Annotated in this window: 95 protein-coding genes (2 of these 95 running past the window's edge); 37 read left to right on the forward strand and 58 right to left on the reverse strand. The window is 37.6% G+C overall.

The genetic code is table 11. The features are described 5' to 3' along the window. The 12 genes from ABH942_RS10365 to ABH942_RS10420 all read right to left on the reverse strand — a co-directional run. Positions 1 to 1,191: the 5' portion of an efflux transporter outer membrane subunit gene (locus ABH942_RS10365; RefSeq protein WP_370031692.1), read on the reverse strand. It extends 225 nt beyond the left edge of the window; only the first 1,191 of its 1,416 coding nucleotides appear in the window; the start codon lies at positions 1,189 to 1,191; the stop codon falls past the left edge of the window. A gap of 79 nt (positions 1,192 to 1,270) precedes the next feature. Next, positions 1,271 to 4,435: an efflux RND transporter permease subunit gene (locus ABH942_RS10370; RefSeq protein ID WP_370031694.1), complete on the reverse strand. Its 3,165-nt coding sequence runs from the start codon at positions 4,433 to 4,435 to the stop codon at positions 1,271 to 1,273. Positions 4,436 to 4,447: 12 nt separating this feature from the next. Beyond that, positions 4,448 to 5,590: an efflux RND transporter periplasmic adaptor subunit gene (locus ABH942_RS10375; protein ID WP_370031696.1), complete on the reverse strand. Its 1,143-nt coding sequence runs from the start codon at positions 5,588 to 5,590 to the stop codon at positions 4,448 to 4,450. A 428-nt stretch (positions 5,591 to 6,018) separates the two neighbouring features. Beyond that, positions 6,019 to 6,621, reverse strand: a complete 603-nt coding sequence (locus ABH942_RS10380) for a TetR/AcrR family transcriptional regulator (protein WP_370031698.1) — start codon at positions 6,619 to 6,621, stop codon at positions 6,019 to 6,021. A 114-nt stretch (positions 6,622 to 6,735) separates the two neighbouring features. Then, on the reverse strand, positions 6,736 to 7,275 hold the full coding sequence (locus ABH942_RS10385; RefSeq protein ID WP_370031700.1) for a helix-turn-helix domain-containing protein: 540 nt from the start codon (positions 7,273 to 7,275) through the stop codon (positions 6,736 to 6,738). A 249-nt stretch (positions 7,276 to 7,524) separates the two neighbouring features. Next, complete coding sequence (locus ABH942_RS10390; protein WP_370031702.1) at positions 7,525 to 8,292, reverse strand: family 16 glycosylhydrolase; 768 nt, start codon at positions 8,290 to 8,292, stop codon at positions 7,525 to 7,527. 10 nt (positions 8,293 to 8,302) lie between these two features. Beyond that, positions 8,303 to 10,597: a beta-glucosidase BglX gene (bglX, locus tag ABH942_RS10395; protein ID WP_370031704.1), complete on the reverse strand. Its 2,295-nt coding sequence runs from the start codon at positions 10,595 to 10,597 to the stop codon at positions 8,303 to 8,305. Between the two features lie 84 nt (positions 10,598 to 10,681). Further along, positions 10,682 to 12,331 (reverse strand): glycoside hydrolase family 16 protein, encoded by a 1,650-nt coding sequence (locus ABH942_RS10400; protein ID WP_370031706.1) that lies wholly within the window; start codon positions 12,329 to 12,331, stop codon positions 10,682 to 10,684. A gap of 5 nt (positions 12,332 to 12,336) precedes the next feature. Continuing rightward, on the reverse strand, positions 12,337 to 13,893 hold the full coding sequence (locus ABH942_RS10405) for a hypothetical protein (protein ID WP_370031708.1): 1,557 nt from the start codon (positions 13,891 to 13,893) through the stop codon (positions 12,337 to 12,339). A 12-nt stretch (positions 13,894 to 13,905) separates the two neighbouring features. Further along, the gene (locus tag ABH942_RS10410; protein ID WP_370031710.1) at positions 13,906 to 15,381 is read right to left on the reverse strand and encodes a RagB/SusD family nutrient uptake outer membrane protein; all 1,476 of its coding nucleotides are present in this window, start codon (positions 15,379 to 15,381) and stop codon (positions 13,906 to 13,908) included. A 12-nt stretch (positions 15,382 to 15,393) separates the two neighbouring features. Continuing rightward, on the reverse strand, positions 15,394 to 18,459 hold the full coding sequence (locus tag ABH942_RS10415) for a SusC/RagA family TonB-linked outer membrane protein (RefSeq protein WP_370031712.1): 3,066 nt from the start codon (positions 18,457 to 18,459) through the stop codon (positions 15,394 to 15,396). A gap of 253 nt (positions 18,460 to 18,712) precedes the next feature. Beyond that, positions 18,713 to 21,514 carry a triple tyrosine motif-containing protein gene (locus ABH942_RS10420; protein WP_370031714.1) on the reverse strand — a complete coding sequence of 934 codons (2,802 nt, stop codon included), beginning with the start codon at positions 21,512 to 21,514 and terminating at the stop codon, positions 18,713 to 18,715. Positions 21,515 to 21,651: 137 nt separating this feature from the next. Between ABH942_RS10420 and ABH942_RS10425 the strand changes: the two genes are divergently transcribed. Further along, complete coding sequence (locus ABH942_RS10425) at positions 21,652 to 22,083, forward strand: lipocalin family protein (protein ID WP_370031716.1); 432 nt, start codon at positions 21,652 to 21,654, stop codon at positions 22,081 to 22,083. Between the two features lie 42 nt (positions 22,084 to 22,125). Here the strand turns inward: ABH942_RS10425 and ABH942_RS10430 are convergent, their stop codons facing one another. Next, positions 22,126 to 22,401, reverse strand: coding sequence for an ATP-dependent Clp protease adaptor ClpS (locus tag ABH942_RS10430; protein ID WP_056065742.1), 276 nt, complete (start codon positions 22,399 to 22,401; stop codon positions 22,126 to 22,128). Positions 22,402 to 22,415: 14 nt separating this feature from the next. Beyond that, positions 22,416 to 23,249 (reverse strand): 50S ribosomal protein L11 methyltransferase, encoded by an 834-nt coding sequence (gene prmA / locus ABH942_RS10435; protein ID WP_370031718.1) that lies wholly within the window; start codon positions 23,247 to 23,249, stop codon positions 22,416 to 22,418. Positions 23,250 to 23,427: 178 nt separating this feature from the next. On the opposite strand from prmA, the gene ABH942_RS10440 reads away from it, so the two are divergent. The 3 genes from ABH942_RS10440 (at position 23,428) to ABH942_RS10450 (ending at position 28,225) form a co-directional block, all read left to right on the forward strand. After that, positions 23,428 to 24,645, forward strand: a complete 1,218-nt coding sequence (locus ABH942_RS10440) for a porin (RefSeq protein WP_370031720.1) — start codon at positions 23,428 to 23,430, stop codon at positions 24,643 to 24,645. Between the two features lie 141 nt (positions 24,646 to 24,786). Next, positions 24,787 to 25,923, forward strand: coding sequence for a hypothetical protein (locus tag ABH942_RS10445; RefSeq protein WP_370031722.1), 1,137 nt, complete (start codon positions 24,787 to 24,789; stop codon positions 25,921 to 25,923). Then, complete coding sequence (locus ABH942_RS10450; RefSeq protein ID WP_370031724.1) at positions 25,877 to 28,225, forward strand: hypothetical protein; 2,349 nt, start codon at positions 25,877 to 25,879, stop codon at positions 28,223 to 28,225. Before ABH942_RS10445 ends, ABH942_RS10450 begins: the two co-directional genes overlap by 47 nt. 144 nt (positions 28,226 to 28,369) lie before the next feature. Here the strand turns inward: ABH942_RS10450 and ABH942_RS10455 are convergent, their stop codons facing one another. The 6 genes from ABH942_RS10455 to ABH942_RS10480 form a co-directional block, all read right to left on the reverse strand. Next, positions 28,370 to 32,317, reverse strand: coding sequence for a choice-of-anchor I family protein (locus ABH942_RS10455; protein ID WP_370031726.1), 3,948 nt, complete (start codon positions 32,315 to 32,317; stop codon positions 28,370 to 28,372). A gap of 194 nt (positions 32,318 to 32,511) precedes the next feature. After that, entirely contained in the window at positions 32,512 to 33,264 is a 753-nt protein-coding gene (gene tpiA, locus ABH942_RS10460; RefSeq protein ID WP_370031727.1) for a triose-phosphate isomerase, read from the reverse strand. After that, positions 33,264 to 33,761: a TlpA family protein disulfide reductase gene (locus ABH942_RS10465; protein ID WP_370031729.1), complete on the reverse strand. Its 498-nt coding sequence runs from the start codon at positions 33,759 to 33,761 to the stop codon at positions 33,264 to 33,266. Before ABH942_RS10465 ends, tpiA begins: the two co-directional genes overlap by 1 nt. A 123-nt stretch (positions 33,762 to 33,884) precedes the next feature. Beyond that, on the reverse strand, positions 33,885 to 34,961 hold the full coding sequence (locus ABH942_RS10470; protein WP_370031731.1) for an ABC transporter permease: 1,077 nt from the start codon (positions 34,959 to 34,961) through the stop codon (positions 33,885 to 33,887). Between the two features lie 6 nt (positions 34,962 to 34,967). Beyond that, on the reverse strand, positions 34,968 to 36,065 hold the full coding sequence (locus ABH942_RS10475) for a MauE/DoxX family redox-associated membrane protein (RefSeq protein WP_370031733.1): 1,098 nt from the start codon (positions 36,063 to 36,065) through the stop codon (positions 34,968 to 34,970). Between the two features lie 57 nt (positions 36,066 to 36,122). Next, positions 36,123 to 36,665: a DUF1599 domain-containing protein gene (locus tag ABH942_RS10480; RefSeq protein ID WP_370031735.1), complete on the reverse strand. Its 543-nt coding sequence runs from the start codon at positions 36,663 to 36,665 to the stop codon at positions 36,123 to 36,125. Between the two features lie 127 nt (positions 36,666 to 36,792). On the opposite strand from ABH942_RS10480, the gene folP reads away from it, so the two are divergent. Next, positions 36,793 to 37,614, forward strand: coding sequence for a dihydropteroate synthase (gene folP, locus ABH942_RS10485; protein WP_370031737.1), 822 nt, complete (start codon positions 36,793 to 36,795; stop codon positions 37,612 to 37,614). A gap of 192 nt (positions 37,615 to 37,806) precedes the next feature. On the opposite strand, the gene rlmH is transcribed toward folP, so the two are convergent. After that, positions 37,807 to 38,280 carry a 23S rRNA (pseudouridine(1915)-N(3))-methyltransferase RlmH gene (rlmH, locus tag ABH942_RS10490; RefSeq protein ID WP_370031739.1) on the reverse strand — a complete coding sequence of 158 codons (474 nt, stop codon included), beginning with the start codon at positions 38,278 to 38,280 and terminating at the stop codon, positions 37,807 to 37,809. A 171-nt stretch (positions 38,281 to 38,451) separates the two neighbouring features. Between rlmH and nadC the strand changes: the two genes are divergently transcribed. The 3 genes from nadC to priA all read left to right on the forward strand — a co-directional run bounded on the left by nadC (position 38,452) and on the right by priA (position 42,930). Beyond that, positions 38,452 to 39,309 carry a carboxylating nicotinate-nucleotide diphosphorylase gene (gene nadC / locus ABH942_RS10495; RefSeq protein ID WP_370031741.1) on the forward strand — a complete coding sequence of 286 codons (858 nt, stop codon included), beginning with the start codon at positions 38,452 to 38,454 and terminating at the stop codon, positions 39,307 to 39,309. 10 nt (positions 39,310 to 39,319) lie between these two features. Next, a complete protein-coding gene (locus ABH942_RS10500) occupies positions 39,320 to 40,243 on the forward strand; it encodes a YihY/virulence factor BrkB family protein (RefSeq protein WP_370031744.1) in 924 nt (307 codons plus the stop codon). Between the two features lie 236 nt (positions 40,244 to 40,479). Continuing rightward, the gene (gene priA / locus ABH942_RS10505; RefSeq protein ID WP_370031746.1) at positions 40,480 to 42,930 is read left to right on the forward strand and encodes a primosomal protein N'; all 2,451 of its coding nucleotides are present in this window, start codon (positions 40,480 to 40,482) and stop codon (positions 42,928 to 42,930) included. Here the strand turns inward: priA and ABH942_RS10510 are convergent. After that, positions 42,927 to 43,622, reverse strand: coding sequence for a LytTR family DNA-binding domain-containing protein (locus tag ABH942_RS10510; protein ID WP_056065783.1), 696 nt, complete (start codon positions 43,620 to 43,622; stop codon positions 42,927 to 42,929). The two genes, priA and ABH942_RS10510, sit on opposite strands and share 4 nt — an antisense overlap. Positions 43,623 to 43,796: 174 nt before the next feature. Here ABH942_RS10510 and rpsF point away from each other — a divergent pair, with 174 nt between their 5' ends. From rpsF to ligA, 5 genes are all read left to right on the forward strand, one after another. Then, a complete protein-coding gene (gene rpsF / locus ABH942_RS10515) occupies positions 43,797 to 44,138 on the forward strand; it encodes a 30S ribosomal protein S6 (RefSeq protein WP_370031748.1) in 342 nt (113 codons plus the stop codon). A gap of 5 nt (positions 44,139 to 44,143) precedes the next feature. Further along, on the forward strand, positions 44,144 to 44,440 hold the full coding sequence (rpsR, locus tag ABH942_RS10520; RefSeq protein WP_128390470.1) for a 30S ribosomal protein S18: 297 nt from the start codon (positions 44,144 to 44,146) through the stop codon (positions 44,438 to 44,440). Positions 44,441 to 44,503: 63 nt separating this feature from the next. Next, the gene (rplI, locus tag ABH942_RS10525; RefSeq protein ID WP_370031750.1) at positions 44,504 to 44,944 is read left to right on the forward strand and encodes a 50S ribosomal protein L9; all 441 of its coding nucleotides are present in this window, start codon (positions 44,504 to 44,506) and stop codon (positions 44,942 to 44,944) included. Between the two features lie 96 nt (positions 44,945 to 45,040). Then, positions 45,041 to 45,517 carry a DUF6495 family protein gene (locus tag ABH942_RS10530; RefSeq protein ID WP_370031751.1) on the forward strand — a complete coding sequence of 159 codons (477 nt, stop codon included), beginning with the start codon at positions 45,041 to 45,043 and terminating at the stop codon, positions 45,515 to 45,517. Positions 45,518 to 45,588: 71 nt separating this feature from the next. Further along, entirely contained in the window at positions 45,589 to 47,589 is a 2,001-nt protein-coding gene (gene ligA, locus ABH942_RS10535) for an NAD-dependent DNA ligase LigA (protein ID WP_370031753.1), read from the forward strand. A 122-nt stretch (positions 47,590 to 47,711) separates the two neighbouring features. Here ligA and ABH942_RS10540 read toward each other — a convergent pair whose 3' ends face one another. After that, positions 47,712 to 48,626, reverse strand: a complete 915-nt coding sequence (locus tag ABH942_RS10540; RefSeq protein ID WP_370031755.1) for a bifunctional UDP-sugar hydrolase/5'-nucleotidase — start codon at positions 48,624 to 48,626, stop codon at positions 47,712 to 47,714. A 23-nt stretch (positions 48,627 to 48,649) separates the two neighbouring features. Then, complete coding sequence (locus ABH942_RS10545; RefSeq protein WP_370031757.1) at positions 48,650 to 49,429, reverse strand: 5'-nucleotidase C-terminal domain-containing protein; 780 nt, start codon at positions 49,427 to 49,429, stop codon at positions 48,650 to 48,652. A 49-nt stretch (positions 49,430 to 49,478) separates the two neighbouring features. Here ABH942_RS10545 and ABH942_RS10550 point away from each other — a divergent pair, with 49 nt between their 5' ends. The 16 genes from ABH942_RS10550 to ABH942_RS10625 all read left to right on the forward strand — a co-directional run bounded on the left by ABH942_RS10550 (position 49,479) and on the right by ABH942_RS10625 (position 73,213). Beyond that, complete coding sequence (locus ABH942_RS10550) at positions 49,479 to 49,997, forward strand: hypothetical protein (protein ID WP_370031759.1); 519 nt, start codon at positions 49,479 to 49,481, stop codon at positions 49,995 to 49,997. Between the two features lies 1 nt (position 49,998). Then, positions 49,999 to 50,880 carry a 4-hydroxy-tetrahydrodipicolinate synthase gene (gene dapA, locus ABH942_RS10555; protein ID WP_370031761.1) on the forward strand — a complete coding sequence of 294 codons (882 nt, stop codon included), beginning with the start codon at positions 49,999 to 50,001 and terminating at the stop codon, positions 50,878 to 50,880. 20 nt (positions 50,881 to 50,900) lie between these two features. Next, positions 50,901 to 51,410, forward strand: coding sequence for a ferritin (locus ABH942_RS10560; RefSeq protein ID WP_139998334.1), 510 nt, complete (start codon positions 50,901 to 50,903; stop codon positions 51,408 to 51,410). A gap of 173 nt (positions 51,411 to 51,583) precedes the next feature. Next, positions 51,584 to 52,390 carry an outer membrane protein assembly factor BamD gene (locus ABH942_RS10565; protein WP_370031763.1) on the forward strand — a complete coding sequence of 269 codons (807 nt, stop codon included), beginning with the start codon at positions 51,584 to 51,586 and terminating at the stop codon, positions 52,388 to 52,390. Positions 52,391 to 52,399: 9 nt separating this feature from the next. Further along, positions 52,400 to 52,717: a DNA-directed RNA polymerase subunit omega gene (locus tag ABH942_RS10570; protein ID WP_139998330.1), complete on the forward strand. Its 318-nt coding sequence runs from the start codon at positions 52,400 to 52,402 to the stop codon at positions 52,715 to 52,717. A 6-nt stretch (positions 52,718 to 52,723) separates the two neighbouring features. Continuing rightward, complete coding sequence (gene coaBC, locus ABH942_RS10575; RefSeq protein ID WP_370031765.1) at positions 52,724 to 53,932, forward strand: bifunctional phosphopantothenoylcysteine decarboxylase/phosphopantothenate--cysteine ligase CoaBC; 1,209 nt, start codon at positions 52,724 to 52,726, stop codon at positions 53,930 to 53,932. Beyond that, positions 53,925 to 54,809 (forward strand): DUF4835 family protein, encoded by an 885-nt coding sequence (locus ABH942_RS10580; protein WP_370031767.1) that lies wholly within the window; start codon positions 53,925 to 53,927, stop codon positions 54,807 to 54,809. The genes coaBC and ABH942_RS10580 overlap by 8 nt, the downstream gene beginning before the upstream one ends. Positions 54,810 to 54,890: 81 nt before the next feature. Next, positions 54,891 to 56,543 carry a DNA repair protein RecN gene (recN, locus tag ABH942_RS10585; protein ID WP_370031769.1) on the forward strand — a complete coding sequence of 551 codons (1,653 nt, stop codon included), beginning with the start codon at positions 54,891 to 54,893 and terminating at the stop codon, positions 56,541 to 56,543. 65 nt (positions 56,544 to 56,608) lie between these two features. Next, positions 56,609 to 57,802, forward strand: coding sequence for an enoyl-ACP reductase FabV (gene fabV / locus ABH942_RS10590; RefSeq protein WP_370031771.1), 1,194 nt, complete (start codon positions 56,609 to 56,611; stop codon positions 57,800 to 57,802). 210 nt (positions 57,803 to 58,012) lie between these two features. Next, positions 58,013 to 62,047 carry a T9SS type A sorting domain-containing protein gene (locus tag ABH942_RS10595; protein ID WP_370031773.1) on the forward strand — a complete coding sequence of 1,345 codons (4,035 nt, stop codon included), beginning with the start codon at positions 58,013 to 58,015 and terminating at the stop codon, positions 62,045 to 62,047. Between the two features lie 255 nt (positions 62,048 to 62,302). After that, the gene (locus ABH942_RS10600) at positions 62,303 to 65,302 is read left to right on the forward strand and encodes a T9SS type A sorting domain-containing protein (protein WP_370031775.1); all 3,000 of its coding nucleotides are present in this window, start codon (positions 62,303 to 62,305) and stop codon (positions 65,300 to 65,302) included. Positions 65,303 to 65,390: 88 nt separating this feature from the next. After that, a complete protein-coding gene (locus tag ABH942_RS10605) occupies positions 65,391 to 69,152 on the forward strand; it encodes a T9SS type A sorting domain-containing protein (RefSeq protein ID WP_370031777.1) in 3,762 nt (1,253 codons plus the stop codon). An 89-nt stretch (positions 69,153 to 69,241) separates the two neighbouring features. Continuing rightward, positions 69,242 to 70,240, forward strand: coding sequence for a glycosyltransferase family 2 protein (locus ABH942_RS10610; protein WP_370031779.1), 999 nt, complete (start codon positions 69,242 to 69,244; stop codon positions 70,238 to 70,240). A 12-nt stretch (positions 70,241 to 70,252) separates the two neighbouring features. After that, positions 70,253 to 70,837 (forward strand): dephospho-CoA kinase, encoded by a 585-nt coding sequence (gene coaE, locus ABH942_RS10615; RefSeq protein WP_370031781.1) that lies wholly within the window; start codon positions 70,253 to 70,255, stop codon positions 70,835 to 70,837. Positions 70,838 to 70,909: 72 nt separating this feature from the next. Continuing rightward, positions 70,910 to 72,493, forward strand: a complete 1,584-nt coding sequence (locus ABH942_RS10620) for a sensor histidine kinase (protein WP_370031783.1) — start codon at positions 70,910 to 70,912, stop codon at positions 72,491 to 72,493. A 3-nt stretch (positions 72,494 to 72,496) separates the two neighbouring features. Further along, the gene (locus ABH942_RS10625; RefSeq protein WP_139998295.1) at positions 72,497 to 73,213 is read left to right on the forward strand and encodes a response regulator transcription factor; all 717 of its coding nucleotides are present in this window, start codon (positions 72,497 to 72,499) and stop codon (positions 73,211 to 73,213) included. A gap of 40 nt (positions 73,214 to 73,253) precedes the next feature. On the opposite strand, the gene ABH942_RS10630 is transcribed toward ABH942_RS10625, so the two are convergent. The 13 genes from ABH942_RS10630 to ABH942_RS10690 form a co-directional block, all read right to left on the reverse strand. Further along, the gene (locus ABH942_RS10630; protein WP_370031785.1) at positions 73,254 to 73,994 is read right to left on the reverse strand and encodes an acyl-[acyl-carrier-protein] thioesterase; all 741 of its coding nucleotides are present in this window, start codon (positions 73,992 to 73,994) and stop codon (positions 73,254 to 73,256) included. Positions 73,995 to 74,026: 32 nt separating this feature from the next. Beyond that, positions 74,027 to 74,569: a hypothetical protein gene (locus ABH942_RS10635; RefSeq protein ID WP_370031787.1), complete on the reverse strand. Its 543-nt coding sequence runs from the start codon at positions 74,567 to 74,569 to the stop codon at positions 74,027 to 74,029. A 34-nt stretch (positions 74,570 to 74,603) separates the two neighbouring features. Next, entirely contained in the window at positions 74,604 to 75,533 is a 930-nt protein-coding gene (miaA, locus tag ABH942_RS10640; RefSeq protein ID WP_370031789.1) for a tRNA (adenosine(37)-N6)-dimethylallyltransferase MiaA, read from the reverse strand. Continuing rightward, entirely contained in the window at positions 75,530 to 76,348 is an 819-nt protein-coding gene (locus ABH942_RS10645; protein WP_370031791.1) for an ion transporter, read from the reverse strand. Before ABH942_RS10645 ends, miaA begins: the two co-directional genes overlap by 4 nt. Positions 76,349 to 76,387: 39 nt before the next feature. After that, positions 76,388 to 77,779, reverse strand: a complete 1,392-nt coding sequence (locus ABH942_RS10650) for an exonuclease domain-containing protein (RefSeq protein ID WP_370031793.1) — start codon at positions 77,777 to 77,779, stop codon at positions 76,388 to 76,390. Between the two features lie 21 nt (positions 77,780 to 77,800). After that, positions 77,801 to 78,463, reverse strand: coding sequence for a YggS family pyridoxal phosphate-dependent enzyme (locus ABH942_RS10655; protein WP_370031795.1), 663 nt, complete (start codon positions 78,461 to 78,463; stop codon positions 77,801 to 77,803). Beyond that, entirely contained in the window at positions 78,447 to 78,941 is a 495-nt protein-coding gene (locus ABH942_RS10660) for a hypothetical protein (RefSeq protein WP_370031797.1), read from the reverse strand. Before ABH942_RS10660 ends, ABH942_RS10655 begins: the two co-directional genes overlap by 17 nt. Beyond that, positions 78,941 to 80,158: a DUF1015 domain-containing protein gene (locus ABH942_RS10665; RefSeq protein WP_370031799.1), complete on the reverse strand. Its 1,218-nt coding sequence runs from the start codon at positions 80,156 to 80,158 to the stop codon at positions 78,941 to 78,943. The genes ABH942_RS10660 and ABH942_RS10665 overlap by 1 nt, the downstream gene beginning before the upstream one ends. Before the next feature lie 285 nt (positions 80,159 to 80,443). Next, entirely contained in the window at positions 80,444 to 81,331 is an 888-nt protein-coding gene (locus ABH942_RS10670) for a 3-hydroxybutyryl-CoA dehydrogenase (RefSeq protein ID WP_370031801.1), read from the reverse strand. A gap of 32 nt (positions 81,332 to 81,363) precedes the next feature. Further along, positions 81,364 to 82,329, reverse strand: a complete 966-nt coding sequence (locus ABH942_RS10675) for a Gfo/Idh/MocA family protein (RefSeq protein ID WP_370031803.1) — start codon at positions 82,327 to 82,329, stop codon at positions 81,364 to 81,366. Positions 82,330 to 82,417: 88 nt separating this feature from the next. Further along, positions 82,418 to 83,140: a LytR/AlgR family response regulator transcription factor gene (locus ABH942_RS10680; RefSeq protein WP_370031805.1), complete on the reverse strand. Its 723-nt coding sequence runs from the start codon at positions 83,138 to 83,140 to the stop codon at positions 82,418 to 82,420. Next, complete coding sequence (locus ABH942_RS10685; protein WP_370031807.1) at positions 83,137 to 84,222, reverse strand: sensor histidine kinase; 1,086 nt, start codon at positions 84,220 to 84,222, stop codon at positions 83,137 to 83,139. Before ABH942_RS10685 ends, ABH942_RS10680 begins: the two co-directional genes overlap by 4 nt. Positions 84,223 to 84,341: 119 nt before the next feature. After that, positions 84,342 to 86,525 carry a prolyl oligopeptidase family serine peptidase gene (locus ABH942_RS10690; protein WP_370031809.1) on the reverse strand — a complete coding sequence of 728 codons (2,184 nt, stop codon included), beginning with the start codon at positions 86,523 to 86,525 and terminating at the stop codon, positions 84,342 to 84,344. Positions 86,526 to 86,728: 203 nt separating this feature from the next. Between ABH942_RS10690 and ABH942_RS10695 the strand changes: the two genes are divergently transcribed. Further along, positions 86,729 to 87,370 carry a protein-L-isoaspartate(D-aspartate) O-methyltransferase gene (locus ABH942_RS10695; protein WP_056065880.1) on the forward strand — a complete coding sequence of 214 codons (642 nt, stop codon included), beginning with the start codon at positions 86,729 to 86,731 and terminating at the stop codon, positions 87,368 to 87,370. Between the two features lie 22 nt (positions 87,371 to 87,392). Here ABH942_RS10695 and ABH942_RS10700 read toward each other — a convergent pair whose 3' ends face one another. Both ABH942_RS10700 and smpB read right to left on the reverse strand, forming a co-directional pair. Then, entirely contained in the window at positions 87,393 to 88,439 is a 1,047-nt protein-coding gene (locus tag ABH942_RS10700; RefSeq protein WP_370031811.1) for a Fic family protein, read from the reverse strand. A gap of 63 nt (positions 88,440 to 88,502) precedes the next feature. Continuing rightward, positions 88,503 to 88,955: an SsrA-binding protein SmpB gene (smpB, locus tag ABH942_RS10705; RefSeq protein WP_370031813.1), complete on the reverse strand. Its 453-nt coding sequence runs from the start codon at positions 88,953 to 88,955 to the stop codon at positions 88,503 to 88,505. Between the two features lie 143 nt (positions 88,956 to 89,098). Here smpB and ABH942_RS10710 point away from each other — a divergent pair, with 143 nt between their 5' ends. Next, positions 89,099 to 89,776, forward strand: a complete 678-nt coding sequence (locus tag ABH942_RS10710) for an OmpW family protein (RefSeq protein WP_370031815.1) — start codon at positions 89,099 to 89,101, stop codon at positions 89,774 to 89,776. 57 nt (positions 89,777 to 89,833) lie between these two features. Here the strand turns inward: ABH942_RS10710 and ABH942_RS10715 are convergent, their stop codons facing one another. Then, positions 89,834 to 90,319, reverse strand: a complete 486-nt coding sequence (locus ABH942_RS10715; protein WP_370031817.1) for a histidine phosphatase family protein — start codon at positions 90,317 to 90,319, stop codon at positions 89,834 to 89,836. 55 nt (positions 90,320 to 90,374) lie between these two features. On the opposite strand from ABH942_RS10715, the gene ABH942_RS10720 reads away from it, so the two are divergent. After that, on the forward strand, positions 90,375 to 90,605 hold the full coding sequence (locus ABH942_RS10720; RefSeq protein WP_370031819.1) for a VF530 family DNA-binding protein: 231 nt from the start codon (positions 90,375 to 90,377) through the stop codon (positions 90,603 to 90,605). A 34-nt stretch (positions 90,606 to 90,639) separates the two neighbouring features. On the opposite strand, the gene ABH942_RS10725 is transcribed toward ABH942_RS10720, so the two are convergent. The 5 genes from ABH942_RS10725 to ABH942_RS10745 form a co-directional block, all read right to left on the reverse strand. Further along, positions 90,640 to 92,190: a hypothetical protein gene (locus tag ABH942_RS10725; protein WP_370031821.1), complete on the reverse strand. Its 1,551-nt coding sequence runs from the start codon at positions 92,188 to 92,190 to the stop codon at positions 90,640 to 90,642. Positions 92,191 to 92,202: 12 nt separating this feature from the next. Next, positions 92,203 to 93,366: an ATP-binding cassette domain-containing protein gene (locus ABH942_RS10730; RefSeq protein WP_370031823.1), complete on the reverse strand. Its 1,164-nt coding sequence runs from the start codon at positions 93,364 to 93,366 to the stop codon at positions 92,203 to 92,205. Between the two features lie 52 nt (positions 93,367 to 93,418). Further along, the gene (locus ABH942_RS10735; RefSeq protein WP_370031825.1) at positions 93,419 to 93,973 is read right to left on the reverse strand and encodes a DUF3575 domain-containing protein; all 555 of its coding nucleotides are present in this window, start codon (positions 93,971 to 93,973) and stop codon (positions 93,419 to 93,421) included. An 80-nt stretch (positions 93,974 to 94,053) separates the two neighbouring features. After that, the gene (locus ABH942_RS10740) at positions 94,054 to 94,902 is read right to left on the reverse strand and encodes an aldose 1-epimerase family protein (RefSeq protein ID WP_370031827.1); all 849 of its coding nucleotides are present in this window, start codon (positions 94,900 to 94,902) and stop codon (positions 94,054 to 94,056) included. A gap of 94 nt (positions 94,903 to 94,996) precedes the next feature. After that, positions 94,997 to 95,401 (reverse strand): hypothetical protein, encoded by a 405-nt coding sequence (locus ABH942_RS10745; RefSeq protein ID WP_370031829.1) that lies wholly within the window; start codon positions 95,399 to 95,401, stop codon positions 94,997 to 94,999. Positions 95,402 to 95,836: 435 nt separating this feature from the next. Here ABH942_RS10745 and ABH942_RS10750 point away from each other — a divergent pair, with 435 nt between their 5' ends. Continuing rightward, positions 95,837 to 96,118, forward strand: coding sequence for a hypothetical protein (locus ABH942_RS10750; RefSeq protein ID WP_056065909.1), 282 nt, complete (start codon positions 95,837 to 95,839; stop codon positions 96,116 to 96,118). A gap of 31 nt (positions 96,119 to 96,149) precedes the next feature. Further along, a complete protein-coding gene (locus tag ABH942_RS10755; RefSeq protein WP_370031831.1) occupies positions 96,150 to 96,410 on the forward strand; it encodes a hypothetical protein in 261 nt (86 codons plus the stop codon). Positions 96,411 to 96,483: 73 nt separating this feature from the next. Here ABH942_RS10755 and clpB read toward each other — a convergent pair whose 3' ends face one another. Then, positions 96,484 to 99,087, reverse strand: coding sequence for an ATP-dependent chaperone ClpB (gene clpB / locus ABH942_RS10760; protein WP_370031833.1), 2,604 nt, complete (start codon positions 99,085 to 99,087; stop codon positions 96,484 to 96,486). A gap of 127 nt (positions 99,088 to 99,214) precedes the next feature. Here clpB and ytxJ point away from each other — a divergent pair, with 127 nt between their 5' ends. Continuing rightward, positions 99,215 to 99,616, forward strand: a complete 402-nt coding sequence (gene ytxJ / locus ABH942_RS10765; protein ID WP_370031835.1) for a bacillithiol system redox-active protein YtxJ — start codon at positions 99,215 to 99,217, stop codon at positions 99,614 to 99,616. Positions 99,617 to 99,854: 238 nt separating this feature from the next. Here ytxJ and argH read toward each other — a convergent pair whose 3' ends face one another. From argH to fahA, 12 genes are all read right to left on the reverse strand, one after another. Next, entirely contained in the window at positions 99,855 to 101,138 is a 1,284-nt protein-coding gene (gene argH / locus ABH942_RS10770) for an argininosuccinate lyase (RefSeq protein WP_370031837.1), read from the reverse strand. 13 nt (positions 101,139 to 101,151) lie between these two features. Then, the gene (locus ABH942_RS10775) at positions 101,152 to 102,243 is read right to left on the reverse strand and encodes a M20 family metallo-hydrolase (protein ID WP_370031839.1); all 1,092 of its coding nucleotides are present in this window, start codon (positions 102,241 to 102,243) and stop codon (positions 101,152 to 101,154) included. 11 nt (positions 102,244 to 102,254) lie between these two features. Next, the gene (gene argB / locus ABH942_RS10780; protein WP_370031841.1) at positions 102,255 to 103,037 is read right to left on the reverse strand and encodes an acetylglutamate kinase; all 783 of its coding nucleotides are present in this window, start codon (positions 103,035 to 103,037) and stop codon (positions 102,255 to 102,257) included. After that, positions 103,027 to 103,977, reverse strand: a complete 951-nt coding sequence (locus ABH942_RS10785) for an N-acetylornithine carbamoyltransferase (RefSeq protein WP_370031843.1) — start codon at positions 103,975 to 103,977, stop codon at positions 103,027 to 103,029. The genes argB and ABH942_RS10785 overlap by 11 nt, the downstream gene beginning before the upstream one ends. Before the next feature lie 6 nt (positions 103,978 to 103,983). Next, a complete protein-coding gene (locus ABH942_RS10790) occupies positions 103,984 to 105,120 on the reverse strand; it encodes an aspartate aminotransferase family protein (RefSeq protein ID WP_370031845.1) in 1,137 nt (378 codons plus the stop codon). Between the two features lie 20 nt (positions 105,121 to 105,140). After that, positions 105,141 to 106,118, reverse strand: a complete 978-nt coding sequence (argC, locus tag ABH942_RS10795) for an N-acetyl-gamma-glutamyl-phosphate reductase (protein ID WP_370031847.1) — start codon at positions 106,116 to 106,118, stop codon at positions 105,141 to 105,143. Further along, complete coding sequence (locus ABH942_RS10800; protein WP_370031849.1) at positions 106,111 to 107,304, reverse strand: argininosuccinate synthase; 1,194 nt, start codon at positions 107,302 to 107,304, stop codon at positions 106,111 to 106,113. The genes argC and ABH942_RS10800 overlap by 8 nt, the downstream gene beginning before the upstream one ends. Positions 107,305 to 107,308: 4 nt before the next feature. Next, the gene (locus ABH942_RS10805; protein ID WP_139998227.1) at positions 107,309 to 107,917 is read right to left on the reverse strand and encodes a GNAT family N-acetyltransferase; all 609 of its coding nucleotides are present in this window, start codon (positions 107,915 to 107,917) and stop codon (positions 107,309 to 107,311) included. Positions 107,918 to 108,373: 456 nt separating this feature from the next. After that, on the reverse strand, positions 108,374 to 109,843 hold the full coding sequence (locus ABH942_RS10810; protein WP_370031851.1) for an N-acetylmuramoyl-L-alanine amidase: 1,470 nt from the start codon (positions 109,841 to 109,843) through the stop codon (positions 108,374 to 108,376). Position 109,844: 1 nt separating this feature from the next. Continuing rightward, positions 109,845 to 110,702 (reverse strand): TolB family protein, encoded by an 858-nt coding sequence (locus tag ABH942_RS10815; protein ID WP_370031853.1) that lies wholly within the window; start codon positions 110,700 to 110,702, stop codon positions 109,845 to 109,847. Positions 110,703 to 110,832: 130 nt separating this feature from the next. After that, positions 110,833 to 112,014, reverse strand: coding sequence for a hypothetical protein (locus ABH942_RS10820; protein ID WP_370031855.1), 1,182 nt, complete (start codon positions 112,012 to 112,014; stop codon positions 110,833 to 110,835). Positions 112,015 to 112,127: 113 nt separating this feature from the next. Then, positions 112,128 to 113,411 (reverse strand): fumarylacetoacetase, encoded by a 1,284-nt coding sequence (gene fahA, locus ABH942_RS10825; protein ID WP_370031856.1) that lies wholly within the window; start codon positions 113,409 to 113,411, stop codon positions 112,128 to 112,130. 110 nt (positions 113,412 to 113,521) lie between these two features. On the opposite strand from fahA, the gene glyA reads away from it, so the two are divergent. After that, positions 113,522 to 114,796, forward strand: coding sequence for a serine hydroxymethyltransferase (gene glyA / locus ABH942_RS10830; protein WP_370031858.1), 1,275 nt, complete (start codon positions 113,522 to 113,524; stop codon positions 114,794 to 114,796). Between the two features lie 169 nt (positions 114,797 to 114,965). Next, positions 114,966 to 115,343: the beginning of a serine hydrolase domain-containing protein gene (locus ABH942_RS10835; RefSeq protein WP_370031860.1), read on the forward strand. 999 nt of this gene lie beyond the right edge of the window; only the first 378 of its 1,377 coding nucleotides appear in the window; it begins with the start codon at positions 114,966 to 114,968; the stop codon falls past the right edge of the window.

Below are 115,343 nucleotides of genomic sequence, written 5' to 3' on the forward strand. Positions count from 1 at the left end.
TTCAACTTTTACAAGCGCATCAGATACTTCGCCAACAGCTACAAGAACCGCCTGTCTAAAGCTAAGTACGGTTTTTTCTCTTTCAATTTTTGAGATTTCGTATTGCGCTTTAAGGCTTCTTCCGTTTAACAAAGGCTGAGCAATGCTTCCGGCTACCATTCCAAACAATGAGGCCGGAGTGTTAAACCAGTTGCTTGATTTGAAAGAGGTAAGTCCACCAGCAGCCGTAATATTCAGGCTTGGGTAAAGAGAGGCTTTTGCGATGCCAACTTTTGCGTTTGCAGCTTGTAATGCCAGTTCTGCATTTTTAACATCAGGTCTTCTGCTTACCAGTGCGGAAGGAATACCGGCAGATGGGTTTTCTTTTAAAGCTATAGTTTCCAACGTAGTGTTTCTTTCTTTAGCACTAGGAAAACTTCCTGTGATAACACTTAGTGCATTTTCCTGCAAGGCGATAGCCTGTTCTAATTCAGGGATAAGCTGAGCTGCCACAGATTGCTGTGCTTCGGCTTGTTGTTTTGCTAAAGAAGTTACCTGTCCGGACTCAAACTGCAGGTTGATGACAAACAGCGTACTGTCATTTAGCGCAAGGTTTTTTCTGGCAATTTCCAATTGAGCATCCAGCATCAGAAGGTTATAGAATCCGTTAGAAACATTAGCCACAATAGTAGTTTGCAATGCTTTTTTTGCTTCTTCAGATTGCAGGTATTCCGCCAAAGCATTTTTCTTCCGGCTTCGGATTTTCCCCCAAATGTCTGCTTCCCATGAAAGGTTGAGCGCAGCATTGTAATCTTCGATATGTTTTCTTCTCAAAAATGTATTGGTGCTCAATCCGTTCAAGCTGTTGTCAGACAGTCGGGTAGAGGTAGCTGTAGCCTGAAAGTCAAGTTTAGGAACATTTCCCCATTTAGACTGTGTCAGTTGCCATTGTGCAGCCTCAATATTTTTTTGAGCTATGAGCAGGTCATTGTTTCTGACGATGGCACTGTCTATGAGTTTCTGGAGCGATGGTTCTGTAAAAAATTCTTTCCAGCTCAAATCGGCAATGCTTGTAGTGTCCTGAGAAGCTGTATTCCTGAAACTTTCGGGTAAGGCATCTTTTGGAGCCTCGACGTCTTTCGAAACTTTACATGCTGTAAATGTGGTAATCAATACCAATACAGCTATATATTTATTGATGTTTTTTTTCATTTTAGTTTTTCAACATTAAATTTCTGTACAATTATACCACAGCACCAGTTAACCGAGACTGTGGTATAATTTCCCATTTTTATTTTTCTTCGTTATGGATTACGGCTATTGGTTTTCCACTGACTTTTTCCTGTAAGTATTGGAAGACTACAAATAGAACCGGAATGATTAACAAACCTAATATTACTCCTGAAAGCATACCTCCGGCTGCACCAATACTGATAGAGTGGTTACCTTGTGCAGATGGACCAGTGGCGCTCATCATTGGAATCAAACCTACAACGAAAGCCAGCGAGGTCATGATAATTGGTCGTAAACGGAGTTTCGCGGCATCAATTGAAGCTTTGCCCAAAGCCTGACCGGATCTTCGTTTTTGTGCCGCAAATTCCACAATCAAAATGGCATTCTTGGCGAGCAATCCGATAAGCATGACGAGTGCGACTTGTACGTAAATGTTATTTTGGATGCCAGTCAAGCCGATGGCTGCAAATACTCCAAAGATTCCTGTTGGGATGGATAAGATTACCGCCAAAGGCAAAATATAACTTTCGTACTGTGCTGCAAGCAAGAAATAAATAAATACCAGACACAAAAGGAAAATTGTTGTTGATTGTCCGCCGGAAGAAATTTCTTCACGGGTTTGTCCTGAAAATTCATAACTATAACCTGCCGGCAATTGCTGTTCTGCTACCTGTTCAATCGCTTTGATGGCATCACCGGAGCTAAAACCAGGTTTCGGAATAGCATTGATCGAAATCGAATTAAATAAGTTATATCTCGAAGCGGTTTCTGAACCATAAATACGGGTTAGTTTTACTAAAGTATTTATCGGAACCATTTCGCCGTTTTTATTTTTTACAAATACACGGTCAATAGCTTTCGGATCAGCTCTGTCAGCAATATCAGCCTGGACAACTACTCTATAGTATTTTCCAAATCTATTGAAGTCAGAAGCCTGGGCACTACCAAAATAAGCCTGCATTGTTTGTAAAATATCTTTTACTTTAACGCCTAACTGGTCTGCTTTTTCATCATTAATATCCAATTGCAATTGCGGATAATCTGCTTTAAATGAAGTAAAGGCTACAGCAATTTCAGGACGTTTCATCAATTCTCCGATGAAGTTTTGTGAAATACCACTAAATTTATCCAATTTACCACCTGTTTTGTCTTGCAATACTAAATCCAATGCTTCAACATTACTAAAACCGGGTACGGTTGGGAAACTAAATACGAAGAAACTTCCTCCGGAAATAGCACCTAGTTGGCCGCGAACCTGATTCATAATATCATCAATATTTTTAACCTTGCCACGTTCTTCATTTGGTTTCAGCAATACGAAAACCACTGCCGATGATGGGCTTGTAGAGTTTGTTAAAAGGTTGAAACCTGAAATAGCCGTTACAAATCGTGAAGATTCCAACGCTTTTAATGTGTTTTCGGCTTCCGTCATTACTTTTTGGGTTCCATCTAATGAGGTTCCTGAAGGTGTGTTTACTGCAATTGCAATAAATCCTTGATCTTCTGTTGGGATAAATCCGGTTGGAGTTCTTTGAACCATAATAACTGTGGCAACAGTAATCAGAACCAAACCTCCCAAACTAACCCATTTGTTACGGATCAGGAATCTCAATCCGCCAACATAACGGTTCGTCAAAGCGTTGAAACTTTTATTAAAACCGATAAAGAATTTTTCTTTAAATCCTTTTTTAGCATGTGGAGCTTCTTCATCGTGTGCTCCATGATTGTCTTTCAAGAATAAAGCGGCAAGGGCAGGGCTTAACGTCAAAGCGTTTACTGCTGAAATTACAATTGCAATTGCCATAGTAAAGGCAAACTGGCGATAGAAAACTCCTGTTGAACCTTCCATAAAACCAACCGGTAAAAATACCGCTGCCATGACTAATGTAATCGAGATAATAGCACCCGTAATTTCGTGCATCGCCTCATGCGTTGCTATTTTTGGAGACAGACGTTTGTGTTCCATTTTAGCATGCACGGCTTCGACAACGACAATCGCATCATCGACGACAATACCAATGGCCAAAATCAATGCGAAAAGCGTCAATAGGTTAATCGAGAATCCGAATAATTGCATGAAGAAGAACGTCCCTAAAATCGCTACCGGAACTGCAATTGCCGGAATCAAAGTCGATCTGAAATCCTGAAGGAAAAGGAATACAACGATGAATACCAGGATGAATGCTTCCAATAAGGTATGCTGTACTTGTGCAATCGATTGATCTAATGATACTTTTGTGCTATAGAATATATTGTGTTTTATTTCTTTAGGAAAATCTTTTGAGGCCTTGACCATCAATTTGTTAATTGCAATCTGAATATCGTTTGAGTTGGAACCTGCCAACTGTATGATACCAATTACAACACCTTTATTTCCATTCAAACGCGTTAAGCTGTTGTAAGAATACGCACCGAGTTCTACTCTGGCAACATCTTTCACACGAAGGATAGAACCATCGGCGTTGGAACGAATAGCTATGTTTTGGTAATCTTCCGGTTTGGTTAGCTTTCCTTTGTATTTGATAACATATTCGAAAACTTCTTTACTTCTTTCTCCAAATTTACCTGGCGCGGCTTCCAAACTTTTGTCCTGAATCGCAGCCATAACTTCATTTGGCGTCACATTATAAGTTGCCATTTGCGTTGGATTTAACCAAACGCGCATAGAATAGTCTTTTGTACCTCCAAAAATAGCAGCAGAACCCACACCAGGAATACGCTTGATTTCCGGAATAATGTTGATTTGCGCGTAGTTGGCAACAAATGTCTGGTCGTATTTGGCTTCATCTTCGGTATACATACCAATCGCCATAATAAAACTGTTTTGCTGTTTTGCCGTAATAACACCTTGTTGTACTACTTCTGCGGGCAACTGGCTTGTAGCTTGTGCCACCCTGTTTTGTACGTTAACGGCAGCCTGATCGGCATCTGTACCTAATTTAAAGAAAACTGTAATTGCTAAAGTACCGTCATTACTGGCAGTTGAGCTCATGTAGGTCATGTTTTCAACACCATTTATAGATTCTTCTAACGAAGGAGCTACAGAACGCAAGACGGTTTCAGCATTGGCTCCAGGATATACTGCGGTAACCAAAACCGATGGCGGCGCAATATCCGGGAATTGTTGTAGAGGTAATTTTGTAAGTCCTAGTACACCCAATATCACCAATAAAATGGAGATAACAGTAGCCAGTACAGGTCTCTGTATGAATATTTTAAACATTTTTCGCGAAAATTATTTTTTGTTAATTACTTGAGCAATTTTATTCGATTTTTCAGGCTGAATTGCCTGACCTTCCTGAAGTTTGTCGATACCACTTAATACAATCTGATCGCCTGATTTTACACCATCTTTGATAAGATAGTTGGTGCCGCTTTTTCCAATAATTGTGATTGGCGCTTTGGTTACTTTGTTTTCTTTGTTTACGGTAAACACGAAAACTTTATCCTGCATTTCGATTGTAGCCGATTGTGGAACCAGAATAGCATTATCATGCTGAATTCCTAAACGGATCCTACCTGTGTTTCCAGAGCGCAATGTTCCGTTTGCATTAGGAAAAGTAGCACGAAGTGTTATGGCTCCTGTGGTTTTATCAAATTGGCCGTCAACCATATCAATTTTTCCTGTTTGAGTATGGGCATTGTTATCAGCCAATATTAAAGTAACCGGTGGCAATTTTTTAATCTTGTCATCGATAGTATTTCCTGCATATTGTGCCTTGAAGTTAATGAAATCACTTTCTCCTAAAGAAAAGTAAGCATATACTTCGTGAACGTCAGAAAGTTTTGTCAATGGCTCAGCATCTGTTGCTGAAACTAGGCTTCCTTGTTTTTTTGGCAATCTTCCAATGTAACCGCTAACCGGTGCCGTGATGGTTGCATAACCCAAATTGATTTTTGCAGAAGCTACCATTGCTTGCGCCTGATCTAAATTAGCCGTGGCAATTCTGTGAGAAGCTTTAGCTGTTTTTAATTGGTATTCAGAAACGACTTTGTTTTGAACAAGAGGCGTTAATTTATCAATTTCCAATTGAGCGTTAATCAAAGCTGCTTCAGCACCGTGAAGGCTGGCAAGCGCATTGTTAAGCTGTTCACGAAAAGGCTGTTCGTTTATTTTGAACAACGGCTGACCTTTAGAAACGAAAGCCCCTTCGTCAACATAAATTTTTTCCAGATTTCCACTTACCTGTGGACGAATTTCTACGTCAACAGTTCCCTGGATAGAAGCTGGATATTCAGAATCTGTAGTAGTATTTGCACTTTGGATGGCGTAAACTGGCAATGTTGGTGGTGGTGGAGCTGCTTGGGTTTCGTCTTTACCGGAACATCCCACAAGGACAACAGCGAGAACTAGGCTGGTTAAAATTATATTTTTCATTTTTTTTTGATTTTTGAATTTGTTGAACATTTGGATTGATTCTTGGTTTTTGCTGGGATACATTTTTTGTAAGGATTTTAAAATAGAGCTGATTGTTTTGAAATCAGCATTTCATGTTGTTATAAACCATTTCTGTTGTTCTGTGAAGCGTTCTTCCTGAGAACCGCTTCACTGCTTTCTAAACCGCTACATTGTCATAAGTGTTAGTTTGTTGGTATTCATTGTAAAAATTATAATTAACCTTATTAAATTATCTAACATCGTTAAGTAATAAAACGAAAAAACGCATAAATATCCTGGCTTACCTAGCACTATAGATTAGCATTAAATTATTTATCACTGTTAAGTATCAGGTCAAAAAAATAGAATTGATACTTTATATTATTGTTATTAAATCATTTATCAGCGTTAAGTGAAGTTTAAAAAAATTAGACTTCTACTACTTGAATTGATTTAATGATTCCTCCAATTGCATCCTTAAGTATTTGATTATTAATACTTGACGCCAACCCATTGCCTACCATGTTGATTGAAATCAGTCCGTGGATAACTGAGAAAAAAGTGAAATACTTTTGCTTTATGACATCGTCTGTTGGTTTTTGTCCTTTCATCAGCTGAGCAATTGCTTCCGTGAATAATTGGAAGGGAGCTTCAGCTTCTGGTACACGCTGCATACAACACGTCATTTCTACGCCAAACATTACCTGATAGAGTTCTTTATCTTCAAAAGCAAAATTCCAGTAAGCCATCCACATTTCTTCCAGCTGTTCTGCCGGATCCGCCGATATAGATTTTGCTTTTTCAAGATTACAAGTCAGGCACAAGAACCCTTTTTTAGTGAGTTCGTGAAGTATGGCTTCTTTATTTGAAAAGTATTCGTAAATAATAGGGGCAGTATATTCGATGCGGTCTGCGATTTTTCGCATGCTCAAACCTTGCCATCCTTCTTCTTTCACAATATAATAGGCAGCATCCAGGATGTTATGCCTGGTCTCTTCTTTTTGTCTTAAAATTCGATCTTTGCTTGCCATTTTATATAGTATTAAATAGTTTAACACCGTTAAGCAAAATTACTGCTTTTTTATAATACGAAACAAGTGGGTTATAAAATTTTCTTATGGGACTATAAAGAATATAGTATTTCTCTATAAAAAGCTGGTCTTTAGTTTGAAATAAAGATCATTTTTTTGGTTCAGGTTCATACCATTTTTTAAGATGATGATTAGTTTTATACTAATGATCGCTATTAGAAAAACCAAAAAGAGCGGAAATTGTATAGAAAGTGCTTTTTGAACGAACGGACTCACAATCATGAGTATCGAGGCAACAACCGATAAGATGATATGGATACTTACTATGTTCTTTCCTAATTCCTTATTTTTTGCGTCTTTGGTCTTATAGGTCAATAGTAAAGGTAGTATGACGTTTCCGTATGGAAATATAAGGCCAAACAAAGCGGAAAGATTAATCAGTTTTGCCCTGTCGATTTTGTCGTTGTCATTTGTACTAACAATCAAACTTTCGGGCTGGGTTTCTAATGATTCGGCAATGGCTTTTAGCGTAAAACCTTTAAGAATGCTTCCGGCTTCAATCCTTTGAACGGTTCGCAATGAAAGTCCTGATTTTTGGGCAAGTTCCATCTGGGTCATGTTTTTTGCCTCTCTCAAAGTTTTAACGTTGTTCATCATAAGCCGGTTTTCTGCTTTTGCATCACAAAGTTAAATGAAAAGGGATGATTATAGAAAACTTTACATCAAAATAGATTTTAATAAATGTAACCTTATGCTTTGCGGCTCTGCGCCTTTGCGTGAAAATAATTGCTCGCAAAGACGCGGAGCCGCAAAGGAGCATGATGAAAATGGTTACTCTATAAAAAACAATCGCAGGAAACGAATTCCCTGCGATTGCTACTAACTCAAAACCTAATACAAAAATTACTTGTTGGAGTATACTCGAACATAATCAATGATAAATTCTTGAGGGAAAATGGAATCGTCAACTTCCGGACCGCCAAAGTTTCCGCCAACCGCTACATTTAATATAAAGTAGAAGGGTTGGTTGAAAGGCCAGACGTCTTCGGTTTTGTCTGTTGGATTAAAAGTATAGACCAGGATGTCGTCTACATAAAAATCCATTTTGTCTTTAGTCCAGTCTACACCAAAGGTATGGAATCCTTCTTCAATGTTATCGAATCGGGTTTTGTGTGAACTGGCATGGTCGCCGTGATTGGCTTTGGTATGTAATGTTGTATAAACCATATGCGGTTCTTTACCTACGTATTCCAGAATGTCGATTTCGCCGCTTTTGGGCCATCCGACTTGTTTTATATTAGAACCAAGCATCCAGAAAGCAGGCCAGATGCCTTGCCCGACAGGAATTTTGGCACGGGTTTCCATGTAGCCATATTTGAATTCTTTTTTTCCGGCCGTGGTAATTCGGGTGGAGGTATATTTATCACCGTTTTTTTTCGCAGTGATAATCAGCTTGCCATCTACAATTTTGTGGTTTTCTTTGGTATAGAACTGACGTTCGTTATTTCCCCAGCCACAAATATTAGGACAACCGTCACCTAGCTCATAGTTCCAGATTTTTTCATTTAGTTTGTTGCCATCGAAATTTTCTTCCCAGATGAGTTTTCCTTTTTTGACTTGTCCAAAAGCAGAATAGCCGGCAAGCAGTAGTAGGATTGCTGTTTTTTTCATAAATGATTTTTTAGTTGCTGTAATTAAAATCTACCTGTAACGTTGCCATAGAACTGCCACCTACAAATAGTTGGAAGTCTCCCGGTTCTGCTTCCCATATTTTTCTTGCCGAATAGAACTCGATTGTTTTTTCGTCAATAGTAAATGTGATGGTTCTCGTCTGTCCGGCTTTTATTTCTGTCAATTCAAATCCTTTCAATTCTCTAACCGGCCGCGTAGCACTTGCAATCAAATCCCTGATGTAAAGTTGCACGACTTCTTTTCCGTCAACCGTACTGTTGTTTTTTACATCAACAGAAACTTTTATTTTTCCGTTTTTTCGCAAAGTCTTCGAGTCAAGTTTGAGGTTAGAATACTCGAATTTTGAATAGCTTAATCCGTATCCAAAAGGATATAGGGGCGTGTTTTCAATATCGGTATAATGTGACCAGAATACGCTTTCCGGGTTGTCTGTAGATGGCCTTCCTGTGTTTTTATAATTATAGTAAATAGGTAACTGGCCTACATTTCTAGGGAAAGTCATTGGCAGTTTGCCGCTAGGATTGTAATCTCCATACAATACCTGTGCTATGGCATGGCCGCTTTGTGTTCCTAAATGCCAGGCTTCAACAATGGCAGGAATGTTTTTTGCCGCCCACGGAATAGCAAGCGGACGACCGTTTTGCAATACGAGTACAATATTTGGATTGGCTTTGTAAACGGTTTCAAGCAGTTCCTGCTGTACGCCAGGAAGCGTAATGTCGCTGCGGCTTCGTCCTTCGCCACTTTGTAAACCATGTTCGCCTAATACCATAATCACTACATCGGCTTGTTTTGCAGCAGCAATAGCTTTGTCAAAACCACTTTTGTCAGTGGTATTTATTTTGGTTTCTAACATGAATCTTGGCTGGCCTAAAGCAACGTCGGCTCCTTTTTCATAGACAAGCTGATTGCCTTTGTAATTCGCCATTCCTTCCAGGAAAGAAACAGCCGTATTATCATCGGCACCAATTCTCCAACTGCCTAACGGACTGGTCTTATCATCAGCCAATGCTCCGATAACAGCGATTTTCTGTCCTTGTTTTTTTAAAGGAAGCAGGCTGTTTTCATTTTTTAGGAGCACGATTGATTTTTTCGCCATGTCCAGAACGCCATCGTGGAATTCTTTCTTTCCGGTATATTCTTTTTCCCGGTTTTCATTGCAATATTTATAAGGATTGTCGAAAAGTCCCAATTCGAATTTTACTTTTAAAATTCTTCGCACCGCATCATCGATTTTGTCCTCAGAAACTTTGCCTTCTCTTACCAAATCTGCTAAATGGCTCACATAACCGTAAGATTCCATATCCATATCAGAACCTGCATTGGCAGCTTTCATGGCGGCATCTTTAAGGTCTTTTGCATAACCATGAGGAATCATTTCGCCAAGCGAGCCCCAATCTGAAACGATAAAGCCGTCAAACTTCCAATCTCTTTTGAGCAGTTCTCTCTGCAAGTAAGTATTTCCTGTGGCAGGAATTCCTTCCAATTCGTTAAACGAATTCATAAAAGTCAGCACACCTGCATCAATAGTTGCTTTAAAAGGAGGCAGGATGATGTTATGCAACGTATTATCGCTGATATCAACCGTATTGTAATCACGGCCGGATTCAGAAAAACCATATCCTGCAAAGTGTTTTGTACAAGCCGCAAGCCGGAACTCATCTAGTTTATCACCTTGAAATCCCTTGACACGGGCTATTGCAATTTGGCTTCCGAGATAAGGATCTTCACCGGCACCTTCCATAACACGTCCCCAACGGGCATCTCTTGAAATGTCAACCATAGGAGCAAAAGTCCAGTTTAATCCTGCAACGGCCGATTCGGCAGCGGCAATCTCGGCTGATCTTTTCATGGCTTCCAAATCCCATGAAGCAGCTTCTGCCAACGGAATGGGGCTGATGGTCTTATAACCATGAACGACATCAAAGCCAAAAATCAACGGAATACCCAAACGGGTTTCTTCCACAGCAATTTTTTGCAATGCCTTTACATCCTTAACACCGCGCACGTTGAGCATGGAGCCTACAAGTCCTTTTTTTAGGTTTTCGTATTTTTTAGCGGCTTGTCCGTCTTTAGGAACCGGTCCGGTAACATCCCAAAAGCCATTGTATTGGTTCATCTGACCTACTTTTTCTTCCAAAGTCATCAGTTTCAATACAGAATCTACTTTCCGGTCTATGGGAAGCCTGCTTTTTTCTGAAAAATTATGTTGTTTGGAGCTGCTGCATCCCATAGCTAAGAGCACGGCTGCGGCAAATCCGTATCGTATTGTTTTATATTTCATTTTATTGGTCTCGAAATTTATGATAGGCAATAATCAAGAAGGCTAGCAAGGCTAACCTTCCTGATTAGAAGCGCAAGAGTTGGATTATTGGTAGACTCTTACGTAATCGACTTCCATTGCAGATTGTGTAAATGCTGGGTCGACAGTTCCGCCAAAAGTTCCTCCCATAGCAACATTCAGAATTAAGAAGAAGTCGCTATTAAATGGAGTAGAAGCTGAGTTTACAAATGAATGGAAAGCCGGCTGATTGTCAATATAAAATTTAATTGACGTTGGACTCCATATCACTTTATATATGTGAAATTCCGATGAGACATTGCTGGCTGTCGTGGTTCCTGTATCGGCATTTCCACCTGAACGGCCTGGATAATGTAAGGTTCCGTGTATCGTATTCGGGAAATTGCCTTTGTGTTCCATGATGTCAATTTCTCCGCATGCTGGCCACGGATTGGTTGCATAGTTTTCACCAAGTGCCCATATAGCAGGCCATGTTCCTCCGCCTGACGGCAGCTTGGCTCTTACCTCAACCTTACCGTATTTGAACTCAAATTTATTTTCGGTAACCAATCGGGCAGATGTATAGTTTGAACCAGAGAAATTCTCCGCTTTAGCAATGATTTTTAATACGCCATTCTGTACAACTGCATTGTCTAGCCTGTCAGTATAGTGTTGCAATTCGCTATTGCCCCATCCGCCGGCACCAAGATTGTACGACCATTTAGTCGGATCCGGAGCGCCATCAACATCAAATTCATCATTCCATACCATATTGGTATAGTCAGGGTCATTTCCGCCACCTTGAACCGGTGGTTGGTTGCTGAAAGTATGGTACCAAGCCAATGCAGGATTACCACCCATAACGGCTCTGACTACCAGCTTACTATCTGTAAGTTCCATGATTTCATAAGTGCTTTGTCCAATGTAATAGCCCATAAATCCGTTATCTGAGAAAGTCATTGCCGTACCACGTTTTTTATCGGCTGGCACTAACGATTCACTAGGACTTAAGGCAACTGTTTTGACACCGCTGGTATTGTAGTTCAGGCAAAGATCTGAACTTCCGGAACCGCCTCCTACACCTAAGAATGCAGAATTAAAGAATGTTTTGCCTCCATTATTTAATTCATATTTCAGGACACCGTTTTCTACGAAGAAACGAAGTTCATTGTCATACAGACAGCTGCTATCTGGTGATCCTGCTTTTTCAAAAGGAGCCGCAGCATAATAGTTAGGATAGAAATTTTTAGTGATATCTCCATCATTTTGCCCAACACCCAAATGGCCTGGTACGGCTGCAGCCCAATACCATTTTTTTGAGCTTCCGTTTGTTAAAAGTGTGATGGCTTCCGGATCAGAGAAGTTACTAAATACGGTAACTTCGAACGAAGTATTACTCGCTGTTCCTCCTTTCCCGAAGGCAACTACATTAACGGTATAGGTATTTACTCCGTTTCTGGTAAATGTTTTTGTGTAAACGCCTCCCGGAGCATTTTGTGAAGTTCCATCACTGAAAAGGTATTTGAAACTAACGGCATTTTCTGCAGTCGCTTTTAATATAACTTTTCCGGAACCGTCGCCATTTGGATGGTCTGCATCCTTACCAACGATTTCATAGGTTAGTTCTATGTTTTTTGGAGCATTGAGACTGCCAAAAGTTTTGTCATCCTCCTGGCAACTGTTGACTAAAAATAGCAACAGGGCTAATTTTCCGATATTTTTTAGTATGTTTTTCATCCCTTTTAATTTGAAAGTTTGACGTCGTCAAAATAGTAGGTTGCTCCAGTACCATTGGTCCCGAAATCAAAGAAGAGCACTATATTCTGATAGGCATTGTTGTTGTTGATTCCTGTAAAATCATAAGTCAGTTCTTCCCAGCCGTTAGCGACAGTTGTGGTAACGGGAAGTTCAATATTAATTCCGGTGTTTCCTGAATTCTCGAGCTTTAGGAGAACCGGAATTCCCGCTTGTGGCGACCATACTTTGATTTTTATTTTATGATAAACAGAAAAATCGATTGGTTCTGTAAGCGTGATTGCTGTTCCAGCCCAAACTTCTGCACCGGCATTTTTTACTACTCTGGCAACATTTGCGGAGGTATTTATTCCTGTTAGATTAGGATTAGCTACTCTTGTTGCAAAAGCACCACCAAAATCTCCAAATCCGTAATTAATTGTTGAAGATTCGAAAGTCAATGGCAGGGTTTTAGGTTCGTCACCATTTGTCAGATAGATGTCATCAAAATAATAACTTGCTCCGTTTCCTGGGTTTCCAAAATCAAAGAAAAGAATGACTTTTGAATAGGATTGTGAAGTGTTAACTCCTGAAAAATCGTAAGTAAGATATTGCCATGCATTAGCTACTGTGGTTACCTGGTCTACTTCGTGGTTGATGCTGGCATCGGTAAGGTTTTCTATCTTTAGTTTTACAACAGCACCTATTTGTGGCGACCAAACTTTGATTCTGAATTTGTTCAAAGTTGAAAAGTTAATCGGGTTGTCCAGAACCATAGTGGTTCCTCCCCAGGTTTCTGCTCCGTTGTTTTTTACTGTTCTTCCTACTTTTGAACTCAGGTTGATTCCTGAAATGTCAGGATTGTTTACTCTGCTGGTAGAAACGTTTCCGAAATCGCTAAAAGAATAGTTTAGTGCCGCATTTTCAAAAGTCAGTGGCAATAAGATAGGGTTAGAGATAACCACATTTTCTGTATATGATGTTGTTGCAACTCCACCGCTGTAGGCTACTACTGTTACCGTATAAGTACCTGTATTGCTGTAAGTATGGGTTACAGGAGGATCGCCCTGCATGAATTGTATAGGCAGTTGTTGCGGATCTTCTCCGAAAGTGACTTCAAAGAAAGTTTCGTAATCAGCTGCCGCCGTTACACCTATGGAAAAAGAATCTCCAACTACCGGAGTAATAGTTACGTCCAGATTTTCCGGAGCCCTGAAAGCAACCGTTAATGGAAGTTCGACCTCGCTTGTAAGTCCGTTAATGGCTGTTGCAACGATTTTTACATTGTATTGACCTTCTGCATACGTATGATCTACTGTAGCTCCAACATTTACTGTTGCCGGTTCTACCGTAGTATCGCCAAAATAGACATCATACTTAACGAGTCCTTCTCCTCTTGGAGCGATGGTAACCAATCCGGAGTTGTCCTGCGTAATGGTAAACAAAGCGGAAAGATTAGTCGGAGCGGGTGCGTTTGTAACAGAATCAAGGCTTGTATCGTCACCGGAACATCCTATGAGGATTGTCAGTAACAGTAAGCTTATTATTGATTTGAATTTTTTCATATCTCTTAAATTTTAATATCCAGTATTTTGCTGCCAGTTTCCGGCTGAAAATTGAATTTCTTCGAAAGGAATAGGGAATACTTCGTTTTTATCAGCGGTAAATCCATCGATTTCGATAGCTGCTCTTCCGGTTCTTACCAGGTCAAAAAAGCGGTGTCCTTCTCCCATAAGTTCTCTTCTTCTTTCTTGCCAGATTAAAGAAGTAAGTGTTGTTCCGGTTCCGTTGATATCATGATTGGTATCTCCAAATGCACGTCTTCTTACCTGATTGAGATAGAATCTTGCTTTTGTATCGTCAATTCCGCCTCTGTTGAAGGCTTCGGCTGCCATTAGCAAAACATCAGCATAGCGGATAGCTCTGTAGTTGTTTGGGTTGGTCAGGTTTAAATCTCCTGCAGCATTAGCTCTTCGGGTTCTTGGAATGTATTTTTTATTGAAATATCCTGTGTGTTTATAACCTACGCCATAGGTAGCTCCGGTTGCAGCAGCCCAAGCGGCGATATCCAAAATGGCAACATCTTTTCTTAGATCGCCTGCTTCATAAATATCAACGGTTGCCTGCGTAGGTATGTTAAAGCTGTATCCCGAAGAAAATCTTGGTCCTGAATAGTTTCTCGGCCCGTTAAATCCTACGGCAACATTTCCTTCACTACATTGAAGACATTCAAATCCTGCGCCTTCAATATCAGTATACTGCACTTCAAAAACAGATTCCATTCCATTTTCCTGTGCTTCTTCAAAAATAGTATCGTAGTTTGAGATTAAAGAATAGCCTCCGGTTACCGTAATCAGATTTTCCAGCGTTTGGGCTGCCAAATCAAATTTGTCCTGGTATAGGTACACTTTTCCTAATAAGGCCTGTGCAGCACCTTTTGTAACACGTCCCACTTGTGGAGCAGTAGGGTTTAAATCGGCAATAGCCAAAATCAGGTCATTTTCGATTGAAGCATATACTTCTGCCTTGGATGATCTTGGGATGGTTTTTTCGTCACCCAGCTTAAATCGTGCGTCTTGTTTTAACGGAATACCTCCAAACCATTTTACCAGCTCAAATTGGAAGTAGGCTCTAAGGAAACGCGCTTCTGCAATAATCTGAGGTTTGTTAGCAAAATTGGTCTTGTCTTTGAATTCCATGATATAGCTAGCCCTGTTGACACCGGCAAACATCCAGTCCCATACGTTTTTTACGTTCGCATTTACAGGCGTATGGATCATTTCGTCTACTTGCTGGAAACCAATAACGTCGTTAGCACTTTCTCCACCGGATAAGGTGTTGTCTGAGGCGATTTCACCTAACAAAACATTGACATAAGTAGATTGTAAAATATCGTAAGCTGCAATCAATGCATTATAGTATTCCTGTTCGTTGTTGAAGTAATTATCTGCTCCAATCGAATAAGGAACTTCCCTGTCGATAAAATCATCTCCGCAAGAAACGGTTGTGAGGAGCGTTAATGCCATAAAGGCTGTGATTATATTCTTTTTCATTTTTGTCATCAATTAAAAATTAACATTTACACCAAACAAATAAGTTCTCGGTATCGGATAAAATCCGTTGTCAACGCCACCTCCAATAGGATTTCCATTAGAAGCTCCCGGATCGTAACCCATGTACTTTGTAAAAGTGTAAAGATTGTTTACGCCGGTATAGATTCTCAGTTTTGATATTCCTGCTTTTTCTGTGAACGCAGAATTTATCGTATAACCCAGTTGTACGTTCTGGATTCTCAAATAGGAAGCGTCCTCAACAAAATAATCTGAGAATACATTGTTGGCTGTAGCGGCTGTAGTAACTCTTGGAACGCTGTTGGTTGATCCTTCACCTGTCCATCTGCCTAATGTATAGTTCATTCTGTTTACGTCATTTTGGGTTCTTTCATAAGCTCTTACCATGTCGTTTCCGATCGAGGCAAAAAGATAGGTTGTGAAATCAAATCCTTTGTAGTTTAAGCTAAAGTTTAGTCCCATTGTCACGTCTGGAATTGGACTTCCAAGGTCTGTTCTGTCATTAGCGTCGATTTTGTTATCGCCATTGACGTCTACGAAACGTAAATCACCAGGTTTTGCTTCTGCTCCCAAAGCCAATTGTGACGGATGTGCGTCTACTTCAGCCTGATTTTGGAAAATTCCGTTCGTCTTATAGCCATAGAAATATCCCATCTGATGTCCAACCTGCATTCTTGAAGTCAGTGTACTTGTTCCAAATAAACCTCCTTCAATAAATCCGGTACCGTTATTAACTTCGGTTACTTCGTTTTTTAGTGTGGTAACATTATAATTGATGTTAAAAGAAAAATTGTCTGATACTTGCTCTTTGTAGTTTATTGCAAATTCAAAACCTTTGTTTCTAACACTTCCGGCATTGATGACAGGAGAAGAACCTCCAGGAGCCGCAATACCAGTTATTGCACTGATTGGAACGTTTACAATCAAAAGATCTTTTCGGGTATCGATAAAATAGTCGGTAGCGATTTCAACTTTGTTGTTGAACAGACGGAAATCCAAACCTACGTCGAATTTTCTGGCTTCTTCCCATTTAACATCCGGATTGGCTAGTAATCCAATAGCATTTCCGTTGACAAGCTGTCCGTTAAATATATAAGTGGCTTCACCTCCAAGTAATGAGATATAAGCATTTGATTTAATCTGGTCGTTTCCAAGAGTTCCATAACTTCCTCTTAATTTCAGGAAATTGATAGATTTTGATTCCGGGAAGAAACTTTCGTCAGAAATTACCCAACCGGCTGTAAAAGAAGGGAAGTAGGCTACACGATTCGAAGGTCCGAATTTGGTAGATAAGTCTCTTCTAATCATGGCAGATAATAAGTATTTTCCTTTGTAATCATACTGAAGTCTTCCGAAATGAGATAATCTTCTTTCGTCATAAGCATAAGAACCTGCTGCTTTTCTGTCAACATAACCTGTAGTCAGAGAAATATCGGCAAATTCCCATGAGTTGTTTGGCACGTCGAATCCGGTTGCATTCAATCCGTTTCCATATTCTTTAAATACGGTGGTACCTGCTGTCAGTGCAAAATTGTGGTTTTCTGCCAATGTTTTTTTATACGTTGCAAACAGGTCGAACGTATAGCTGTTGTCGTTGATTGCGCTTTGATCTACGCTGCTTCGTGGATTATTAAAGACTTTTCCTGGACCATAATCAACAAGTTTGTTGAATGTTTTTCCTTCACTGTTTGAAGTTTCAAAACCAATACGGCCTGTTACTGTCAAATCTTTGATTACATCATATTCCAAGGCAAAAGAACCGCTTACCCTTTTAAGATTATAGGAATTAAAAGTGTTTGCAATTTGTGCCAATGGGTTGATAACTTCAAAACCGATGTTACTGCCCGGAACATTCACATCACCGCTAGGTAATACAGTAAGGTTGCCGTTCTGATCGTAAGGTTTGTATATGGAAGGTGTGTTAATAGCGTTAAATAAAACCGATCCTAAGGCATTTTCGGTGAAAGTTCGAGAGCTGGTGTACAAGTACATCACATTTGCTTTTGCTCTTAATTTGTCGGTCAGATCAGCATTCAGGTTCAAGCGCGCTGTATTTCGTAGGAAATTAGATTTATAACCGCCTATAATACCGCCCTGATCCAAATGCGATCCGCTAATGTTGTAAGTAACCTTATCCGATCCGCCGCTTGCCGATAAATCATGGCTAATGATTGGTACTCCGGTATCAAAAACTTCATCCTGCCAATTCGTCCCTTTTCCTAAGGATGAAACATTAGGAAATGGTAGCGAATTACCTGCATTGGCATAGCTTTCATTCAATAGCAGGGCATATTCCGTAGCATTTAATAATGGAAGTTTTCTGCTGGTTTCCTGAGAACCCATGTAAGTGTTATAGGAAATTCTTGTTTTTGAGTTTTTCTTTCCTGATTTCGTAGTAATTAAGATAACACCGTTGGCACCAATAGTTCCATAAATAGCTGCCTGCGCATCTTTCAATACCGTAAGGCTTTCAATATCGTTTGGATTTAGTAACCCGATATCTTTAATAATGTTACCGTCTACTATAAAAGTAGGTCTGTTTTCACCATTTGTGGCGATACCTCTGATTCTTACATCAAGATTACCACCTGGTCTTCCGGATTGTGTAGTTACATTGACACCAGAAACAGTTCCTTGTAAAGCCTGTTCGATTTTCACAGGACGCAAATCTTCAAGATTTTTGCTGCTTACGATTCCTACAGCTCCGGTCACTTCTCTTTTCGTTTGGCTTCCGTAACCAATCACTACAACTTCTTCTAGCGATTCTGCATCCGGATTTAGTACTACTGTAATTTTTTCGTTTTTAGTTACCTTGAATTCATATTTGGAGAATCCAACGTAGCTAAATACTAAAGTAGCACCCGATGGAACGCCGGATATTTGAAAGTTTCCATCTAAATCCGCTATTGTTTGTAGTGTCCCGTTTTTTACGACGACAGTTGCTCCAGGTAGTGGGAGTCCTGTTTGAGCTTCAGTTACCTTACCATTAATTTCATATTCCTGCGAATAACAGAAAGACGAAATTAAGATGAAAGCAATGAGGAAAAAGTTTGACTTCATATAATTTGTTTTTTGTGATATCTAAAATTAGGAAGTCTTGTATGAGAATATGATAAAGAGAACCACAACAAAAAATATACAATTCAAAAAAATATTTTAAAAATTGCATTATTGATAAAAGAAAGCGAGCGTTAACAGTAATTTAAGAGATTTTTAAACTTTTGCTAACATGCTTAATCTTAAGCCGAAAAAACCAATTACAACGTTGTTGTTGTGGTGATGTATAGGTAAATTTTGTGTTTGTTGTGGTTTGTTATATCGAAAGTATATACTCTACAAGCCCTTCTTCATGGGATAAATCCATTTTTTTACGCAAACGGTATCTTTTTATCTCAACACTACGCACAGAAATGTTAAGTAGTGGGGCAATTTCTTTGGAAGAAAGATTCAATCGGAGGTAAGCACAAAGTCGGAGGTCATTTGGTGTTAACGAAGGATGCAGGTTTTTTACCTTTTTCAGGAAATCTTTATCGGCATTGTTAAACGCATCCTTGAAAATGTTCCAGGTGTCTTCTTCGCTGATGTTTTTGTTGATGGTTGTAATAACCGATTTGATATTTCTGTTACCTTCTTCAGAATTTCTTTTCAGGTCATCTTTAATCAGGCTTAACAATTCGTTCTTTTTGATCAGGCTCATGGTTGAAGCCGCAAGTTCACGGTTTTTACTTTCAAAGTCCTGTTCGAGCTGTTGGTTTTTAATTTTCATCAGTTCCTGCTGACTTTCCAATTCTTTAATTTCAAGCAGTCGGTTGTTTTCTTCGATTAGCTTTTCTTTTTGCTCGTGATAATAGTTTTTATAAGCACGGTTGATAAAGTAAGCCATTACTATAAAAATGATGATATAGAAGATAACTGCCAAAGTTGTCCTATACCAGGGTTTTAGTATTGTAAATGTGTAAGAGATAGTATTTTCAGACAATTCACTACCTATTTTGGCGCGTACCTTAAAAGTATAGTCACCAGGCGGAAGGTTTTTGAAATTTATAGTTGGTTTATTGCTCCATTCGCTCCATTCTTCCTGATAGTTTTCAAGAAGAAATTGGTATTCGGCATTGATATATTTGTTGAATTCGGGAACTGTATAGGAGAAAGTAATGTTATTGTCTGCGAACTTAAAATCAGAATGTTCGTCCATTAGAGCATGTCTGGGGCTTTCGTTGGACTTATTGACCAGAATACCCGACATAAAGACCTTGTATTTGCTGAATTTGAGATCATCAATATTGATTGTGTAATAACCGTCTGTTGTTCCGATTAAATAAACAGAATCAGATATTTGGGTAATGTTTTCATAACCCAGCATTGAATTGGTAAGTGAAGACGGAATAGGAATAATATTGTGCTTGAGCTGGGTACTCAACTTTCCATAGGAAAAGTAATTGATGTAGTTTTTGGTAAAGAACCAAAGCCTGTTGGAATTATCAACCATCAATTTGCCCGATGTGTAACCGTCTTTTTCAAAAACACGGCTCAAAATTGTGTCTTTTTCAAATTTTTTGGTCTTTGGGTCCAGTCTGAAAATACCGCTTTTATAAGAATAATAAACACTTCCGTTAAATTCTGTCAGACCGGCATTTTTTCCTTTCGTTGGGTAGGAATAGGTAATGACTTCATTTGTTTTACGCAGGTCACGATCCGGCTGAAAACGGAAAACGCCTTTGTATTCATGACTGACATATATTTCCAGGTTCTTTGTAATCTCAAAATATTTAGAGGAGTAATCAAATCCATCAATTTTATTCCTGAAGAGCCATTGCCCGTTTTTGTTTTCTATAATAGAAACTCCATAATAATTACCCTGGATCAGCAAATCTTCCCGTCCGGGTACATTTTCAAATTTCCAGGTTCCGGAGGTAATAAAAATAGAGTTAGCCTTATTTCCATTGATAATAAATGTACCGGAGTCATGGCCGCAAAACAAAGTGCCTTTATAAGAATAGAGCGCCCAGACCTGTCCTTTAGTGCCGTCGATGAATTTAAAATCTTCTGCCGAACTATAATTTTTATAAAATAATCCCTGATTTGTCCCTACATATAGTTTTCCGTCATGGAGAATGGAAGTATAGACCGTTCCTAGTATTCCGGTATCGTCAGAAAAGGAACGAACCGGAGAGTTAATATTAATGCAGTTAATTCCGTTGTCAAGTCCAATCCAGATGTTCCGATCGTGGTCTTCAAAAATTGAAAGTGCCGTATTATTGCTCAGTCCTTTATTTTGGGTAATATGATACAGCATCTTTCCTTCTTTAGAAATGATGAATATTCCGTTTGAAACGCTACCTAAAGCAAAGCTCCCGTCAGAAAGTATCTGGCTGCTGTAAATGCTACTGGCTGAAAAGTCAGCATCCGCTTCCGTATGCCATTTTTCAAATTTAGCATTAGAATAGGTATAGAACCCGTTGAATTGTGTCTGTAAGAGCAATCCGCCATTTCTGGAAAAAATGTTTACAATCTTATTTTTTAACAGGATAGGATCATTAGAAATCAGTTTGCCTTGTCCATTTTCAATTTCAAAAAGTCCTTCGGTATATGTTTGATAATAGATAGCATCGTTAACTTTAAAGGCTCTTGAAATGGCTCCTTTTGGAGTAATAATTTTGAATTTAGATGTTTTGGTATCGTATAAAAAAATCTGGTTGAGCGATTGGAAGATAACCCATTGGTCATAATCGATAATATTCCAGATCTGTTCATCGTCTAGCATTTTGTCAATTATGGGCTTACTCAGTGAAGTATACTTTAACAAGCCATTTTTTTGTCTTTCCCAATAACCAAATTCCATATAGCATCCTGTATAAATCCTATTATTGATGGATTTGGCTGACCGGATAATGGTTTCGTTTGGCGATGGATAAAGCGTCCAGTTGGCTCCATTAAATTCTAAAAGCCCTTCATTGTTGGCAAAGTAGATAAATTGATTGTTGTCTTGGGTTATCATCCAGTTTTGATTCCCGGCACCATACATATTGGAGGCATATTTCAGGATAGGAGGAAGTTCTTGAGAAAAACTTGATAAATAGCTGAATAGGACTAATATGAGTAGTTTTTTCGACAAAATGTATAGGGATTAGGTTCTTTAAGTAGTACGAATATACGATTTGAAATGAAAACTTTGCAAGCGCTTTTTTGATGTATTGCCGTTATATCACAATTTTTAGCCAGTTTTTTAGTTATATTTTCAAAACACAACCTATGAGAAAGAATAAGATTTTGATTTGCACGGTTGCAGGAATAGGCTTGCTATTCGCATCCTGCAGTTCAGACAATGACGGTTTTGAAAGAAGCATAGCCGGCAAATGGAATTACAACAAAACGATCGTAACAACAGGTAATGGCACTCCTGTTGACCAAAGTTATGTAGGCCATGAAAATGGCTGTGAGAAAGACCATGTCGAGTTTAATGAAGGAGGTATTTTCCGAAATGTTTTGATGAACAAAGACCAGAATAATGCCTGCGTTGAAGATGCCAGCCAGTCAACCTGGGCGAAAAATGGGAATACGCTAACAATTGGAACAGATACGTATCAGGTTACAAAATTAAACGGTTCAGAATTGCGGTATGAAAATACAGTAGATGTGAGTGGCGTTCCGGTAAAAGTCGTCAAAGTTTTTACGAAAAACTGATTCCGGATTAATAAAAAAGGCTCCCATTGGGAGCCTTTTAATTTAAACTATCTCAGCGCTTAGTCCGGCTTCTAACAGCTGGGTACACTGTGGTTTCAATTCGTCTAACGAACCCGTTTTTACGGTACATTTTCCTTTATAATGCACAATGATAGAACATTGCTCAGCTTGCTCGGAAGTATGATTGCATACACGTATCAAGGTATCGATAACATGGTCAAAGGTATTCACATCGTCATTATAAAGAATAATTTCATTGTTTAAGGAAGTCAGTTCTTCAACCAGTACTTCTTCTAAAATTTTTTCTTTAGTACTCATATTCAAAATTTTGTCTAATTTACGTATTTCAGGGCTACCCAGTTGTTTTTTTGATGTTTTTTAACATAGGTTAGTCCCTTTTCAGTGCATGAAGCATCAATCACAGGAATGTCTTCTTCATAAAAGCCGCTTAGGAAAAGCGTGCCTCCCGAATTCAGACAATCTACATATTGTTGCATATCTTCCAGCAAGATATTTCGGTTGATATTAGCAATAATCACATCATAATTACGTCCGGCAAGTAAAGCCGCATCACCTTCGTAAACCGTAATATGATGGCAGTTGTTGCGTTCTGCATTTTCAATGGAGTTTAAATAACACCAATTGTCAATGTCTATGGCATCAATAGGTTGTGCTCCTTTCATTTCTGCCAATATTGCTAAAATCGCTGTTCCGCAACCCATATCGAGCGTTTTCTTTCCCGTTACATCCGTTTCAAGCAGATGCTGTATCATCATGTGTGTCGTTTCATGGTGTCCGGTACCAAAAGACATTTTCGGTTCAATAACAATATCATATTTGGCATCCGTCTTTTCATGAAAAGGAGCACGTACATGGCAGATTCCATCAACGTCGATCGCTTCAAAATTCTTTTCCCATTCTTCATTCCAGTTTACCTGCTCAATTTCTTCTATCGTATAACTCACGATAAATTCTGGCGAGGTTAATATGAAAATATCTTCAAGTACATCTTCAGTCCAAAGTGCTTTCTGGATATAAGCTGTGACTCCAAATTCAGTTTCAATGAAGCTTTCAAAAGGTTTTTCGCCCAATTCGGCTACAAGAATTTCAGAACCCAGTTCTTTTGGTTCTACTTTGAAGTGATATCCCAGATAGGTATTTGCCATAACATTAAATTTTTGCAAAGGTAATATTATCATAACATTCAGCAGTTAAAATTAATATTAAGTTTGCGCTATGATAACGTATGCTTATTTTTATACAAAGAAAGATAACATTTGTTTCCTGAGTGTTTCCAAAATGTGAATTAACTTTTGTCGAAAATTACACTAATCAAAATTCAAAATGAAGAAAATTTTACCGCTCTTTCTGTTGTTTCTGGGATTGGCCGCACAAGCACAAGATATCAAGATTAGCACAAAAGACAATGACCTTAAACTTCCAACCTTGCCGTATTATAATTTCGGACGCGGTTTGGGACTGACGTCTCCCGATAGCCTTTTCCAGTTGAATATTCGTTTCAGGATGCAAAACAGGGTAACTTATATACAGAATGAGGGTGAAGATGCGGCTTATGACGGACAAGTAAGACGATTGAGATTGCGTTTTGATGGTTATGTAGGGAACCCGAAATTTCTGTATGCTTTACAGCTTTCATTTGCCCCGGGCGATGTAGGTCAAATAGAAGAAGGAGAAAATATCAATATTATTCGTGATGCGGTGGTTTATTACAGACCTAACAAAAGCTGGAGTTTTAGTTTTGGACAGACCAAATTGCCGGGTAACAGACAAAGGGTGAATTCTTCCGGAGGTTTACAACTAACGGATCGTTCGATCAACAATGCGAAGTTTACAATTGACAGGGATTTTGGTTTTCAGGCACATTATCTGAATGATTATGCAGAAAAGTTTTCTTATAATGTTAAGACAGCTGTAAGTACCGGAGAAGGAAGAAACTGGACAAAAAGCAATGATAATGGAGTGGCGCTTACCGGAAAAGTAGAAATTTTGCCATTTGGTGCGTTTTCAAAAGACGGTGTTTATTTTGAAGGAGATCTTGCCCGTGAGAAAAAGCCAAAACTGATGCTTTCAGCGGCTTTCCAGCAAAACAACCATGCCAGAAGAACACAAGGGCAGTTGGGTGATGATTTATTTGAGCAGAGAACCATGAAATCTGTTATGCTGGATGCGATTGTAAAATACAACGGCTGGGCGGCAATGTCAAGCTATATGTCAAGAACGGCGAATAATCCGGTTACAGTTAATCCGGAAGATGCACAGGATATAAAGTATGTATTTACCGGTAGCGGTATAGATTATCAGTTGAGCTATCTTTTCCCAACCAATTATGAAATTATTGGAAGATTCTCTACACAAAAAGTAAATGATGATATCAGGCAATATGCGCCAAACACCAAACAATACAGCATTGGGCTTACAAAATACATCTGGGAACACGCTTTCAAATTGCAAGGAGAGTTAACACTAGACGACCTGAATTATTTTGACGGAAGTTCTAAACAAAATTGGTATTTGAGATTTCAGGTTGAAATAGGGATTTAATTACCAAAAATATATCATTTAATAAGCTGGCATTCTATACTGAATCCAGCTTTTTTTATTTCCAAAAAATAAATTTTTAAGCCTTGTAAAACATACTTTATTTAATACTATTCTCGTTACAGATTTGATTAAATTTCTGTTATGAAAAAGTTTGGACTGGCCTTGGTTTTGTGTTTGGCTTTTCTCTCCTGCGAGAAGAAAAAGATAACACATTCTTTCTGTTTTTGGAAAACGAAATGGTACATTTATGAGGAAGATATTAAACTACAAAAAGAAATGGACGTGCAGCACTTTTATGTACGCTTTTTTGATGTAGATTGGAATCCGTATGATAGAGAACCACGTCCGGTGGCAACACTACGACGGTCAACATTACTACTGCCTTATGAATCCGATATTCAGGAAATTACTCCCAGTATTTTTATTACAAATAATGTGCTTTTGAATTCAAACAAAGGGCAATTGGATACGCTGGCAAAAAACATTCAGAAAAGAATGCATCTGATTCTTGATAAATTTCATGAAGTCGAAAGCCAAAAATATGCCTTTGATTATGCTGCTAAGGTTAAAAGACCATATGAATCTAAACTTATAGACTCTATCATGGAAATCGAAAAGAAAAAAGGGTCCAAGATGCCTAAAGAAGTCCTTATTGACTGTGACTGGACTGTCAAATCAAAAGACAATTATTTTTACCTTTTGGAAAAATTAAAACAACCCGACTATAAGTTAAGTGCAACGATTCGTTTATGGCAGTATAAATATTTTGAAAAGGCAGGAATTCCGCCGGTTGATAAAGGTTTGCTGATGTGCTATAATTTGAGTAGTCCAAGTGAACGTAAAACAGAAAACTCCATAGCAACAAGTCGTGAAATAGAAGAATTCATAACACATAGCGACTATAAGCTTCCATTGGACATTGCGTTGCCAATTTTTAGCTGGTCGGTAGTATTTAGGGGCGATCAGTTTAAAGGAATTATTTCTGATAATAGTGCTGTTGATTTCGAGAATGACACTCTGAATATAAAGAAAATAACAGACAATAAATATGTCCTGAAAAATGATATGATTATTGGCGAAAGTTTCTTTAGAAATGGAGATGAAATCCGGATTGAGAAAATTTCAGACAGTGAAATGCAAAAGATGATTAAGCATATAAAAAGTAAAATCAAGCTGGAAAACAACGCAAGAATTACCTTCTTTTCCTGGGATACTAAATTCATACAAAATTATGGCACTGATAAAATCAACTCGTATTATGCGCAATTTGAGCGTTAGCTTCCTTTTGCTTTTCACGGTTTCTTCTTTGGCTTGCGGCTGGTTTGAATCAGCCGAAACAATTCGACTTGCCATTTTTCGTTCAGAGCGAGCAGGCTCGGAAAGATTGAGGAGTTTTTATTATTCTTCGGATAATTATTTTCAGACTTATTTAAGTTCTAAGCGCGATCAGATAGAAAACTGTAAAGAATGGCAGAAAGAACTGGGAGGTAATGTGAAATGGGAAGATGTATATAAGTTACAATATGAAACCGATTCAGAAAAATTCCAGACAGCCTATAAAAGTAATACCTTAAAAGAAGTTTTTAAAGGAAATACATTTATAGAAAATCTTCTTCTGCCTAAAAATAAGGCACTCCTGGATTATTTCTCAGATGCAAAACATACAGAATATAACTATTCCGGAATTGAAAAATGGGAAAGTTGGGATAATCTGGACCAAAACTATGATTCCGAAAGGAAGGGATTTCCGGAGTTTCAGAAAAAATTAGAATCAGCTAAAACCGAATTTTTAAAACAACGTTATGCCTATCTACTAATGCGTTCTTATAGCGTTTCGCCAAAAGAAATGGTTCGTCTTTATGATACGTATTTTGCGAATTCAACAAATAAAACGATTCTTCAGCCTTGGGCACTTTTTTTTAAGGCAATCAGTACAGAGAATTCGGCAGAAGCGAACTATTATTTGAGCCAGGTTTTGGCTTCCTGTGATGATAAATCGTTTGCAACGATGCAGAATTTTAATAGAAAATATACTGATCAGACACTTTCTTTTGCCAGGAATAATACAGAAAAAGGAAACATTTTGGCTATGCGTGCTTTAAGGAATCCGGCACCTGCTTTTGAAGACATCAAAAAAGTATATGGATATATTCCGCAGAGTGACTATTTCAGTTTCTTGGTGGGAAGAGAAATCAATAAACTTGAAGATTGGATTTTTACACCAAAGTTCACTAGGAGAGGCCCTTCAGTACAATTTTCTGAAAAACAATGGTATGATGATTATGAAGTCGCCAGGCGGCAGAACTATGAGAAAGACATCAAATATCTTAGAGAATTTAGGGATTATCTGATTAGTGTTTTCCCAAATTTATCAGGCGAACAGAGAGATTATATGTGCAGCGCCATTGCACAGCTTTGTTTTATGGATGATGAGATACAGTTAGGCAAGTATTACGCTTCGTTGATTTCTTCTAGTGCAAATCCTTCTATCATAGCTCAAAAAAACATACAGTTGGCATTAGTTGAAGTGAAATTGGGCGATGTGAATTCTGAAAAGACAAAAAACATCATACTTAATTCCATAAATGAACTTTCTGATTTGGCAGAAAATGACCATTCATTTTTTAAAAGTCTTTACTCCCTCACAAGACTTATAGGCTATGAATATGAAAAAAAGAAAGATATAGTTACGGCGGGATTTTTATTTGCTAAGTCAGAGAGATATAAGACCTTTACCTATGGCTATTCGGAGTTGGATTATTTTAGTAATTATCCAGAATTGAATTATGCCCCTATTGGTTATTTTGACCGATATGCTTCTGAAAAAGATATGGAAGGAGTGATAACACTTCTTGGAAAAAAGAACAAGACTGCTTTTGAAACGTATTTATGCAGTAGTGCGGCACCAATTGATTTTTATAAAGATGTAAAAGGAACAATTGCTTTTAGGAATAATAATCTTGAACTGGCAGCAGAAACATTTGAAAGCATGGACCAGAATTTTTGGAAGAATGCTTATCAGTACGCCAACTATCTGAATGAAAACCCTTTTATACCGAAAGCTTTGGCGTATAAAGACAAGAAAAATTTTAATTATGATTTCAATAAAACAAAGTTTATACAGGAACTTACTCGTCTCAAACAATCCAATACGCCGGAGAGCTTATTAAAATTGGGACATGCCTATTATAATGTCAGTTATTTTGGGAATTCATGGATGATGTCGAGCTATTCAAATAATAATTATCATGATACAGATGCGACTTCAGATTATTATTTTATGACCGATACTACGGAGCGTCGTAAGCTTTTCCAAAACGGAAATTATTATAGTTGCACAATGGCGAAAGACTTTTATAAAAAAGTACTTGAAAATGCAAAATCTAACAAAGAACAAAAAGCCATGGCTTTGCTGATGATTCATGTCTGTAACGAGAATGCTTTTTCTTTTAATAAAGATTACGATTCAAAAGAAATATACAAGGCAGGGAAGGAGCTATATGAATTTTATTCCGATTATAGCGATACGAAGATATTCAAGCGTTATAGCTGCCCGCTTTTGGAGAGTTATATAAAGTAAATGTACAAACTTAGCGTCTTTGCGCCTTTGCGTGAAAATAGCTCGCAAAGGCGCAGAGTTGCAAAGCATATACGGGATAGCAAATAAAAAGCCGGTTTCAGGACGAAACCGGCTTTTCAAAAAAGGAAGGTAAAGGAAGGATTACTACTTCACAACAAGTTTCTTTGTAATTCCTTCTGAAGTTTTTACCAGATAAATACCTGATGCAAATGAAGAAGTATCTATTGTCAAGGCTTGTTTTGCCTTGTGAATTGATTTTCCTGTATAGTCGAAAACTTCGATATCGGCTATTCTGTTAAAGTATACGATTCCGTCAACTGCCGGGTTTGGGAACAATACGAACGTTTTAGGCTCGTTTTCAAATCCAGGTACAGAAAGGTTTTCAGCATTTATTTCAAACAAAGTCAACGTACCGCTGATTTCATTAGCTACTATGATATAGCCTTTGTTGGTAGGGCTGTTTTCGGCTTTGATGTATGTAATACCTTCCGGACCATGGTCACCGGCATAAGCAGAAACGCTACGACTGTTTTTATAATCTACAAATTTCACATCGTTTGGATTGGTCACGTCATATACCATAACACCACCAACTCTTTCCAAACCAATAAAAGCAAAAGTCTTTCCTGCAATTTCAGCAAGTGTAACACCTTCTGGTTCTGGACCTTTAGCACGGCTTCTTCCTTTTGGCGTATTATCTTCGTGATCGGCATTAAAGATTGGATTGATAGATGGTGTGAAAGCAGTGTACATTTCAAAATCGTCACCGCTATCAAAAACAAGCTGTTTGGTATCAGTATTAAAGATGGAGAAAGAACGTCCGCCTAAAGCATAAATTTGTTCAAAATCGGCATCCGCATCTGTATTCCCTGAAAAGGCAGACACTCTGAATCGACCCGCATTATAGCTTTCTTTTAGCATAGCTGCCTGTGGATAAGCTGCTGCATCCAATCCATAGCCAGAAGCTCCGATAGTGATACGCTCAACAAATCCTGTATATTCTTTTTCATCACCTTCGTTAGCCGTTACAATATAGTTGGAACCTCCAACAGAATATGTAGCGATTCCATCAGGTTGGTAGAATGATTTTATTGGCCAGTTGGCAATCAAAATTTGTCCGTTATTATCAGAAATATCCGCTCCGTTTCCAACTACGCTCATGTCTTTTGTACCTAATGCCCAAATAGACGTGTACGTGTTGTTTGTCAGGTTGATTTCTGCGATAGCATTGTTTTCCTGTAAGGCAACCCATGCTTTTTGAGAATCAGCACTAATAGTGATGTATTCCGGTTCAAGATCTTGTGACAATGTGCTTGATGCTTTTAACTTTCTAACACCACTAGCAATAAGAGCTGATTCCTGACTGTTGAATTGTGTAAACAACATTGTAGTTACGTTAGATTGAGAAAGTGAAGCGATACCACCTGAAATGTCTATTACGCTAACAGAACCTTCCGGATCAACGGTATAGTCTGCATTAGGTTGTCCTTCGTTAGCTGTCAATACTTTTGTACCGTCTGGTGTGAAAGTAATCATATCCGGAAGTGCACCAACAGTAACCTGTTTTTGGAAAACACCATTAGTATTGAAAAACACTACAGAACCGTCAAGAGCTTCGTTTGTATTTGGTGATGCTACGGCAACAATTCCATTTTTAACAGCAACGCTTGTCACACCGCCATAAGGATTCATGTTGATAGAGGTCACTACCGTTAAAACAGTTGGATTCGAGAAATCAATAATGTCAAGATAACCCGCAACGGCACTCGTTGTGAACAATCTTTGGGAAATAGGATCGTGTACTACAATTTCACAAGTACTGCTATTGCTTCCTGAAGGATCAAAACTTCCGATATAGTTCAATTGGATATCGTTGTTTGGAACTTTTGGACCTCTGTCGTTATCCTTGATATAGATGGTAGCCATTGGATTTCCAGTAATAGTATATCCAACTGGATTTTCAAGACTCAATACAAAATATTCTGCCTGTTGTTCAGGAGTTGTATCGTCAATAATCGGAATCTGGATGGTCTGTGCCAAAGTACTGGCTGAAGTAAAGTTTAATGTTCTTGTTGTGAATGTAAAATCGTTTGAATCAGCTGTACTGAACGGAGCCGCTTTTACAACCAAGTCTACAGAACCAGTTGTTGCAGCAGCAAGATTGACAACAAAATTTAAAACTCCGGCATCCTCATTAACAGTAATAAAATTAGAAGCCAATGATAATGTAGCGTTAAAGCTAAAGTTGTAAGTATAAGGACAAGCCATAGTAGTACCAGAAGCATCCTGGATATTGCTGATAACCAAAGCATAATTTGTAGCAGGAGCAAAAGGAGCTGAGAAAGTTAAAGTAGCAATATTGTTTGATACGTTAACTGAGCTAAGGTTTGCAACTCCGGTATAATTAGCAACGTTAGAAGCTGAGGCAGTATTCAGGTTGGCATTAAATGTAATCTGAAGGGTAGTGTTGTTTATCACAACCGCATTCTGTACCTGCAATGAACTTGGGAAATTCCAAACCGGCCAGGTTTGGGGTGCTGTACCTCCGGCAATAGCTAACCAGTTGGCAGGATTAAGAATTGCCGCTTTTAAAGCAGCTGCAGTTCCAGTTTGTACACCGTTATAATAAGCGTTTACTGCATTTCCGGCATCGTTTCCTGGTGCAGTTGAAGTGTTTAGCGCGCTTGTTCCGTCAATCAATCCGGCTGGAATCATTGATAAGCTCCCGCTGCAAGAAGTATTTGTAGTAACCCAACCGTTTGAACTTAAGGCTGTGATATAATTTGGAGCAGCAGCTGTTCCGGAATAAACGATAACCTGATCGCCGCCAGAACTTAATCCGAAACCAGAACCTGTAACTGTTCCTTTGCTTGCAATTAAAGCTGAGGTTTGGATTTTTACTACTGAACCAGCAGGAATACATTCGTTAGCACCTACAGTCCATACAATCCCGTTTGGACATTGCGGCTGCGTGTTAGAGGTATATTTTGAATCTGTAAAAGTTAGAAAAGTACCTGGAAGAATCTCTACAAAAGTAACAAAAGCAACTTCGTCTTCTGTTCCGGAAGCATTCATTCTATAAGCTACAAAGGCCAAATCTCCGGCTTGGAATTGAGTTTGTACCGCAATGGTAGTGAAAGAACTTGAAGTAACAGCTGTTACTGCATTACCGCTAAGATCTTCTACCGTATTTGGAAGCAAAGCAACATAATACGTTTGGTTATTAGCCAGGTTTGAAGTAGGGTTGATAGTGATGGTGTTTCCTGAAATGGTAGCATCAAATGGAACCAAAGCTCCAGATGCGTTATTCAGGCGTAATTCTACCAAAGCATCAACATTAGTATTGTCGATTGCAGCATCGTTAACTAGTCGGACGGCTTCGTTAAAACTTATAGTGATATTAGCACTTACAGCAATATTTGTACTGGAATTTGCAGGAACATAAGTTACAGTAGGAGCGACAGTATCGCCACCGCCAACAGGGCTACCTTCAGCAGTAAAGTTATCAAAACGGTTATTGCCGACAGTTCCACCCGCGCCAACTTCGAATTCTACTTTTAGTTTAAAATTCGGGTTATTATCTGCTGCTGCAATAGCACTGAAATCTAATGTTTCTAAAGCAGGATTTCCGTTGTTAGGAGCGATGGTAGCAAATGGAACAAAAGTAGTTCCGTCAACAGTATACGACCATTTTTGGTTTCCGGCTCCGGAACCTGAACGGCGTGTAGCAAATTTTACGATGATGTTTTCATATCCGGTTGTAGGCAATGCAAATTGCAAAGCGCCACCAATCGGGTCGTTAAAACGTAAATGTGTGCCAGGAGCATCATTGTTTCTGGCATTTAGGTTTTGTACATCAAATGCTTGTCCGGTTCCTCCGGCAAAGTCAATAACGCTGATTCCTCCTGCGATAGCAGTTAATGAAGCGCCAGTAACAAATGTTTGCGTTGGAGTTGTGATAGCTGCTTCGGAAGCATTGTTGTTAAAATTCCAATAATGGATAAGAGTTTGCCCATACGTAAATTGGGCTGCAAAAAGGAGGAGAAGCATCTGGAGTACTTTTCCGATTTTTGAGGTGTAGTTGTTTGACATAAGTATGTAGTTGATTAATTCCGACAAAAGTCACTATGTGGTGTTAATCAGCTATTACTGTCTCATAAAAGAATGTTTAAGAGAAGCTTTCCGGATGTTTTATAAATGTTAAGGCATAATGCTGGCTTAATGTTGCCTTAATAAAAAAGCCCGGATTTTGCATCCGGGCTTTTTTTATGATAACTATTTGATACTTATATAGAAGCGACAATAGCAGCAAAATCAGATGCCTTTAAAGCAGCACCGCCAATCAGTCCGCCATCCACATCAGGCTTAGAGAAAATTTCTTTTGCGTTGTCTGGTTTTACGCTGCCTCCGTAAAGGATTGAAACTTCTTCAGCAAGCGTGGCACTGTATTTAGCAGTAATTGTTTCTCTGATAAATTTGTGCATTTCCTGTGCTTGTTCCGGCGTAGCGGTTTCGCCTGTACCAATAGCCCATACTGGTTCGTAAGCAAGAACGATGTTTTCCCAATCTTTTGCTTCCAGATGGAATAATCCGTCTCTTAATTGGTTTTCAACAATGTTAAAATGATTTCCAGATTGTCTGTCTTTTAATTCTTCTCCAAAACAGAAAATAACCTGCATATCGTGTTTCAACGCAGTGTTTACTTTTTCAGCAAGCAGAGCGTCAGTTTCATGGAAATAAGCTCTTCTTTCGGAGTGCCCTAAAATAACGATGCCCACACCAATACTTTTAAGCATATCGGCAGAAATTTCACCTGTAAAGGCACCGCTTTCAGCCTGATGCATATTTTGTGCAGCAACACCTATGTTGGTAAACTCAAGATGGTCAACAGCAGAAGCCAGATTAACGAAAGTAGGAGCTACAATGATATGAGCTTCTACATCGTTTGGAAGTTTATCAATCAGGTCGTTTAGTAAATCTTCTGTCTCTTCGGCGTTTTTGTGCATTTTCCAGTTACCTGCAACAATCTTTTGTCTCATTATTTTAATTTTTTTAAAGTAGCGTTTATTTTATCAAAATCGGTTTCAATAGCTCTATAGATGGCGATTTTTCCTTTTTTATCAATGACAATATATCTCGGAATCCAATCCAGGTCTATAGCTTTTCCAAATTTACCTTTCATACCGTCCGGAGCAAGATAATGCTCGCCTTTAAGCTCGTGCTTTTCAATTCCGGTTTTCCATTTATCGGCAGTTTTGTCCATCGAAATAAAGATATAGTCTGTCGTTGGGCTTTTTTCCTGCATATCTTTGACTTTCGGCATTGCCTTAACGCAGTCACCACACCACGAAGCCCAAATATCAATTACAAGGTTTTTTCCTTTGTGTTTGTTTACTATTTCCTTGAAAGAGATTTCTTTTCCGTCTAATGTCTGTAATTTCTCAGCCAAGGCTTCTGGAGAAAATTCGCTTTTTTGCGCTTTAGAACACGAAATAGTTCCCAAAACAACAAGAAGTGATAAGAATATTTTTTTCATTGTTTTTTTTCTTAATGTGATAAGCAAATATAGTATTAAGTTTTCAGAAAGATTTATTAAATATTGGCTGTTTGTAGGGTTTTTTACGCAAAGGTTTTCGTCAACCCAGGCAGGGTTGAATAACTACTGCAATCGAATCTTCGGGTCCAAATAAGCATATACCATATCTACCAATATATTAATCACTACAAAGGTTGTAGCAATCACCAATACTGATCCCATAATTACAGGAAGGTCTAAATTATTTAAAGCCTCTACGATTTCTTTTCCCAAACCGTTCCAGCCAAATATGAATTCTACAAAAACAGCTCCTGCCAACATCGAAGCAAACCAACCCGAAATAGCAGTTACTACAGGATTCAGGGAGTTTTTGACAGCATGTTTTCTAATAATCTGAAATTCCGACAATCCTTTGGCGCGGGCCGTTCGGATATAATCCTGTCCAAATGTTTCCAGCAGCGAATTACGCATTAGCTGTATCACAACGCCTAACGGACGAATACCCAAAACGATTGCAGGAAGCAATATGTTTTTCCATTGGATATAGTGTCCTTCACCAAAATCATCTACCTCATACAAACTTCCGGTCATATTCAATCCGGTATATTCGTGTAACAGGAATCCGAAAAGCCAAGCGAATAAAATAGCGCTGAAAAAGGACGGAATACTCATTCCAAGCGTACTCAGCAAAGCGATAACCCGGTCAATCCAGGTATCTTTATAAAGAGCCGAAACAATTCCGAGCAGGATTCCGATAACAATAGCAATAACAATGGCAAATAAAGCCAATAGGAAGGTATTGGGTAACGTATTTCCAATAACATCTGATACTTTCTTTCCGCTTTTTTGGAAACTTTCACGCAAGTAAGGTGTTTTTAATACGACTTCATTATTCCCGATAGAAAACAAAGGCAGCGCATTATATTTTCCTTCCGTAAGAAAAGTGTAGTCGTCCTGATTTTTGCTATGGAAAGAAACAGGCGAAAGATCGTTCAGGTAGTATAAATATTGTGTTGAAATTGGTTTGTCAAAACCATATTTTTTTTTGACGATTGCCAGTTGCTCCGAATTTTCATTCTGGTCGAGCATCATTCGAGCCGGATCGCCTGGCAATACATTAAATAAAAAGAATATGACTGTAACAACTCCAAAAAGTGTCAGCAGTGCATATCCTATTTTATGTACTAAGTATTTAATCAATGAAGCTTATTTTTTGAGCTCAGAATAGTTCTTTTTCAAGACATTTTGCAGTTCAGAACCTACGAATTTCTTTTCGTTGATACCGTCCCATTCCTTGATTTTGTTTCCATTCCAAAGGTAAATCACTCCTGGAGTATCTTTGCTGGTACCTAAAAGTTTCCAGAAAGGAATCACTTCCAAAACTTTATACGGGTATTCCGCTCCGGCAAATTTGAAGAATTCAGGAATCTTTTCAGGTTCTTCGTTCATAAACAATACAGATACTTCAGGGAAGTTTTTGTTTTTAGCTTTCATTTCGGCAAGTTCTTTCGCTACGTCACGGCAATGGTCGCAACCCGGAACAAACAGACAGATAATTTTTTTGCCCTGGTCTGCTTTGCTGAAATATTGCGCATAACCTGATTTTTGAGGAGCAGGTTCGTCTGTTGCCTTAGTCTCAGTTTCAGTAACAGGAGCTTCAGTCGTTTTAGTTTCAGTAGCAGGAGTTGTTGCTAAAGAATCGGCTGATTGCGTAGGGAAGCTCTCTAATGATTCCATCGGCAAACCAGAAGCATCATCAACATTTCCTTCTACAACTTTTGGCTGTATGGGAGCCATCATAAAAATTGCCAATATAGAAGCAAGGGTAATGGTTGTCAATACCCAGAAATTCTTTTTATCAGTAGCTCCTTTTGGTAATAAATAAAGCAAATATGCCAAAAGTACTATTGCAATAACATTTTTGATAATAGCCTCAATAGGTGTCATAGGAAGCAAGCTACCAAAGCAGCCACAGTTCCCGGTATTGCCACCATTCTGAATCGTATCAATAGTCAGGTGAGTTGTGAATACTGCAAGCATTAATATAGTAGCAGGAATTACCCATTTCTTTAAATAATGCGGTTGAAGCAGTAAAAGCCCCAATGCTAACTCAATTCCGATTAATATTCTGGAAAAGAAAACAGAAAAATCTTCTGAAAATCCCATTGGATATAACTGTTTCACTTCAAAAGTAGAAATAGCAAAATAAGGCGACGGGTATAATTTAGCCACAGCCGAAATTAGGAATAAGAAAGAAATCAGAATTCGGATGGCCCAAGGCAGGTATTTTTTAAAGTTTTCCATGAGTTTAAGTTTTCTCAAAAATAAAGCTAATGATATGTCTAATTTGTTAATGAGTTGTTATTTGGCAAAACCCATCAGGATCAAGGCAAAAACAGAATAATTAATCATATCCTGATAGTTTGCATCAATACCTTCAGAAACAATTGTCTTTCCTTTGTTGTCTTCAATCTGCTTTACACGCAATAATTTCTGCAAGATCAAATCAGTAAGAGAGCTTACTCTCATATCGCGCCAGGCTTCGCCATAATCGTGGTTTTTGGCTTCCATAAGTGCTTTTGTCAACGCCACCTTTTCATCATAAAGCTGCGTAGCTTTTGCAGTGTCTAAATCCGGCTGGTCAACTACGCCCAAATCAAGCTGGATTAGTGCCATTATAGAATAGTTGATAATCCCGATAAACTCTCCTGTTTCATCTTCATCCACCTTACGGACATCGTTTTCCTGAAGGCTTCGGATTCGTTGCGCCTTGATAAAAATCTGGTCGGTTAACGATGGCAATCGCAAGATGCGCCATGCACTACCATAATCCTGCATTTTATTGATATATAAAGTACGGCAAATGCCTATTATGCGGTCAAACTCTTGAGAAGTACTATTCATTATTTGATGTATCTTTGTATGAAATTTGTCCAAAAATAGTGAAAAAAGGTTTAGGGCGAAAAGCAAAAAGCCTTGCAATGGACAATTTTCCAATCCTACAAAAATTATAAAGACGAGAACCAGGCAAATGAACTGCAAAGGAACGCTTATCGACCTCACAACTCCCAAAGTAATGGGAATATTGAATATTACTCCCGATTCTTTTTACGATGGCGGAAAAAACGACAGCGAACAGGTCATTATAGATAAAGTAAAACAGATGCTTGATGAAGGCGCTACTTTTATTGATATTGGAGCCTATTCTTCAAAACCCAATGCCGAATTTGTTTCCGAAGCAGAAGAAATAGGGCGGATTATTCCGGTAATCGACCTGTTGATAAAAGTTTTTCCGGAAATCATTATCTCTGTCGATACATTCCGTAGTGAAGTTGCCAAAGCGGCAATCGAACATGGAGCCGCCATCATCAATGACATTGCTGCCGGCGGATTAGATGACAAAATGATGGAAACTGTTGCGAAATACAACGTACCTTACATCATGATGCACATGCGTGGCAATCCGAAAACGATGCAAAGCCTGACGCAATACGGCGACATTATTAAAGACATGCTCTATTACTTCTCAGAAAAAGTAAACCACGCCCGTAGCCTTGGCATTAACGACATCATTATTGATCCCGGTTTTGGTTTTGCAAAAACAACCGAACAGAATTTTGAAGTAATGAACAAACTCGAACTGTTCCAAATGCTCGAACTGCCAATCCTATCAGGCATTTCCAGAAAATCCATGATATACAAAACACTAGGAACAACGCCCCAGGAATCCCTCAACGGAACCACAGTCCTCAATACAATTTCCCTACTTAAAGGTGCTAAAATATTGCGAGTTCACGATGTAAAAGAAGCCGTTGAAAGCATCAAAATCTATCAAGCAGTCAATAGTTTTTAGTTGATAGTGGATAGTTTATAGCAGTTGTTAGTTGATAAGGGATAGTCTTTAGTTATTAGTGGGTTCGGATAAGAAGTGTTTGCTTCAGAGAATTTTTGATTTAAGATTTTTGATTTTAGAGAAATCTAGTTCTATAAATGAATTTGTTTATACCGCAAGCCCAACTAAAAACTATCCCTTATCAACTATCAACTATTGGTGATGATATGGTTCATTCCTCAAAATAGTAAAACCTCTATACAACTGCTCAATAAAAAACAAACGAACCATCTGATGGGAAAAAGTCATAGCCGATAGCGAAATCTTTCCCTGAGCCTTTGCATATACCGCATCCGAAAAACCATAAGGACCGCCAATAACAAAAACCAAAGTCTTGATGCCTGAGTTCATTTTCTTCTGCAATTCTTCAGAAAACCCAACACTCGAAAAACTCTTGCCATTTTCATCCAGTAACACAAGCTGGTCCGTTGCGGCCAATTTTGATAAAATCAATTCGCCTTCCTTTTCCTTTTGCTGTGCTTCTGAAAGATTCTTTACATTTTTGATATCCGGAATAATATCCAACTCAAACTTAATATAGAAAGACAATCGCTTTTGATAATCATCAATCAGCGTCTGTAACGATTTATTGTCGGTCTTGCCAATGGCGATAAGTTTGATGTTCATTTTTTACTAAGATTTTAATCACTAAGTTTCTAAGTGTTGCGAGGCAAAGATAAGCCTATCTCATCAGGAATTCAAAAAATAGAAAACCCAGTAAATTGCGGGCAATTAAATAAAGCAAACAGCATCCAAGTCTAAAGATTTTATTAATTTAGCTTCAATTAAAATTGCAAGATGATTTCAGAAGCACAGTTTCAGAACGAATTAAGACTAATTATAGAAAACGGAATACGCGAAGATGTAGGCGATGGCGATCATAGCTCATTAGCCTGTATTCCAGCAACAGCACAAGGAAAAGCCAAACTTTTGGTAAAAGACGAAGGTATCATTGCCGGAGTAGAATTTGCCAAAATGATTTTCCACTATGTGGATAAAGACCTAAAAGTAGAAACATTTATTCAAGATGGAACTCCTGTAAAATATGGAGATGTTGTCTTTCATGTTAGCGGAAGTTCGCAATCCATACTAAAATCAGAACGTTTGGTATTAAACGCCATGCAGCGTATGTCTGCCATAGCAACCAAAACCCAATCCTTTGCACATCTTTTGGAAGGAACAAAAACCAAAGTCCTTGACACCAGAAAAACAACACCTGGTATCCGTGCTATTGAAAAATGGGCAGTGAAAATAGGAGGAGGAGAAAACCACCGTTTTGCATTGTATGATATGGTTATGCTAAAAGACAACCATATCGATTTTGCCGGAGGAATTACTAAAGCCATCCAAAAAACGAACGACTACCTAAAACAAAACAATTTAGACCTGAAAATAATAGTCGAAGCAAGAAATTTAGAGGAAGTGCGTGAAATCCTGCAATCGGATAACGTGTACAGAATATTGCTCGACAATTTTGATTATGATATGACCCGTACTGCCGTAGATTTAATCGGTGACCAATGTCAGACGGAATCTTCAGGAAATATCAATGAGAAAACCATCCGATATTATGCAGAATGCGGAGTAGATTATATCTCATCCGGAGCGTTGACCCATTCAGTCTATAATATGGATCTTAGCCTAAAAGCCATCTAAAACAAACAGGGTGACAAAGATAATAGAAGACAAGCTCGAAAAAATTCCCGTAATTCGTTCGCTAATGCATCTCACGCAGCGTATCAAGCTGCCGTGGCTTGAAGGATTGTCGTTTTACGATCTGCTTGAACTCTATTTTATCGGAATTGCCAAAGGAGCGTTTTCGTATAGGGCGAGTGCCATTGCCTTTAGCTTTTTTATGGCGCTCTTTCCATTTGCCTTATTTATCCTAAACCTAATCCCATACATTCCCATTGAAGGATTTCAAGCCGATTTCCTGAAATTCGTAGAAGAAAGCGTACCACCAAATACCTATGAGGCTATCTACCAAATCATCAATGACATTTTAAACAATAGTTATAAAGGATTGCTTTCCTCGGGTTTCCTGCTTTCTATCTTTTTGATGGCAAATGGTGTCAATGCCATTTTGGGAGGTTTTGAAATTTCAAGACATATTACCGTTACTCGTGGTTTTTTTAGGCAGTATGCCGTAGCTTTAGGTATAGCCATTATATTGTCGGTCTTATTAATTGTAACCGTTTCTGCGATTGTTGTTTTTGAATATATCATACAGCGCATGAAAAGCGAAGGTCTGTTTGAAAATATCAATTTTGTCAGTATCGGACGTTTTGTATTCGTCGGATTAATGATCCTGACTGCTACTTCCATACTCTTTAAATTCGGAACCAAACAAACCCGACGCCATTCCTTTTTTAGCATAGGCTCTGTTTTTACAACCATTTTGATTATCCTGACCTCCTTTGTATTCGGGATTTATGTAGTGCGTTTTGCAAAATACAACGAACTATACGGCTCTATCGGAACGCTTCTGATTCTGATGATTTATATCTGGCTGAATTGTATGATTCTTTTGTTGGGCTTTGAGTTAAATGGAGCGATTAATAGGTTAAAGAGGAAGAATTTGTTTAATTGATTTTTTTAGGTTCTAAGGGACTAAGTTGCTAAGGTTCTAAGTTTTGTTTGTGCTAATTTGAAAAATCAGCGGAAATCAGCAAAATCCATATAATCAGCGTTTAATTTTAAGGCTCTAAGAGATTAAGGTTCTAAAGTGTCGCGAGTATTCTTATTGGTCTAAAAAATCCTTTTAATTTTTGAATATAAAAGTATTCCGGCAAACCCTTATCTTTGTAAAAACCAAACAGCCTTTAAATGTATTTTGTAGAAGTCATTCTTCCTCTGTCTTTATCTAAAACTTTTACCTATAGGGTTTCAGAAACAGAATACAATTACATTCAAAAAGGAATGCGTATTGCAGTGCCATTTGGCAAAAGCAAGGTATATACGGCATTGGCTATAGAGTTGCATCAAAATGAACCTGCTCTATACGAAGCCAAAGAAATCCATCAGATTTTAGATGAAATTCCGGTCGTAACCGAAATCCAGATTGCCCATTGGCAATGGATTGCCTCGTATTATATGTGTGCCATTGGTGATGTATATCGTGGAGCCATGCCTTCGGCTTTGCTGTTAGAAAGCGAAACCATCATATCACAAAAAAAAGAAACCGAAGTAGACGAGACGCAGCTTTCAGACGATGAGTTCCTTATTTATGAAGCCTTACAGCACCAAAGCTCACTTAAAGTATTGGATATTGTAGCCTTATTGGGCAAGAAAAATGTTTTCCCAACAATCCAAAAACTCATCGACAAAAAAATACTGGCTGTTCAGGAAGAAGTAGTAGAGTTATACAAACCAAAGCTCACACGCTATATCCGTTTGCATCAAAATTATGTTGAAGAAGCCAATTTGGTTGCCTTGCTGGACGAACTAAAAAACGCTAAAAAACAAAAAGAAATTCTATTGAGTTATTTTCAACTCAATGCTTCTCAGCAAAAACCAATTTCTGTAAAACAGCTTTTAGAACATTCCCAAGCTACATCTACTGTGGTAAAGGCATTGGTAGACAAAGCTATTTTTGAAGAATACTACATACAGGAAGACCGTGTTTCTTTTGATAAAAACCAAAAAGAAAATAACCTCCAACTAAGTACTGCCCAACAAAAAGCGTTCGATGAAATTTCAAGCGCTTTTGAAGAAAAAGAAGTGTGCTTGTTGCATGGCGTAACTTCCAGCGGCAAGACTGAAATCTATATACGGCTGATTGAAAGCCATATCGCTACCGGCAGACAGGTATTGTATTTATTGCCGGAAATTGCACTAACAACACAATTAGTCGGCAGATTGACAGCCCATTTTGGGAACCAGGTCGCCGTATTCCATTCCAAATACACCAATAACGAACGTGTGGAAGTATGGAAACAAGTATTAGAAAATTCACCAAAAGCAAAGATTGTAATAGGAGCCAGGTCTGCACTGTTTCTGCCGTTTCATGATTTGGGACTTGTTATTATTGACGAAGAACATGAGCAGACGTTCAAGCAATACGATCCGGCTCCAAGATACCACGCCCGCGATGCGGCAATCGTTTTGGCAAACTATTACAAAGCTAAAGTGCTTTTAGGTTCTGCCACGCCAAGTCTGGAAACCTATTTTAATGCATCAGGCGGTAAATATGGTTTGGTGGAAATTACCGAACGCTTTGGGAATGTAATGCTACCCGAAATTGAATTGGTCGACCTTAAAGACAAATATTTTAGAAAAAGGATGAAAGGCCATTTTAGCGATACGCTGCTGGAAAACATGGCAGAAGCGTTGGCGTTAGGTGAACAGGTAATACTGTTTCAAAACCGTCGTGGCTATTCGCCTGTATTGGAATGTATGACTTGCGGTCATGTTCCTGAATGCCCGCAATGTGATGTTAGCCTGACCTATCATAAGCATAAAAACCAATTGCGATGCCATTATTGCGGCTATGCTATGGCAAAACCTACGCGTTGCCATAACTGTTCAAGTGTTGACCTTACCACAAAAGGATTTGGCACGGAACAAATTGAAATGGAACTGGCCGGTTTGTTTCCTAATAAAAAAGCAGCCCGAATGGATCAGGATACCACTCGTGGCAAATATGGCTATGAGAAGATATTGGACAGTTTTAAGAATCGGGAAATAGATATTTTGGTAGGAACACAAATGCTTGCCAAAGGTTTGGACTTTGATAATGTTTCGTTGGTAGGCATCATGAATGCCGATAATATGCTGTATCATCCGGATTTCCGTGCTTTTGAAAGAAGCTACCAGATGATGACGCAGGTATCGGGCAGGGCAGGGCGTTCCGGAAAAAGAGGCAAGGTTGTTATCCAGACGTATAACCCGAACCACAATACAATACAACAGGTTACGAACAACGATTATATCGGCATGTATAAAGAGCAGTTATACGACCGACATATTTTTAAATACCCGCCGTATTTCCGTCTTATCAAGATTACGCTAAAACATCGTGATTTTGAAAAACTAAAAGACGGTTCCATGTGGCTGTACCAGGTCATGAGCCAAAATCTCAATATGCCGGTATTGGGCCCGGAAGAACCGGCAATAAGTAGAATCAGAAACGAGTACATCCGTACAATACTAATTAAGATTCCTCAAAATCAGCCGCTGGGAAGCACAAAAAAAACTATCCAGAAAATACTGAATAGTTTTGAAGCGGTATCGCAATACAGGCCAATTAAAGTGGCTGCAAATGTTGATTTTTATTAAGCGGAAGCCAGGGCTTTTACCAGGTCCTCTTTTTTATTCCTACTCAAAGGAATTTTAGTTACGCCAATTTCAGCAAACTTGCTGTTGAACTTATCTACTTTGTCAATATTGATGATAAACGATTTATGCACACGAATAAAGCGTTCTTTTGACAAATCGTTCTCAAAAGACTTCATGGTTGACAATACCAGATGGTTTTCATCTTCAGTGACTACTTTTACGTAATCACCATAAGCCTCGATCCATTTGATTTTAGAAGTAAAGATTTTTAGTTTTTTTAGATTGCTCTTGATAAAAATATGCTCGCTATCCTCGTCGATATTTTCTTTGCGTAACAAATAAAGATCCATTGCTCTTTTTACGGCAGCATTGAATCGTTGCGGTGAAATAGGTTTCTGAAGATAATCTGTTGCATCATAATCAAATGCTTTGACAGCATATTCCGCCTTAGATGTAATAAAAATAATCTGCGGTTTTACTTTCAATCCGTCAAGCAAATCAAATCCATTAATCACGGGCATTTCTATATCTAAAAAAATAAGGTCTACTTCTTTATTGGTAAGGCAATTTTTAGTTTCAATGGCATTGGAAAAATCGCCCACCAAATTCAGGTTCGGATGATTCGCAACCAATTTGGTCACCGTCATTCTTTGTATGGCACTGTCATCTACTACAACACAATTCAATTTCATAATAAATCAGAATTTATAGATTGGGTACGATAAATGTAGAACAATTTTTTTATTAAAAAACAATATTTTCCGCATTTTTTTGTAATTCATCGAATATAATGGATTTTCACTTGCGGATTAAAAATAAATAGTTACTTTTGCACCCAATTTTATAACAAATAAAATCATTGTATTATGAATCACTATGAAACTGTTTTCATCTTGAATCCCGTTTTATCTGAAGTACAGGTAAAGGAAACAGTAAGCAAATTCGAAGATTTTCTTACTTCCAGAGGTGCAGAGATGGTATCAAAAGAGGATTGGGGCCTAAAAAAGATGGCTTACGAAATCCAACACAAAAAAAGTGGCTTTTACCACCTATTTGAATTCAAAGTAGCTCCTGAAGTATTAATTGCTTTCGAAACTGAATTCAGACGTGACGAAAGAATAATGCGTTTCTTGACTGTAAGTCTTGACAAACATGCAATTTCTTGGGCAGAAAGAAGAAGAGAAAAACTTAAAGCATCTAAAGCGTAATTATTATGTCTACGATTGAACAATCAGCAAAAGGAAAAAAAGACGGAGATATCAGATATCTTACGCCTTTGAATATTGAAACAAACAAAACTAAAAAGTATTGCCGTTTCAAAAAATCAGGTATCAAATATATCGATTATAAAGATCCAGATTTCTTATTGAAATTCGTAAACGAGCAAGGGAAAATCCTTCCACGTCGTTTAACTGGAACTTCATTGAAATACCAAAGAAAAGTGTCTGTAGCTGTTAAAAGAGCAAGACATTTAGCTTTAATGCCATACGTGGCCGATTTATTAAAATAGTAAAAACACAGTTGTTGGTTTCTGAGTAACGAAACCTAACTTCTACAAATTAAGGACAACAACATGGAACTTATCTTAAAAAAAGACGTTCAAAACTTAGGTTTTAAAGATGATATCGTAACTGTGAAAAACGGATACGGACGTAACTTTTTAATCCCACAAGGATTTGCTCATATGGCAACTCCTTCTGCGAAAAAAGTATTGGCTGAAAACCTAAAACAAAAAGCTCACAAAGAAGCTAAAATTGTTGATGACGCTAAGAAATTGGCTGAGGCATTAAAAGCTCTTGAAATCAAAATTTCAGCTAAAGCTGGTGGTGAAAAACTTTTCGGTTCTATCACTAACATCGACATCGCTGATGCTTTGGAGAAGCAAGGTCAAACAATCGACAGAAAATTCATTACTTCTGGAATCGTTAAGCGTACTGGTAAATACAGTGCTACTGTTAGATTACACAGAGAAGTTATCGTAGATTTGCCTTACGAAATCGTAGCTGAAAAATAGTATTTTCAATACTGAAATATAAAAGTCCCGATGAAAGTCGGGATTTTTTTTTATAAAATGCCTATGGCCTTTAGTTTATAGCATAAAGCATAAAAGATGAAATACAAAAGATTAACAAAAGAACAGTTTGAAGCACTTCACCAGGAATTTGCTAATTTCCTGGCGACACAGTCAATCGATAAGAACGAATGGGATGCTATCAAGGCTGAAAAACCGGAAGTTGCAGAACAGGAATTGGATGTGTTTTCTGACCTGATTTGGGAAGGTGTTTTGACCGGTGCTCACTATTTGGAGCACTTTTCTAAAAACTATATTTTCCTTTTCCATTGTCAGGAAAAAGTAATCAAATCGATTGTGCTTAAAGCGCTTGCTCCTGATGTCGATTTTATGACTAGAGAAGGATTGCAATGGCTGAGTGACAATATGTTTACTGAAACGGTAGAAATCAAGATAGGGCAGAAGGAATATGAAGAAGAAAGAAACGATGCGATTTTCAATCTGATCCAACAAGGCGCTATACTAAGCGACGGACAGTTATATTTGCAAATCAATGGTATAATTCAGTCGTCATAAAATCGTAATATTTATTGAAAATTGGTTATTTTAGTGCTCTGTTTACAGAACTAAACTAGCCAATTTTTTTTATGGATATTCAGAGTACCATCCAATCGTTGCGGGACGAATTAAATCAGCATAATTACAATTATTATGTTTTGGATAATCCCACAATTTCTGATTATGATTTTGATACAAAACTAAAAGAACTCCAGGAGCTTGAAAGCAAACATCCTGAGTTTTTTGACGAAAATTCCCCAACGCAGCGCGTAGGCGGGATGATTACCAAAAACTTTGAAACCATTACCCATAAGAACCGAATGTATTCTTTGGATAATTCCTATTCAAAAGAAGATGTTTTGGATTGGGAAAAAAGAATCCAAAAAATATTAGGTGATGTTCCGTTAGAATACACCTGTGAGCTGAAATATGACGGAGCTTCTATTTCCATGACTTACGAGCACGGTAAGCTAAAACGCGCTGTAACACGTGGTGACGGATTCCAGGGGGACGATGTGACTAATAATGTCAAGACAATCCGATCTGTTCCGTTGCAGCTAAAAGGCAATTATCCGGATAGCTTTGAAATTCGTGGCGAAATCATATTGCCGCTCGAAGGTTTTGCCAAAATGAATCAGGAATTGATAGAAATAGGCGAAACACCTTATTCAAACCCAAGAAATACAGCTTCAGGTAGCTTGAAATTGCAAGACAGTACTGAAGTGTCAAAACGACCTTTAGATTGCCTTTTATATACTTTTATTGGCAACGATGTTAAATTTTCAACCCATTTTGAAAGCCTGGAAAAAGCCAGAAGTTTTGGTTTTAAAGTACCTAAAGAAGCCAGGCTGGTAAAAAGCATTGATGAAGTTTTTGACTTTATCGATTATTGGAATATCCATCGTCATGACTTGCCTTATGAAACCGATGGTGTAGTTGTAAAAGTTAACAACCTGCATTATCAGGATGAATTAGGCTATACTTCCAAATCGCCACGTTGGGCGATAGCTTATAAATTTAAGGCAGAGCAGGTTTCTACCCATCTGAATTCTATTTCCTATCAGGTAGGGCGTACTGGAGCAATTACTCCGGTAGCCAATCTCGAACCGGTACAATTGGCAGGAACCATCGTAAAAAGAGCCTCATTGCACAATGCAGATCAGATTGAAAAACTTGATATCCGCGTTGGTGATGAAGTTTTTGTAGAAAAAGGAGGAGAGATCATTCCAAAGATTATAGGTGTAGACTTTACAAAACGCTCTTTGGATTTATTACCGACAGTCTATATTACAAATTGCCCTGAATGCCAGACTGAATTAATCAGGAAAGAAGGTGAAGCCCAGCATTATTGCCCGAATTTTTACGGATGTCCGCCGCAAATCATAGGAAGAATCCAGCATTATATTTCCAGAAAAGCAATGGATATTGAAGGGCTTGGTGGAGAAACGGTAGCATTGCTTTTTAATAACAATCTGGTGCAGAATTATGCTGACCTGTATGATCTTACTGTTGAACAAGTCATTCCTCTGGAAAGGATGGCGCAAAAATCAGCAGAAAATCTGGTTAACGGAATTGAAAAATCCAAAGAAGTTCCTTTTGAAAGGGTTTTGTTTGCTCTTGGAATTCGCTATGTGGGCGAAACCGTTGCAAAAAAATTGGCAAAACACTACCAAAATATCGATAACCTGAGCAATGCCAGCCTGATGGACCTGGTTTTAGTAGATGAAATCGGTGAACGTATAGCGCAAAGTGTAATTGAATTTTTCGAGAATCCTGAAAACCGAATCATTATCCAGAGATTACGTGATTATGGTGTCCAGCTCGAAGCTAAAACCGTTTTTAATCCGGATGCAACAGATAAACTGTCAGGAAAAACCTTTGTGGTTTCAGGAGTATTTGAAAAATTCTCACGTGATGATCTAAAAAAATCAATTGAAGATAATGGAGGGAAAGTAGGAAGCTCTATTTCTGCCAAGACAGACTATGTAGTCGCTGGCGATAATATGGGACCGGCTAAACTGGAAAAAGCCAATAAACTGAATGTTCCAATCATCTCAGAAGATGATTTTGTCGCAATGCTGGGAGAATAAAATATCAGTCTGAAAACCGATACAAAACAAAAAAGCCATTAAAATTTTAATTTTAATGGCTTTTTAATCTGCGATATCCGCGTCTATCCGCGTTCAAAATTGTATCTACATTCAAAAAAAGATTAAACCACAATAGTTCTTCCGCTATGGATCTTATTTTTATCCGTATCAAAATAAAAATCAATTCTTCCCAAATTAATGCCATAACAACCTACCTGATTCACCAAAGTGTCAATACCATCCAGATTTTTTACAATCGTAGGCCTGTCCAGAAAAGTATGTGTATGTCCTCCAATAATTAAATCGATGTCTCTTGTGGCGGCAGCTAATTTTAAGTCGGAAATCTTGTCTGGATCGTTTTTATAAGCATATCCAATATGCGACAGGCAGATAATAAGATCGCATCTCTCCTGTGTCTTTAAAATGCGTGTCATATCCTGCGATACAGAAACCGGATCATTATAGACTGTTTCTTTGTAATTCTTCTTGTCTACCAAGCCGTCTAATTCAACACCCAATCCAAAAACACCAATCCTGATACCGTCTTTGACAAAAACCTTATAAGGCCTAACAACGCCTTCCAGTATAGTATTTTTAAAATCATAATTGGCACTTACAAAATCAAACTTTGCATTGTGCAATTGCGAATAGAAACCATCAATTCCGTTGTCAAAATCATGATTTCCCATAGTGGCAAGATCATATTTCATCATGCTCATCAACTTAAATTCCAATTCACCACCATAGTAATTGAAGTAGGGTGTTCCCTGGAATATATCGCCGGCATCCAAAAGCAAAACGTTTGGATTTTCCTTACGGATGCTTTCAATCAGGCTGGCACGTCTGGAAACACCGCCCATATTAGGGTTTTTGGCATCGGTTGGCGGAAACGGATCAATATGGCTGTGAACATCATTCGTATGCAATATGGTAATATGCTTTTTGTCAAGTGTATTAAAACTGCTTAATGATAATCCGCCAACCGTTAGTAAGGCCGAACCAGCTACTGTTTTTTGTATAAAATCTCTTCTTTTCATTTTGTGTCTTTTAGGCTTTCTGATTACTCAACAATAATCCTTTTGTTTCTTGGTACCGGAATCGTGTCTGTTTCTTTGAAGTAATCAATCCAGACATTGCGGAGTTTGTAATCTAAGGAAGTCATGGTTCCTTTTTTGAAGAAATTCATGCTATCGCCGCCATTATAAAGATAATCGTTGGTGGCTACATAATAAGTTTTGTTGAGATCCAAAGGTTTTCCCTGTATAGTAATGCTTTTATAAGAAGAAGCATCTTTGTTTAATACGATTTCCATGCCTGCAAGTGGATGCGGCTTCTTTTCAGTAATCAAATAATTGACCATTTCTATAATCTGTGGACCTTTTAAGGCAACAACAACCAATTCGTTTTCAAAAGGCATCAATTCAAAAGCGGTGCGGGTAGTTACATTTCCTTTAGAAATCATGCTTCGGATACCGCCATGATTCAACAGGCAGATATCTACCGATTTATTTTCTCGTTTCAGGAATAATTTGTTAGCGGTTGCAAGCGTTATATCTGCCTGTAAGCTACCAATAGTAGTCTGCCATTCGCCTTTACTTTTGTCTAATGTTTCGGGAGCATAGGCTAAAATCTGGTTCATATCCTTATCAATATTTTCCCGATACGGTTTTATAAATTCTTCGATAGCAGGAGTTTGCGGGTTGGTGTTTGTGATGCCAATCTGCTTTCCTTCAATCTTTGAAACATAAGGCTTTTGGGTCGAGCAGGAAATTGCCAGAAATAATGTTAGGATTGAAACAAATTGTGCCAGTGCAGCGTTATAGTTTTTTTGTTTTAGCATCTGAAATACGGCTTATTTAATTAAATTTGTAATCACAAGTAAAAGTACTATGTTTTTAAATTTTTTCAAGAATTTTTCTGCAAAAAGAACATTAAAAAATAGTTCCCTGCACGTAAAGGGAAACCCATCGGAAGAAAGAATAACAACTGTCGGGTTGTTAATTGATAAGACCTATTTTGAAGACAAGGTAAATCTGATAGAAGAACTTTTAGCAAACGGAATCAAAAGAGAGAACATCCAGATATTATTATATAAAGACCGTTTCAAGAAAAAAGAAACCGTAAATTATCCAAGTTTTAGCCATAAAGATTTGAGCTGGAAAGGAACACTGGAAAACAAAAATGTAAAAGAGTTTGCCGATAAGAAGTTTGACATGCTGATTAGCTATTATGATACTGAAAAAGCACCTTTGATGATTACGACTTTTAAGTCAAAAGCTAATTTTAAGGTGGGATTTTCTACAATCGATAAAAGGCTGAATCATTTTATGATTAATACAAATGCTGAAAACTATAAGGTTTTTGTTTTCGAACTATTTAAATATTTAAAAATACTAAACAAAATATAATATGCAGTCACTTATAGGGACGGGCGTAGCGCTTGTCACACCTTTCAAAAAAGATTTTTCTGTTGATGTCGAGGCTTTAAAAAGAATCGTAAACTACCAGATCGATAACGGAATTGATTATATGGTAGTTTTAGGAACAACCGGAGAACCGGCAACATTAAAAAAAGAAGAAAAAGAATTAGTCATCAAAACCATAATGGAGACTAATAACGGCAGATTGCCGCTGGTTTTGGGTGTTGGAGGTAATAATACTGCAGAAGTTGTTGAAGAGCTAAAAACCAGAGATTTTACAGGCTTTACGGCTGTACTTTCGGTTTCTCCATACTATAACAAGCCAACACAGGAAGGTATTTACCAACATTTCAAAGCAATTGCCGAAGCTTCGCCACTTCCGGTGATTTTGTATAATGTTCCGGGAAGAACTGCGAGCAATGTATTGCCATCGACCGTAATTCGTTTGGCAAATGATTTTAAAAATGTAGTAGCGATAAAAGAAGCTGCCGGCGATATTGTACAGGCTATGAAGCTGATTCAGGGCGCACCAAAAGATTTTCTGGTGATTTCCGGAGATGATATGGTAACGCTTCCAATGGTTTTGGCTGGTGGGGCAGGAGTAATCTCTGTAATTGCGGAAGGATTTCCAAAACAATTTTCAGAAATGGTGCGTTTAGGATTGGAGCGAAAAGTGGATGAAGCCTATAAGTTACACTATCAGATTGCCGACTCAATCGACATGATTTTTGAGCAAGGAAACCCGGCAGGTGTTAAAGAAATCTTTAAAACTTTGGGATTGTCAGAAAATACAGTACGTTTGCCATTAGTCAATGTTAACGAAGATTTAGCAGGCAGAATTGAGCAATTTGTTAAGAAAACAGTACTTTAGTTACTTTAAAACCTAAGATTATGTTATCAAAATCAATAGAAGAAGCACTAAACCGTCAGATTAAGATAGAAGGCGATTCGTCGCAAGTATATCTGGCTATGGCATCTTGGGCAGAAGTCCAGGGATTTGAAGGAATATCAACTTTTATGTTTGCACAATCCGAAGAGGAAAGAATGCACATGCTGAAATTGGTAAAATACATCAACCAAAGAGGCGGTCAGGCTAAAATATCTTCAATTGTGGAACCGGTACTTGATTTGTCAAGCTATAAAGTTCTTTTCAAACAATTATTGGAACATGAAATCAAAGTTTCGGAAAGCATCAATGACCTTGTAGGTATTGCTTTGGATGAAAGAGATTATGCTACGCACAACTTTTTACAATGGTATGTAGCTGAGCAAATTGAAGAAGAGGCAAATGCACGTTACATCCTGGATAAGATCAATCTGATTGGTGATGATAAAGGAGGTTTGTATTTGTTCGACAATGAAATGAAGAACTTTACAAGTCCGGTTACAACTGCAAAATAAATACAGAATTTAATCGTTAAAAAGGTGTCATAATTTATTTGACATCTTTTTTATTTTTGAGTCTTTTAGAGGGCTTGAAAAAATGTTTTTTTAATCTATAATTAATAACTAAATTTGCGGTTGATTTTTAGGAGACCTCAAACAGCTTGAAATCAGTAAATACAATCTTGAAAATGAATAGAATATTTTGCTTACTTATAATTGCGGTTGCTTTTGCTTCATGCAGTCCTTACCAAAAAGCTTTGAAATCAGAGGATATCGCTGTAAAATATGACATCGCTTCAAAAATGTATGACGCTGGAAAATATACAAAAGCAATACGTCTTTTTGAACAGATAGCGCCATCATACAGAGGTAAGCCAGCTGCAGAAAAGATGTTCTATATGTTTGGGCAATCGTATTATAAAACAAAACAGCATTATCTTGCAGCCTATCAGTTCGAAAGTTTTACTTCCAGTTATCCTAAGAGCGAAAAGGCAGAAGAAGCGGCTTATTTGAGTGCTGAAAGCTATTCTAAACTATCACCGAGATATTCTTTAGATCAAGGTGAAACAGACAAGGCAATCGATAAGCTGCAAACATTTATCAATAATTATCCGAATTCGGAATTTCTACCAAAAGCAAACGAAATTGTAAAATCATTACGTGAAAAATTGGAGAAAAAAGCATTCGAGAATGCAAGACAGTATCATACAATAGGAGGTTATACAAGAGATTATTCTGCTGCAATAAAAGCATTGGATAATTTTATTGCTGACTATCCGGGAACGCCGTTCAAGGAACAGGCTTTGTATTACCGATTTGATTCAGCCTATATTCTGGCAATCAATAGTGTGGAATACAAGAAGAAAGAAAGATTGAATTTGGCAAAAGCATCCTATGCTACCCTTATCAAATTCAATGCATCGACATCATATAAAAAAGAAGTCGATGAAAAACTGGCAAGAATCGAGAAAGAATTACAACAATTTTCTAATTAAATAAAAGTCATGGATTTAAAAAAGACTAATGCTCCTGTAAACACAGTTACTTACAATAAGACGATGATTGAGGAACCGACAGGTAATGTGTACGAAGCGATTACGATTATGGCTAAAAGAGCAAACCAAATCAATTCTGAAATCAAAAAAGAATTGACAGAGAAATTGGAAGAGTTTGCTACCTATAATGACAGCTTAGAAGAAATTTTTGAAAACAAAGAACAAATCGAAGTTTCAAAATTCTACGAAAAATTGCCAAAACCACACGCTCTAGCTGTACAGGAATGGCTTGAAGGTAAAATCTATCACAGAGATACTACTAAATAATTTACGATGTCTGTTTTAAGTGGTAAAAAAATAGTGCTGGGAGTTTCCGGTGGGATTGCCGCATATAAAACAGCCTCGCTAGTAAGATTATTCATAAAAGCAGGTGCCGATGTCCAAGTGGTCATGACACCTGCTTCTAAGGATTTTGTGACACCGCTCACACTTTCCACACTTTCTAAAAATCCGGTACATTCCACTTTTTATAATGATGATGAAGAAGCCGTCTGGAATAATCATGTCGAATTAGGTCTTTGGGCTGATTTGATGCTGGTTGCTCCGGCTACTGCAAATACATTGTCTAAAATGGCAAATGGCACCTGCGATAACCTTTTGATAGCAACCTATCTTTCTGCTAAATGTCCGGTTTATTTTGCTCCTGCAATGGATTTGGACATGTACAAGCATCCTTCAACCTTAGCGAGTTTTAAATTATTACAACAGTTTGGTAATATCATGATTCCTGCGGAATCTGGAGAACTGGCAAGCGGACTTTCCGGAGAAGGAAGAATGGCCGAGCCTGAAAATATTATTGCCTTTCTCGAAGCTGATATAGCAAGCAAATTACCGCTAAAAGGAAAAAAAATACTGGTTACAGCCGGGCCAACATACGAAGCAATAGATCCTGTGCGTTTTATAGGAAATCATTCTTCCGGTAAAATGGGATTTGACATCGCAGAACATGCTGCTGGATTAGGAGCTGAAGTGATTCTGATTTCAGGGCCAACTCATCTAAAGCCTAAAAAATCGGGAATCAATCTGATCAACGTGACTTCGGCACAAGAAATGTACGAGGCTGCGCACCGTTACTTTGGAGATGTTGATGCAGCAATAGCTGCTGCTGCCGTTGCAGATTACAGACCCAAGTTTCCGGCCGCACAAAAAATAAAAAAGACAGAAGATGCCTTTACCATCGAATTGGAAAAAACACAAGACATTCTGGCTTCTTTAGGAAAAGTAAAACAAAAACAATTTCTGATTGGATTTGCATTAGAAACGGAGAATGAAATTGAAAATGCAAAATTGAAAATCCAGAAAAAAAACCTAGATTTGATTGTTCTCAATTCATTGCAGGATGAAGGAGCCGGTTTTGGAAAATCGACAAATAAAATTACCTTTATCGACAAGAATTTTGAAATTGAGCCTATGCCTTTGAAAACAAAAGAAGCTGTGGCCGAAGATATTTTAAATAAAGTAATACAACATTTTTATGCGTAAGATATTATTGTTTTTGTTGTTCGCTGCCGGATCTATCCAAGCTCAAGAGTTGAGATGTACCGTAAAAATAAACTATGACCGAATCACGAATGCCAATACACAGATTTTTAAAACACTGGAACGTTCACTAAATGAATTCGTGAATAAGACGCGTTGGACAAATCAGGTATTTGCTGAGAATGAAAGAATTGAATCGACGATGTTTATTAACGTTTCAGGATACAGTTCTGATCAGTTTTCGGCAACAATCCAGGTACAATCTTCTCGTCCTGGTTATAATTCTATGTATTCTTCTCCGGTTTTCAACTTTAATGATAAAGACTTTAATTTCAGATATGTTGAGTTTGAAAACCTGATTTTTAACCCAAACAGCTATGACTCCAATCTGGTGTCTGTGATTGCATTCTACAGTTATATTATTATGGGAATGGATGCTGATACTTTTTCACCAAAAGGGGGAACACAATATTATGAGTTGGCTCAAAATGTGGCAATTTTAGCCCAGCAAGGAGGTTCTAAAGGATGGAATCAGGCAGATGGGAATGTTTCGAGATATTTCCTGATTACAGACCTGATGTCGAATACTTTTGCACCTTACAGAGAAGCCCTATACCAATACCATTCAACAGGAATTGATTTGATGAGCGATGATTTGAAAAGAGGTAAGGAAAATATCAAAAACTCCGTAAAAACTTTGGCTCAAATATATGATATCCGTCCAAATGCATTGCTGACGCGTGTGTTTTTTGACGCCAAGTCAGACGAAATTGTTTCGATTTATACAGGAGGCCCATCTATTGCAATTGCAGATTTAGTTGAAAACCTGAACAGAATTTCTCCGCTGAATTCCAGTAAATGGGGAAAAATCAAATTTTAACCTTAAAATCGAAGCGGTTTATACAATAGCTTTTGCATCCAAGCGGTTCATAATTTATCACTATCTTTAAACGTAAAGGCATTGCTGACGTCACTATCCATAAAGAATTTTGCACTGATTGAAAAACTCGATATTGATTTTTCAGAAAATTTCTCAATAATTACAGGAGAAACAGGAGCAGGTAAATCAATACTTCTAGGAGCCTTAGGATTGGTTTTGGGTAAAAGAGCCGACTTAAGTTCATTAAAAAATAAAGAAGAAAAATGTGTCATAGAGGCACAATTTAATATAGCACGCTACAATCTGGAATCCTTTTTTGATGCTAATGATTTAGATTTCGAAAAAGAAACCATTATCAGGAGAGAAATCCTTCCTTCCGGAAAATCCAGGGCCTTTGTCAATGACAGTCCTGTAAACCTTCAGGAGCTCCAGGAATTAGGAGAGTTTTTGATCGATATCCATTCACAACATCAAACTCAGGAACTTTCAGAAGAAACTTTCCAGTTTGATATCATAGATTCGATGGCTGGAAATTCTGAGGAACTTTCAGAATACAAATCCCTGTTAAAAAAATATCGCAATCTAAAGAGTAATCTCACGGCATTGCAGTCCAGGCTCCAGGAAGCATCCAAAGAACAAGACTATAATTCGTTTCTTTTAGAAGAATTACTGGCTGCAAAACTAAAATCTGGCGAACAGGAAGAATTAGAAAGTGTTTTTGAACAATTGAATAACGTTGAACTAATTAAAGAAAATTTAGATCGTGCCGTTTCAATTGCAGAAGAAGAACAATTTGGAGTGCAGCACAATCTTAAGGAAATTAGGGCATCACTTCAAAAAATAGCGTCTTTTTCTCCGGACTATAATTCCCTATTTGAAAGAATAACAAGCGTATCCATTGAACTTGACGATGTAGTTTCAGAGCTGAACCAAAAAGCGGAATCTCTAATGAGTGACCCTGGACAGTTGGAATTGGTCAGCCAAAAATTACAGGCAATTTATAATTTGCAGCAAAAACATCAGGTAAAAACAGTCGATGAACTATTGCTGATACAGAATGACTTGGATAAAAAGGTCATTTCTGTTGACAGCCTGCAACATGAAATTGAAGAAGCAGAAAAGGAAATCACCGAAAGTGCATCCAAATTGGATGTAATTGCCAAGGTAATTAGCGGAAAAAGACAAAAAGCAATTCCGGTACTGACGGAAAAATTAGTTGCCATTTTGGAATTATTAGGAATGCCAAATGTCCGATTCAAAATAGAGGTGAGTCTGTCAGAAAATTACCATACCAACGGAAAAGACGATTTACAGTTTCTGTTTGCGGCTAATAAAGGTTCCGACTTTGGATTGTTGAAAAAAACAGCTTCAGGAGGAGAAATGTCGAGAATTATGCTTGCTGTAAAATCAATCCTTGCGCAATACCAAAAATTACCAACCATTATCTTTGATGAAATTGACACCGGTGTTTCTGGAGAAATTGCTCATAAAATGGGTGAAATCATGAAAGAAATGAGCAAGACTATGCAGGTATTTGCTATCACACATTTGCCACAGATTGCAGCCAAAGGAAACACTCACTTTAAAGTATTCAAATCGGTTGTGGGCGACCAGACACAATCAGAACTTAAACTGCTTTCTGCCGACGAAAGAATCATTGAAATCGCACAGATGTTGTCCGGAAAAGATATCTCCGATTCGGCCATAAATCACGCCAAGGCCTTGTTGAACTAAAAAAACAAGGTATATTTGCTTAGCTAAACACTAACACATAATTTATACAATATAAATACTGTTTTATGATTATAGAACCAAGAATGAGAGGATTTATTTGCTTGACAGCACATCCGAAAGGAGCGGAGCAAAGCGTTAAAAATCAAATAGAATATGTAAAATCGAAAGGTAAAATCGACGGAGCTAAAAAAGTATTGGTAATCGGTGCTTCTACAGGATTTGGTTTGGCTTCCAGAATTACAAGTGCTTTTGGTTCGGATGCTGCTACTATTGGAGTGTTTTTTGAAAAACCGCCAATGGAAGGGAAAACAGCTTCGCCAGGATGGTACAATTCAGCTGCTTTTGAAGCAGAAGCACACAAAGCAGGACTTTATGCAAAAAGCATAAATGGAGACGCCTTCTCTAATGAGGTTAAAGACCAGACTATAGAACTTATTAAAAAAGATTTAGGACAGGTTGATTTGGTAATCTACAGCTTGGCATCTCCGGTAAGAACTAATCCCGTTACAGGAATTACGCATCGTTCTGTTTTGAAGCCAATAGGAAATACTTTCTCTAATAAAACGGTGGATTTCCACACAGGAAAAGTTTCAGAAATTTCGATTGAGCCAAGCAAGGAAGACGATATTGAAAATACTATTGCCGTAATGGGAGGTGAAGATTGGACAATGTGGATGGAAGCTATGAAGAAAGCTGGTGTTTTGGCTCCAGGAGCTGTAACGGTTGCCTATTCGTATATAGGTCCATCATTAACAGAGCCGGTATATCGTAAAGGAACCATTGGTCGTGCAAAAGACCATTTGGAAGCTACGGCATTTTCGATTACTGAGAGCCTAAAAGATATTGGAGGGAAAGCCTATGTTTCTGTAAATAAGGCATTGGTAACTCAGGCAAGTTCTGCAATTCCGGTTATTCCGCTATATATTTCCCTGCTATATAAAGTGATGAAAGAAGAAGGTATTCATGAAGGAACTATTGAGCAAATCCAAAGACTATACCAACAGCGTCTGTATGCAGGAGGTGAGGTTCCAACTGATGAAAAGGGAAGAATCAGAATTGATGATTGGGAAATGCGTGATGATATTCAGCAGAAGGTAGCTGCGTTATGGGAAAAAGCTACTACTGAGAATCTTTCAGAAATTGGAGATTTAGAAGGTTACAGAAAAGATTTTTATAATCTGTTCGGATTTGAAATAGGAGGAGTAGATTATAATGCTGATGCTAATGAAATGGTAGCCATTGAAAGCATAAAAGAATAATTAAATCAAAACTTTAACACTATAGTAGAAAAATATATTATAGTCATGAAATAAAAATTTAAAGCCTGCATTAATGCAGGCTTTTTGCGTATTATAAGGTTAATCTTACTGTATTTAGTTTCTGCTTTTTTTACCTACTCCTTCAATTTTAACTTTTTAGTCTTTTAAAATTGTTATTTTAGCAGTCTGTTAATCAATTTATACTTTTTTATGAAAAAAATTACGTTATTGCTGATGTTGTTTGTCAGTGTCTTGTCCTATGGACAGGCGTGGACAATAGCATCTTGTTTAGACACGGATTCTGTCAATTACGGACCCATGTACAGTACGACAACTGCTAATGCAACAAGTCGTATGGCCGTAATCTACCCAGCGTCACAATTGAGCGGGATTGCAGGTCAGGTTCTTAATGCTGCTTATTTTAGAAGAGTAAGTGCAAGTGGGACTATGGCTGGTACTCCAAATTTTAAAATCTATTTGAAAGAGGTTTCCAATTCAGATTGGGGATCTGACGCATTAGATTGGGCAACTGCTACTACCGGAGCTGTAATGGTTTATGATTCTAACCCGGCAACAGCAGTTGGTTCTTCAGCAGGATGGAAAAGTTTTGCCTTTACAAATACTTTTACCTATTCTGGAGCACAAAACTTAGCCGTTTTTATGGAATATACAAACGCAACGGCAAGTAGTTCAATTACATGGAGCTATGAGTTTTATGGTCCTTGTATTAATGAGTCAAATTCTAATACTACTAAGTATTCTAATGTTACTACTGGTACTTTGCCAGCGTCTTTGACGTCTACAAATTATAGAAGACCTTTGATTGCGTTTGATTTTGTTGTATCATGTAACGTGCCAACAGCTGTTACTTCAACAGCTGTCACTTCAAACAGTGCAACAGTTAACTGGACAGCTCCTTTAATTGTTCCTTCAGAAGGTTATGAGTACTATTTGAGTACATCTTCTACTACACCACTGCCTTCAGCTACTCCAACAGGATCTGTAGCAGCAGGAGTAACAACAAAAAGTTTTACAGGATTACCTTCAGCTACTCAACACTATGTTTGGGTAAGATCAAATTGTGGTCCTACTGATAAGAGTACTTGGGTTAGAACTACATTTACAACAGCTTGTGGCTTGAATGTTCCTACATATCTTCAAGATTTTAATGGTACTACTTTCCCTCCACAATGTTGGACAACAGCTGGTGCTGGTGATGAATTAACCGGACCAACTGGTACTGCGGCAGGTATCTGGGGTGCAGGTGGTTTCTTAAACGTAGGAACTACTGGTGCTGCCCGAGTTAACCTATACAGTTCTAACAGAAAAGGTTGGCTGATTTCTCCTCCAATCGATATGAGTGCTGGTGGTTACAGAGTTAGATTTGATGTTGGTGTAACAGCCTATTCAGGCACGGGCCCGGCTCAAATTGTATCTGACGATAAAGTTGTTTTCTTGGCATCACAAGATAATGGTGTAACCTGGACAATAATTCATACCTGGGATTCTACGAACTCTCCAACCAATGAAAGAACTTTATATTCTGCAAACCTTCCTTCTTATGTAGGTGCAAATACCAAATTTGCGTTCTATGCAACTGATGGCCCAATTGATGATATTCCAGACTATAATTTTTATGTTGATAATTTCTTAGTTGAGGCGATTCCAAGCTGTGAAGCTCCTTTAAATATTGGAGTTACAGGAATAACACCTGCTGGAGCGATTATTTCTTGGGATGCCGTTACCGGTTCTGCAGGATATGAATATGTTTTGGATCAGGTTGCTACAAACCCAACAGGTGCAGGAACTACAATTACAGCTGCACCATATACTGCTTCAGGTTTAGCAGGAAATACAACTTATTATTTCCATGTTAGAAATAATTGCGGTACAGAATTCAGTGCATGGACAACAAGAAGTTTTAAAACACTACCTAATCCTCCGGCTAATGATGACTGTATAAATGCAGTTACTTTGACGGTAAATCCAAATTTCACATGTACTGCGAAAACAGCTGGTACTTTGTTAGGTGCAACAGATTCTGGTGAACCAGACAACGGAGCAGGTACTCCAAATGATGATGTTTGGTATAAATTCGTTGCTACAGCTACATCTCATAGAATTACACTTTCAAACGTTACTGGAACTCCAACAGATTTAGTACACGAAGTATTGGAAGGAAATTGTGGTGGAGGTCTAATCAGTTTGAATATTAGCGATCCGGATACAAGTAATTTGACTAACCTGATACCAGGAAATACATATTATGTAAGAATTTTCAGTTATTCTGCTGCAACGGGAGCTACGACATCATTTGATGTTTGTGTTGGTACTTTCCCACCACCTCCGGCTAATGATGATTGTATTAATGCTGTGACTTTAACAGTAAACCCTAATTTAGCTTGCGGTGTAAAAACTTCTGGTACTTTACAGTCAGCTACAGATTCTGGAGAAGGCGATAACGGAGCTGGTGTTCCAGATGACGATGTTTGGTATAAATTCGTAGCAACAGCTACTTCCCATAGAATTGTTATTTCGAATGTTGCAGGAACTCCAACAGATTTAGTACATGAAGTACTAGATGGAACTTGTGGAGGAGGTTTGATCTCATTGATTGTAAGTGATCCTAATACAAGTACTGTAACAGGTTTGATTCCAGGATCTACTTATTATGTTAGAGTATTTAGCCTTGCAACAGCTGCAATTACAAATACTACTACATTTGATATATGTATTGGAACTTTGCCAGGCCCGCCTGCTAACGATAACTGTAGTGGTGCTATTGCTTTGACAGTAAATGCTGATTTGGCTTGCGGTGTAAAAACTTCAGGAACTTTACAGTCTGCTACAGATTCTGGCGTGCCGGATAATGGAGCTGGAACTCCAAACGATGACGTATGGTATACTTTCGTAGCTACTACGGGTTCACATACAATTGCTCTTTCAAATGTTGTAGGAAATCAGACCGATATGGTACATGAACTTATGACTGGAACTTGTAACGGTTTAGTAAGTTTGAATGTTAGCGACCCTAATACTTCTACTTATACAGGTTTAACTCCTGGGGCAACGTATTATGTTAGAATTTTCAGCTTCGGAACTGCAACAGATGCTTCTACTACTTTTGATGTTTGTATTGGTAGTTCGGCAGCTCCTGCGGTACCGGCTAATAATGAACCAAGCGGCGCTGTTAATTTGACGATTAACCCGGCATTAACTTGTACTGCCACAACTGCCGGTACAACTATTGGTGCAACCCAATCTGCTGTGCCTGCTCCTGCTTGTAGTGCAGCTGGATTTAATGATGATGTATGGTACACATTTACACCAACAGTTAATCGTGCTAGATTTACATTTACCGGAACGGCAACAGGTACTACAATGGTTGGAGTATTGTACACAGGTACTCCAGGATCTCTTGTAGAAGTAACAGGAAGTTGTGCTGAAGGAAATACTTTGAATTTTGCAAACTTGACACCTGGAACAGTATATTATGCTAGAGTTTTTACAAATTCAGCACTTCCTATTGTGTCAACAGCGTTTACTTTATGTGTTTCAACACCTCCGGTAGTGCCTGTTAACGATAATTGTTCTGGTGCTATTGCATTGACTCCTGCAGGTGATTTTACTACTGGAGCTATTGTTGGAACCGTAGCTGGTGCAACAACTGTAACCGGACTAACATATGCTTGTCAGACGAACCGCGCTGAAGATGTATGGTACTCTGTAGTTGTTCCGGCTTCCGGACGTTTGACTATAGAAACAAAAGCTCAAACAGGATCTACAATGACAGATAGCGTTTTAAGCGTATTCTCCGGAACTTGTACTTCATTAACTGAAGTATCATGTGATGACGATACTGGAGATGGTAACTTCTCCATGTTGACTGTAACAAACCAAACTCCTGGTGCAACATTGTATATCGGAGTTTGGAGATATGGTACTGCTGTTGCAAATACAGGTGAATTTAGAATTGCAGCTTATGATGCGTCATTAAGTACTCCTACCTTTGGTGATGCTAATTTCAGAGCATATCCAAACCCGGTTGTAGACGTATTGAACTTGTCATACACTCAAGAAATCTCTAATGTAGCTGTCTTTAATTTACTTGGACAGCAGGTAATTTCAAAAACAATCGGAGCTACTGATGCTTCTGTTGATATGTCAAGCTTGGCTGGAGGAACTTATTTAGTAAAAGTTACTGTAGACAATCAGGTTAAGACAATTAAGGTAATCAAACAATAATTTGATATAACTTTTCAATAATAATCCCAGCTGTATTTGTAGCTGGGATTTTTTTATTTAAAAACGGTTTATAGCCGTTTTTTTGTGTTTTTACAGTAAGGTAAATTGAATTAAAATTCGGTTTTTTCAGATTGTTTTTTAGTAATATATAGGAAAAATAAGCCTTTCAAAAGGCTATGATTTATTCTGTAAATCTTAAAATTATATTAAAATAATTGGTTATATTGCAGTGTATTAACTAAACTTTTAAACAATATGAAGAAGATTTACTTATTGCTTGTCATGGTCTGCTGGCAAGTCAATTCCCAGACGCTGAATCAATCGGCGGGCTGGCCAAATCCCGCATGGACGATAACGGGTACCTACAATTCTGATCCAGTTGCTTTCGAATCCGATCCGAGAACAACACCTTTTTTTGCTTATGATGATGATGATGCAGGAAATAGCTCGCATGAAGATAACATTGCGGCTGAATCGCCTGTAATTGATCTGACACCGGCTTTTACAGCAGGAGAGACAACATTAGAAATAACAGTACAATATGGCTACTATTATTTGGCTAATGATGTCCTTCGATTTGAATATTGGAATGCTGCTACTTCATCATGGATTCCATGGGGCTCAGCTTCAATACCGGGGAATAATACTACTGTAACCGACAATTTCTGTACTATTCCCAAAACAACTTATACAACAGAAGGTCTTAATATTTCTGCTTTTACTTCGGCACAACTAACAGGATTCAGGTATCGTATTTTTTATGATGATGATCTTGAAGGGCCGGATTGGAATTATGGATTTTGTTTTAGTTCACCAACAATCCGTTCAATTTCATGCGGAGCACCAACAGGATTGGCTGTTACCTCATTAAGTCCAGGAGGTGCTACAATTAACTGGGAGCCTACTTTGGGAATTACAGGTTTCGAATATGTTTTGAACACAACAAGCACGGATCCTACGGGTGCCGGTACAGCAATAACAGCAAATACGTATTCGCCATCGGGATTACCACCAAGTACCGCATATTATTTCCATATAAGAACAATCTGTGCTACAAGCCAAAGTCCGTGGAGGACAGTCACATTTACAACCAGCCCGGCCAATGATAACTGCTCAGGAGCAATAGCATTGACGGTAAACCCGAATCTGACCTGTACTGTAAAAACATCAGGTACGCTTAAATCGGCAACAGATTCTGGCGAGCCAAATGGAGGCGTTGGTACACCTGATGATGATGTATGGTATACTTTTGTGGCTACTGCAACTTCACATAGAGTGCAGCTTTCAAATGTAACAGGAAACCAAACGAATTTAGTACATGAAGTTTTAGAAGGAACTTGTGGCGGAGGTCTTATCAGCTTAAGTATAAGTGATCCGGATACAAGTGCTATAGCCGGTCTTACTATTGGAACTACTTATTATGTAAGGGTATTTAGTTATGGTTCGGATAATAATCCTAATACTACTTTTGATCTCTGTATTGCAACCTTCCCGCCACCGCCTGCAAACGACAACTGTTCCGGAGCTGTAACGCTCACGATCAATGCTAATGCAAGTTGTGCTGTTGTTACCTCAGGAACTCTTACTTCTGCAACAGATTCTGGAGAAGGAAATAGTGGAGTAGGAACTCCTAATGATGACGTTTGGTATAAATTTGTGGCAACACAACCAGTGCATAAAATTTCACTTTTAAACGTAGCAGGATCACCAACAGATCTTGTTCATGAATTGTTAGAAGGGACCTGTGGAGGCGGCTTGATAAGCAGATATGTAAGCGATCCTGATATGAGTACTGCTTCAGGATTAACAGTAGGCACGACTTATTATGTAAGAGTATTTAGCTATTCTTCAGCATCTGGAGCTACATCAACTTTTGATGTTTGCATTGGTGTGCCACCAGTGGGATCTGTATGTGGAAACCCAATTATTGTTACTGGTTTACCATATACTACGACAGACAATACAAATCTGTATGGCGATGATTATGATTTTCCTAATGGTGGAAGTTCAGGATGTGGTGAAGATACTCCAAACTATTATTTGAATGGCGATGACGTAGTGTATGCCTATACACCTAATGTAAACAAATCAATTAACATAAGAATTCCTGGAGCGCCAGGCTGGTCTGCGATTTTGGTTTATACAAGTTGTAATGATATCGGAACTGCTGCTATTGCTTGTGCTTCGGGTAGTGGTAGTGGAAACAGGGAAATTAATCAACTTTCTGTTACTGCCGGAACCACATACTATATTGTTCTTTCGACTTGGCCATCGCCTCAAAGTTTTGCGTATACATTAAATATTACAGAGAATACTTGTACAGCTCCAACAGTAACATTTAGCAGAACCTCAAACTGCGCTGTGTCGTCAGGATTTTTTGTTATTGCTAACATAACAAGTTTGGGTACGGCAACTTCTTTGACGGTTACAGACAATCAATCAAGTCCGGCACAACAAATAACTGCAGCAGGTAACGTTCAGTTCGGGCCTTATCCTAACAATACATCAGTAGTTCTTACGGTAGCAAGTAATCAAGATGCTAATTGTGTCGTGGTAAGCCCTGCTCAAAATCAGCTAGCCTGTCCACCTGTAAACGATAATTGTGTAAATGCAACAGTTATAATTCCAACAGCTACTTTTAGTGTTACTGACGGAACCAATGTTGGAGCTACGGCAAGCTCGACAGAAACCGTGCCGGTTGACTGTAACGGATATGCTGGTGGCGATGTATGGTTCTCAGTAGTTGTACCACCAAGCGGTAACCTGACTGTTCAAACAGGAGATTCAAGCACAGGAGCAAGCGGAGTTGATACGGTTGTTACGGTATATTCCGGAGCTTGCGGTTCACTAGTTCAGGTTGCCTGTGATGATGATGGGGCTGGTACACGCTATTCACTAGTTTCAATGACAGGACTGACTCCAGGTTCAACGTTATACCTAAGAGTGTACGAATATGGAAACGACAATACGGGAGCTTTTGGTATATCTGCCTATGATTCTTCTTTAAAGACTACGTCTTTTGACAACGCAAGTTTTAAGGTGTATCCAAACCCTGTAAAAAACATGCTTCATTTATCTTATACTGAAAGCATGACCGATGTTGCTGTATTTAATTTGTTGGGACAACAGGTGCTTACAAAGAAAATCAATGCTACAGAAAGTCAGCTAGACATGTCGGCTTTGGCTGGTGGAACCTATTTAGTTAAAGTAAATGTAGGTAACCAGGTGAAAACATTGAAAATAGTTAAGGAATAATCAATTCATCAAAATATTATGAAAAGCCACCTTTATTGGTGGCTTTTTTTATACTTTCGTAAAGTATTTTACCCCAAATAATTAACTTATGGAAAAAAACTACTTTGGCTCCATCACTCAAAGAGTAAAAACAAAGGTCTTTTTAAAGTTTCTATTGCTCTTAATCTCCACAAGCACCTTTTCCCAAACAACTTTGATAAGTCCGACTGCTGACGGAGGATTTGAAAACGGAAATACGTTGGCTTCAAATGGCTGGAATGCCGCGAATGCCGCTGTTGATAGTTGGAATGTGGGGAATGTTCCCGGTGTAGGAGCAGGAACACGTTGTGCTTTTGTTTCTTCGACCGGAGGCGCAACCTGGCAATATTCACAGACGAGTTCGGTTATCCATTTGTATAAGGATATAACCGTTCCCGCTAATGAACCAAAAATTGCTATCTCTTTTAGATGGAAAGTTGGAGGAGAAGGAACAGGAACCAATGACTGGGATAATATGAAGGCCTTTTTAGTGCCATCATCCTACAATCCTGTATCTGGCGTTCCGATACCGCCAAACTATCAAATCGGTACGATATATAAATTAAGTTCTACAAATTGGAGCACTGCCAATATTTCTATGGCTGTGGTGCCTGGAATGTCATACAGGCTGGTTTTTAGCTGGAAATCAGATATTTTGGATATCGTGAATCCGCCTGCAGCAATCGACCAGGTTTCTATGATATCCAGCCCGCCAAGAAATTTTACATCTGTAGCATCAGGAAATTGGAACCTACCGGCAACCTGGGATATAAATGCAGTTCCTACTAGCGCTGATAATGCGATAATTTCGACAGGAACAACAGTAACGCTAAACGTAAATAATTTAGCAATCAACGATCTGACGGTAAATGGAACCCTGAATTATGCCACTGCGGCAGCTACATTTGCAGTAAAAGGTAATCTGTTGGTAAATACAGGAGGTAATCTGGATGCTTTTGCCGGTACTACAGGAAAAAGTCTTATTGTTTCCAGAAACCTTACAAATAATGGAAATATTGACCTTTCCAAAGGAACGGCAGTTAATAATATTTTGACATTTGATGGTAGTATTCCTCAAACTGTTGGAGGAACAGGTACGTTTACAAACAATCTTATCAGGAATCTTACCTTTAATAACTCTTCTTCGGGAATAATAACATGGAATTTTAACGATCTTAAGGTAGGGGGCAATCTTACTTTTACAAAAGGGAAAGTAGCTTTAGGAAGCAATACCTTGACTTTGGGTACAGGAGTAGCTGCCGGAACCGGAAATAATGCAATTGGAGCGCTTATCTACACTTCTGGAGGATTTATATCAGGAACTTTTTCAAGATGGTGGGCCAATACCGCTACAGGAACAGCATTGACATCTGGAAATTTGCCAACAGCTCCTTTAGGAAGATATCCTTTTATCAACAGCGCAGGAATTAACAGGGCTGCCTATGTACAACGTGTCACGCCTACAGTTGGAGGACAAATAGCCTGTAAATATGTGGATGCTTCGGCAACCTCAGTATCGACAATTTCCGATGCGGGTTATGTGATTGATTCAAGATATGACGGCAACTGGGCATTTTCGACACCGGGCACAGTTCCCACTTCAGCAACATACAATATTGCGCTTATTGGACAGAATGCTTATTTAGCATCCAACGGAAACAGCAGAATTGTTAGAGAAACAACACCAATTGAAGGTACTCATCTTAACGGTACAAACCTTCCAATGGCACAGAGAATCGGATTGACACTGGCACAGCTAACACAAGCTCCGCTATACATGGGAATTGCTTTTGCCGATACGCCTAATTCTTCGATAGCGAGCGGTAACTGGAATAATGCCGCTATTTGGAGCAAAGGAAATGTACCAAATTGCACAGAAATAGTTAGTATCGCGCCTAATCATACCATAAACGTAAACTCTGCCGGAAACGTATGCAAAAGCCTTACCATTTCTTTGGGTGGAAAACTTTCTGTTTCTGGAGGAGATTTGATGGTAGGATGTACTGACAATAATAACTCGCTAAATGTTTTGGGAGTTTTAGAAGTTACTGCCGGGATCTTGAATATTAACGGTAATATTTCTACATCGTTTGGCTCCGTATTTTCACAGAGTGGAGGAAATATAAACGTGGATGGAAACTCCGGAAACGCAGCAACTAGCGTACCTAACGGAACGCGGATTATCAATATAATCCCTGAAGATCCTGAAAGTCTGAATTGGACAGGAGGAATGCTGACCATAGTTGATCCGCACGCTTCAACAACAGCAAATGATGTTTTAAGAATAGATGGGGCTTTTGATGGCTCTGTAAATGTGACTTCCGGACATACAATCCGATTCGGTGATGGTGTCTCAACACAACCTGGTGGTAATGCCACAAATGGTTTTAGAGTAAATTGTTGGGCAACGGTAACCGGTCTACCTTTTGGAAATGTCATCGTGGAAGGACCGGAAGGAACGAATCGCTATTTGACAAGCACCTATCCGTTAGCTGTTAATGGAAATCTGACAATCAATAATGGTGCGGAGAGCCGAATCGCTACTGTTTATTTAAATGGCAACGTAGCAGTCAATTTGGGAGGAATACTTACGTCAACAACAGGTTTCTTCTTTGCAAATGCAAGATTTGTAAATGAATCAACGGTGGCTTTTGGCTCAAGTTTGAACTTACAACAACTTACCAATAATGGAATTATAAGAAATCTTGCGGTTTCACCTACTGCTAATTTTACAAATATGGTGTTCAATAACGGAAGTCCGGCCGGAGTAACCGTGAATTCACCTATATCATTGAGCGGAACATTGACGCTTAATGAAGGTAAAGTAAATACATCAAATACAAATTTGCTGACCGTAGGAACGGCAACTGCGGCAGGTGATATTGCGGGCGGTTCTGCTACGGCTTACATTAATGGGCCACTGGCAAGAACATTTGGTTCAGGCAGAACGGCAGCAGATACTTATTCTAATGTGACAATCTATCCGGTTGGAAAAGACGGAAGCTATCTGCCGTTTTATATTGATCCGTCAACTTCGGGAGCTTTGCAAATAAAAGGCGAAGCATTTACTGTGAATTCAGGAACTTTTCCATCCAATGTTTCATCACTTTCAAATAACCGTTGGGAGGCTGTCCTTATCGCCGGGAATGCAAATTTGCTGAATGCAAATGTTAGAATTACAGATGCAAGTATAGCTCCAAATAGTAAGATGCTAAAATCAGCAACGGCAAATGGTGAGTATGCCGTATTTTCTCCGGTTTCAATAGTTTCGGCTGGCACTCTAACCACTTATTATCCAATCATAGCTGCTGATTTTACAGGCTATTTCTCTCACGGACAAATAATCTGTACAGGAACCGTAGTAGCTCCAACAGGTAATCCGGTTCAGGATTTCGTGACAGGACAGACGGTAGCTAATTTTATTGTCAATGGAAGCGATATCATCTGGTATGATGCTGAAACAGGAGGCAATATCCTGCCATTGTCAACATTGCTGGTGAGTGGCGTAACCTATTATGCTTCACAGACCATAAATGGTTGCGAAAGCAGTACGAGGCTTGCTGTAACAGCCGGAATTAATTTGGGTATTGATGATTTTGATACAATTGATTTCAAATACTATCCGAATCCGGTATCGAATACACTCAATCTGGTTGCATCAGAAACCATCAATTCAGTAGAAATTTATAATCTTTTAGGACAAAGGGTTTTCTCTAAAAAAGTAGATACAATGCAGGAACAACTTGATTTTTCACAATTGCCAAAAGGAACCTATATTTTAAAGACCGCTATAGGCAACATAATGAAAAATGTAAAAATTGTCAAAAACTAATACATTTTCAAATAGCAATAAAAGCCATCCTCGAACAGGATGGTTTTTTTATTTATAAAAGTTATCTTTGTTAAAGTTTAAAATTCCGTATGAAATTTTCTTTTATAATCCCGGTTTATAACAGACCGGACGAAATAGATGAGCTTTTGCAAAGCCTGGTTTTGCAAAAATACAATCGAGCTTTTGAAGTTGTTGTAGTTGAGGATGGTTCAACCGTTCCGTGCCAGCACATTATAGAGCAGTATCAGGAAAAACTGACTATTTCGTATTATTTTAAAGAAAATTCAGGACCGGGCGATTCCAGAAATTTTGGAATGAGAAAAGCCCAGGGCGATTATTTTTTGATTTTAGATTCAGATTGTATCCTTCCGCCAGACTATCTCTCAGAAGCAGAAAAAGCATTGGAATTGAATTACGTGGATTGTTTCGGAGGTCCTGATAAGGCGTTGGACAGTTTTTCAGACATACAAAAAGCTATAAATTTTTCAATGACTTCTTTCCTGACAACAGGAGGAATTAGAGGAGGTTCTGAAAAAATTGACAAATTCCAGCCCAGGAGTTTCAATATGGGATTATCTAAAAAAGCATTTGAAGCAAGCCAGGGATATGGAAATATCCATCCAGGTGAAGACCCGGACCTTTCTATCCGACTTTGGAAAATGAATTTTGAGACAAGATTGTTCCCAAACGCATACGTTTACCATAAAAGAAGAATTGATTGGTCAAAATTCTACAAACAGGTCAATAAGTTTGGAAAAGCCAGGCCAATATTAGACAGTTGGTATCCGGAATATAGCAAGCTTACTTTTTTCTTTCCAACACTTTTACTTTTAGGATTTATTGGTTCCATCTTGTTTTTGTTATTCGGGATTGGCATTTTTTTGGCTTTATATGGCCTTTATTTTTTAGCCATTTTCATTGTTTCAACCCTACAGAACAAAAGCCTGAAAATAGGGTTCTTTTCCCTTGTTGCCGTAGCGACGCAATTCTATGGTTATGGCACAGGCTTTCTGAAATCGTTTTGGAATATTAAATTGCTAAAGAAGAAACCTCAGGAGGTTTTTCCGGAACTGTTTTTTAAAAATTAAATGGCAATTATCATGACAAAAATCATTGGGCTTACAGGAGGAATCGGAAGTGGAAAAAGTTCTATTGCCAAACATATCGAATCGCTTGGAGTTCCGGTTTATATTGCTGATACGGAAGCAAAAAAAATACTCGATACGGATTCAGTAATTGCTCAGGTCGTGGCCCTTTTTGGAAATGATATATTGGAAAATGGAAGAATTGACAGGAAGAAAATAGCAGCACTGGTTTTTCAGGACTCAGAAAAACTAAAAAAATACAATGGCATTATCCATCCTGAAGTGTACCTGCATTTTAAAAATTGGGTAAAACAACATGAAAATTCTCCTTTAGTGGTTAAAGAAGCCGCTATTCTTTTCGAAAGCGGAAGTTACAAGGATTGTGATGAAATTATTTTGGTCACAGCTCCAAAAGAATACCGAATACAAAGAGTTATGAAACGGGATGCTGTTACACGAGATGCCGTAGAACAGCGTATGGTGCACCAATGGGATGATGAGAAGAAAAAAGCCCTCAGTGATTATGTCATTGAAAACATCGATTTGGAAAAAGCTAAACAATCTGCAGAAAACATAATTACCCTATTAAGAAATCAATAATTTATGAATTAGATGTTAATGTTTGGTTAATGTATTCATTGATTAAATGTTAAAATGTTAATTTTGTTTTTGATGAATAAGACATTGTTTCGCTTACTGGTTGTGTTGATGAGCCTATCTTTGATAGGAATTATTTTGGTTCAGTTATATTTGATTAATACATCATTCAATAATAACGAAGAACAATTTAAATATCACGTACAGCAAGTTATAGGGAATGTTTCAGAGAAATTAAAGCAGCAGGAAACTTATACAATTGTAAATCAGTATAACATTTTGCGTGACAGCATTGGAAAAGACCCAAATCCAAGCCAATTGCTGGACTTTGTTCTTGTGCAGAAGAACAAAGTTACGAACGAAACCATTATTTATTCAAACAACATTATTGCAGAAGATTATAATATCAATCTGACGTTCTTTGATAAGAAAAAAGATTCGGTTAAGGCGCAAAATTTTATTTCCAAACGCCGGACTGAAATATATTCAGGCAAACCGATTGACAATTCGGGCATCCAGAAAAATACCACTCCAGACATAACAATTGAAAAATCTGGAAACATCGAAATGCTCGAAAGAGCGCAATTCGATATGTTCTATAAAGATATTGCAGACACAAAACCTTTGAAAGACAGGGTTTCAAAAGAAAAGTTGCAAAAAATGTTGCAGCAGGAATTGAAGCAGTATGAAGTAAAGACACCGTTCGAGTTTGGTATTTATAGCGATGGCCTGGCAACAAAAATCAGATCAGACAATTTTAAGTTTGATAAGAATTCTACTTTTCAGACACCTATCCTGACAGATAGCGATGGGAAAAGCAAATACCAACTGTTGGTTAGCTTTCCGGAAAAAAAGAAATTCCTTTTTACAGATTTGATTGGAATTACCATTTTGTCAATCACATTTACCCTGATTATTATTATTGCCTATGCGAGTGCTTTGAACCAATTGATAAAACAGCGCCAGATTTCAGAAATCAAAACTGATTTTATCAATAATATGACGCATGAGTTCAAAACACCAATCGCAACGATAAACCTGGCTTTGGACGCGATTAAGAATCCAAAGATTATTGAAGATAAGGAAAAAGTACATCGTTATCTCCAAATGATACGAGACGAAAATAAACGCATGCATGCCCAGGTGGAAAATGTTCTTAGAATTTCTAAGTTGGAAAAGAAAGAGCTCGAAATCAATAAAGACCCTATCGATGTGCAGACGATTATTGAAGATGCTGTAGAACACGTGAATTTGATTATCGAAGACAGACAAGGAACGATAAGAACGCATTTTAATGCCACAAGAACAACAACGCTTGTCAACGATGTTCACTTTACCAACGTAATGGTAAACATTTTAGACAATGCAATAAAATATTCGCCTGAAGCTCCTATAATTGATATTTATACAGAAAATGTCAAAGACTTTATCCTGATTAAAGTAAAAGATCAGGGACAAGGAATGAGCAAGGTGGCACAAAAAAGAATTTTCGAGAAGTTCTATAGAGAACATACCGGAGATTTGCATAACGTAAAAGGTCACGGTTTAGGCTTGGCTTACGTAAAAAGAATAGTAGACGACCATAACGGTCAAATATTTGTAGAAAGCGAAAAAGGGAAGGGCAGTACCTTCATTATAAAATTACCACTAATTAATTAAGCTATGGAAAATGTAAACAAGAAAATCCTCCTAGTCGAAGACGATCCTAACTTTGGTTCAATTTTGAAAGATTATTTGAGTCTCAATGATTTCGAGGTTACCTTGGCTAAAAACGGAATGGAAGGTTTCGAAAAATTTAAAAAAGACACCTTCGATTTGTGCATACTTGACGTAATGATGCCTTACAAAGACGGATATACTTTAGCTAAAGAAATCAGAGAGAAAAACAAAGACATTCCTCTGATCTTTTTAACGGCAAAATCTATGAAAGAAGATGTGCTAAAAGGCTATAAAGTAGGGGCTGACGATTATTTGAACAAGCCATTTGATTCTGAAGTATTATTGATGAAAATCAAAGCTATTATTCAGAGAAAGGCTTCAGATAGCAAAGCAGACAATACTAAATTTGAATTCCAAATTGGAAATTTCCACCTGAATTCAAAATTGCGTTTCTTGACGTTTAAAGAAGATGAACCAATTAAACTTTCCCCAAAAGAAAACGAATTGCTTAAAATGCTTGCGGTTCATGAAAACGACTTGATGCCAAGAGAATTGGCGCTGACAAAAATCTGGCGTGATGACAACTACTTTACTTCAAGAAGTATGGATGTTTACATTGCAAAACTAAGAAAATACTTGAAAGCAGACGAGGATGTAGAAATACTGAACATCCACGGTGAAGGTTTTAGACTTGTAGTCAAAAACAAAGTTTCAGAATAACACGAGAAAGGCTTCAAGAAATTGGAGCTTTTTTTTTGTCTTATTTCCAGTCTAGCTCTAAGGCAAAACATGGCTTTCCGTTTTTTGTAATGGAAAAGATAGATTTGTTAGTATCTGCTGTTTCGTCAATTGCTACTTCATCGCCAAGCACGAGTTCCTTCATGAAATTCATGTCAAAACTTTTTAATTCCTGCTTCAGAATAGACTTTGGATTGACAAGATCAAGGCACCATTCCAGATATTTCACATTATTCACATGATTGACAATATCCAGATCAGAAAGGACAACTTTTCGGGAACCTATTTTTTTCAGAGTATCCGGAAGTTCTATTTTCTTTACCCGTTCTTCAGTAGAAAATCGTTCAGGATATTTTTCAAAGTGCTCATGCGGAAGTGCCAAAGTCTCCGGTCTGCGTAATTTGGTATTAAAAACCGCCCAATAGGTTTCGCATCCAATCACCTTTTTACCGTTAACATGCATTTCTAAAGCTCTTACGGAACGTGAATTCTCTAAAGAAACAATCCAGGTTTTCACCGTGACAATATCTCTCCATTTTGGAAGTGATTCAATTTCCAGTTTCATCCGGCTTAATACCCAGGCTTGGTTGTGCTGCTGCATATCGGTAAAACTGATGCCGCCAATATCGGCATGGTCGCCAGCAGTAAGTTGAAGCAGATTGCACAGGTCTGTGTATTTAAGATAACCGTTAGGAGTACAGTGGGTAAAATTCAGTTCCCAGTCACGGCTGTAAATCGATGTAAAATTTGAAGCTATTGGCATTTTATAAAATTAGAATAAATATTTAATAAGTTCTAATTTACAGTAAATGAAAATGTATTGCTATCCATTTCGTTAAAGTCTGTTGAAATAGAAAAAGAAGTAAAGTTGCAATCTGTTCTATAAGGAAGATAAGAGCCTAAGTTATAAATGGTTAATCTGTAATTTCCGGGTTCTAAAAGTTTAATCCCAATCCGATTCTTAAATGAATTGCCGTCTTTAGTCAAAATAAAAGTATTTCCGTCAGACTCGCCTTGAGCTATAACCGTTGTCTGCTCACTTAAAAAAAGAAAATTATTCTGGTTATAAACAGATTCTTTTTTTAATTCGACATAATAGCCGAGCTTGTCATTGAATTCAAACAAATCAAAAGTAGAATTTGATGTTTGTTGGTTTCTATCAACCGAAGCATTTAACCAAAGCACATCATTCAGGCTGTATTCAGTATGAAGGTTTTCTATAGTAATCAAATCATCTTTTTGCATCTCTATTAAACGCCCACAGGGAGCATCATCCGGATCACATTGCGTTGCTAGTAAAATTGGGCATAATGCAAGTAGAAGTAGTATTTTTTTCATACTCTTATTTTCTTATAAGATGATTTGAATTAGCTTAGGTTGCGTTGAGAACAATAGTCTTAATATAATTAATTATCTTCTCTGTTTCGGTTTTATAATCAAACCATTTTGTATTTTCAGTACGCTTAAACCAAGTCATCTGGCGTTTGGCAAAACGCCGCGTATTCTTCTTGATTTCCTCAACAGCAAAATCCAAAGTACCATCACCATCAAAATAGCTAAACAATTCACGATAGCCAACAGTTTGCAAGGCATTCAGATCTTTGTTTGGATATAGGCTTTTCGCTTCTTTTAATAGCCCGGCCTGCATCATTAAGTCAACACGAAGATTAATCCGTTCATACATTTCAGCACGTTCGGCTTCCAGGCCGATTAGGATTGGAGTAAAGTTCCGGGTATTTTTTTTCTGATTTAAGAAGGAAGAATACGGCTTTCCACTACCGATGCATACTTCTACAAAGCGCATCAGTCTTTGGGGATTCTGTAATGTCTGCGGATTTTCTTTTGAAATCGTATCAAAATAGGCTTTATCCAATTTTTCTAATTCTTGCTGTAAATAGCCAATACCTAATTTTTCGTAGTTTGCGATAATTTCTTCCCGTATTGATGGATCAATCTCCGGAAAATTATCAAATCCTTTTAGTATAGCATCAACATACAATCCGGAACCGCCAACTAATACGGCATAATCATTTGTTTCGTATAATTTGTCGAGCATACTGATTGCTTCACGCTCAAAATCGCCTACAGTGTAATTCTCAAAAATAGATTTATTCTGGATGAAATGATGCGCGGCAGCGCCAAGCTCTTCTTTTGAAGGAACAGCCGTCCCGATCGTCATTTCTTTAAAAAACTGGCGCGAATCACATGAAATAATTTCACAACCAAAACTTTTAGCCAGCTGGATACTCAAAGCAGTTTTGCCGATAGCTGTCGGCCCGATAACAACAATCAGATATTTCATAAGCTATGTCCGCAATGATAACAATATTTTGCATCGTCTCTGTGATGATCGGCACTACAATTTGGACAGACCTGAGTGTTTTCATGAACTGTCCTGTCTTTTGACATAAACTCTGCTGTAACCAATCCGGTTGGAACTGCAATAATTCCATATCCTAAAATCATAATAATCATAGAAACGAATTGCCCAAATGGAGTAACCGGCGTAATATCGCCAAAACCTACAGTAGTTAAGGTAACAATTGTCCAATAAATACTCATAGGTATGCTGGTAAAGCCACTTTCAGGACCTTCAATCATATACATGATTGTTCCCAGGATAATACAGAGTACGATGACGCTAAAAAGGAAAACGGCAATCTTAAGTCGGCTTTTCTTTAAGGCATAAACCAATTGATTGGACGCCCCAACGAAATGCACGAGTTTTAATATCCGGAAAATACGAAGCAATCTGACGGCGCGTAAGGAAACAAGAAAGTGCAATCCCGGGAAAAGCAGGTCGATATAACTAGGCAGTGTGGCGAGCAAGTCGATAATTCCGTAAAAACTAAAAATATATTTTAAAGGCTTTTTAACTGCGATTACCCGTCCGATATATTCAAGTGTAAAGAAAATAGTAACAATCCATTCAATAACTGCCAGTTCTTGACCGTAAATCAATCGTATGGTGGCAACGCTTTCAAGCATTACTGCAACAATACTCACAATAATCAGCAATAGCAGAAAAAGGTCAAAAAGTTTACCAAATGGAGTATCGGCTTCATAAATAATTTCATGGAGCTTCTTTCTTATCTTTTCTGTTTTTGTGATTTCCAAATCAGTAGTTATCGGGTTATATCAAATGTACTAAAAGTCTTAAAAAGATAAGATTTTAAACACTTTCTTTTTTCTGAGATAGTTCAAGATTATATTTTTTGAATCCCGGTTGTTTTTCATCGGAATGATGATATTTTTCAAAATCTCGATATTGTTTACCTGATAATTGAGGTCAAAGAAAGCATAGCCTTTGAAAATCCCGTTTTCAATCAGTATTGCACTTCTTTCCTGAATGTTTCTTCCTCTATCAATGATAATCATATTCTGCTTTTGGTACTCGTTATTCTCAAAAAAACTTTCTACGCGGATATTATATTCTTCTGGCAGTTCTTTTTGGATACAGGCACCTTTGCATTGATTAAGTTCAAACGGAAAACAATGATCTTTTACGGTTTCTAGGCCGTTTATTTTTTGGCAAAGCTCATATTTGTCCGTTATCTTGAATAAGGCGCTCTGGGCTTCGATAGGACTGGAAAATGATGCCAGTTCTTTTTTTCGGGCATCTGTTTTTTGGATTTTTATTGCAATATAGCCGTTACGATCTTTTTCAGAATAAAGAGACCACGGGAAAATGCTCTTTTTTAGCGAGCGGTTGTATTTTGGCTTGTTGATTTTAATTTCTTCAGATTCTTTTAAAAGAGCAATCAGTTCGCTTCCACTTTCTTCATAGGTCACATCAAAAACTTCCAGCTGTATTTTTTTAGATTTGGAGGAAGTGCCGGTAAAATGCTGGTTGACCCGTTTTTTTATATTTCGGCTTTTTCCAATATAAATCAGGTCGCCATTTTCTTTATGGATATAATAAATTCCTGTGGTAGATGGCAGTTTTGATACAATATCGAGAAGTTTTGGAGCAAGTCCCTTTTCGATTTCTGTTTTGACAAAACTCTTGACGATTTCTTTTTCAAGGTCTTTGGCCAAAAGCATTTTAAAAAGCTTTACGGTTGCCAGAGCATCACCAGAAGCCCTATGCCTGTCAGCCATAGGAATGCCTAGTGCGCGGACTAATTTTCCTAAACTGTAAGAAGGCTGGTCGGGGATTAATTTTTTAGATAATTCTACTGTACATAGATTTTTGCGCTGGAAGTCATAGCCAAGGCGTGAAAATTCCGTACGCAGAATCCTGTAATCGAATTGCGCATTATGAGCCACGATAATACAATCTTCCGTGATTTCAATAATGCGTTTTGCAATTTCATAAAACTTGGGTGCGCTGTTTAACATGGCATTATTAATGCCGGTTAATTTAACTACGAAAGGCTGTATTGTCTTTTCGGGATTGACAAGACTTATGAATTGGTCAACAATTTCGTGTCCGTCAAATTTATAGATAGCAATTTCGGTAATTCCTTCTTCATTATATTGGCCGCCGGTTGTTTCTATGTCTAATATTGCGTACAAATTCTTTTTTACGTTTCTGTTAGTCTGCAACTGTATTGCAGGGTTATTTAATTATCTAGTCCCAAAGATACTACTTCCAATCCGAACCATTGTGCTTCCGCAATCAATTGCCAGCGGATAATCGCCAGACATTCCCATAGAAAGTATTTGCATCTCACAATTATCGGCTTTTTGATATTGTGCCAGACGGTCAAAAATAGATTTCAGGTGGTCGAATTCTTTTGTGATTTGGTTTTGGTCGTCTGTGAATGTTGCCATTCCCATCAGTCCTTTGATCTTTATATTTTTTAATTGGCTGAATGCATCCGATTGCAATAATTCGCTAAGTTCTGATTCGTTTAATCCGAATTTTGTTTCTTCTTCAGCGATATGAACCTGTAAAAGACAGTCGATAACCCGATTGTTTTTTAGGGCCTGTTTGTTGATTTCCTCTAATAATCGAGAGCTGTCAACACCATGAACCAAACTCACAAATGATGCCATAAATTTGACCTTATTTGTTTGTACATGGCCAATCATATGCCATTCGATATCTTTTGGCATCTGCTCAAACTTTTCGGCCATTTCCTGAATCTTGTTTTCGCCAAAAATACGTTGCCCCGCTTCATAGGCTTCCATCAGGTCAGCAACCGGCTTTGTTTTGGAAACGGCTACAAGCGTTACATGGTCTGGCAATGTGGATTTTATTTCAAGAAGGTTATTTTTTATTGACATTGTACCTGAATTTTTTTTCTATCTCTTTTTCTGTAGTTCTTATAAATCTTAGATTGATGAAAATTAATGATTTGCCAAAGGTTCTGAAATTTAATAATGCAATTTTTCCTGATATGGTCTTAGATAGAACTTCTGAATAAGAATCAAAATTTTTAAACTTTAGAATTAAAAAGGTTCCACCAGGAGGATGGTAAAAGTAATATTTTTCTATATCATCAAATTTGATAGCTAGGTTAAATGTTTTATAAATGAAATAATTATCTTCAAATATAATAGCATCTTCTTTTTTAAAATAATTGATAAAAGTAGGGAAGAGAGTCAGTGTTGTAAACAAAAACAATAGTGAAAATAAAATCACAAATAGATGCCCCCCAATTTTATCCGTATTCAGGAATAAAACTATCAACAATATCCAAACAGTAACTACAAGTGTTGAATGTAAAATAATTGATTGAGAATGATATTTAATTTTATTCATTACAATTCATAAACCACTAATCCGCTTCTAAATTTCGGATCGATATACGTACTTTTTGGAGGCATAATCAGATTGTTGTCTGCCAGTTCTTTAATCTCTGAAATATCGGTTGGGAATAGCATAAAACCCAACTCAAATTCGCCTTCATCAATCACTTCTTTTATCGTTACGATAGACTGTTTTCCGGGAATATAATCTATGCGTTCATCATTTCTCAAATCGGTAATTCCAAGAATAGGATGTAGCACTTTTGTATATAAGATCTGTGCATCAAGGCTTTCTAAAACGGAAGAAAAACTATGTCCGTCTTTTAATACTAAGGAATAAAACTCATTGTCGAGATACATTCCGAACTCAAATTTTTTGGTTGGCTTCCATAATTCCTGCTCTTTATTTTTGATCCAGAATTCATTGGATAATAGGGCAAGGAAATCCTCTTTAGAATGGCCGTTCAAATCGCGGATAATCCTATTGTATTCGTATATTTTTACATTGCTTTCAGCAATCAGGAAACTCATGAAATAGTTAAGATTTTCGTTTCCTGAAGCCTTGTCTTCTTCGTATAATAATTCTGCCGAAGCTGATCTGTGGTGTCCATCGGCAATATACACGCTTCCTATTGCTGCAAATTTATGTTTCAGCCAGGAAATTTCTTCCGGAGTTTCAATCTTCCAAAGGATATGTTTTTCTCTTTTGGTAGTGGAAAACTCATAAAGAGAATCAGCTTGTTTTTTTTCAAGTATCCAGGAGGTCAATTCAGCATCGTCAGGATAGGTAATCAGAACCGGTTCCGTATTAAATCCTGTGCTATGAAGATAATCTTTGAATAGCTCTACGCGATATTGTAGCGTATCTTCATGTTTTTTGATGACATTGTTCTGGTAATCTTCAATACTTGTACCTGCAATTATTCCGGTAAAAGTCTGCGTTTTGGTTTGTATCTCATACAGAAAAAAAACAGGATCTTCTTCCTTGATAAGCACATCTTCCTCTTTAAAGTCGTGATATTTTTGCGCAACCAGCTTAAACCTTTTTTCAAGTCCTATTTTCTGCTGGTTTACATAAGCAGGATTTAAGACATGCAAAAATGAAAACGGGTTAAAATCCAATTGCGAAGCCAGTTCGGCAGGCGAATACTCGTCATAGGAACGCGAAGTCACCAGACTTACTTTATCACGCGTAGGGCGTACTGCTTTAAAAGGAATAATTTTTGCCATAAATTTTAATCAGTGGATAGTTTATAGTAGTGGATAGTGGATAAGGGATAGTTTATAGTAGTGGATAGTTGATAAGGGATAGTAGATAGTTGGGTTTACGTATAAACAAATTTATTTATAAAACTAACCTGCTCTAAAATCATAAATCATAAATCAAAAATCTTAAATCAAAAATCTCAAATCAAAAATCTCAAATCATAAATCAAAAAAATCTCAAATCAAAAACCAAAAGTCTAAAATAAGAAACCTCTCACTTTAGACTTTTCGACTTTCAGCTTTAAAACATTATATAAATTGTTTTGCTACTTTTTCAGCTTTTTTGGATTCTGAATAGTCATAGAAGCCTTCTCCTGATTTCACACCTAGCTTTCCGGCTCTAACCATATTCACTAAAAGCGGACAAGGTGCATATTTTGGGTTTTTAAAGCCTTCATACATTACGTTCAGGATGGCAAGACAAACATCAAGACCAATAAAATCTGCCAGTTGCAGTGGTCCCATCGGATGCGCCATTCCCAGCTTCATTACCGTATCGATTTCATAAACACCAGCTACTCCGTTATATAGGGTTTCAATAGATTCGTTAATCATCGGCATCAGAATTCTGTTGGCAACAAATCCAGGATAATCATTTACCTCAACAGGAACTTTTCCTAGTTTTACAGATAAATCCATGATGATTTTAGTGACTTCGTCAGATGTATTATAACCTCTGATGATTTCAACCAATTTCATAATCGGCACCGGATTCATAAAGTGCATACCAATTACTCTTTCCGGGTGCGTCACTACAGCACCTATTTGCGTGATAGAAATTGAAGAAGTGTTGGTTGCTAAAATCGTGTTATGGGAACAAGCATCATTCAGCTGCTTGAAGATATTCAGTTTTAATTCTACGTTTTCGGTTGCTGCTTCAACTACTAAATCAACTCCAACAACACCATCTTTGATATCAGTATAAGTAATGATATTGTTAATGGTTTTTAATTTGTCGTCTTCAGTAATTGTTCCTTTTGCTACCATACGGTCAAGATTGGCAGCAATTGTTGCCATTCCTTTGTCTAATGACTTTTCTGAAACGTCGATTAGTTTTACTGTAAATCCGCTTTGTGCAAAAGTGTGAGCGATTCCGTTACCCATGGTTCCGGCTCCGATTACGGCTATGTTTTTCATTTATTTAAAGATTTGAAATTTAGTGGTTGAAATTATTTCTTGAAGCAATCAATGATTTGGTAAGCTACTCTCAAGGCTTCAGTACCATCTTCCAATGTTACGATTGGCGTGGTGTTATTATTGATGGCATCAGCAAAAGTTTCCAGTTCATCCAGGATGGCATTATTGGCCTCTACATCTGGATTATCAAAGTAAATTTGCTTTTTGATTCCTTCTGCATTTTGTAAAATCATATCAAAATCGCCCGGTACTTCAGGAGCATCTTTCATTTTTACGACTTCACATTTTTTCTCAAGGAAGTCAACTGAAATGTAAGCGTCTTTCTGGAAGAAACGCGACTTACGCATATTTTTTAAAGAAATCCGGCTTGAAGTGAGGTTTGCTACGCATCCGTTTTCAAATTCGATACGGGCATTGGCAATATCCGGTGTATCAGAAATTACAGAAACGCCGCTGGCATTGATATTTTTCACCTTTGATTTTACGACACTCAATATAGCATCAATATCATGTATCATAAGGTCTAAAACAACAGGAACGTCAGTACCACGAGGATTGAATTCAGCCAAACGGTGTGTTTCGATAAACATCGGATTTTCAATCATTGCTTTCGTAGCTTTGAAAGCAGGATTAAATCGCTCCACATGGCCAACCTGTCCTTTGATATTGTATTCTTTAGCTAAAGCAATGATTTCTTCAGCTTCTTCGACAGTGTTTGATATGGGTTTTTCAAGAAAAACATGTTTGCCAGATTTAATGGCTACCTTGGCACATTTATAGTGGGAAAGGGTAGGAGTTACAATATCGACAACATCTACAGCGTGGATGAGTTTTGCGATAGTGTCGAACCTTTTATATCCAAATTCCTTGGCTACTTTTTCAGCATTTTCCTGATTAGGATCGTAAAAGCCTACTAATTCATATTTTTCAGATTGTTGTAATAAACGCAAATGAATTTTTCCTAGATGCCCGGCACCTAATACTCCAACTTTTAGCATATAAATGTATTTTCCACAAAAATAACATTAATTGTTTAAAGTTTAAGTGCTTGCAAACACAAAAATATATGAAGTTTTTTCGTAAAAATTATAGACTTAATTTTTCCTTGAAATTGTTGGTTTGCCTTCTGGAGATTTCCACTTTTGTATCTTTAGGAAGATGTATAAGCAAGTTGCCGCTAAACCACGGGTCAATCTTGCCGATATATTGCATATTTATAATCTGGTTCCGATTGGCACGGAAAAAATAATCTTCGGGTAATTTTTCTTCTATCTGGTTCAACGATTTGCTGATTGTGGCTTTTTCGTCCTGAAAAAATATTTTGGTATAATTTCCGTCAACTTCAAATAGATAGATGTCTGAAATCTTGACCAGCCAGCATTTTTCTCCGTCCCGTAAGAAAATCTGATTGTTTAGAGTAAGTTTTTTGCTGTTTCGTTCTTCTTTTTCAAGTAGGTTCTGGCCCACTTTTTCGATGGCTTTTGCAAATCTCTTCGGATTGATAGGTTTTAAAAGATAATCCAAAGCATTATATTCAAACGATTTGATAGCATATTCATCAAAGGCTGTGGTGAATATGGTAATAGGCACTTTGTCAAGCATTTCAAGTAATTGGAAACCGTCTTTTTCCGGCATATTGATATCCAGAAAAAGCAAGTCAGGACTGGTAGAATTGATAAGCTGGAAGCCGGAATCTACATTTTCTGCTTCTCCTATAATTTCGATTTCGGGATGATTCTTGATGAGTTCTTTTAACTCATTTCTGGCCAAGCGTGAATCTTCAACTATTACAGCTTTAATCTTTTTCATGATTTAAATACGATGGTTATTTCTGCAACGACTTGATTTTCTATTTCCTGTAGCTTAAAAGTAGCATTTTCTCCATAAATGAGTTGCAGTCTTTTTTCGATATTTTTTATGCCCAATTGGGTAGAATCTTTTTCAATAGTTAAGGTTCCGGTATTCGATACTACAATTGTCAGGGTTTCATTATTGTTTTGAATGTCCAGCGTAATTTCACCGCCATCCTTGAGTTTTGATATACCATGTTTTACCGCATTTTCAACCAGCATTTGGATAATCATTGGCGGGATTTCCACTTTTAGAAGATTGGTGTTTATTCTTGGCGTATACTTTAGTCGGTCTTCCAGCTGTATTCTTGAAATCTCAATAAAGTTTTCTACCATTTCAATTTCTTCTTCCAGGGCAATCGTATTGATGTCATTTTTAGTTAGCGAATACCGAAGCATTTCAGATAAACGAGTAATCATTTCTCTTGATTTCAAAGGATTTTCAAGTATTAGTCCACGAATATTATTCAAGCTGTTGAACATAAAGTGCGGATTGATTTGTCCTTTCAAAGAGTTGAGTTGTGATTCTTTCAGGGAAGATTCCAATTCAATCTTGTTGAATTTTACTTCATTTATATATTCATAGATTTTTATTGACAATATGATAGAAAGCCATATAAGAAAAGCAACTACAAATCCCGGCACGTTTGTTATTTTCATCAATAATGTCATTTCTTCAGAATTGCTGATGCCAAAATAGTACATAACAGGAATGTCAAGAAAAGGCCATAAGGTAAAGTGATAAATAACCTGGACAAGTGAGAATACAAAAAACAGATTCCACCAGTCTTTTCTTTTTAAATGAGAGAGGTTGAATTTTGTTTCAATAAATAGGAGTAGTATATAGGACAAGACAAAACCCAATATGGCACATAAAAAACCTTCCCATAAAGTATAATACAACGCATTCTGTTGTTTGGGTGACAAGTTTGTCAAAGACTTTGCATAAGAAAGCTTGCTAAAAGTCAAAGTACTGAAAGTATAGATTTGCCAGCCAAAAAAATTTAATAAGTGATATTTACCGCTCTTTAAAAGTTTCATTTTTTATTATATTAGGCATTCAAGTGCCGCACTTGCTATTTGTAAAAGTAATGATATCATCTTTTCTTAGGTGTTTTATACCTTTGGCAGACTATCTCTGCCAAAGGTAATGGATTAAATTAGTTTTTAGGTTGGAAATCCGGATGCCCTACCTGCCAGAAGGCAAAGCTCAATACATCGGCAATCTCTTCGTATGATTTTACTTTGGAAACTCCTCCAAAATGTCCTGCTTCATAATCTACCTTTAATAGGGTAGGCTTATTTGAAGCGTTGGCTTCTAACAGTCGGGCTGCAAATTTTGCCGGCGACCATACAATAATTCTTGGGTCATTAAATCCTGCAGTCGTTAATGTTGCTGGATATTTTACTCCGTCTTTTAAGTGAAGGTAAGAATCCATTTCAATCAAGGCTTTTGCTTCAGATTCAACTTTCATAGTACCAAATTCAGCTATGTTTGCTGGCCCGTTAGGTGTGTTTTCACCTCGAACAGTATTCATACTTCCAACACCAGGAATGGCAGCTGCATACAAATCAGGTCTTTCAGTAATTGCTCTTCCTACAAAGATTCCTCCGGCGCTTCGGCTATAGATAGCTGTTTTGGTTGGATTGGTATAACCTTGATTGATCATATATTCTGTACAGGCAATTACATCTTTCCATGTATTGGGTTTTGTTGTCTTTTGGCCTGCAAGATGCCATTTTTCACCTAGCTCACCGCCGCCTCTGACATGGGCTACTGCAAGGATTCCTCCACGCTCTACCCACAAAAGCAATTGAGGATTAAAAGATGGTGTTATTGAGGATCCATAAGCTCCATAGCCATAGAATAACACCGGGTTGCTTTTGTCTTTTTTGATTCCTTTTTTGTAGATAATAGATAAAGGAACTTCAACACCGTCATAAGATCTGACCATCAGTTCTTCAACCTCAAAATTTTCAAATTCAGGATAATCAATGATTGTCGATAGTTGTTCTCTTGTGAAAGTATTCTTTTTTAAATCATATCTATATCTTTCTCCTTTGGTAGTCCACCCTGTTGTAACAATCCATACATCAGAGAATTTATTAGATCTGGCGCTTACGAAGATTGAAGCCGCTTTTTTAGGAGTAGCAATTTCTTTGTGTTTTTTTCCTTCAAAGTCAGTAAAATAAAGCTTGCTTTCCACACCATTTTTTGTTCTGGTATAAAAGATTCCATCCTTGGTTATAATAGGCGAATTAAGATTTAAATCATTATCCTCAGGAATCACTAATGTGGCTGTAGCCAGATTAGGATTGGCAATGCTGGTTTTTATTACTTTAAATTTTGGAGCATTTAAAGTTGTGTACATATAAATGTCCTTTTCGCTTATGGCAAAATTTTTCACTTCATCTTTCCTGTCAGTCAGCAATTTCCAATTTATTTTTTTCTTATTAAGGTCTGAGCCCGGTGCCATGAACACTTTTTGATTCTGGTCTACAGTATAAGGCATAAAAAACAATAAGTCGCTGTCGATATCATAACTAACAAAAGGAATCTCCTCAGTAAGGATGTTTAATTCAGGATACATTGCTTTCGAAAACAAAATCTTGTCTTTTGAAACATCAGTCCCCATAACATGGATTTTGGTTACAATATCCATTTGAGCATTCATGTCATGAATATCTTCGGTTGGTGATTGGATATAAAGAAATGAATTGCCATCCTTTAGCCAGTTGGCACCACCAAAGCGTAACTTGTCAATTTTTTCAGGCAGAATTTTATTGTCAGCCATATTAATGAGAATCATTTCACTCATTTCGCCACCATTTTTTGAAATATTTACAGACAATAGTTTTCCGCTTTTATTTGGTGAAAAAGTGCTGATATTAAAGATATCTTTACCGTTCTTTTGATAGTTTTCAGGATCAAAGATTAGGGTTTCTTTTCCCTTTAGGCCATTTCTCTTGTATAATTTGGCTACTTGGTCGCTTGGTCTTGTCTTAAGGTAAAAATAAGTGCCATCCTCCAGGATTAGCAAAGCTCCAATGCTTTCTGTAGTTCTATTGCCTATTGAAGTCAGCTCGTCAATAATATGCTGTCTTCCGGGAATAGAACCCAATATTGAATTGGTGTACTCAGCCTGGCCTTTCATCCAGTTAAGCGTCTGCTCATTTTTTAAATCTTCAAGGTTTCGATACTTGTCTTCGATCTTGATTCCGAAATAATCATCTGTCGCAGGAACAGAAGGAGCCTTAGGAGGTTTGGTCTGTCCAAAAGAATTGGCTGAGAAAGTAATGCCGATTGCCAGCAATGTGATTTTTCTTAATGTTGTCATTTCCATAATTGTGTTTTTTGGTTGTGATTATGCGAACGTTTTTTGATTGATGAGTCAAAAGTAGGAGTACATTCAGATAAAAAATCCAAAAAAATGACGAACGGTCAATAAAGCATTTGAATGGTAGGATGCTGATAAAACATTAGCAGAAACGTTTTAAAATCGAGTTTTCTTTTCTTATTTTTACCCCTCAAATAAACCTCCAAATTTTGAAAGATACAGCCAAACATCAAGGACTTCGAAATCAATTAGTAACTGTCTTGCAACAAAAAGGCATAACAGATAAAAATGTTCTGGAAGCAATTAAGAAAATTCCAAGACACTTATTCTTGAATTCAAGTTTTGAAGACTATGCGTATCAGGACAAGGCCTTTCCTATAGGTGCCGGACAGACTATTTCTCAACCGTATACAGTTGCTTTCCAGAGCCAGTTGTTGGAAGTCGAGAAAGACCACAAAATTTTAGAAATCGGAACGGGTTCTGGTTATCAGACGGCTGTTTTGTGTACAATGGGAGCAAAAGTGTATAGTGTGGAAAGACAAAATGAACTGTTTAAGACAACTTCTTTGCTATTGCCAAAACTAGGAATCCGACCAAAACATTTGTCTTTTGGAGACGGTTATAAAGGCTTGCCAAACTATGCTCCGTTTGACAGTATAATTGTCACGGCGGGAGCACCAATTATTCCTAAACCGTTGATGGCTCAATTAAAAGTAGGAGGAAGGCTTGTTATTCCTTTGGGAGAAGAACATCAGATTATGACAATGCTGATACGTAAAAATGAAACCCAATTTGAAAAGCATGAATTCGGAGAATTTCGTTTCGTGCCTTTGCTTGAAAATAAAAACTAAAAAAGCCCATTAAGGGCTTTTTTTATTGGCTGATGATATCTAAATACCTTTCGAGGCTTTCTTTCTCTATTTGGGCTATAAAAAGAAGAAAGTCTTCTTTATCAGAAGTTGTCTGTGCCTTTTCAAGAGTTTGATAATACTGCATTCTATTATCATAATCTCCTTTGATGTTGGCAATAATATAGCCATGTGAAAGTAGCACAAGATTCATTACTAAACGTGATGTTCTTCCATTTCCATCAATAAAAGGATGTATAGTTATTAATCGCTCATGCATTTCTCCGGCTAATAGCACAGGATGGAGAGAATTTTTATTGGTTTCATACCAAATAAAATAGTCTTCCATCTGCTTGGATACCATAAAAGGTTGTGGAGGCATATACGTACTTCCTTTTATCATAACCTGTACTTTTCTATAACGTCCTGCATCTTCGGGATGTATTCCTCTTAAAATTAAATTATGTATACTGAGGACTTCTCTTTCGTTTAAAAGCGAATTTTTTTCCATCAGATGCTTGATGTAGCCTATGGCTTCCTGATGGTTAATAGCTTCAAGATGTTCGCGCATGCTTTTTCCGGAAACCGTAAGACCTTCGTTGATTACGAGGTCAGTTTCTCGCAAGGTGAGTGTGTTTCCTTCAATTCTGTTGCTTTCAAAGGTGTATTCCAGTTCAAGTGCCTGTGTAATCCTATAGCTGTCAAATTCCCGAAATGTGTCTAGCTTTGTTTTTAGAGCATCAATTTCGGCAAGAATTTTTTGAAGCGAATTTGAAATCTTTTTATCAGACTTAGCACGATAACGGATTTCTTCTTCCGCAACTCTCATAGCTTTTAAGGCAAATTCTTCATCTCCAATTTCATACAGAATTTTTTCTTTAAGCCAGGCCACCATCAAGGTTTCCAAATCAATTTCCAGGACAGCTGCTAATTTAGGCAGTTGCTCTCGTGTTGGTTTTCGGGTTCCCGTTTCAAATTTGCTAATAAGTGCCTGATCAATGCCTGTTTCATGTGACACTTCTCTTACCTTCATGTTTTTTAGTTCCCGGGCTGTTTTAAGAAGTGTTTTCATTTTATGTCTTATTCTGTCTTGACAAATTTAGTCATTTTTTTAGAGAAAAAAAATCGTTCTCTATCAGAACGACTTTTTTATTCTGTCCAAATCTCTTTTGGTATCCTGTTCCTTCAGAGATTCTCTTTTGTCATAGGTCTTTTTCCCTCGCGCCAGTGCAATATCCAATTTGGCCAATCCTTTTTCATTAGTGAACAGTCGTAAAGGAACTATGGTCAATCCTTTTGTCTGTACGCTTCTCGAAAGTGTTTTGAGTTCTCTTTTATTTAAAAGAAGTTTTCTTTCACTTCGGGCTTTATGATTGAATTGATTTCCAAATGCATATTCTTCTATATACATATTGATAGCAAAGAGTTCATTATTGTTGAATTCGCAAAAACTTTCGGCAATGTTGGCTTTTCCCAATCGGATAGATTTGATTTCCGTTCCGGTTAATACTATTCCGGCCGTATATTTTTCGATTATTTCATAATCGAAACGAGCTCTTTTGTTTAATATATTAATTGTTTTCAACATAGGATTGCAAATGTAGGAACATTTAAGTAAATCCCAATTAGGGTTAAGAAATTGTTAGATAATATTTTTCAGACTATGATTTTTGTCAGTCTTTACGTTTTATTTCCCTACTACTTTTGGATTATAATTTAAAACTGATAATGATGAAAAAAATAGTTTTAGCTGTAATCGCGCTAACGGCATTCGGAACAAATTTAGCAAACGCTCAAGAAGAAAATAAGGTAGATTTCAAAAAGTGGCAGATTCGTGTCAGAGGTGTAGGTGTTGTGCCTGATGAAAGTGCTAAAATTGGAATCATTGGCGGAGATGCAAAGATTTCCAATACATTTATTCCGGAACTTGATTTTACGTATTTCTTTACAAAAAACATTTCGGCTGAGTTGATTTTAGGAACATCCAAACATGATGTAAATACAGTAGGTTCTGATATTTCTGCAGTTGGCGGGCCAACATCAGCAGATGTAAATTTAGGAAGTGTTTATCTCTTACCTCCAACATTGACAGTGCAATATCATTTCCTCCCGGATCAAATTTTCAATCCGTATGTAGGAGCAGGCATCAACTACACGATTTTTTATAATGAAAAAGCAGGTAATACTGTAAAGGGCATAGAATATGAGAATTCTTTTGGTTATGCTTTTCAGGTGGGTTTTGACCTGATGTTAGATGATAAATTTTTTATCAATGTCGATATAAAGAAAATATTTTTGAAAACAGACGTTACGGTCGATGCGTCAAATCTTGCCACTGGGTTAAGCATTCCTGCAAATGTTGAAATCAATCCGTTATTACTTGGTTTTGGTGTAGGAATGAAATTTTAGAGACCTCTTTTTTAGTTTTTAGATGGAAAAGACTGCTTGAAAAAGCAGTCTTTTCTTTTATGGATGTATCAATTCGTCGGAAATCTTTTCGCCAGTAACGGTTATACGGTATAAATTACCAAATTCAGATTCTGGTATATCTTCGTATTTTTCTGTACCCAGAAGTTTGTTGATGTAGTTGGGAATCGTATTGCTATGACCAACAATCAGTAGTGTCTTTCCCCCGTTTTCGGCAATTATCTTTTTTAAGTCCATCGCATCGGGTTTGTAAAAAAGAATGTCTTTTTGTTTGGTTGCTGCAATAGTGGAACAGGTCTGCTGTGTTCTTTTATACATAGTCGTATAAAATAGATCAATTGGTGTTTTCTCAAAATAAACTGCCCAGTTTTTGGCTCTTTTTATTCCTGCGTCTGAAAGTTCCGGATTGCTTGAAAGATCAGCTTTTTCTGCATGACGAATCAGATAAAGTGTAGTTGTTGCTGGGTTTTGGGCTGAAACAGTTTGCATAATCAGGAAGAAAAGGATAAGACAAAATTTTTTCATTGCGTTTTGCTTTCTATAAAATTAAACTAATTTTTGAAATACGTATTTTTGTCAGATGGAAAACAAACAACCCAATAATCCGCTTCACGGAATCACGTTACAAAAGATGTTGGAACAGCTGGTCGATTTTTATGGATTCGATACTTTAGGCGAATTGATAAAAATAAAATGCTTTACTGCTGATCCGAGCATCAAATCAAGCCTTACTTTTTTAAGAAAGACGGATTGGGCCAGGGCTAAGGTCGAACAGCTTTATATCAAGACGCTTCCTAAATTTACCAAATAAAAAAAGTGCGAGCCGGTTTTCCAGCTCGCACTTTTTAGGCCTCGGCAATGCCTTTCCATTTTTTTATATATATCGAAAACAGAAGCATAAATAAAAAGATAAATACTATATTCAGAACAAACATGTGAATATAATGTTCTTCCAGCCATTCTATTCGCGGAAATTGCTTTCTTTTCATCCCATCCGCTCCATAGGTATAGGAATGATAGTAACCTGAAGTACGTTTGAGAATATCTAGCAAGACAGCATAACTTATAGGAATAATAGCCGGCATAAGCCATAAAGTCTGATTGATCGTGATTCCCGTAATTCCTTTACTTTCTTTAGCTTTAAGGATAATAGCAAAATAGAATAGCAATCCTAAAAACAACAGTATATAAATAATCGGGAAAGTCATGCTATGGCTGATTACTACTGAAATAATTCCGCTAATAATTCCGAAAAGTCCAAGCGTTACGAAAGCAATCAGCCAGTTTCTACCCGATGTAATCTTAAAAGAAAAGACACAGAGTGACAGGCCTATCGCAAGATAAAAAAGGCTCATGATAAACTCTAAATTGACTACTGGGTTTTCATAGGCTCTGGAAATTTTTCCATACGATTTTGTCAATGCATTAAACGGTACATAGTATTTTGAATAAATATATTCTTGTCCATCAACAACCTTGATAGTCTTTGATAACGTGTCAAGAACAGTTGCTCCAGATTCGTCTACAACTTCGTCGCTATAGTTAACATTTACACCTTCATAGTAATTGTAATTTTGGCTGGTCTCTTTACTGGTTTTTCCAACATTAATATATTTTGTGAATTCAGGATAATCATAAATTAGTTCGAACCATTTTTCAGGAGTAATGTTTGAAGACAGGTTGTGTTCTTTCGATATTTTGAAAAATTCTTTAAACAACAACTGTATGGAATTCTTTTTGTTTTCAATAAGCCATCGTTTGCCTTTAAGTTCCATTAAAGAATCTTTCGCATCATTAAAATAAGTAAAGCCCTGGAGTTGTTTATTCATTAATGATTTAAGCGAATAATTTCTGGAACCGTAATGGAATGAATCTCTTTCTATTTGGACGTATTTCCCCTCTTTGTACTCGGTAATAAAATTGCTTTCGCGATACGGACCTTCAACAAATAATGAAGAAAGACTAATGATTTCAAGTCGTTTGCTAAGTTCTTTTTCAGAAAAATAATTCCTTGCTTTGAGATCCTGTGCATAGAAAAAGGAAGCCGCATAGGTGGAGTTCAAAATGCAGAATGACAAAATCAGTAGCCATTCTTTGTATAGTGAAAACTTTCCTTTGGGATAAAAAGATTTAAAAGCATTGTTTCGCGAATAGTAAACGAGCCAGATAATAAACATAAGAATACTTATCAGCACGCTGACAAATACAATAATTGTGTTATCTACTCCGTAATCATAAAAGTTATTTGAATCCGTAAAATCGATTTCTCCTTTTGAATATCCCAAAAGGAAAAAGATAAGATGGAAAATCAGCGTCAGTAGCGAAAACAAGGCAATTTTACTGTTCCAAAGTAATGGATGTGTAAGCAGGAGTTTTTTTTGAATATTGGCAAACATAACGTTGAGTTTTTAGGAAACGAAGAATCTTCGGGTAGATTTTGAAATATTTCTGAAATATTGAAGCGGAATCTGCTTTTCTGTAATGATTCTCAAGAAATCGTAAGTATCCATAGTTGCAGAAAATGTTGCTATGTAAGTACCTCCGTTAAATTTAAGAGAAATTAAGTCGCTTGATAAAACATCATTAAGCTGGTTTTGCGACCATTCGCTTTCAAATTCAATAATAAGAAACTCTTCTTCTGTTTTTTCTGTTTCTTGCGGAGCAGCTTTTGAATGAAGATTTTTCTGTTCTCCATTTTTTAGAAAAATCACCTGATCCGAAGTTTTTTCGACTTCATACAACTGTTGTGAGCTCAATACGATTCCAATTGGACGGAAAGGTGATTTTGCAATCGCCCTGAAATCTTCCAGTACGGTTTGCTGGGCAAGTATATCAAGATTGGCAAGAGGCTCGTCAATCAGCAATATTTTTGGTTTTCTTAAAAGCATTCTTGCCAGTTCAAAACGCATTTTGTATCCGGATGATAAGCTCTTCCAGCTATGATTTCGGTATTTTCTTAAGTTTAGCCGGGCAATGATTAATTCTACGATTAATTTATTCTCTTCCGGTTTATAGCCATAGCTAGAGGCTGTAAACTGAAGATTTTCAAACATTGAGCCATGCCAGGTTGCGGTTCTTTGCGGAATGTAAACTAGCTGTGTCCTTAAATCATAGGCGTCGTTAAAATCAAAATTATAGCCTAGTTTTCCTGAAGTTGCAAATAATTCTCCGCAAAGAAGTCGGAGTAGGGTGGTTTTTCCGTTGCCGTTTTCACCTACAAGACCTAGGATTTCTCCCTGACTGAGTTCTAAGTGTATTGGACCAAGCGAAAAACTTGCATTTCCGTAGGTTTTTTTGAGGTTTTCTGCAGTGACAAGAATTTGCTTTTCAGGAACAGTTTTATTTTTTAACTGTTGGTAAAGTTCCTCCAGCAGCAGTGCAAAACGTTGCTTTTTTAGATCAATGTTATTTTCATTCTGGTCGAGCCAGTCCAATAACTCATTGGTTTTTTGATAAAAAGAAATGTCTTCCGTGTCGAGCGTCAGATCGATTATTCTTTTGGTAAGTAGCGAATAATCTTCAAAATCCAAGAAACTTTTGATTTCCTGAAACTGTTTCTCAAATTCTGTCATGATATAAATCTATATATCAAATATAACAGAAAAATCTTCCAAATAGTATTTCTTATTTTATTTTGTAGGCAATCATCAAACCTCCTCTATATAAGATCCATTCACCGCTTTTATTATAATCATGTATCCATGTATCATATCGTTCTCCGGTTGACAATAAATATCCTTTATAAAATGCTTCTTGATGTCCACCGCCAACAAAAAGATCCAATGCCCATTTATCACTTAGTTTCCATTGGTAGCCAAGCGTTACTCCTAACATATAATTATAACCTTTCTGGTAAAAATCCGTATCCTTATAGCCATACTTTTGGAGTTCAAATGCGCCTCCGCTTATATTAGCTCCAACATAAAACCCGTTATTTTTTTCCCTGAAATGATAGCGTACTTCTGGCGTCAGGATTACCGCTTTGAATGGAGCATCGTTTACAGATTCCCAAAATGAGGCCGTTGCATCAAGCTGGAATGTCATTTTTTTTCCAATACTGGTTTCGATACCTATATTCGGAATAAGCGCCAAAGCTGAAGCTCCATTAAATTTTACATAGGTCTGGCTGTAGGAAAGGAATGTGCTTGCAAGAAACAAGAGCGATAAATACTTTTTCATTCTTATGGAATCAATTTTTGCAAATGTAGCGAGATAATGTTTCGGATGTTCGCCGGAATTGCTTTTTTTGGGTTAAGTAATCAATAGATTTTTATATTGAAAGACGCTTGGAATGTTTTTCTTGGAGAGAGAATGATAATTCCTTCTTTTTCAAATAAATTGCCATTGCTTTGTAAGGTATCGGAATAGCCAAACCAAGGTTCCAGGCAGATAAAAGGAGCATCGTTTTTTGTCCAGATTCCAAGATTTGGGAAATTATGTAATACAACTTCCACTAACGGCTTATTGTTTTCGAGGATTTGAATTTTTTTTGATTCCAGTTTTTTAATTATCAGGGCATCATTTTCAAATAGAGAATAATTCAGCGGTAACTTTCCGTTGGGTAGTTTTAGTACTGTAATGTGGTCGGAAAGCAAATTGTTTTCTAGTGAATAGGTGATAAGGGATTCCTCATTTTCAAAAAACAGCGAATAGCTCTCAAAATTGTTTGCAAGCGCAAATGCTGGATGGCCACCAATAGAAAATGGCATATCAGAAATACCATTATTTGTCACTTCATATTGTAAGGTAAGATTGTCCTCTTCAAGCCGGTAGATTATTTTTAATTCAAAGTCAAAAGGATATTGTTTTGCAGTTTCTTCGGAAGATGAAAAAGAAAATACGACCTTATCTTGAAAAGTTTCATTGACCTGGAAATCATTATCCCTGGCAAATCCGTGTCTTGATAATTCATATTGCTTATCTGCGTAATTGTATTGACCGTTTTTTAGCGTTCCAACAATGGGAAATAAAATAGGGGAATGCTTGTCCCAAAATTTAGGATTTCCTTCCCAAATATATTCTCTGGTATTTTTCTTTAATGAAATCAATTCGGCTCCTTTTGTATTGATAGTAGCCGTTAGTTCTTTATTTTTAAGGACAATATTCATGCAGGCTTGATTTTAGATAATACTAGGCAAAAATAAGAACAAAAAAACACCAGCGAGCAGGCTGGTGTTTTACAATTTTTTTTTTGGACAGAAATTATTGTATTACAACACTGTGTGTAATAAACTCTGTTGCGCTTTTTTTGAACTTAAACACATAAGTACCATTTTGACTAACAGTAAACTTGTACGGTTGAGTTTTGGTTGATGGTGTTGTTCCGCAGTTTGTTCCAGTGTATTTTACTTCTACCTCAATAGTTTTGGTGTTTCCGCTTGTAGACTGTATAAATCTGTTGAACGTACCACAATTATTATCAACAACATGGGTCACAGTCAAAGTGATTTCTTGATTCTTAGCTCCTGTAGTAGGACCAGTCACTGCAGTTGTAAATTCTTTTTGCGTAGTTTGTGAGTTTTTAGAATTGTCATCGTTACTGCAAGAAGTAAGAGCCGTTGAAACGAACAAAACTAATGCCATTGTTTTTAATGCAAACTTTTTCATAGTTAAAAAATTTTAAGTTGTTTTTATTTGAAGATGTATTAAAATGAAAAGGTTGCTTTTTGGTAATAGATTTTAACATCTTTTTTTGTATTATTTTTCTTCCCTATTAAAAATCAAGGTTTTATGAAGGGATAAAAAATATTGTTTGGCATTATTTACAACAAGACAATGTTTAAAAGATTTCACTTACTAGTGGACTATATTTTAGATGATTTTTTACAAGCGATTGCCTGTTTCAGAATTGTTAAAAATGGGAATTATATAAACTTAAATTTTATAGTATAAAACTTAAGGTTTTTTCTACGTTTTTAACATTTTTTTAATTGTTTTTTGCATAAAATTTAATACTTCATAATGGTATTTGTAAATTTAAAAAGCCAAATTTGTAAACACACCAACCTAAAATGATTACTAACCTAACCAAATCACAGCATTATGAAAAATCTAATCACATTATTAGGCATCAAAGAATTTATCATTGAAAACGAATTAACGGATAGTGTAATGCTTGTATTACATCCTAAAAATTTTGACGAGCTGGCGATGGAATACATTGTTAGCAATAATATGCAAATTGAAAGACCTTTCGAGGTTTTGGGTATATGTGTCATAGAGGACACTGACGGTGAAGTAGCTTATAATGAAATTGATATTCTGGAAATTGCTTATGACCACCATGAGGAATTTGAATACGAATACTTGAGGGCTGCTGTTTGATAATTTGCCACCAATTTAAACTTGACTTAATATGAACCGTTTAACCTTTGCCATTTCCACAGTTGGCCTGTTAATTTCTGGTTATGCACTTCCTGGAAGATTTGCAGATAATTCTTCAGAAATGGCCAGCTTATTGCTCAAAGGAGGTTTCATATTGCTATTTATTTGCTCTTTTATTGTAAATGGATATTGCATTATAAACTTTTTCAGAAAAAAACGAAGTTTCGGAAAAAGGAAGCATTATGGAATCCGTACCGTAAGGCAATATTATCCGCAGAGAAGCACACGTTAACAGCGAAATTCTTCTCAGCAAAAAAGCCTAACCAATTTATTTGGTTAGGCTTTTTTTATTGAGACAACTTACTTTATTCGCTTGCCAGTTCCGTTTGGTTTCTAAAGACCAGTTTTCCGTCAAAACTGTCCAAAAGGATAATACTGTCTGTTGTAACTTTTCCTGAAAGTATTTCTTTCGAAAGCTCATTCAAGACTTCTTTCTGGACAACTCTTTTTACCGGTCGTGCACCAAATTGCGGATCATAGCCTTTTTTAGCAAGGTAATCGATGGCTTCCGGAGTAGCATCGAGAGTAATGTTCTGCAATGCCAGCATCTTAGTAATGGATTTCAACTGAAGTCCCACAATTTCTTTAATGTTGCTCTCATTCAGCGGTGTAAACATCACAATATCATCAATCCTGTTGATAAATTCAGGACGTACGGTTTGCTTCAATAAAGCAAGCACTTCAACTTTGGCCGCTTCAATAGCACTTTCGACATTCCCTTTCAGGTTCTCGAATTTCTCTTGTATGATAGAGCTTCCCATGTTAGAAGTCATGATAATAATCGTATTCTTAAAATCGGCTAAACGACCTTTGTTATCCGTCAGACGTCCTTCATCCAATACTTGCAATAAAATGTTGAAAGTATCGGGATGCGCTTTTTCAATTTCATCAAGCAAGACAACAGAATATGGCTTTCTTCGAACTGCTTCTGTCAATTGTCCACCTTCATCATAACCTACATATCCCGGAGGTGCACCAACCAAACGGCTAACGCTGTGTCTTTCCTGATATTCGCTCATGTCGATTCTTGTCATGGCATTTTCATCATCAAACAAGTAGGATGCCAATGCTTTTGCCAATTCTGTTTTCCCTACACCGGTTGTTCCCAGGAATAGGAAAGAACCAATAGGTTTTTTAATGTCTTGTAATCCGGCACGGCTTCTTCTTACGGCATCACTTACTGCTTCAATAGCTTCTTCCTGGCCTACAACTCTTTTATGCAGTTCTTCTTCAAGGTGGAGTAGTTTTTCTCTTTCTCCTTGCAGCATTTTCATTACCGGTATCCCTGTCCATTTGGCAACAACCTCAGCAATATCTTCACGGGTTACTTCTTCTTTAATCAAAGAATGGCCTTCGTTTTCTTGTAATTGCTTTTGGAAAATATCCAATCGCTCCTGGGCTTCTTTGATTTTTCCGTAACGCAATTCGGCTACTTTTCCATAATCGCCTTCACGTTCTGCTCTTTCCGCTTCCAATTTGAAATTCTCGATTTCTGTTTTGGTAGCCTGAACATTATCAACAATGTCTTTCTCGCTTTTCCATTTGGCAAAAATCTCGTTGCGTTCTTCTTTTAGGTTTGCCAATTCCAAGCCCAGACTTTTCAACTTATTTTCGTCATTTTCGCGTTTGATAGCTTCCATTTCGATTTCAAGCTGCATTATTTTTCTATCCAAAACGTCGAGTTCTTCCGGTTTTGAATTAATTTCCATTCGGAGCTTAGAGGCCGCTTCGTCCATTAAGTCGATGGCCTTGTCTGGAAGAAAACGATTGGTTATATATCGCTGTGACAATTCTACAGCAGCAATAATAGCATCGTCTTTAATACGAACCTGATGGTGCGTTTCATACTTTTCTTTGATACCACGCAAGATAGAAATAGCACTTTCTGTATCCGGTTCATCAACCATAACTTTTTGGAAACGTCTTTCTAATGCCTTATCTTTTTCAAAATATTTTTGATATTCGTCTAATGTTGTTGCACCTATAGCCCTTAATTCGCCACGAGCCAGGGCAGGTTTCAATATGTTAGCGGCATCCATTGCGCCTTCACCACCTCCGGCACCTACCAGAGTATGGATTTCGTCAATGAAAAGGACAATATCGCCTTCTGCTGATGTTACTTCTTTTACAACCGATTTCAGCCTTTCCTCAAATTCTCCTTTGTATTTGGCACCGGCAATTAAAGCTCCCATATCCAAAGAGTAAACAATCTTGTCTTTTAGGTTTTCAGGTACGTCACCATCAACAATTCTGTGTGCAAGTCCTTCGGCAATTGCCGTTTTACCAACACCTGGTTCTCCAACAAGCATAGGGTTATTTTTTGTCCTTCTCGTTAGAATTTGCAAAACCCTGCGGATTTCTTCATCTCTACCAATAACAGGATCGAGTTTTCCGCTACTAGCCAGTTCGTTTAGGTTTTTAGCGTATTTGTTTAAAGAATTATACGTTTCTTCGGCCGAAGCTGAAGTAACTCTATCACCCTTACGGAGTTCATCAATAGCGGCTTTTAGCCCTTTTTCAGTAACTCCCTGGTCTTTTAAAATTTGAGCGATTTTACTTTTTGAATTGAAAATAGCCAATAAAAGATGTTCGATAGATACAAATTCATCATTCATCTTTTTGGCAATGGTAGCGGCATTACTCAACGTGCTCGATGCTTCTCTGGAAAGCATGATATCACCTCCTGAAACTTTCGGGAAGGATTGCAGCGTACTATCCAAAATCTGCTGTAAAAGCCCCAGATTTACATTGAGTTTTTTAAGCAGGAACGGAGTAACGTTTTCATCTACTTCAAAGATTGCCTTTACGATATGTTCGTTTTCAATCTGTTGGTTTCCAAAACTTTGAGCAATTTGCTGAGCCCTTTGGATTGCTTCTTGAGATTTTATGGTAAAATTATTAAAGTTCATAGATTAAATTTTTAAATTTGATAAAGTCATCTCAATTTATATTCCAATAGGGGAAATCTGACAAAATGGCTTAAAACAGAGTGTTTTTATTAATTTAACAAGACAAAAAGTCTTAAATCCTGACGAAATGAGTTTTTTTGATAAATTTTTTGGTAATACAGATAAATCAGATAATAAAGATACGAATCAAATTGGCTTCAATTGGAATGATTTAACAGAATTAAAACAATTGGATTCTATCATAGAAGAGTCGGAAGAAAAGCCGGTAGTTATCTTTAAGCATAGCACGCGCTGTAGCATCAGCAGGATGGCACTGAAGAATTTTGAAAGAGAATATAAAGCAGACAATAATGATGCATCGCTTTACTTTTTGGATCTCTTGAATTACCGTGATATTTCAAATGAAATCGCACAACGTTTCCATGTGATCCATCAGTCGCCTCAATTACTGCTGATTAAAAATGGGAAATCAGTTTATGATGTTTCGCATAGTGCTATTGATGCAGAGGCTTTGGAGAATAAGCTGTAAAAGAGGTGCTAAGGTACTGAGGTTCTATCGTTTTGTGTTTTATTCGTAAATGGGAAAGTTATTGAAATAAGTTTTTATTTATTATTTAGATAAAACAGGTACTAAGGCTCTAAGGTGCCGAGTTTTTTGAGTTTTATGAATGATAGTCATCTGTTTTACAATGGGAAAACAAGATTTGTATAATATAAACTTTATACCTCAAGCTCTTAAAACCTTAGCACCTCAGAACCTTACTGCCTCAGCACCTATTTTCCTCCATCTTCAAAACAATCTCCTCCAAACATAAATTATTGATACTACCTTCATGTGTATGCACTGTTTTTTTTGAAGGTTCGTAGTTGCCTTCTTCAATTTGCGTAGCAATGATTTTATAAGCATCTCTGAACGGAATTCCCTGTTGAACCAGTTCGTTCAAATTATCAACTGTAAACAGATAATCGTATTTTTTATCATCAAGTATAGACGTATTGACCTGAATGTCTTTTAAAGAAAAACAGGCAATTTCCAGACATGATTTTAAATTCTGGATAGCAGGAAAAAGTCCTTCTTTTAATAATTGGAAATCTCTGTGATAGCCGCTTGGCAAATTGTTTGTAAGCAACGTGATTTCATACGGCAAAGCCTGTATTTTATTACATTTTGCCCTGATAAGTTCAAAAACATCCGGGTTTTTCTTGTGAGGCATGATACTGGAGCCTGTTGTCAGATGGTTCGGAAGGCTTATAAAGTTAAAATTCTGGCTCATATACAGGCAAACATCCATAGCAAGTTTGGATAAGGTTGCAGCCAATCCGGAAAATGCGAATGAAACTGTTTTCTCCGCTTTTCCACGACTCATTTGCGCAGCTACGGAATTGTATTTCAATATTGAAAAACCTAATTCCTGAGTGGTAAATGTCCTGTCAATCGGAAAGGAACTTCCATATCCGGCAGCAGAACCCAACGGATTTTGGTCTACTATTTTTTGCGCCGCATTTAGCATAACCATATCGTCAATAAGTAATTCAGCATAGGCAGAAAACCACATTCCAAAAGAAGATGGCATAGCAATCTGCAAATGTGTGTAGCCGGGAAGAATGATATCTTCATGTTTTTTGCTCAGTAAAATCAGCAAATCGAAAAGTTCCTTTGTCAATTTTTTGACCGATGTGATTTCCTCTTTCAGATAAAGGTGGATATCCACCAAAACCTGATCGTTTCTGGAACGAGCCGTATGGATTTTTTTCCCGGCTTCACCTAATTTTTCTGTCAAAAGATATTCTATTTTAGAATGTACATCTTCAAAAGTATCTTCAATCGTAAAGTTTCCTTGTCTTATCTGTGCCAGAATATCTTCTAAAGCCAGTACCAAGTCGGTTGTTTCCTTTTCAGTCAGGATGTTTATTTTACCCAACATTTTGGCATGTGCAATAGAACCCAAGGCATCATATTTTGCCAGGACTAAATCCAGTTCCCTGTCGTTTCCAACCGTAAAAAGATCTATTTTCTGGTCGGTAGGTATTCCTTTTTCCCAAAGTTTCATAGTGTTGTGTTGTTTAGGTAATTGTGTTGTTTAGATTAAAAAAATCTGATAAAATTTTGGTGTATAAGTGAATACCTTCCCTTATTTCTTCCAGATAAATAAATTCATTAGCAGTATGCGAACGTAGCGAATCGCCAGGTCCTAGTTTCATGGATTGGCAATTCAAAACGGATTGGTCAGACAGCGTAGGTGAGCCGTATGTTTTTCTTCCCAAAGAAATCCCAGCCTGTACCAAAGGATGATTTTTGTCAATCGAAGAAGCGTTCAGGTTCATCGACCTCGGGCTTATTTTTCCTTTGATATGCTGCTGAACGATTTTCAGGATTTCTTCATTAGAATAGCAATCGTTTACACGAATATCTACAACGAGGCTGCATTCTGAAGGTACTACATTGTGTTGTTTTCCGGCATTGATCTGTGTAACGGTCATTTTTACAGGACCTAATACTTCAGATATCTTTTCAAATTCATATGTCCTGAACCATTCAATAGCAGAAAGTGCATTGTAAATAGGGTTGTCTGTATTTTGATGTGCCGCATGGCTCGCTGTTCCGGGAATAATGATATCCAGAACAAGAAGTCCCTTTTCTGCAATTGCCAGCTGCATCTGCGTTGGTTCGCCCACAATGGCGCATTCAATTTCGGGAAGATGCTTCAATAAGCCATTCAACCCGTTTGGACCGCTGCTTTCTTCTTCGGCGGTTCCGGCAAATAAAAGATTGTAAGGAAGATTCTCATGAGCATAAAAATGAGTGAACGTAGCCAGTAAAGACACAAGGCAGCCACCGGCATCATTGCTCCCGAGACCAAATAATTTTCCATCTTTTTCAATAGCCTCAAACGGATTTAAAGTATAGCCTTCGTTTGGTTTTACCGTATCATGATGAGAATTCAGAAGTAGTGTAGGTTTTGATGCGTCAAAATGCAAATTTACAGCCCAGACATTGTTGTTTTCTCTTTGAAACGGAATGGAATTATTTTGAAACCAGCTTTCCAGCAAAAGTGCTGTTTGGGCTTCTTCCGATGAAAAAGACGGCGTCTCGATAAGCTGTTTTAATAAACTGATGGCTTCGGTGGTCAATATTTCGATGCTTTTATGCGTCATGGTTTTTCTCTTTATAATTTTATTTGGGTAGCAGTTGCCTTATTTTTCAGTGCTTTTTGATTTCCAATTACAATAGTATGAACGCCATTGTTTAATGATTTGAAGCAATTTTCTAGTTTTGGCAACATTCCCGAATGGATTGTCTGGTCGTTTTTCAAGATTTCGTATTTTTCAAAATCAAGAACTTCAATAACAGAATTTTCCTCCTCAGGATCAAGTAAAACGCCTTTTTTCTCAAAACAATAGATCAGTTCCACATCATATTCTTTGGATAAGGAAATGGCAATTTCTGCGGCAATCGTATCGGCATTTGTATTTAATAACTGGCCTTTTCCGTCATGTGTGATAGCAGAAAAAACGGGTAAGCAGTTTTGCAATAACAATGCAGAAATCAGCTTGTTATTTACATGAATTACATCGCCTACATATCCAAAATCGATTTCCATATTTTTCCTTTTTTCCGATTGGATGAGGTTACCATCCGCACCGGAAAATCCCATGCTGTTTGTGCCTAATTGTTGCAGCTTAGCTACAATCTGCTTATTCAATAAACCAGAATAAGTCATGACTGCAACATCGAGCATGGCTTTGTCAGTAATTCTTCTTCCGTTTGAAAAAGAAGGTTTTAATCCTAGTTTCTCGGCTATTTCGCTGGCTTTTTTTCCTCCGCCATGCACCAAGATTTTATGTCCTTCCAGTTCGGAAAAATCAGTAAGGAATTCTGATAAGAGCTGTTCGTTATCAATAACGTTACCACCGATTTTTACAATACTAAGACTAGGTTTATTTTCCATCTTCCAGAATTTTTGTCAATACTGCCTGTGCAGCAAAAGTTCTGTTATTGGCCTGTGAAATAACAATAGAGCTGTCACCATCTAAAACTTCATCAGAAACAATCATATTTCTTCTAACCGGAAGGCAATGTAGGAATTTGGCATTAGCTGTTAGTTCCATTTTTTCTTGCGTGACGGTCCAATCCATGTCTTTAGAAAGGATTTTTCCATAATCGTTATAAGCGCTCCAGTTCTTAGCATAGATAAAATCGGCATTTTTGAAAGCCTCATCCTGATCGTTTGTGATTGTTGCTCCTTTAGTGATTTCAGGATTTAGTTCATAACCTTCGGGATGTGCAATTACAAGCTCATAACCGGAAAGTTTCATAATCTTGACAAAAGAATTCGGCACGGCATGAGGCAAAGCCTTAGGATGCGGAGCCCACGTCAGGACTACTTTGGGTTTTCTTTTGGTTTTGTATTCCTGAATGGTCAGTGCATCTGCAACGGCCTGAAGCGGATGTTCAGTCGCACCTTCCAGGCTGATTACCGGAACAGAAGCATATTTTGTAAAAGCGCTGATGACTTGTTCTTCTTCGTCTTTTTCTTTATCGGTCAGGGTAGGGAAGCTCCTTACGCCAACAATATCACAGTATTGAGAAATAACTTGCGCTGCTTCTTTGATGTGTTCTGCTTTATTGCCGTCCATAATCGTACCGTCTTCAAATTCTAGCGACCAACCTTCTGTGTTGAGGTTCATCACGATACAGTCCATTCCAAGATTTAAAGCGGCTTTTTGTGTACTTAATCTTGTTCTGAGACTTGGGTTGAAAAACAACAGGCCCAGCGTTTTATTTTTACCCAAATCGGGATTTCCAAATGGATCAGATTTGATTTTTTTGGCAGTTAAAATCAGTTCGTCCAAATCATTTATATCGTCTACAGTAGTGAACTTTTTCATTTTGTTTTAATTTAAAGATTGCAATGCATTTTTTAGTCCGATAACAAATCGGTCAATTTCGGTTTCAGTGATAAGAAGTGGCGGAAGTATCCTTAGCAGATTTTTTTGGGAAGCATTTCCTGTAAAGATAAATTGCTCATAAACCAATTTCTTACGCAGTTCTGTAACATCAAAATCAAACTCCAGACCCAGCATCAGGCCTTTTCCTTTTATCTTTTTTACCTGAGGGATTTTTGAAACCACCTCGATAAAATAACCGGATTGTTTTTTTACATTTTCTAAAACGGCTTCTTTTTCGATTATTTCTAAAACTGCTAATGCAGATGCGCAGGCAAGATGGTTACCGCCAAAAGTGGTTCCAAGCAAGCCAAAAGAGGCAGTGAATTTTGGACTGATAAGCAGCCCGCCAATAGGAAATCCGTTACCCATGCCTTTTGCCATCGTAATAATATCAGGCTTGATGTTGTGGTGCTGGTGCGCAAAGAACTTTCCGGAACGCCCGTAGCCGCTTTGGATTTCATCTAAAATCAGGATAATGTTATTGGTATTGCAGATTTCTTCTAATCCTTGAAAAAACCCGGTAGTTCCTTCGTCAAGCCCGCCAACACCTTGGATTCCTTCAATAATGATTGCTGAGATTTTATTTTCTGAAACTGCTTTTTTAACCAATTCCATATCGTTTAGCGGTAAAAACAGAACCTCATGATTGGCGTTAATTGGCGCTATGATAGATGGATTGTCGGTTACGGCAACAGCAGCAGAAGTTCGTCCGTGAAAGCTTTTATGAAAAGCAATCACTTTTGATTTTTTATTATAAAAAGAGGCCAGTTTTAGTGCATTTTCATTGGCTTCTGCACCTGAATTGCATAAAAACACACTATAATCAGGATAGGCTGATAGTTCACCTAATTTCTTTGCAAAGGTCTCTTGTAACGGATTTTGAATTGAATTAGAATAAAACCCTATTTTTTCAACCTGTGACTGGATGGCTTTCACATAGTCTGGATGCGAATGTCCTACCGATATCACGCCATGACCGCCATAAAAATCAAGATATTCCTGGTTTTTGTCGTCCCATACTTTGGCTCCTAAGGCTTTGGTTGGTGTAATGTTATATATTGGATATACGTTAAATAAGCTCATTTTCTTTTACTTTTTAGGGTTTAAAAACCGCTGGGTTTTAATTTTAATCCTGTCGTTTCTTCAAGTCCAAACATTAGGTTCATGTTCTGTACAGCCTGTCCTGATGCTCCTTTCAACAGATTGTCGATAATTGAAGTCACCAAAAGATAATCTCCTTTTTTCTCCAGGCTAAGGATGCATTTGTTGGTCTGTATTGCCATTTTTAGGCTGATGTCTTCAGTAGTAACCCATACAAAAGGATGTTCTTTATAAAAATTCTGATACAGATCAATCAATTCCTCTTCGCTCTTGCTTGTTTTGGTATAGAGTGTTGCAAAAATCCCTCTGGTAAATTCGCCACGATTCGGGATGAACAGTATTTCTTTTCCAAAGTCATTTTGTAAGCTGCTCAGGCTTTGTTTTATCTCTGCCAGATGTTGGTGCTCAAAAGTTTTGTAATGGGAAATATTTGAATTTCTCCAACTATGGTGCGTGGTTTCTGAGAGCTGTACTCCGGCTCCGGTACTTCCGGTAACGGCATTGACATGAATATCGTTTTCTAACAAGCTGTTTGAAGCCAAAGGCAAAAGAGCAAGCTGGATAGCTGTTGCAAAACATCCCGGATTGGCAATGTATTTTGCGGTAGCTATTTTATTTCTATTCAGCTCCGGCAGGCCGTATATAAAAGCATTAGAATTAAAATTCGCATCATAGTCAAGACGGAAATCATTACTCAGGTCGATGATTCTGGTATGCAAAGCAAATTCGTTATTTTCTAAAAAGGCTTTGGATTTTCCGTGTCCCAAGCATAGAAATACGACATTTGCATCAGGATTGATTTTGTTTGTAAATACCAAATCGGTTTCGCCTATCAAATCTGGATGTGCCGCTGTTAAAGGTTTTCCCGCCTGTGAGGTGCTGAAAACAAAATCAATTTCTACTTTTGGATGGTTTACCAGAATTCGAAGCAATTCGCCCGAAGTATAACCGGCACCTCCAATAATTCCTACTTTAATCATAATCGACGGAATTTACTTGTGAATAAATAGATTGGGCATTGCCAAGAATCTTGATAAAACCTTTGGCATCGTCAGCCGTCCAGGCATTGTTTATTTCACCATATTGGCCAAATTTGCTATTCATCAGGTCGTGTTCGGATTCGATTCCGTCCAATGAAAAATGATACGGTTTTAGGGTTACAGTAACAGTTCCTGTCACATTTTTTTGCGTATCTTCTAAAAAGGTTTCGATGTTTCTCATCACAGGGTCTAAAAATTGTCCTTCATGAAATAGCATACCGTACCAATTGCCCAACTGCTCTTTCCAATATTGCTGCCATTTCCCAAGCGTATGTTTTTCCAACAAGTGGTGCGCTTTTAGGATAATCAGTGGAGCTGCTGCTTCAAAACCAACTCTTCCTTTGATGCCGATAATCGTATCACCAACATGAGTGTCTCTTCCAATAGCAAAGGCACTGGCTAATTTTTCCAACTTAGTAATAATGGCCGATGGTTTGTCAAATTCATTGTTAAGACCAATGATTTCTCCCTTTTTGAAATGAAGTGTTATTTTTTTTGGTTCTGTTTTTTGAAGCTGTGATGGATAAGCACTTTCAGGTAATGAAAGATTGGATGTCAATGTTTCTTTGCCGCCAACGCTTGTTCCCCAGATGCCTTTATTGATTGAATATTGTGCTTTTTCCCAGGAATAATCCACGCCATTTTTCTGAAGGTAATCTACTTCTTCCTGACGCGACAATTTCAAATCTCTGATAGGCGTAATGATTTCCAATTCGGGTGCAATTGTCTGGAAAATCAGGTCAAAACGGATCTGGTCGTTTCCGGCACCGGTACTGCCATGAGCAATAGCCGAAGCGCCTATTTTTTTTGCATATTTTACGGTTTCTATAGCCTGAAAAACTCTTTCTGCACTTACAGATAGGGGATAGGTGTTGTTTTTTAGTACATTTCCAAAGACTAAAAATTTGATGGCTTTTTCATAGTAATGATCAATGATATCCAGATTGATATGCTGAGCGCTTCCCAATTCATAAGCTCTTTTTTCAATAGCGCTCAATTCTTCGGTATCAAAACCTCCTGTGTTTATCAGTATGGTGTGTACTTCCAGTTGCTTTTCATTTTTCAGATATTTTAGGCAGAATGAGGTATCCAAACCGCCGCTATAGGCTAAAACTACTTTTTTCATTAGATTATTTTTTTAGAAATGTCTGCTTGATTTGTTTCAATCTTGTCAGCACTTTTTTATTGAATTTCACTTCTTCCGGCTTTTTGTTTTCCGGATCATAAAGCATCCCTGTACAAAGGCACATTTTGAATTCTTTACGTTCCAGGATGTCATAATTGGTGCAACCTTTGCATCCAGCCCAAAAAGTAGGATCGGCAGTCAATTCAGAAAAAGGAACGGGTTTGTATCCCAAATCGGAATTGATTTTCATTACTGCCAGACCTGTAGTAATTCCGAAAATTTTTGCTCCCGGATATTTTTCCTGTGAATACTCAAAGACTTTCGTCTTGATTTTTTTTGCAAGCCCGAGATGACGAAAATCAGGATGAACAATCAGCCCGGAATTGGCTACAAACTGGCCGTGTTCCCAGCTTTCAATGTAACAGAAACCTGCGAATTTTCCATTTTCCAAAGCGATTATGGCGTCGTTGTTTTGCATCTTTTTCTGGATGTATTCTGGCGACCTTTTTGCAATTCCGGTACCTCTCAAAAGTGCCGAAGCTTCCATGGTATCGCAAATTTCTTGCGCGAACTTATAGTGCTCTTTTTGAGCAATACAGATGGTTACATTCATTTTTCAAATGTAAGATTGGGTTAAAAAATAAGATGATTATAAAGACTGCGGAGGGAAGAAACAGGACGGACCTATTTCATAGAAATATAGCAGACCTATGGCCGGAAATTGGCCGAAGCTGAAAAAAATAATGATAGTGTAGTAAAGTCAGGATAGTTGTATCCCTTTAAAATGATTGGAAATTTCAAAACTGAAAAATGAAAAAATGAATAAAAGTTTCGGACTCGTTAAACTTTGGCGGTACAGATTATGACCGCACAACCCGCAAAGTTTGTGCAGGAAATGTCCGTAGGATAGAAGTTGTATGTAACTTGTAATTATTCATCGGTGCAAATGTACACAAAAAATATAATAATTTTCAGTGTTGATTGTTTTTAACAAAATGTTGTATAAATGTAACAAAAAAATCTGGAGCCTTTTGGACTCCAGATTTCTATTTTGGATTAAAAAAGAGTATTAGTTTTTGATAATCTTTTTAGTAAACTCTTGATTATCTGTTGTTACGTTGATAATGTAAGTTCCAGATGGAAGTCTTGAAATATCGACAGCTGTCTCTAAACGTCCATCGCTTTCGATATTTTTCGATTCTATTACTTTGCCTGTAATATCATATATCGAATAATGAACGTCGCTTGCTGAAGTTTTATCAACGGTAATTGTAAACTGTCCGCTGTTTGGATTTGGATAGATTTTCACATCCAATTCAACAGATTTTCCTATAGGACCTGCAGCTTTGGCAGAACAACTTATAGCAGTTCGGCTTAGTGTTCCGTTAGAATTGTTGATAGAACCATTGGCATTTTTCGCCTTGATATAGTAAGAATAGCTGGTTCCGGCAGTAATCAGATAGGTGTTCAGGAATGCATTTCCTGTAACGTCTGGAGCATATAGGTTTCCGTTTCTGTAAATGTCATAAGAAGTAGCATTGCTGGAAGTTGTCCAGGTAACATTGATGGCGCTTTGTGTTCCGCTGCAAGTTGCTGTTGCTGACATTGTGAAACTTCCCGGTGTTGCATTACATACCAGTGTAGCGGCTGAAAGTGTTCCGTTGGAGTTTGTTCTTGTTCCAGAAGCATTTTTAGCAATAACATAATAGGTGTAAGTTGTTCCGCCAGTTACAAGCGTGTTGATGTATTGTGTTCCGGTAATATTACTAGCGTATAGTGCACCGTTTCTGTAAATATCATATCCAGTTGCATTGCTTGAAGCTGTCCAGTTTAAACGGTTTTGGGTAGCAGTTCCGCTACATTCTGGCGTAAGCGTAAGCGAGAAAGTTCCCGGAGCGGCTACAGCAGTACAAGTAAGGTTTAGGTTGGATTTGAAAGCATTAAAGTACGCAAGAGCAAAGCTGTCTCTCCAGGTGTTGCTGTTTAATTTTGCTGCATCTGCTGTTGTATCGACAAAACCGATTTCATTCAAACATGCAGTAGCAGAAGAATACCTTAGAACTCCCAAATGGTAGGCTAAAAAGCTGTTGTCTTCTACACAACGTCTGTTAGTCCAGGAACCATGTGTTACCATATCGGCCTGAATTTTTTGCGCAAAAGCAATATCAGGAGCAGTATCGGTATCATCAGCAGTACAGTAGAAGGTTTCAGTTCCTGTTCCTCCACCTGCATTACAGTGGATACTTAAAAGACGGTCGGCATTCCAGTTATTAGACATTGTAGCTCTCTGGTTAACAGAAATCCATCCGTTTACATTGGTTGTTCTTGTAAGATGCACTGTCCATGTACAGCTGTTATCAATCAGGGCTTTCGTTTTTTGTGCAACAGCAAGAGCCGTTTCTATTTCAGTGGCCGTTCTTCCGTCAGGATTGTCACTAGTGCTGGTTCCATAACCATGACCCGCATCAAGTACAACAATCTGTGCGTTTATTCCTAATGAGCATAGCAATAAACCAAATATAAAGGCTATTTTTTTCATCTTAATTCATTTTTAGAGTTGCGATAAAGAGTCTTCCGGTCTTGTCATCTGAGAAAATGACTTTGTCTTTGTGGATGGTCGGAAACATTTCAAAAATCACTTCAGTATTCGTAATCTTTTTAGTCTTGGCTTTCTCAACATCAAAAAGATACAATTCTGAATTGCTAACGGTATGTCCGTTTTCGCTTTCGTCTAAAAACCCGATAAGATAGGAGTCGTCCTCAGACCAGGCGGTGGCGATTCCTGTTCCGATTTTTCTGCCTTTGGTTTTTCCGTCAATATCATAAATATAGATATCGGCTCCGTTATGTACGGCTACTTTTTTGCCATCGTTAGAAATGATAGCGTTGTAGAATTGGCCTTCATCATTGGTTACAACCCATTGTCTTGAAGTAGACAGGTCTTTGGCTTCTATTTTTAAGTTAGCCAGATTGGTATACACCACGATCTGCTTATCTCCTTTTTTTGAAACGCCCCTGTATGACGGCAGGTAGTTAGGATCAATGTTTTCTGCCCTTTTTGAATAGTTGTCGCGGACATTATAGTTAATGACCTTGGCATTTGAGAAATATTCCTTATCGGTTTTTTCCCTAAAATAGAAAGAATCGCCTGATTTGTCCCAAACATAAGCATAACCGCTACCCGGTTTGTCTGAAATAGGCTTTACAGTGTTGGTTTTCATTTCCAGAAGATAGACACCTTTAAGATGTTCTCCGGTTAAAAGGACATATTCTCCTGTTGGAGAAAAAAGAGGATTGGTGTAAAAACCGTCTACCTCAATGCGTTCAAAATCTTCGATCTTTTGCGCATACACCGATAAGCCCATAAGGAATGAGCATAGCATAGTAGTTTTATTCATAATTGATAAATTTAGGTTGTGATAAATTTAACCTATAAAATCCTATAAATAAATACTAATTATGTTAATTTATTGTAATTTAATTTGTTGTATGCTGTGAAACCTTGTGTTTGCGGCTGTTTTTTAAGAATTATCTTCTGATGCTGTTTCGGGAAATAATATTCTTTAGCTTTACTTTCAAATCTTCACCGGTGTCATAAATCATCTGTTCGTTAGAAGGAAAAGGAACTGCTTTTTGGTTGAAATAAGTATAATACGAATCTTCAGCAGCTCTTCTGTCACCTCGGTAAGTAGAGTAGATGTTTTCAAAAATAAATTCGCTGGTCAGTGGGAAAGTTTGTAACAATTGGCCGGACTTATAATCAATATAATCAACTTTGGCGGTTACTTGAGCGGCTTTGAATTGCGTAAATTCATAAATGTCAACCTTAATCGTTTTGAATTTGTCAACCTTAATTACATTACCCAAACTGTCCTTAACGACATTCCCGCGTGAATCCGTTAGGTTCTTCACACCATCTTTTATCTGTTTCTCCTTAATAAACTGCTTTTCTTTTACCTGTTCCGGAGATATGTTAATTTGGCGGAAGTTTACCACAATCTCAAAATCATAATTGACGCTTTTTTGCTTGCTGCTGTGATACACTGTCCATTTGTCGTTCAATCCGTTGGTACTGAAATCTAAAAGGTCGTTCTGAAGACGTATCGGGATAACCATATTGGTTTCATTTCTCATATAAACATTTACGAAATCAGTTCCTTTAAATTGGGCTTCATCCATAAGTTTTCGGATATCTTTAAAACCTGGATTGATTTGGTCAAGATAAAGAAGATCGTCATAGGCACGACGAATAGTCATCTTGTCTTTTGTCAAAAGTAATGCTTTGGCGTTGTCATAAAGATATTTTGAAAGCGCATTTTTACTATTTACGATTTGGTCTGTATAATCATCAAATGGAAAGATGGCGTTTCTGTTTTCCTTCATCAGGCGCAAAGGCAAAAGCGGACGTATTTTTTCCTGGCGGTTGTTTAACTGGACATAGGTAGTATAGATACGTTCCAGATTTCTTGGATTGGCATCTTTTGCTAAAAACTGAACATCGCGTAAGTCGCGTTCTTTTGCTTTTGCAAAGGCTTCTTCAAGCAAGTAGATATAATCCTGTTTTCCTTTTTTGTCTTTGTTAGAACGAAGACTGTTTACGGCATTATCAATAGCTCCGTCATAATCACCGCTGGTTAACATATTGGTAGTTTGTTTTACGCCACAAGATGCTAAAGCAAACACTAGAAACAGGATAGTAATCTTCTTCATAAATGTTAAAATTTTAGGCAAAGATATATCTTTTTTTAAAGTGTTTTCTGCTTTAGATACCAAAACAAAAAAGCCCCGGAATACCGGAGCTTTTGTAAAATATTGAAACTATATTATTTTCTGAAAAAAGGAGGTAACAATTTGCTGGAAACTTCTCCAAATCCAATTCGTACGCTGTCATTTTCGCAATAGCCTTTCATAATCACCGTATCGCCGTCGTTAATGAACTTACGCTCTGAACCATCGTTCATAGTCAGTGGATTTTTACCACCCCAGGTCAATTCCAACATTGATCCGAAGCTGTCAGGAGTAGGACCGGAAATAGTTCCAGAACCCATCATGTCGCCTGAATTAACGCGGCATCCGTTAGAAGTATGGTGTGCCAATTGCTGGCTCATACTCCAATACATGTACTTGAAGTTGGATTTTGAGATAATCGTTGCCTCTGCATTTTCAGGTTGTATGGAAACTTCCAGGTTGATATCAAAAGTTTTTTTGCCTTTTTCCTGAAGATAAGGCAATGGCATTGGTTCTTGAATCGGGCCTTTTGTTCTGAATGGCTCTAAAGCATCCATAGTTACAATCCAAGGTGAAATAGAAGAAGCAAAGTTTTTTGCTAAAAATGGCCCTAGCGGTACATATTCCCATTTCTGGATGTCTCTGGCGCTCCAATCGTTCAAAAGAACCATCCCAAAAATATAATCTTCTGCCTCATGTACCGGAATATTTTCTCCCATGATGTTAGCATCGGTTGTAATGAAAGCGGTTTCCAATTCAAAATCAACTAATCTTGATGGGCCAAATACAGGCGTTGTTTCACCATTAGGCAACGTCTGTCCCATTGGTCTGTGTACTGGGATTCCGGAAGGAACAATGGTTGAGCTTCTTCCATGATAGCCTACAGGAATGTGAAGCCAGTTAGGAAGCAGGGCATTTTCTGGGTCACGGAACATTTTTCCAACGTTGGTTGCATGCTCTTTGCTGGAGTAAAAATCAGTATAATCACCAATTAATACAGGCAGTTGCATTTCAACATCTTCAATCTTAAAAATGACAGTTTCTCTGTGTTTTTCGTTATCTCTTAGTTCAGAATTAGTAGCGTCAAAAATATCTGCAATCCTGTTTCGTACCAATCTCCATGTTTTTTTACCATCTGAGATAAAGTCGTTTAGGGTGTCTTGCATGAACATATCATCAGTCAGGTCAATTCCTTCAAAATAGTTCAGTTGCTGCAAAGCACCAAGGTCAATGGCATAGTCTCCAATTCTTGTTCCAATTGTGACTACATCATCTTTGGTAAGGAAAACTCCAAAAGGTATATTCTGTATAGGAAAATCGCTGTCGTTTGGTACTTCCAGCCATGATTTCCTATTAGGGTCGTTTGCTGTTATAGGCATTATTATTGTTAGTTTATTTGTTTATAAATCAAGTATCAAATATATCGTTATATGGCATTTTAACAAACGCTTTTTGTATTTTTGTCCTCAAATTAACAAAAAATTATCAAATGCTACGCGACGAACAAATTTTTGACTTAATATTAGAAGAACAAGACAGACAAATCCACGGATTGGAACTGATTGCCTCAGAGAACTTTGTGAGTGACCAAGTGCTTGAAGCGGCAGGTTCAATACTAACTAATAAATATGCAGAAGGCTATCCTGGTAAAAGATACTATGGTGGCTGTGAAGTAGTAGACGTAATCGAACAGATTGCGATTGACAGAGCAAAAGCTTTGTTTGGTGCAGAATATGCTAACGTACAGCCGCATTCCGGTTCACAGGCTAATGCATCAGTTTACCATGCCTGCTTAAAGCCAGGAGACAAGATTCTTGGTTTTGACCTTTCACATGGTGGACACTTGACACACGGTTCTCCGGTAAACTTTTCAGGAAGATTATATAATCCAGTATTTTACGGAGTAGATCAGGAAACAGGATTGCTGAACTACGATAAAATTCAGGAAGTTGCGACTAAAGAGCAGCCAAAATTGATTATTGCAGGAGCTTCGGCTTATTCCCGTGATATGGATTTTGCTCGTTTTAGAGAAATCGCTGACAGCGTTGGTGCTATATTGTTAGCTGATATTTCGCATCCTGCCGGTTTAATTGCCAAAGGATTGATGAATGACCCAATTCCATATTGCCATATCGTAACAACAACTACGCATAAAACATTAAGAGGCCCACGTGGTGGTATGATTATGATGGGCAAAGATTTTGAAAACCCATTTGGTATCAAGACACCTAAAGGCGAAATCAGAATGATGTCTTCTTTATTAGATGCTGCTGTTTTCCCAGGAAATCAAGGTGGACCGTTGGAGCATATTATTGCAGCTAAAGCAGTAGCTTTTGGTGAAGCTCTATCTGACGAGTTTTTTGCTTATGCAAGACAACTTCAGAAAAATGCCAAAGCAATGGCAGCAGCTTTTGTAAAAAGAGGCTATAATATAATTTCAGGAGGTACGGATAATCACATGATGCTAATCGACCTTAGAAACAAAAATATTTCAGGTAAGGAAGCAGAAAATGCATTGGTTAAAGCTGAAATTACTGTGAACAAAAATATGGTTCCGTTTGACGATAAATCTCCGTTTGTAACTTCAGGTATCCGTGTTGGAACTGCTGCAATCACAACCAGAGGTTTGGTAGAGGCTGATATGGAAACTATTGTTGATTTGATGGACAGAGTTATCCAAGACCATACTAACGAAGAACTTTTAGAGCAAATAGCTGATGAAGTAAACGAAATGATGAGTGAAAGACCAATTTTCGTCTATTAATCATACATTGAAAAATAGAGTTAAGCCCATACATTTTGTATGGGCTTTTTTTATTAGATAATTTTTTTCAAAAAAAATAGGCTAATAATTTTTTCGTACGAAAAATTTCCTACCTTTGGTTTGATCAAAATAAATTATTGTTTATTTAATAACTATCATCATCAATCAAATGGTAAAACTAATTACAATCTCAGCCATCTTTTTTTTGCAGGCTGCAATGGCACAGACTAAAACTGAAAAGTTGGATAGCCTGTTCCAATCTGCTGCAAACGATGGCACTTTTAACGGCAATATCCTGATTGCAGATAAGGGCAAAGTCATTTATCAGAAATCGTTCGGTTATGCCGATGTCAAAGCAAAAGAAAAACTGACAAGTAAATCGGTTTTTGAACTGGCTTCTGTTTCTAAACAATTTACTGCAATGGGAATCGTTCTGTTACAAAAGCAAGGAAAGCTTTCGTATGACGACCCTATCACCAAATTTTTGCCGGAATTGTCAATGTATAATGACATCACGATTAAGAATCTTCTGGTGCATACGGGAGGA

This window comes from Flavobacterium sp. 28YEA47A, from assembly GCF_041262125.1.
Lineage (GTDB): Bacteria > Bacteroidota > Bacteroidia > Flavobacteriales > Flavobacteriaceae > Flavobacterium.

Excerpts from the sequence above, each read along its gene's own strand:
- ABH942_RS10750 (WP_056065909.1), top strand. The coding sequence starts at position 95,837 with ATGAAAAATCTAATCACATTATTAGGCATCAAAGAATTTATCATTGAA.
- clpB (WP_370031833.1), bottom strand. The coding sequence starts at position 99,087 with ATGAACTTTAATAATTTTACCATAAAATCTCAAGAAGCAATCCAAAGG.
- argH (WP_370031837.1), bottom strand. The coding sequence starts at position 101,138 with ATGAAACTTTGGGAAAAAGGAATACCTACCGACCAGAAAATAGATCTT.
- ABH942_RS10665 (WP_370031799.1), bottom strand. The coding sequence starts at position 80,158 with ATGGCAAAAATTATTCCTTTTAAAGCAGTACGCCCTACGCGTGATAAA.
- ABH942_RS10400 (WP_370031706.1), bottom strand. The coding sequence starts at position 12,331 with ATGAAAAACATACTAAAAAATATCGGAAAATTAGCCCTGTTGCTATTT.
- ABH942_RS10370 (WP_370031694.1), bottom strand. The coding sequence starts at position 4,435 with ATGTTTAAAATATTCATACAGAGACCTGTACTGGCTACTGTTATCTCC.
- ABH942_RS10385 (WP_370031700.1), bottom strand. The coding sequence starts at position 7,275 with ATGAACAACGTTAAAACTTTGAGAGAGGCAAAAAACATGACCCAGATG.
- ABH942_RS10570 (WP_139998330.1), top strand. The coding sequence starts at position 52,400 with ATGGATTTAAAAAAGACTAATGCTCCTGTAAACACAGTTACTTACAAT.
- ABH942_RS10785 (WP_370031843.1), bottom strand. The coding sequence starts at position 103,977 with ATGAAAAAGTTCACTACTGTAGACGATATAAATGATTTGGACGAACTG.
- ABH942_RS10595 (WP_370031773.1), top strand. The coding sequence starts at position 58,013 with ATGAAAAAAATTACGTTATTGCTGATGTTGTTTGTCAGTGTCTTGTCC.
- ABH942_RS10680 (WP_370031805.1), bottom strand. The coding sequence starts at position 83,140 with ATGAAAAAGATTAAAGCTGTAATAGTTGAAGATTCACGCTTGGCCAGA.
- dapA (WP_370031761.1), top strand. The coding sequence starts at position 49,999 with ATGCAGTCACTTATAGGGACGGGCGTAGCGCTTGTCACACCTTTCAAA.
- ABH942_RS10720 (WP_370031819.1), top strand. The coding sequence starts at position 90,375 with ATGGAAAACAAACAACCCAATAATCCGCTTCACGGAATCACGTTACAA.
- smpB (WP_370031813.1), bottom strand. The coding sequence starts at position 88,955 with ATGTTGAAAACAATTAATATATTAAACAAAAGAGCTCGTTTCGATTAT.
- ABH942_RS10450 (WP_370031724.1), top strand. The coding sequence starts at position 25,877 with ATGGCACTGATAAAATCAACTCGTATTATGCGCAATTTGAGCGTTAGC.
- ABH942_RS10600 (WP_370031775.1), top strand. The coding sequence starts at position 62,303 with ATGAAGAAGATTTACTTATTGCTTGTCATGGTCTGCTGGCAAGTCAAT.
- ABH942_RS10610 (WP_370031779.1), top strand. The coding sequence starts at position 69,242 with ATGAAATTTTCTTTTATAATCCCGGTTTATAACAGACCGGACGAAATA.
- nadC (WP_370031741.1), top strand. The coding sequence starts at position 38,452 with ATGATTTCAGAAGCACAGTTTCAGAACGAATTAAGACTAATTATAGAA.
- ABH942_RS10740 (WP_370031827.1), bottom strand. The coding sequence starts at position 94,902 with ATGAATATTGTCCTTAAAAATAAAGAACTAACGGCTACTATCAATACA.
- ABH942_RS10465 (WP_370031729.1), bottom strand. The coding sequence starts at position 33,761 with ATGAAAAAAATATTCTTATCACTTCTTGTTGTTTTGGGAACTATTTCG.
- ABH942_RS10815 (WP_370031853.1), bottom strand. The coding sequence starts at position 110,702 with ATGAATAAAACTACTATGCTATGCTCATTCCTTATGGGCTTATCGGTG.
- ABH942_RS10580 (WP_370031767.1), top strand. The coding sequence starts at position 53,925 with ATGCGTAAGATATTATTGTTTTTGTTGTTCGCTGCCGGATCTATCCAA.
- miaA (WP_370031789.1), bottom strand. The coding sequence starts at position 75,533 with ATGAAATATCTGATTGTTGTTATCGGGCCGACAGCTATCGGCAAAACT.
- ABH942_RS10635 (WP_370031787.1), bottom strand. The coding sequence starts at position 74,569 with ATGAAAAAAATACTACTTCTACTTGCATTATGCCCAATTTTACTAGCA.
- ABH942_RS10405 (WP_370031708.1), bottom strand. The coding sequence starts at position 13,893 with ATGAAAAAATTCAAATCAATAATAAGCTTACTGTTACTGACAATCCTC.
- rpsR (WP_128390470.1), top strand. The coding sequence starts at position 44,144 with ATGTCTACGATTGAACAATCAGCAAAAGGAAAAAAAGACGGAGATATC.
- ABH942_RS10390 (WP_370031702.1), bottom strand. The coding sequence starts at position 8,292 with ATGAAAAAAACAGCAATCCTACTACTGCTTGCCGGCTATTCTGCTTTT.
- ABH942_RS10415 (WP_370031712.1), bottom strand. The coding sequence starts at position 18,459 with ATGAAGTCAAACTTTTTCCTCATTGCTTTCATCTTAATTTCGTCTTTC.
- ABH942_RS10810 (WP_370031851.1), bottom strand. The coding sequence starts at position 109,843 with ATGAAAAAAATAGCCTTTATATTTGGTTTATTGCTATGCTCATTAGGA.
- ABH942_RS10670 (WP_370031801.1), bottom strand. The coding sequence starts at position 81,331 with ATGAAAAACATAGCCGTAATCGGAGCCGGAACCATGGGTAACGGAATC.
- ABH942_RS10445 (WP_370031722.1), top strand. The coding sequence starts at position 24,787 with ATGAAAAAGTTTGGACTGGCCTTGGTTTTGTGTTTGGCTTTTCTCTCC.
- ABH942_RS10510 (WP_056065783.1), bottom strand. The coding sequence starts at position 43,622 with ATGAAATTGAATTGTGTTGTAGTAGATGACAGTGCCATACAAAGAATG.
- ABH942_RS10620 (WP_370031783.1), top strand. The coding sequence starts at position 70,910 with ATGAATAAGACATTGTTTCGCTTACTGGTTGTGTTGATGAGCCTATCT.
- ABH942_RS10805 (WP_139998227.1), bottom strand. The coding sequence starts at position 107,917 with ATGAATGTAACCATCTGTATTGCTCAAAAAGAGCACTATAAGTTCGCG.
- coaE (WP_370031781.1), top strand. The coding sequence starts at position 70,253 with ATGACAAAAATCATTGGGCTTACAGGAGGAATCGGAAGTGGAAAAAGT.
- ABH942_RS10630 (WP_370031785.1), bottom strand. The coding sequence starts at position 73,994 with ATGCCAATAGCTTCAAATTTTACATCGATTTACAGCCGTGACTGGGAA.
- ABH942_RS10560 (WP_139998334.1), top strand. The coding sequence starts at position 50,901 with ATGTTATCAAAATCAATAGAAGAAGCACTAAACCGTCAGATTAAGATA.
- argB (WP_370031841.1), bottom strand. The coding sequence starts at position 103,037 with ATGGAAAATAAACCTAGTCTTAGTATTGTAAAAATCGGTGGTAACGTT.
- ABH942_RS10530 (WP_370031751.1), top strand. The coding sequence starts at position 45,041 with ATGAAATACAAAAGATTAACAAAAGAACAGTTTGAAGCACTTCACCAG.
- fahA (WP_370031856.1), bottom strand. The coding sequence starts at position 113,411 with ATGCCTATAACAGCAAACGACCCTAATAGGAAATCATGGCTGGAAGTA.
- ABH942_RS10480 (WP_370031735.1), bottom strand. The coding sequence starts at position 36,665 with ATGAATAGTACTTCTCAAGAGTTTGACCGCATAATAGGCATTTGCCGT.
- fabV (WP_370031771.1), top strand. The coding sequence starts at position 56,609 with ATGATTATAGAACCAAGAATGAGAGGATTTATTTGCTTGACAGCACAT.
- ABH942_RS10375 (WP_370031696.1), bottom strand. The coding sequence starts at position 5,590 with ATGAAAAATATAATTTTAACCAGCCTAGTTCTCGCTGTTGTCCTTGTG.
- ABH942_RS10380 (WP_370031698.1), bottom strand. The coding sequence starts at position 6,621 with ATGGCAAGCAAAGATCGAATTTTAAGACAAAAAGAAGAGACCAGGCAT.
- ABH942_RS10775 (WP_370031839.1), bottom strand. The coding sequence starts at position 102,243 with ATGACGCATAAAAGCATCGAAATATTGACCACCGAAGCCATCAGTTTA.
- ABH942_RS10475 (WP_370031733.1), bottom strand. The coding sequence starts at position 36,065 with ATGGAAAACTTTAAAAAATACCTGCCTTGGGCCATCCGAATTCTGATT.
- ABH942_RS10605 (WP_370031777.1), top strand. The coding sequence starts at position 65,391 with ATGGAAAAAAACTACTTTGGCTCCATCACTCAAAGAGTAAAAACAAAG.
- ABH942_RS10800 (WP_370031849.1), bottom strand. The coding sequence starts at position 107,304 with ATGAAAAAAGTAGTTTTAGCCTATAGCGGCGGTTTGGATACCTCATTC.
- ABH942_RS10625 (WP_139998295.1), top strand. The coding sequence starts at position 72,497 with ATGGAAAATGTAAACAAGAAAATCCTCCTAGTCGAAGACGATCCTAAC.
- ABH942_RS10540 (WP_370031755.1), bottom strand. The coding sequence starts at position 48,626 with ATGAAAAGAAGAGATTTTATACAAAAAACAGTAGCTGGTTCGGCCTTA.
- ABH942_RS10700 (WP_370031811.1), bottom strand. The coding sequence starts at position 88,439 with ATGAAAACACTTCTTAAAACAGCCCGGGAACTAAAAAACATGAAGGTA.
- tpiA (WP_370031727.1), bottom strand. The coding sequence starts at position 33,264 with ATGAGACAAAAGATTGTTGCAGGTAACTGGAAAATGCACAAAAACGCC.
- ABH942_RS10745 (WP_370031829.1), bottom strand. The coding sequence starts at position 95,401 with ATGAAAAAGTTTGCATTAAAAACAATGGCATTAGTTTTGTTCGTTTCA.
- ytxJ (WP_370031835.1), top strand. The coding sequence starts at position 99,215 with ATGAGTTTTTTTGATAAATTTTTTGGTAATACAGATAAATCAGATAAT.
- ABH942_RS10735 (WP_370031825.1), bottom strand. The coding sequence starts at position 93,973 with ATGAAAAAGTATTTATCGCTCTTGTTTCTTGCAAGCACATTCCTTTCC.
- ABH942_RS10690 (WP_370031809.1), bottom strand. The coding sequence starts at position 86,525 with ATGGAAATGACAACATTAAGAAAAATCACATTGCTGGCAATCGGCATT.
- bglX (WP_370031704.1), bottom strand. The coding sequence starts at position 10,597 with ATGAAATATAAAACAATACGATACGGATTTGCCGCAGCCGTGCTCTTA.
- ABH942_RS10790 (WP_370031845.1), bottom strand. The coding sequence starts at position 105,120 with ATGAGCTTATTTAACGTATATCCAATATATAACATTACACCAACCAAA.
- ABH942_RS10430 (WP_056065742.1), bottom strand. The coding sequence starts at position 22,401 with ATGAGTACTAAAGAAAAAATTTTAGAAGAAGTACTGGTTGAAGAACTG.
- ABH942_RS10545 (WP_370031757.1), bottom strand. The coding sequence starts at position 49,429 with ATGCTAAAACAAAAAAACTATAACGCTGCACTGGCACAATTTGTTTCA.
- ABH942_RS10820 (WP_370031855.1), bottom strand. The coding sequence starts at position 112,014 with ATGAAGAAGATTACTATCCTGTTTCTAGTGTTTGCTTTAGCATCTTGT.
- ABH942_RS10715 (WP_370031817.1), bottom strand. The coding sequence starts at position 90,319 with ATGAAAAAATTTTGTCTTATCCTTTTCTTCCTGATTATGCAAACTGTT.
- ABH942_RS10685 (WP_370031807.1), bottom strand. The coding sequence starts at position 84,222 with ATGAAACTTTTAAAGAGCGGTAAATATCACTTATTAAATTTTTTTGGC.
- ligA (WP_370031753.1), top strand. The coding sequence starts at position 45,589 with ATGGATATTCAGAGTACCATCCAATCGTTGCGGGACGAATTAAATCAG.
- ABH942_RS10410 (WP_370031710.1), bottom strand. The coding sequence starts at position 15,381 with ATGAAAAAGAATATAATCACAGCCTTTATGGCATTAACGCTCCTCACA.
- rpsF (WP_370031748.1), top strand. The coding sequence starts at position 43,797 with ATGAATCACTATGAAACTGTTTTCATCTTGAATCCCGTTTTATCTGAA.
- prmA (WP_370031718.1), bottom strand. The coding sequence starts at position 23,249 with ATGGCAAATACCTATCTGGGATATCACTTCAAAGTAGAACCAAAAGAA.
- ABH942_RS10710 (WP_370031815.1), top strand. The coding sequence starts at position 89,099 with ATGAAAAAAATAGTTTTAGCTGTAATCGCGCTAACGGCATTCGGAACA.
- ABH942_RS10675 (WP_370031803.1), bottom strand. The coding sequence starts at position 82,329 with ATGCTAAAAGTTGGAGTATTAGGTGCCGGGCATCTAGGAAAAATTCAT.
- ABH942_RS10655 (WP_370031795.1), bottom strand. The coding sequence starts at position 78,463 with ATGTCAATAAAAAATAACCTTCTTGAAATAAAATCCACATTGCCAGAC.
- ABH942_RS10725 (WP_370031821.1), bottom strand. The coding sequence starts at position 92,190 with ATGTTTGCCAATATTCAAAAAAAACTCCTGCTTACACATCCATTACTT.
- folP (WP_370031737.1), top strand. The coding sequence starts at position 36,793 with ATGAACTGCAAAGGAACGCTTATCGACCTCACAACTCCCAAAGTAATG.
- ABH942_RS10755 (WP_370031831.1), top strand. The coding sequence starts at position 96,150 with ATGAACCGTTTAACCTTTGCCATTTCCACAGTTGGCCTGTTAATTTCT.
- ABH942_RS10730 (WP_370031823.1), bottom strand. The coding sequence starts at position 93,366 with ATGACAGAATTTGAGAAACAGTTTCAGGAAATCAAAAGTTTCTTGGAT.
- coaBC (WP_370031765.1), top strand. The coding sequence starts at position 52,724 with ATGTCTGTTTTAAGTGGTAAAAAAATAGTGCTGGGAGTTTCCGGTGGG.
- ABH942_RS10455 (WP_370031726.1), bottom strand. The coding sequence starts at position 32,317 with ATGTCAAACAACTACACCTCAAAAATCGGAAAAGTACTCCAGATGCTT.
- ABH942_RS10440 (WP_370031720.1), top strand. The coding sequence starts at position 23,428 with ATGAAGAAAATTTTACCGCTCTTTCTGTTGTTTCTGGGATTGGCCGCA.
- ABH942_RS10425 (WP_370031716.1), top strand. The coding sequence starts at position 21,652 with ATGAGAAAGAATAAGATTTTGATTTGCACGGTTGCAGGAATAGGCTTG.
- ABH942_RS10565 (WP_370031763.1), top strand. The coding sequence starts at position 51,584 with ATGAATAGAATATTTTGCTTACTTATAATTGCGGTTGCTTTTGCTTCA.
- rlmH (WP_370031739.1), bottom strand. The coding sequence starts at position 38,280 with ATGAACATCAAACTTATCGCCATTGGCAAGACCGACAATAAATCGTTA.
- ABH942_RS10550 (WP_370031759.1), top strand. The coding sequence starts at position 49,479 with ATGTTTTTAAATTTTTTCAAGAATTTTTCTGCAAAAAGAACATTAAAA.
- rplI (WP_370031750.1), top strand. The coding sequence starts at position 44,504 with ATGGAACTTATCTTAAAAAAAGACGTTCAAAACTTAGGTTTTAAAGAT.
- argC (WP_370031847.1), bottom strand. The coding sequence starts at position 106,118 with ATGATTAAAGTAGGAATTATTGGAGGTGCCGGTTATACTTCGGGCGAA.
- priA (WP_370031746.1), top strand. The coding sequence starts at position 40,480 with ATGTATTTTGTAGAAGTCATTCTTCCTCTGTCTTTATCTAAAACTTTT.
- ABH942_RS10660 (WP_370031797.1), bottom strand. The coding sequence starts at position 78,941 with ATGAATAAAATTAAATATCATTCTCAATCAATTATTTTACATTCAACA.
- glyA (WP_370031858.1), top strand. The coding sequence starts at position 113,522 with ATGCTACGCGACGAACAAATTTTTGACTTAATATTAGAAGAACAAGAC.